The organism is Halorhodospira sp. 9622 (assembly GCF_022228025.1).
In the GTDB taxonomy this organism is placed as follows: domain Bacteria; phylum Pseudomonadota; class Gammaproteobacteria; order Nitrococcales; family Halorhodospiraceae; genus Halorhodospira; species Halorhodospira halophila_A.
The window spans coordinates 1-113,221 of sequence record NZ_JAJNRE010000008.1 but is presented as its reverse complement, the minus strand read 5'-3'; the positions used below and the strand labels follow the sequence as shown (position 1 = coordinate 113,221).

At 70.0% G+C, this 113,221-nt stretch carries 105 protein-coding genes, 2 pseudogenes and 1 riboswitch; of the genes and pseudogenes, 55 read left to right on the top strand and 52 right to left on the bottom strand.

Annotated elements, in window-relative coordinates; translation table 11 throughout:
- Positions 1-49: 49 nt before the first annotated feature.
- Complete coding sequence (rfaH, locus tag LRG07_RS06610; protein ID WP_201173158.1) at positions 50-580, top strand: transcription/translation regulatory transformer protein RfaH; 531 nt, start codon at positions 50-52, stop codon at positions 578-580.
- Between the two features lie 16 nt (positions 581-596).
- Here rfaH and LRG07_RS06605 read toward each other — a convergent pair whose 3' ends face one another.
- Both LRG07_RS06605 and LRG07_RS06600 read right to left on the bottom strand, forming a co-directional pair.
- Positions 597-1,406, bottom strand: a complete 810-nt coding sequence (locus LRG07_RS06605) for an ElyC/SanA/YdcF family protein (RefSeq protein WP_238634987.1) — start codon at positions 1,404-1,406, stop codon at positions 597-599.
- Positions 1,407-1,438: 32 nt separating this feature from the next.
- A complete protein-coding gene (locus LRG07_RS06600; RefSeq protein ID WP_370641516.1) occupies positions 1,439-3,694 on the bottom strand; it encodes a primosomal protein N' in 2,256 nt (751 codons plus the stop codon).
- On the opposite strand from LRG07_RS06600, the gene LRG07_RS06595 reads away from it, so the two are divergent.
- Complete coding sequence (locus LRG07_RS06595; protein WP_201173163.1) at positions 3,693-4,277, top strand: DNA-J related domain-containing protein; 585 nt, start codon at positions 3,693-3,695, stop codon at positions 4,275-4,277. The two genes, LRG07_RS06600 and LRG07_RS06595, sit on opposite strands and share 2 nt — an antisense overlap.
- 28 nt (positions 4,278-4,305) lie before the next feature.
- On the opposite strand, the gene LRG07_RS06590 is transcribed toward LRG07_RS06595, so the two are convergent.
- From LRG07_RS06590 to LRG07_RS06555, 8 genes are all read right to left on the bottom strand, one after another.
- Positions 4,306-5,745, bottom strand: coding sequence for a sodium/glutamate symporter (locus LRG07_RS06590; RefSeq protein ID WP_201173165.1), 1,440 nt, complete (start codon positions 5,743-5,745; stop codon positions 4,306-4,308).
- 72 nt (positions 5,746-5,817) lie between these two features.
- Positions 5,818-6,777 carry an alpha-L-glutamate ligase-like protein gene (locus tag LRG07_RS06585; RefSeq protein ID WP_238642015.1) on the bottom strand — a complete coding sequence of 320 codons (960 nt, stop codon included), beginning with the start codon at positions 6,775-6,777 and terminating at the stop codon, positions 5,818-5,820.
- Complete coding sequence (locus tag LRG07_RS06580; protein ID WP_201173176.1) at positions 6,774-8,291, bottom strand: inactive transglutaminase family protein; 1,518 nt, start codon at positions 8,289-8,291, stop codon at positions 6,774-6,776. The genes LRG07_RS06585 and LRG07_RS06580 overlap by 4 nt, the downstream gene beginning before the upstream one ends.
- A 47-nt stretch (positions 8,292-8,338) precedes the next feature.
- Positions 8,339-9,277, bottom strand: coding sequence for a RimK/LysX family protein (locus LRG07_RS06575; RefSeq protein ID WP_238642014.1), 939 nt, complete (start codon positions 9,275-9,277; stop codon positions 8,339-8,341).
- A complete protein-coding gene (locus tag LRG07_RS06570) occupies positions 9,268-9,825 on the bottom strand; it encodes a TIGR02444 family protein (RefSeq protein WP_201173178.1) in 558 nt (185 codons plus the stop codon). Before LRG07_RS06570 ends, LRG07_RS06575 begins: the two co-directional genes overlap by 10 nt.
- A gap of 34 nt (positions 9,826-9,859) precedes the next feature.
- Positions 9,860-11,254, bottom strand: coding sequence for an NAD(P)(+) transhydrogenase (Re/Si-specific) subunit beta (locus LRG07_RS06565; protein WP_201173179.1), 1,395 nt, complete (start codon positions 11,252-11,254; stop codon positions 9,860-9,862).
- A 2-nt stretch (positions 11,255-11,256) separates the two neighbouring features.
- Positions 11,257-11,556 (bottom strand): NAD(P) transhydrogenase subunit alpha, encoded by a 300-nt coding sequence (locus tag LRG07_RS06560; protein WP_011815061.1) that lies wholly within the window; start codon positions 11,554-11,556, stop codon positions 11,257-11,259.
- The gene (locus LRG07_RS06555) at positions 11,553-12,692 is read right to left on the bottom strand and encodes a Re/Si-specific NAD(P)(+) transhydrogenase subunit alpha (protein WP_201173189.1); all 1,140 of its coding nucleotides are present in this window, start codon (positions 12,690-12,692) and stop codon (positions 11,553-11,555) included. Before LRG07_RS06555 ends, LRG07_RS06560 begins: the two co-directional genes overlap by 4 nt.
- 302 nt (positions 12,693-12,994) lie before the next feature.
- Between LRG07_RS06555 and LRG07_RS06550 the strand changes: the two genes are divergently transcribed.
- Positions 12,995-13,540, top strand: a complete 546-nt coding sequence (locus LRG07_RS06550) for an HNH endonuclease (protein ID WP_201173390.1) — start codon at positions 12,995-12,997, stop codon at positions 13,538-13,540.
- A gap of 27 nt (positions 13,541-13,567) precedes the next feature.
- Here the strand turns inward: LRG07_RS06550 and LRG07_RS06545 are convergent, their stop codons facing one another.
- On the bottom strand, positions 13,568-14,929 hold the full coding sequence (locus tag LRG07_RS06545; protein WP_370641515.1) for an ethylbenzene dehydrogenase-related protein: 1,362 nt from the start codon (positions 14,927-14,929) through the stop codon (positions 13,568-13,570).
- A 1,182-nt stretch (positions 14,930-16,111) separates the two neighbouring features.
- Between LRG07_RS06545 and LRG07_RS06540 the strand changes: the two genes are divergently transcribed.
- The gene (locus tag LRG07_RS06540; protein WP_238642013.1) at positions 16,112-17,002 is read left to right on the top strand and encodes a fructosamine kinase family protein; all 891 of its coding nucleotides are present in this window, start codon (positions 16,112-16,114) and stop codon (positions 17,000-17,002) included.
- 22 nt (positions 17,003-17,024) lie between these two features.
- On the opposite strand, the gene LRG07_RS06535 is transcribed toward LRG07_RS06540, so the two are convergent.
- Genes LRG07_RS06535 through xth form a run of 4 tightly spaced genes read right to left on the bottom strand, consistent with a single transcriptional unit; the run spans position 17,025 to position 21,389 of the window.
- Entirely contained in the window at positions 17,025-18,104 is a 1,080-nt protein-coding gene (locus LRG07_RS06535; protein WP_238634993.1) for a phytoene/squalene synthase family protein, read from the bottom strand.
- On the bottom strand, positions 18,079-19,086 hold the full coding sequence (locus LRG07_RS06530) for a CDP-6-deoxy-delta-3,4-glucoseen reductase (protein WP_238642012.1): 1,008 nt from the start codon (positions 19,084-19,086) through the stop codon (positions 18,079-18,081). The genes LRG07_RS06535 and LRG07_RS06530 overlap by 26 nt, the downstream gene beginning before the upstream one ends.
- A 36-nt stretch (positions 19,087-19,122) precedes the next feature.
- Entirely contained in the window at positions 19,123-20,589 is a 1,467-nt protein-coding gene (gene ubiD / locus LRG07_RS06525; protein WP_238642011.1) for a 4-hydroxy-3-polyprenylbenzoate decarboxylase, read from the bottom strand.
- Positions 20,586-21,389, bottom strand: a complete 804-nt coding sequence (gene xth, locus LRG07_RS06520; RefSeq protein ID WP_238642010.1) for an exodeoxyribonuclease III — start codon at positions 21,387-21,389, stop codon at positions 20,586-20,588. Before xth ends, ubiD begins: the two co-directional genes overlap by 4 nt.
- Positions 21,390-21,521: 132 nt before the next feature.
- Between xth and LRG07_RS06515 the strand changes: the two genes are divergently transcribed.
- The 13 genes and pseudogenes from LRG07_RS06515 (at position 21,522) to LRG07_RS06455 (ending at position 38,474) form a co-directional block, all read left to right on the top strand.
- Entirely contained in the window at positions 21,522-22,565 is a 1,044-nt protein-coding gene (locus LRG07_RS06515) for an NADP(H)-dependent aldo-keto reductase (protein WP_201173205.1), read from the top strand.
- A gap of 16 nt (positions 22,566-22,581) precedes the next feature.
- A complete protein-coding gene (nfi, locus tag LRG07_RS06510) occupies positions 22,582-23,253 on the top strand; it encodes a deoxyribonuclease V (RefSeq protein ID WP_238633269.1) in 672 nt (223 codons plus the stop codon).
- Positions 23,254-23,272: 19 nt separating this feature from the next.
- Positions 23,273-23,656, top strand: a complete 384-nt coding sequence (locus LRG07_RS06505) for a DUF6394 family protein (protein ID WP_201173209.1) — start codon at positions 23,273-23,275, stop codon at positions 23,654-23,656.
- Between the two features lie 15 nt (positions 23,657-23,671).
- Positions 23,672-25,366 carry a TrkA family potassium uptake protein gene (locus LRG07_RS06500; RefSeq protein ID WP_238642009.1) on the top strand — a complete coding sequence of 565 codons (1,695 nt, stop codon included), beginning with the start codon at positions 23,672-23,674 and terminating at the stop codon, positions 25,364-25,366.
- On the top strand, positions 25,363-26,766 hold the full coding sequence (locus LRG07_RS06495; protein ID WP_370641513.1) for an MFS transporter: 1,404 nt from the start codon (positions 25,363-25,365) through the stop codon (positions 26,764-26,766). The genes LRG07_RS06500 and LRG07_RS06495 overlap by 4 nt, the downstream gene beginning before the upstream one ends.
- 74 nt (positions 26,767-26,840) lie before the next feature.
- Positions 26,841-27,803, top strand: a complete 963-nt coding sequence (trxB, locus tag LRG07_RS06490; RefSeq protein WP_201241817.1) for a thioredoxin-disulfide reductase — start codon at positions 26,841-26,843, stop codon at positions 27,801-27,803.
- A gap of 111 nt (positions 27,804-27,914) precedes the next feature.
- Positions 27,915-29,156 (top strand): annotated as a pseudogene (icd, locus tag LRG07_RS06485) (isocitrate dehydrogenase (NADP(+))); the annotation flags it as partial.
- Complete coding sequence (locus tag LRG07_RS06480; RefSeq protein WP_338018469.1) at positions 29,154-29,684, top strand: CBS domain-containing protein; 531 nt, start codon at positions 29,154-29,156, stop codon at positions 29,682-29,684. The pseudogene icd and the gene LRG07_RS06480, both read left to right, overlap by 3 nt.
- Before the next feature lie 45 nt (positions 29,685-29,729).
- Entirely contained in the window at positions 29,730-32,381 is a 2,652-nt protein-coding gene (ppc, locus tag LRG07_RS06475; protein WP_201241818.1) for a phosphoenolpyruvate carboxylase, read from the top strand.
- 6 nt (positions 32,382-32,387) lie between these two features.
- Entirely contained in the window at positions 32,388-33,035 is a 648-nt protein-coding gene (gene pyrE / locus LRG07_RS06470) for an orotate phosphoribosyltransferase (protein WP_201173223.1), read from the top strand.
- 83 nt (positions 33,036-33,118) lie between these two features.
- Complete coding sequence (locus tag LRG07_RS06465) at positions 33,119-34,234, top strand: efflux RND transporter periplasmic adaptor subunit (protein ID WP_238642008.1); 1,116 nt, start codon at positions 33,119-33,121, stop codon at positions 34,232-34,234.
- On the top strand, positions 34,231-37,269 hold the full coding sequence (locus LRG07_RS06460; RefSeq protein ID WP_238642007.1) for an efflux RND transporter permease subunit: 3,039 nt from the start codon (positions 34,231-34,233) through the stop codon (positions 37,267-37,269). The genes LRG07_RS06465 and LRG07_RS06460 overlap by 4 nt, the downstream gene beginning before the upstream one ends.
- 44 nt (positions 37,270-37,313) lie before the next feature.
- Positions 37,314-38,474 (top strand): MFS transporter, encoded by a 1,161-nt coding sequence (locus LRG07_RS06455; protein WP_201173232.1) that lies wholly within the window; start codon positions 37,314-37,316, stop codon positions 38,472-38,474.
- Here LRG07_RS06455 and argB read toward each other — a convergent pair.
- Genes argB through coaBC form a run of 4 tightly spaced genes read right to left on the bottom strand, consistent with a single transcriptional unit; the run spans position 38,471 to position 42,522 of the window.
- Positions 38,471-39,373 (bottom strand): acetylglutamate kinase, encoded by a 903-nt coding sequence (gene argB, locus LRG07_RS06450; RefSeq protein ID WP_201173234.1) that lies wholly within the window; start codon positions 39,371-39,373, stop codon positions 38,471-38,473. The genes LRG07_RS06455 and argB overlap by 4 nt on opposite strands.
- 27 nt (positions 39,374-39,400) lie before the next feature.
- Positions 39,401-40,795 carry a phosphomannomutase/phosphoglucomutase gene (locus tag LRG07_RS06445; protein WP_238642006.1) on the bottom strand — a complete coding sequence of 465 codons (1,395 nt, stop codon included), beginning with the start codon at positions 40,793-40,795 and terminating at the stop codon, positions 39,401-39,403.
- Positions 40,796-40,838: 43 nt separating this feature from the next.
- The gene (gene dut / locus LRG07_RS06440; protein ID WP_238642005.1) at positions 40,839-41,300 is read right to left on the bottom strand and encodes a dUTP diphosphatase; all 462 of its coding nucleotides are present in this window, start codon (positions 41,298-41,300) and stop codon (positions 40,839-40,841) included.
- On the bottom strand, positions 41,290-42,522 hold the full coding sequence (coaBC, locus tag LRG07_RS06435) for a bifunctional phosphopantothenoylcysteine decarboxylase/phosphopantothenate--cysteine ligase CoaBC (RefSeq protein WP_201173239.1): 1,233 nt from the start codon (positions 42,520-42,522) through the stop codon (positions 41,290-41,292). The genes dut and coaBC overlap by 11 nt, the downstream gene beginning before the upstream one ends.
- Positions 42,523-42,652: 130 nt before the next feature.
- Between coaBC and LRG07_RS06430 the strand changes: the two genes are divergently transcribed.
- The gene (locus LRG07_RS06430) at positions 42,653-43,042 is read left to right on the top strand and encodes a hypothetical protein (RefSeq protein ID WP_201173241.1); all 390 of its coding nucleotides are present in this window, start codon (positions 42,653-42,655) and stop codon (positions 43,040-43,042) included.
- Between the two features lie 76 nt (positions 43,043-43,118).
- Entirely contained in the window at positions 43,119-43,793 is a 675-nt protein-coding gene (gene radC, locus LRG07_RS06425; RefSeq protein ID WP_201173243.1) for a DNA repair protein RadC, read from the top strand.
- A 47-nt stretch (positions 43,794-43,840) separates the two neighbouring features.
- Here the strand turns inward: radC and rpoH are convergent, their stop codons facing one another.
- From rpoH to ftsY, 4 genes are all read right to left on the bottom strand, one after another.
- Positions 43,841-44,704 (bottom strand): RNA polymerase sigma factor RpoH, encoded by an 864-nt coding sequence (rpoH, locus tag LRG07_RS06420; protein WP_201173245.1) that lies wholly within the window; start codon positions 44,702-44,704, stop codon positions 43,841-43,843.
- 163 nt (positions 44,705-44,867) lie between these two features.
- The gene (gene ftsX / locus LRG07_RS06415; RefSeq protein WP_201241823.1) at positions 44,868-45,914 is read right to left on the bottom strand and encodes a permease-like cell division protein FtsX; all 1,047 of its coding nucleotides are present in this window, start codon (positions 45,912-45,914) and stop codon (positions 44,868-44,870) included.
- A complete protein-coding gene (gene ftsE / locus LRG07_RS06410; protein ID WP_201173249.1) occupies positions 45,914-46,594 on the bottom strand; it encodes a cell division ATP-binding protein FtsE in 681 nt (226 codons plus the stop codon). Before ftsE ends, ftsX begins: the two co-directional genes overlap by 1 nt.
- Positions 46,591-47,538, bottom strand: a complete 948-nt coding sequence (ftsY, locus tag LRG07_RS06405; protein ID WP_201173251.1) for a signal recognition particle-docking protein FtsY — start codon at positions 47,536-47,538, stop codon at positions 46,591-46,593. The genes ftsE and ftsY overlap by 4 nt, the downstream gene beginning before the upstream one ends.
- A 127-nt stretch (positions 47,539-47,665) precedes the next feature.
- Between ftsY and LRG07_RS06400 the strand changes: the two genes are divergently transcribed.
- Genes LRG07_RS06400 through LRG07_RS06380 form a run of 5 tightly spaced genes read left to right on the top strand, consistent with a single transcriptional unit; the run spans position 47,666 to position 51,849 of the window.
- A complete protein-coding gene (locus LRG07_RS06400) occupies positions 47,666-48,997 on the top strand; it encodes a pitrilysin family protein (protein WP_238642004.1) in 1,332 nt (443 codons plus the stop codon).
- Positions 48,997-50,352, top strand: a complete 1,356-nt coding sequence (locus LRG07_RS06395) for a pitrilysin family protein (protein ID WP_238642003.1) — start codon at positions 48,997-48,999, stop codon at positions 50,350-50,352. The genes LRG07_RS06400 and LRG07_RS06395 overlap by 1 nt, the downstream gene beginning before the upstream one ends.
- On the top strand, positions 50,349-50,936 hold the full coding sequence (gene rsmD, locus LRG07_RS06390) for a 16S rRNA (guanine(966)-N(2))-methyltransferase RsmD (RefSeq protein ID WP_201173270.1): 588 nt from the start codon (positions 50,349-50,351) through the stop codon (positions 50,934-50,936). The genes LRG07_RS06395 and rsmD overlap by 4 nt, the downstream gene beginning before the upstream one ends.
- A gap of 10 nt (positions 50,937-50,946) precedes the next feature.
- Positions 50,947-51,441: a pantetheine-phosphate adenylyltransferase gene (coaD, locus tag LRG07_RS06385; protein ID WP_201173285.1), complete on the top strand. Its 495-nt coding sequence runs from the start codon at positions 50,947-50,949 to the stop codon at positions 51,439-51,441.
- A 27-nt stretch (positions 51,442-51,468) separates the two neighbouring features.
- Positions 51,469-51,849, top strand: a complete 381-nt coding sequence (locus tag LRG07_RS06380) for a hypothetical protein (protein ID WP_201173288.1) — start codon at positions 51,469-51,471, stop codon at positions 51,847-51,849.
- Between the two features lie 6 nt (positions 51,850-51,855).
- Here LRG07_RS06380 and mutM read toward each other — a convergent pair whose 3' ends face one another.
- The 4 genes from mutM to rpmB form a co-directional block, all read right to left on the bottom strand.
- Complete coding sequence (gene mutM / locus LRG07_RS06375; protein WP_201173298.1) at positions 51,856-52,668, bottom strand: bifunctional DNA-formamidopyrimidine glycosylase/DNA-(apurinic or apyrimidinic site) lyase; 813 nt, start codon at positions 52,666-52,668, stop codon at positions 51,856-51,858.
- Positions 52,669-52,686: 18 nt separating this feature from the next.
- Positions 52,687-53,958 carry an EAL and HDOD domain-containing protein gene (locus LRG07_RS06370; RefSeq protein ID WP_201173300.1) on the bottom strand — a complete coding sequence of 424 codons (1,272 nt, stop codon included), beginning with the start codon at positions 53,956-53,958 and terminating at the stop codon, positions 52,687-52,689.
- Positions 53,959-54,117: 159 nt separating this feature from the next.
- On the bottom strand, positions 54,118-54,288 hold the full coding sequence (gene rpmG / locus LRG07_RS06365) for a 50S ribosomal protein L33 (RefSeq protein ID WP_011815098.1): 171 nt from the start codon (positions 54,286-54,288) through the stop codon (positions 54,118-54,120).
- Entirely contained in the window at positions 54,288-54,524 is a 237-nt protein-coding gene (gene rpmB, locus LRG07_RS06360; RefSeq protein ID WP_201173302.1) for a 50S ribosomal protein L28, read from the bottom strand. Before rpmB ends, rpmG begins: the two co-directional genes overlap by 1 nt.
- A 156-nt stretch (positions 54,525-54,680) precedes the next feature.
- Between rpmB and LRG07_RS06355 the strand changes: the two genes are divergently transcribed.
- Genes LRG07_RS06355 through LRG07_RS06345 form a run of 3 tightly spaced genes read left to right on the top strand, consistent with a single transcriptional unit; the run spans position 54,681 to position 57,587 of the window.
- On the top strand, positions 54,681-55,346 hold the full coding sequence (locus LRG07_RS06355; protein ID WP_201241827.1) for a protein-L-isoaspartate O-methyltransferase: 666 nt from the start codon (positions 54,681-54,683) through the stop codon (positions 55,344-55,346).
- A complete protein-coding gene (lpxL, locus tag LRG07_RS06350) occupies positions 55,343-56,314 on the top strand; it encodes an LpxL/LpxP family Kdo(2)-lipid IV(A) lauroyl/palmitoleoyl acyltransferase (protein WP_201173309.1) in 972 nt (323 codons plus the stop codon). Before LRG07_RS06355 ends, lpxL begins: the two co-directional genes overlap by 4 nt.
- A gap of 4 nt (positions 56,315-56,318) precedes the next feature.
- Positions 56,319-57,587, top strand: a complete 1,269-nt coding sequence (locus LRG07_RS06345; protein WP_201241829.1) for a 3-deoxy-D-manno-octulosonic acid transferase — start codon at positions 56,319-56,321, stop codon at positions 57,585-57,587.
- On the opposite strand, the gene LRG07_RS06340 is transcribed toward LRG07_RS06345, so the two are convergent.
- Positions 57,584-58,852, bottom strand: coding sequence for a 6-phosphofructokinase (locus LRG07_RS06340; protein WP_238642002.1), 1,269 nt, complete (start codon positions 58,850-58,852; stop codon positions 57,584-57,586). The two genes, LRG07_RS06345 and LRG07_RS06340, sit on opposite strands and share 4 nt — an antisense overlap.
- A gap of 151 nt (positions 58,853-59,003) precedes the next feature.
- Here LRG07_RS06340 and LRG07_RS06335 point away from each other — a divergent pair, with 151 nt between their 5' ends.
- Positions 59,004-60,020, top strand: coding sequence for a class 1 fructose-bisphosphatase (locus LRG07_RS06335; RefSeq protein WP_201241830.1), 1,017 nt, complete (start codon positions 59,004-59,006; stop codon positions 60,018-60,020).
- A gap of 49 nt (positions 60,021-60,069) precedes the next feature.
- Here the strand turns inward: LRG07_RS06335 and hemF are convergent, their stop codons facing one another.
- Genes hemF through def form a run of 4 tightly spaced genes read right to left on the bottom strand, consistent with a single transcriptional unit; the run spans position 60,070 to position 63,714 of the window.
- Positions 60,070-60,990, bottom strand: a complete 921-nt coding sequence (hemF, locus tag LRG07_RS06330; RefSeq protein WP_238642001.1) for an oxygen-dependent coproporphyrinogen oxidase — start codon at positions 60,988-60,990, stop codon at positions 60,070-60,072.
- Positions 60,987-62,276: a 16S rRNA (cytosine(967)-C(5))-methyltransferase RsmB gene (gene rsmB / locus LRG07_RS06325; RefSeq protein WP_201173331.1), complete on the bottom strand. Its 1,290-nt coding sequence runs from the start codon at positions 62,274-62,276 to the stop codon at positions 60,987-60,989. The genes hemF and rsmB overlap by 4 nt, the downstream gene beginning before the upstream one ends.
- Complete coding sequence (fmt, locus tag LRG07_RS06320; RefSeq protein ID WP_238642000.1) at positions 62,273-63,205, bottom strand: methionyl-tRNA formyltransferase; 933 nt, start codon at positions 63,203-63,205, stop codon at positions 62,273-62,275. The genes rsmB and fmt overlap by 4 nt, the downstream gene beginning before the upstream one ends.
- Positions 63,205-63,714 carry a peptide deformylase gene (def, locus tag LRG07_RS06315; protein WP_201173335.1) on the bottom strand — a complete coding sequence of 170 codons (510 nt, stop codon included), beginning with the start codon at positions 63,712-63,714 and terminating at the stop codon, positions 63,205-63,207. The genes fmt and def overlap by 1 nt, the downstream gene beginning before the upstream one ends.
- 174 nt (positions 63,715-63,888) lie before the next feature.
- On the opposite strand from def, the gene dprA reads away from it, so the two are divergent.
- The 3 genes from dprA (at position 63,889) to LRG07_RS06300 (ending at position 67,982) form a co-directional block, all read left to right on the top strand.
- Positions 63,889-65,004: a DNA-processing protein DprA gene (dprA, locus tag LRG07_RS06310; protein WP_370641510.1), complete on the top strand. Its 1,116-nt coding sequence runs from the start codon at positions 63,889-63,891 to the stop codon at positions 65,002-65,004.
- 2 nt (positions 65,005-65,006) lie between these two features.
- The gene (locus LRG07_RS06305; protein WP_011815110.1) at positions 65,007-65,477 is read left to right on the top strand and encodes a DUF494 family protein; all 471 of its coding nucleotides are present in this window, start codon (positions 65,007-65,009) and stop codon (positions 65,475-65,477) included.
- Positions 65,478-65,582: 105 nt separating this feature from the next.
- Entirely contained in the window at positions 65,583-67,982 is a 2,400-nt protein-coding gene (locus LRG07_RS06300) for a DNA topoisomerase I (protein WP_238641999.1), read from the top strand.
- Here LRG07_RS06300 and tsaD read toward each other — a convergent pair.
- The 3 genes from tsaD to plsY are packed head-to-tail and all read right to left on the bottom strand — an operon-like array spanning position 67,975 to position 70,188.
- Positions 67,975-68,982 carry a tRNA (adenosine(37)-N6)-threonylcarbamoyltransferase complex transferase subunit TsaD gene (gene tsaD, locus LRG07_RS06295; protein WP_238641998.1) on the bottom strand — a complete coding sequence of 336 codons (1,008 nt, stop codon included), beginning with the start codon at positions 68,980-68,982 and terminating at the stop codon, positions 67,975-67,977. The genes LRG07_RS06300 and tsaD overlap by 8 nt on opposite strands.
- 40 nt (positions 68,983-69,022) lie before the next feature.
- Positions 69,023-69,598, bottom strand: a complete 576-nt coding sequence (locus LRG07_RS06290) for an L-threonylcarbamoyladenylate synthase (RefSeq protein ID WP_238641997.1) — start codon at positions 69,596-69,598, stop codon at positions 69,023-69,025.
- The gene (gene plsY / locus LRG07_RS06285; protein ID WP_201173356.1) at positions 69,595-70,188 is read right to left on the bottom strand and encodes a glycerol-3-phosphate 1-O-acyltransferase PlsY; all 594 of its coding nucleotides are present in this window, start codon (positions 70,186-70,188) and stop codon (positions 69,595-69,597) included. Before plsY ends, LRG07_RS06290 begins: the two co-directional genes overlap by 4 nt.
- A gap of 141 nt (positions 70,189-70,329) precedes the next feature.
- Here plsY and LRG07_RS06280 point away from each other — a divergent pair, with 141 nt between their 5' ends.
- Positions 70,330-71,514, top strand: coding sequence for a class I SAM-dependent methyltransferase (locus LRG07_RS06280; protein ID WP_201243130.1), 1,185 nt, complete (start codon positions 70,330-70,332; stop codon positions 71,512-71,514).
- On the opposite strand, the gene LRG07_RS06275 is transcribed toward LRG07_RS06280, so the two are convergent.
- A complete protein-coding gene (locus tag LRG07_RS06275; protein ID WP_238641996.1) occupies positions 71,511-72,776 on the bottom strand; it encodes a multifunctional CCA addition/repair protein in 1,266 nt (421 codons plus the stop codon). The genes LRG07_RS06280 and LRG07_RS06275 overlap by 4 nt on opposite strands.
- Before the next feature lie 3 nt (positions 72,777-72,779).
- Entirely contained in the window at positions 72,780-73,742 is a 963-nt protein-coding gene (locus LRG07_RS06270) for a complex I NDUFA9 subunit family protein (protein ID WP_238636621.1), read from the bottom strand.
- 47 nt (positions 73,743-73,789) lie between these two features.
- Between LRG07_RS06270 and LRG07_RS06265 the strand changes: the two genes are divergently transcribed.
- Positions 73,790-74,656, top strand: a complete 867-nt coding sequence (locus LRG07_RS06265; protein WP_238641995.1) for a sulfite exporter TauE/SafE family protein — start codon at positions 73,790-73,792, stop codon at positions 74,654-74,656.
- Between the two features lies 1 nt (position 74,657).
- Here LRG07_RS06265 and LRG07_RS06260 read toward each other — a convergent pair whose 3' ends face one another.
- The 6 genes from LRG07_RS06260 to cutA all read right to left on the bottom strand — a co-directional run bounded on the left by LRG07_RS06260 (position 74,658) and on the right by cutA (position 79,951).
- Positions 74,658-75,230 carry a YfaZ family outer membrane protein gene (locus tag LRG07_RS06260; RefSeq protein ID WP_238641994.1) on the bottom strand — a complete coding sequence of 191 codons (573 nt, stop codon included), beginning with the start codon at positions 75,228-75,230 and terminating at the stop codon, positions 74,658-74,660.
- A gap of 69 nt (positions 75,231-75,299) precedes the next feature.
- Positions 75,300-76,643, bottom strand: a complete 1,344-nt coding sequence (gene accC, locus LRG07_RS06255; protein WP_201173387.1) for an acetyl-CoA carboxylase biotin carboxylase subunit — start codon at positions 76,641-76,643, stop codon at positions 75,300-75,302.
- Between the two features lie 9 nt (positions 76,644-76,652).
- Positions 76,653-77,132: an acetyl-CoA carboxylase biotin carboxyl carrier protein gene (gene accB, locus LRG07_RS06250; RefSeq protein WP_238636622.1), complete on the bottom strand. Its 480-nt coding sequence runs from the start codon at positions 77,130-77,132 to the stop codon at positions 76,653-76,655.
- 20 nt (positions 77,133-77,152) lie between these two features.
- Entirely contained in the window at positions 77,153-77,599 is a 447-nt protein-coding gene (gene aroQ / locus LRG07_RS06245) for a type II 3-dehydroquinate dehydratase (RefSeq protein ID WP_201173403.1), read from the bottom strand.
- A gap of 187 nt (positions 77,600-77,786) precedes the next feature.
- Positions 77,787-79,616: a protein-disulfide reductase DsbD gene (dsbD, locus tag LRG07_RS06240; RefSeq protein WP_201173408.1), complete on the bottom strand. Its 1,830-nt coding sequence runs from the start codon at positions 79,614-79,616 to the stop codon at positions 77,787-77,789.
- Between the two features lie 14 nt (positions 79,617-79,630).
- Positions 79,631-79,951 carry a divalent-cation tolerance protein CutA gene (gene cutA, locus LRG07_RS06235; protein ID WP_238641993.1) on the bottom strand — a complete coding sequence of 107 codons (321 nt, stop codon included), beginning with the start codon at positions 79,949-79,951 and terminating at the stop codon, positions 79,631-79,633.
- A 234-nt stretch (positions 79,952-80,185) separates the two neighbouring features.
- On the opposite strand from cutA, the gene groES reads away from it, so the two are divergent.
- The 3 genes from groES to LRG07_RS06220 all read left to right on the top strand — a co-directional run bounded on the left by groES (position 80,186) and on the right by LRG07_RS06220 (position 83,333).
- Positions 80,186-80,476: a co-chaperone GroES gene (gene groES / locus LRG07_RS06230; protein ID WP_201173410.1), complete on the top strand. Its 291-nt coding sequence runs from the start codon at positions 80,186-80,188 to the stop codon at positions 80,474-80,476.
- A 75-nt stretch (positions 80,477-80,551) separates the two neighbouring features.
- The gene (gene groL / locus LRG07_RS06225) at positions 80,552-82,204 is read left to right on the top strand and encodes a chaperonin GroEL (RefSeq protein ID WP_201173411.1); all 1,653 of its coding nucleotides are present in this window, start codon (positions 80,552-80,554) and stop codon (positions 82,202-82,204) included.
- A 163-nt stretch (positions 82,205-82,367) separates the two neighbouring features.
- Complete coding sequence (locus tag LRG07_RS06220; protein ID WP_238641992.1) at positions 82,368-83,333, top strand: lysophospholipid acyltransferase family protein; 966 nt, start codon at positions 82,368-82,370, stop codon at positions 83,331-83,333.
- Here LRG07_RS06220 and folK read toward each other — a convergent pair.
- A complete protein-coding gene (gene folK / locus LRG07_RS06215) occupies positions 83,330-83,818 on the bottom strand; it encodes a 2-amino-4-hydroxy-6-hydroxymethyldihydropteridine diphosphokinase (RefSeq protein WP_201173417.1) in 489 nt (162 codons plus the stop codon). The genes LRG07_RS06220 and folK overlap by 4 nt on opposite strands.
- Positions 83,815-84,171 carry a dihydroneopterin aldolase gene (gene folB / locus LRG07_RS06210; protein ID WP_201173425.1) on the bottom strand — a complete coding sequence of 119 codons (357 nt, stop codon included), beginning with the start codon at positions 84,169-84,171 and terminating at the stop codon, positions 83,815-83,817. The genes folK and folB overlap by 4 nt, the downstream gene beginning before the upstream one ends.
- Positions 84,172-84,323: 152 nt before the next feature.
- Here folB and LRG07_RS06205 point away from each other — a divergent pair, with 152 nt between their 5' ends.
- The 7 genes from LRG07_RS06205 to LRG07_RS06175 all read left to right on the top strand — a co-directional run bounded on the left by LRG07_RS06205 (position 84,324) and on the right by LRG07_RS06175 (position 92,373).
- Entirely contained in the window at positions 84,324-84,893 is a 570-nt protein-coding gene (locus tag LRG07_RS06205) for an isoprenylcysteine carboxylmethyltransferase family protein (protein ID WP_238635020.1), read from the top strand.
- Positions 84,894-84,906: 13 nt separating this feature from the next.
- The gene (locus LRG07_RS06200; protein ID WP_238641991.1) at positions 84,907-85,590 is read left to right on the top strand and encodes a hypothetical protein; all 684 of its coding nucleotides are present in this window, start codon (positions 84,907-84,909) and stop codon (positions 85,588-85,590) included.
- A 39-nt stretch (positions 85,591-85,629) separates the two neighbouring features.
- On the top strand, positions 85,630-88,485 hold the full coding sequence (gene glnE / locus LRG07_RS06195; protein WP_238641990.1) for a bifunctional [glutamate--ammonia ligase]-adenylyl-L-tyrosine phosphorylase/[glutamate--ammonia-ligase] adenylyltransferase: 2,856 nt from the start codon (positions 85,630-85,632) through the stop codon (positions 88,483-88,485).
- A gap of 100 nt (positions 88,486-88,585) precedes the next feature.
- The gene (locus tag LRG07_RS06190) at positions 88,586-89,506 is read left to right on the top strand and encodes a branched-chain amino acid transaminase (RefSeq protein WP_201173433.1); all 921 of its coding nucleotides are present in this window, start codon (positions 88,586-88,588) and stop codon (positions 89,504-89,506) included.
- Between the two features lie 20 nt (positions 89,507-89,526).
- Positions 89,527-90,126: an adenylyl-sulfate kinase gene (cysC, locus tag LRG07_RS06185; RefSeq protein WP_201241392.1), complete on the top strand. Its 600-nt coding sequence runs from the start codon at positions 89,527-89,529 to the stop codon at positions 90,124-90,126.
- A gap of 4 nt (positions 90,127-90,130) precedes the next feature.
- Positions 90,131-91,897 (top strand): SLC13 family permease, encoded by a 1,767-nt coding sequence (locus LRG07_RS06180; RefSeq protein ID WP_201173435.1) that lies wholly within the window; start codon positions 90,131-90,133, stop codon positions 91,895-91,897.
- A gap of 62 nt (positions 91,898-91,959) precedes the next feature.
- Positions 91,960-92,373 carry a hypothetical protein gene (locus LRG07_RS06175; RefSeq protein ID WP_238641989.1) on the top strand — a complete coding sequence of 138 codons (414 nt, stop codon included), beginning with the start codon at positions 91,960-91,962 and terminating at the stop codon, positions 92,371-92,373.
- Between the two features lie 204 nt (positions 92,374-92,577).
- Here LRG07_RS06175 and csx17 read toward each other — a convergent pair whose 3' ends face one another.
- Genes csx17 through LRG07_RS06155 form a run of 4 tightly spaced genes read right to left on the bottom strand, consistent with a single transcriptional unit; the run spans position 92,578 to position 94,976 of the window.
- A complete protein-coding gene (csx17, locus tag LRG07_RS06170; protein ID WP_238641988.1) occupies positions 92,578-93,606 on the bottom strand; it encodes a type I-U CRISPR-associated protein Csx17 in 1,029 nt (342 codons plus the stop codon).
- Positions 93,599-94,120 carry a nucleotidyl transferase AbiEii/AbiGii toxin family protein gene (locus LRG07_RS06165; protein ID WP_238641987.1) on the bottom strand — a complete coding sequence of 174 codons (522 nt, stop codon included), beginning with the start codon at positions 94,118-94,120 and terminating at the stop codon, positions 93,599-93,601. The genes csx17 and LRG07_RS06165 overlap by 8 nt, the downstream gene beginning before the upstream one ends.
- A complete protein-coding gene (locus tag LRG07_RS06160) occupies positions 94,117-94,713 on the bottom strand; it encodes a hypothetical protein (protein WP_238641986.1) in 597 nt (198 codons plus the stop codon). The genes LRG07_RS06165 and LRG07_RS06160 overlap by 4 nt, the downstream gene beginning before the upstream one ends.
- A gap of 23 nt (positions 94,714-94,736) precedes the next feature.
- Positions 94,737-94,976: a hypothetical protein gene (locus LRG07_RS06155; RefSeq protein ID WP_201173441.1), complete on the bottom strand. Its 240-nt coding sequence runs from the start codon at positions 94,974-94,976 to the stop codon at positions 94,737-94,739.
- A gap of 162 nt (positions 94,977-95,138) precedes the next feature.
- Here LRG07_RS06155 and LRG07_RS06150 point away from each other — a divergent pair, with 162 nt between their 5' ends.
- From LRG07_RS06150 to cysN, 4 genes are all read left to right on the top strand, one after another.
- Positions 95,139-95,516 (top strand): antitoxin Xre-like helix-turn-helix domain-containing protein, encoded by a 378-nt coding sequence (locus LRG07_RS06150; protein WP_201173443.1) that lies wholly within the window; start codon positions 95,139-95,141, stop codon positions 95,514-95,516.
- Between the two features lie 71 nt (positions 95,517-95,587).
- A complete protein-coding gene (locus LRG07_RS06145; RefSeq protein WP_238641985.1) occupies positions 95,588-96,301 on the top strand; it encodes an RES domain-containing protein in 714 nt (237 codons plus the stop codon).
- A gap of 123 nt (positions 96,302-96,424) precedes the next feature.
- Positions 96,425-97,339 (top strand): sulfate adenylyltransferase subunit CysD, encoded by a 915-nt coding sequence (gene cysD / locus LRG07_RS06140; RefSeq protein WP_207190396.1) that lies wholly within the window; start codon positions 96,425-96,427, stop codon positions 97,337-97,339.
- A 2-nt stretch (positions 97,340-97,341) separates the two neighbouring features.
- On the top strand, positions 97,342-99,255 hold the full coding sequence (cysN, locus tag LRG07_RS06135; protein ID WP_238641984.1) for a sulfate adenylyltransferase subunit CysN: 1,914 nt from the start codon (positions 97,342-97,344) through the stop codon (positions 99,253-99,255).
- Positions 99,256-99,271: 16 nt separating this feature from the next.
- On the opposite strand, the gene LRG07_RS06130 is transcribed toward cysN, so the two are convergent.
- Positions 99,272-100,732 (bottom strand): RtcB family protein, encoded by a 1,461-nt coding sequence (locus LRG07_RS06130; protein WP_201243081.1) that lies wholly within the window; start codon positions 100,730-100,732, stop codon positions 99,272-99,274.
- Positions 100,733-101,071: 339 nt separating this feature from the next.
- Positions 101,072-101,174: riboswitch (guanidine-I (ykkC/yxkD leader) on the top strand.
- Positions 101,175-101,227: 53 nt separating this feature from the next.
- On the opposite strand from LRG07_RS06130, the gene LRG07_RS06125 reads away from it, so the two are divergent.
- The 8 genes from LRG07_RS06125 to LRG07_RS06090 are packed head-to-tail and all read left to right on the top strand — an operon-like array spanning position 101,228 to position 111,894.
- Positions 101,228-102,319, top strand: a complete 1,092-nt coding sequence (locus LRG07_RS06125; protein ID WP_238641983.1) for a putative urea ABC transporter substrate-binding protein — start codon at positions 101,228-101,230, stop codon at positions 102,317-102,319.
- A gap of 59 nt (positions 102,320-102,378) precedes the next feature.
- Entirely contained in the window at positions 102,379-103,203 is an 825-nt protein-coding gene (locus LRG07_RS06120; RefSeq protein ID WP_201241377.1) for an ABC transporter permease, read from the top strand.
- Positions 103,200-103,940, top strand: a complete 741-nt coding sequence (locus LRG07_RS06115) for an ATP-binding cassette domain-containing protein (protein WP_201173464.1) — start codon at positions 103,200-103,202, stop codon at positions 103,938-103,940. The genes LRG07_RS06120 and LRG07_RS06115 overlap by 4 nt, the downstream gene beginning before the upstream one ends.
- The gene (locus LRG07_RS06110; protein WP_238641982.1) at positions 103,937-104,674 is read left to right on the top strand and encodes an urea amidolyase associated protein UAAP1; all 738 of its coding nucleotides are present in this window, start codon (positions 103,937-103,939) and stop codon (positions 104,672-104,674) included. The genes LRG07_RS06115 and LRG07_RS06110 overlap by 4 nt, the downstream gene beginning before the upstream one ends.
- A gap of 14 nt (positions 104,675-104,688) precedes the next feature.
- A complete protein-coding gene (locus tag LRG07_RS06105) occupies positions 104,689-105,330 on the top strand; it encodes an urea amidolyase associated protein UAAP2 (RefSeq protein ID WP_370641514.1) in 642 nt (213 codons plus the stop codon).
- A gap of 5 nt (positions 105,331-105,335) precedes the next feature.
- On the top strand, positions 105,336-108,938 hold the full coding sequence (gene uca / locus LRG07_RS06100; protein ID WP_238641981.1) for an urea carboxylase: 3,603 nt from the start codon (positions 105,336-105,338) through the stop codon (positions 108,936-108,938).
- Complete coding sequence (gene atzF, locus LRG07_RS06095) at positions 108,935-110,725, top strand: allophanate hydrolase (RefSeq protein WP_238641980.1); 1,791 nt, start codon at positions 108,935-108,937, stop codon at positions 110,723-110,725. Before uca ends, atzF begins: the two co-directional genes overlap by 4 nt.
- A gap of 53 nt (positions 110,726-110,778) precedes the next feature.
- Complete coding sequence (locus LRG07_RS06090) at positions 110,779-111,894, top strand: glycosyltransferase family 4 protein (protein ID WP_238641979.1); 1,116 nt, start codon at positions 110,779-110,781, stop codon at positions 111,892-111,894.
- Between the two features lie 57 nt (positions 111,895-111,951).
- On the opposite strand, the gene LRG07_RS06085 is transcribed toward LRG07_RS06090, so the two are convergent.
- On the bottom strand, positions 111,952-112,782 hold the full coding sequence (locus LRG07_RS06085; RefSeq protein ID WP_238641978.1) for a BCCT family transporter: 831 nt from the start codon (positions 112,780-112,782) through the stop codon (positions 111,952-111,954).
- A gap of 12 nt (positions 112,783-112,794) precedes the next feature.
- Positions 112,795-112,963: pseudogene (locus LRG07_RS06080) on the bottom strand (BCCT family transporter); the annotation flags it as partial.
- Between the last annotated feature and the right edge of the window lie 258 nt (positions 112,964-113,221).

Genomic DNA, 113,221 nt, shown 5'->3' with positions numbered 1-113,221 from the left:
CCCTACGGCCCGGCGGCCGGTCGGCGCGGATCAGGGCGGAGTGCACACCATGCAGGCGGAAGATCTCGTCGAGGACTTCGGGCGTTCGGACGCCTGGTATCTCGTCTACAGCAAGCCTAGGCAGGAGGAGCGGGCCTGGTGGAACCTGGATCACCAGGGCTATCGCTGCTTCCTGCCCATGGCGCGGTTCCGGCGTCGGCGCCAGCGGCGGTATCAGACCGTCGTCGAGCCGATGTTCCCGCGCTACCTGTTCATCCGTCTGGCCGCAGGGGTCGAGGACTGGAGCCCGATCCGCTCGACCACCGGCGTGAGCGGGCTGGTGCGCTTCGGCACCTGGCCGGCCCGCGTGCCGGACGGGCTGGTGGAAACCATCCGGCAGCGCATCGAGGACGGCCACTGCGACCTGGCCCCCGAGCCCCTGCAGCCCGGCGAGCGGGTGCGCGTGCTCGACGGCCCATTCCAGTCCTACGAGGGGATCTTCCGTGCCTCGCGCAGCGAGGAGCGGGTCATGATCCTGCTCGACGTGGCCGGGCAGCACACCACGCTGACCGTCTCCCAGCACCAGGTCGAGCGCGCCTGAGCCGTCCGGAGCCGCGTCAGCGTTCCGCGGCGCGGATCTCCCCGCGGATCCGCCCCCAGGCGATCCCCAGGTACTCGTGGAAGGCGCGCTCGGTCATGTGCAGCGCGTGTACCGAGGGACGCAACCCGTGGCCCGGATGGGCCTCCGCGCCGGGCTCCCGTTCGCGCACACGGTGGCGCGTCGGGGCGGGGATCGGCTTGAGCCCCTGCCCCCGGAACAGGCCCATGGCCCGCGGCATGTGCGAGGCCTCGGTGACCAGGATGATCGACCCGGCCTCATCGCCGAGCCGCTCGGCCATCGCCCGGGCCTCTTCGGCGGTATTGCGGGGCTCGGCCAGGCGCTCGACAGCGCCGGCGTCGAGGCCAACCTCGCCCATCAGACGGTGGAGCACCGCCGAGTTGGGGGTATCGCCGCGCACCGCACCGCCGGTCAGCCAGAGGGTGCTCTGCGGAAAGTGGCGCTGGAGGCGCACTCCTTCGAGGACCCGGGTAACGCCGTCGGCGTTGGCCTGCGCGGTGACCGGCAGCTGCGGATCGAGCCGGTGGCCGTGGCCGAGGACGACGATGTCGGTCACCGGCGCCTCCTCGCCCTCGGCGATCCCGGCCGGATCAAGCAGCGCCGGGTAGCGCTGCTCCAGCGGGGCGAGCAAACGGCTGGCGGTCGGTTCCCAGCTGGCTAGATAGAGCGCCGCCACGGTGACGATCAGCACCCCCCGACCCCAGCGCCCGTAGCGGGTGAAGAGCAGGACCAGGCCGACGATGCCGGCCAGCACCAGGAGGCTCAGGGGCATCAGGACCGCCCCGGCGAGCTTGCTGATCACGAACACGAGTCACCCCTCCCTGTCCTCTACACCGGGACTCAGACCATCTCTACCGGGTCCACATCCAGCGACCAGCGGACCTGGCGGGCCCCTTCCAGGCTGCCGAGCCCGCCGCTCCAACTCACCAGAAAACGCTGCAGATCGACCCGCCGCTCGGCGCGGATCATCAACTGCGCCCGGTGCCGACCCTCGCGCCGCTCCATGGGCGCCGGCACCGGGCCGAGCAGCTCCACCCCGCCGTCCGCGCCGACCCGGCTTCGACCATACTGGGCCGCCGACTCAAGGAAAAGGTACGGTGCGTCGGCATTCACCGACTCGGCACGCAAAAGAGCCAGCGCGGCGTAAGGCGGCAGGCCGGCGGCGTGGCGCTCGGCCAGGTGGGCCTCGGCGAAGGCGGGATAGCCCCGCTCGAGCAGAACCCGCAGCAGCGGATGCTCCGGATGACGGGTCTGCAGCAGCACCTCGCCGGGCTGATCGCCGCGCCCGGCGCGGCCGGCCACCTGCACCACAAGCTGCGCCAACCGCTCGGTGGCCCGGAAGTCTGCGCCGAACAGCCCCTGATCCACATCGATCACCGCCACCAGGGTCACCGCCGGCAGGTGGTGCCCCTTGGCCAGCATCTGCGTACCGATCAGCAACTGGGCGTCGCCCCGGTGAGCGGCCGCAAGATGGGCCTCGAGCTCGCCGCGGCGCCGGGTGGTGTCGCGGTCGATGCGCAGCTGCCCCACGCCGGGGAAGAGCTCCGTGAGCGCCTCCTCAAGGCGCTCGGTTCCGGGCCCCAGCGGGCGCAGATCCGCCGCACCGCAATCCGGGCAGGCCGCCGGCAGGCGCGCGCTGTATCCGCAGTGGTGGCAGCGCAGCTGGCCGCGGCTGCGGTGGTAGGTCAGCCGCGCATCACAGCGGTGGCATTCGGCCACCCAGCCGCAGGCGTGGCAGGTAAGCACCGGGGCGTAGCCGCGCCGGTTGAGGAACAGCAGCGCCTGCGAGCCAGCGTCCAGGTGCCGGCGCAACGCCTCCTGCAGCGGTGCGGAAATCCCTCCAACCAGACGGCGGCTGCGGATATCGACCAGCTGCACACTCGGGGCACGGGCCTCGCCCGCCCGATGCGGCAGGCGCAGGTGGGTGTAGCGACCGGCCCGCGCATTATGCAGAGACTCCAACGAGGGCGTAGCCGAGCCGAGCACGACCGGCACATCCAGGGTGCGGGCCCGCAGAACCGCCAGGTCCCGCGCCGAGTAGCGGAACCCCTCCTGTTGTGCCAACGAGGGGTCGTGCTCCTCGTCGACGACGATCAGCCCCGGACGCGGGAGCGGCGTGAAGATGGCCGAGCGGGTGCCGAGGATCACCGCCGCGTCGCCGTCCCGGGCGGCCAGCCAGGCCTCGGCGCGGTCGGCGCCGGACAGCCCGGAGTGGAGCACCACCACCGAGCCGCGCAGGCGCTCGCGCAGGCGCTCAAGGAACTGCGGGGCGAGTCCGATCTCGGGGACCAGGATCAGCACCTGCCGCCCCGAGGCCAGCGCCCGGGCTGCGGCCTGCAGATAGACCTCGGTCTTACCGCTGCCGGTCACCCCCTCGAGCAGGAAGGCGGCGTACCCCTCGGTATCCAGGATCGCGGCCAGGGCGCGCTGCTGATCGGCGTCAAGCTCTGGCCCCGGGCGGGGCGCCGGCACCGTCTCGGCCCCGCGCTCGGCCGGGTGGTACTCGCGATGGAGCAGGCCGGCCCGCTCCATGAGGCGCCCGGCCCGCTGCCAGGCAGGCTGCTCCGCCACCAGCGTGGCACAGGGCGCGGCACCGCCGGCCTCCACCAGGCGGCGACGCAGCTCCGCCTGGCGCGGGGCCCGGCGCACCGGGGCATCATCCTCACGCAGCCGCTCGTCCAGGCGCCACCAGGCCACCGCCCGCCGTGCCGGGCGGCCCTGGCGCAGCGGGCCCGGCAGCCCGGTGGCCAGGGCTGTGCCCAGCGGGTAGCGGTAGTAGCGCGCCGCCCAGGTGAGCGTCTCCAGCAGTTCGGCGTCGAGCAGCGGCCGCTCATCCACCCAGGCGGTGGCGGCACGCAGCCTCGCTGCCGGCACCTCGGAGCCCCGGCACACCTCCACGACGATGCCCACGGCGCGACTGCGGCCGAGCGGCACCTCGACCCGACAGCCGACGGGGTCATCCGGCCAGGCGCCGGACGGCGGGCGGTAATCCAGCGCCTCCTGCAGCGGGCGGGGCACCGCCACCCGCAGAACCGGCGGCAACCCCGCTGCACAGGGATGACCGGCGTCCGGGCGCGCGCTAGAGTCGTCAGCCATGGAGCCGGAGACCGCCATCGCCGAGCTGCAGGCCGCCATCGAGCCCATCCTCCACGCCCATCCCGAGGGCGTGACCGAGATGACCCTGATGGACCGGCTCGCCGCCGACGGGCATCCGCTGTTCACGCGCGAGGGGCGCAGCGAGCCGGCGGCGCTCTACCGCGCCCACTTCCTGCTCTTCCACGCCCTCTACCGATTGCGCCCGGCACTGGCCGAGGCCGGCCTGGGGTTGGAGATCCACTGCCTGTGCATCCGGCTGCACCGGCTGCCCGGGCGCGCTGCGGCCGAGCGCGCGCTGATCGGCGCCGACCCGTTGGCCGCCTTCTACCTCGACCCGGGCAACCTGGAGGGCATGGACAACGCCGCGGTGGAGCAACTGATCGCCGACGGCCTGTGCCGGGCCCTGGGCGCGGGCGACCGGGCGGCGGACCTCGCCGAGCTGGGCCTCGCCCCGGGAGCCCCGCCGGCGGAGATCCGGCGCCGCTACCGGCGCCTGGCCATGCGTCACCATCCGGACCGGGGCGGCGATACCGCGACCCTGCAGCGGATCAACGACGCCTACCAGCGCCTGATGGCCCGCTGAGACGCACCGCGGCGCCCGGTCCATGGGATCAGCCCCGCGCCGCCGGCCGCAGCCGGCCGCGCCCGCCGTCCGGCACCATGCGCCCGAAGTACAGGAAGCCCAGGGCCAGCCACGCGGTGGTGATCACGGCCGCGAGGATCAGCACCGGGACCGGCCCGAACTGGTAGATCAGCGGCACCGATGCCGCGGTGAACAGCCCCCCGCCGACGATGGGCTCGAAGAGCAGCTGCTTGTAGCCGAAGCTCTCCAGGGCGCCGGAACGGTTGTTGGGGTCGGCCATGCGCATGAGCAGCACGCCGGTAACCGTCACGCCCATGGACTGACCGAAGTCACCCACACCACGCTCGAACCAGTCGAAGGGGATGACGCGTGGAGCGATCACCACCAGCACGAACAACGACCAGGCGATGCCCGTTGCGGCCAACAGCAGGAAGGGCACCAGATGCTCGCCGAGGGCGGTCAGCGACAGGGTGGCCAGGGCGGCGACAATGGTGAAGTCCAGCGCCGTGCCGGAGATCCGCGACATGGTCCGCTCCGACACATATTCGGCATAGCCGGAGCGGATGATGAACACCTGCAGCAGCACGCCGCCGAGCATGGCCATCGGGAACAACGGCACGTGCTGGAGGATCTCCACCCCGCCGTCACGCGCCCAGGTGACCGCCTCGAGCCACTGCAGCGCCGAGAGCATCCCCCAGCCCAGCACCACGGCCAGGGCGACCAGGCCCAGGTGGACGGTGAGCGGATCGGTGGTCTGGCTCTCCTGCTGGCGGTCGCGGCGCAGGAGGTGGAGTTCACGGTCGCTGAAGCGCTCCTGGGCGCTACCGGGCCCCTGGGCATTCTCCGGGTGATCGATGATCCCCCGACGCACCGCCAGGTTGATCAGGATGGTGCCGACCACGACGCCGCCGACCAGGCCTACGGTGGCCAGCCCTAGGGCCAGATCGGCCCCGGCGGGGAAGCCGAGATCCTCGAAGGTACCGGCCATGCCGGCGGCCGTGCCGTGGCCGCCCTCGAAGCCGATCTCGATCAGCGCCCCGGCCATCGGACTCAGGCCGAAGACCGGCGTCAGCACCAGCAAAGCCAGCAGGATGCCCACCACGTACTGCCCCCACGCCATGGTCTGCCCGACCACGACCTGGGGGCCGGCGCGCAGCCAGATCTCGCGCAGCCCCGGCAGCGGCTTGCCGAGAAAGAGGGCGGCGAAGACGACGCTGATCAACAATCCGGGGATGGCCGACCAGGTGTCGTAGACGTAGTCCGGGAACAGCCCCGCGCCGTCCTCGAAGGGGCTGCCGATGAACCGGCCCAGCACCTCCGGGCCGAGCAGCAGCGCCACGGCACCGGCGATGATCGACGCCGGCAGGAACAGCCGCCGCGCCCACAGCGTGTAGGCGCGCAGGACCGAGCTGGCCAGTACCAGCAGGCAGAGCACCAGGATGGCGATCAGGATCTCGGCAACAGCCATGGTCACTCACCCCCAATGAACACGAGGCGCATCGTACTGGCGCTTCGGCCTTCGGGGCCAGAGGGCGTCGCCTCAGGTGCTGACGGCGAACTGCTCCATGGCCCAGCCGACGCGCGCCTCGGCGGTGGCGTGCCGGCTTTCCAGGGCCTCAATGGCCCCCAGGCGCGGCAGCAACCCGCAGCCGTTGGCGATCTGCACCGACAGGCCGGGGCGGGCGTTGAGTTCCAGCAGCTGCGGGCCCCGATCCCGGTCCAGAACCAGATCGGCCCCCAGGTAACCGAGGCCGCTCATCTCTTGGCACCGCGCGGCAAGCTCCAGCAGCGAGCGCCAATCGGGGATGTCGATGTCGTCGAGCGTCACCCCGGTGTCCGGGTGCTGGTAGACGCGCTGGTCGTACTGCACCGCGTGGGCACACCGGCCGGTAGCGATGTCCAGGCCAACGCCCACCGCCCCCTGGTGGAGGTTGGCCTTGCCCTGGGAGTCCTTGGTGGACAGGCGCAGCATGGCCATCACCGGATAGCCGAGGAAGACCAGGACGCGGATATCCGGGATGCCCTCGTAGGAGAGGGCCTCGAACCGGGGATCGAGGCGGATGCGATCCTCGAACACCGCGGTATCCGGCATGCCAGCCAGCGAGTGCAGCCCGGCCAGCGTGTTGGAGACGTGGCGCTGCAGATCCTCGAGCGAGAGCTCGCGCTCGCCGCCGGTCAGGAAGCGGTCGCCGCGGCGCCCGGTCACCACCAGGATCCCCTTGCCGCCCGCCCCCTTGGCCGGCTTGATGACGAACTCGTCTACCCCCTGCAGGCGCCCGGCCAGATCGCGGACCTCGTGCTGGTGACGGATGGTGAAGCGCAGCGACGGGGTGCCGACCCCATGCTCCTCGGCCAGCAGCTTGGTGCGCAGCTTGTCGTCGACCAGCGGGTACAGCCGCCGGTCGTTGTATTGGCCGATGTAGTGGACATTGCGCCGGTTCATCCCGAGGATCCCCGCCTGCCGCAGGCGCCGGGCCGTGCGCCAGTGGCGGAGGATCATCCCGAGGCCTCCCGGAAGGCGCTGAAGCGCTTGAGCTCGACCAGCCGGTAGCCGGTGTACTGCCCCATGAGCATGATCAGCGCGACCACCACCAGATTCAGTTCGGGGAAGTTGAAGGTCAGGTGCTCGGCCAGCGGGCGGCTCATGAGCAGGTACGCGGCCAGCGCCACGACCAGACTGCCGGTGCCCTGGGTGAGCACCTCGCGGGCCCCCTCCTCCTCCCAGAGGATGGACATGCGCTCGATGGTCCAGGCGATGATGATGATCGGGAAAAAGGCCAGGGTCATGCCGGTGGCGAAGCCGAGCTGATAGCCGAGCAGGCTCATCAGGCCAATCATGAAGACCACGATCACGATCACGGTGGCGATCCGGGCCACCAGCAGCAGGTTGAGCCGCGATAGGTAGCCGCGCAACAGCAGGCCCAGGGCGACGATGCCCACGAAGCTGATCAGCCCGGCGACCAGCTCTGTCTGCAGGAAGGCCAGGGCGATGAGCACCGGCATGAACGTCCCCGAGGTACGGATGCCGACGATGATGCGCAGGAAGACGGTCACCAGCGCGCCCAGCGGGAGCAGCAGGAGCAGCTTGAAGGCGGTCTGCTGCTCGATGGGCAGCTGATGCACGCTGAGCACGCTCATCACGCCACCCCCCTCCTCCATCCGCGCCAGCTGCTCGGCCGGCACGTTCTGGCGGTTCATGGAGAAGGCCACGCGCGCGTTCTGCCCGCCGAAGAGATCGATGAGCGAGGCCCCGCCCCGGTGCCAGAGCAGCACATCGTCGTCGATGCCCTGCTGCCCGGTCACCGGGTTGAAGGGTAGCCAGTGGTCGTCGACGAAGATCTCCACCATCTGCACCGGCGTCTGGTTGCGCCGCCCGTCCTCCAACTCCAGGGCCAGCGAGGTGCGCGCCGGGACGCCGGCGTGGTGGAGCAGCCGCTCGATGACCACGGCGCGATCGTAGTTGTCGAGGAGCAGGTCAGCGGAACCGTCCCGGCCGGTCCCGAAGGCGTAGATCAGCTGGCGCGCCAGACTCTGCGGACTGGCGGAGGTCTCCTGGGCACGCTCAAGGATCTGCTCGGCGGCGGTCTCCTCCGCACCGGACCAGGTCGGCGAGGCCGGTTCACCCGGTGCCTGGTCCACCGTCCGGTCGCGGTGGTCTGAGCCATCCGGGGTGGCGTGGACCTTGTAGTAGAGGGTCTGATCGCCCTCGGCCTCGGCGATGGTCCACTCGCCGCGGACCACGCCGTCCTGTTCGACGGTGGAGAAGCCGTAACCGGGGGAGGCGGTGTGCTCGAGCGAGAGTTCGAACCCCGGTGGACGGTCGGGGACGTTGAAACTGACCAGCACGGAGTCGCCCTGGGCCTCGAAGTCGATCCGCGCCTCGACCAGCCAGACCGGCTTCTGGGCACCGGGCAGGAACGGCACGCCGGTGTCGATGTAGCGCCACGCCGCGGTAGCGGTCCCGACAACGATCAGCAGCGCCACCAGCGCGAAGAAGAGCCTCCGGGCCGTCATGGTCGCTCCCCCGGCCCCCTCACGCAGTGGCGGGCCGCCCGGCCCGTCTACTCGTCCCCGTCATCGTCGTCCGCCTCCTGCTCGTCGCCATCCGTGTCGTTGTCTTGATCGTCCTTGTCGTCATCGTCCCCGTCCTCCCCCGGATCCTCGTCGTCTTCCTCGACAATTTCCTCGACATGGTCATCGGCATCGATGGCCTCGAGATCCTCGTCATCCGGGGTCACGGGTTCGGTGGCACGCTTCAGGCCGACGTCGACCACCGCCACATCGCGCAGCACATCGCGGCCGATCAGTACCGGGTAGGTCAGGTGGCTGCGGTCGGTCAGGGTGAACTCGGCCGTCTCCGAGAAGCGGCCGATGGTCACGTGCAACTCCACGACCGGCCGTGACTCCCGCCCGGAGGCCTGAACGATGGTGGCGCTGCGCGCCTTGGGGCGCTCGATGGCGATCCGGCCATCGCCGTCCGGGTTGAGCATCTGGAAACGGACCCACGGCTCGCCATCCCGCTCGAATTCCTCGATCTCGCGGGCGTCCACCGAGGAGGTGGAGGCGCCGGTATCGATCCGGGCATCGAACAGCAGCCCCGGCGGATCCAGTTGCAGCTCCTCGATCTCGCCAAAGACGAGCATGCCGTCGGCACTGAGCTCCTGACCCGGGCGCAACTGATCGTCGGGACAGGCCGGCTCGTCCGAGCACTCGGGGTCGCCCGGATCGACGGGGCGCAGCGGCACCAGCCAGCGGTTCGCCGTCTGCGCCTCCATGGCGCCGGCGATGCGCGCCAGCTGCGCCTCGCGCGCCAGCTCACGGGATCGCTCCTGGGCCTCGGCCAGGGCCTCCAGACGCTCGTCGACGCTGTCGAAGCGCTGCTCGAAACGTTCCGTCTCGGCCTTCTCGATGAGCAGGTGATCCGGGGCCGTACAGCCGGCCAGCAACAGGGCGCCGCCCACCGCCAGCAGGGCGGCACGCGGCAGGTTGATCAGGGCCATACCCGTCGGACCTCTTCCGTCGCAGTTTCGTTCCCGAGCCCCTCGCACGCCTCGCAGAGGATCCGCGCGATGGCCGAAACCGCCTCCGGGTCGCAGGTCGGGCACTTGCGTCGTACGACCACGCCGGCATTCCACGCGGCGTCGCGCCAGCGCTCGCCCTCCGGGGCGGCGGGAAGGTCCGTGGGCAGGTCTTGCAGGAAAAGCTTCTGCTCAATCGCCTCGGCGCGGAGCTCGGCGGCGATCAGCTGCTTGCGAAGCTCGTGGTTGTCATCCGCCAGATCGCGGGGCGGATGCAGCTTGAGGTGGCGCCGCAGGGCCCGGAGCGGGTCGATGACCTCTCGATCCCACTCCTGGCCCCGGCGGATGGCACCTTCGGCACTGGAGACCCCGAGCCGCCCCCGCCCCTGCAGACCGCTCCAGACGGCGGCCAGCAGGAGCGAAATGGACAGCCCGTAGCGGGCCTGAAGCTTGAGGCAGGCGGCTTCGACGCCCGGCCTGGCGTAGATATCCTCGGCGAAGCGCCAAAGCCGCTCGGACTCATCCAGCAAACCCGTTGCCTCCAGCAGACCGGCCGCAGCCGGCTTACATACCCTTGACGGTCTGGACCATTTCGGAGACGACCTTCTGGGCGTCGCCGAAGACCATGCGGGTATTGTCGCGGAAGAACAGCTTGTTCTCCACACCGGAGAAGCCGGCCCCGCGACCACGCTTGACCACGAGAACCTGGTCGGCGTAGTCCACGTTGAGGATCGGCATGCCGTAGATGGCGCTGCCCTCGTCCTCCCGGGCGGCCGGGTTGACCACGTCGTTGGCGCCGATGATCAGCACCACGTCGGTGTCCTCGAACTCCTCGTTGATCTCATCCATGTCGTAGATCATGTCGTAGGGCACGCCGGCCTCGGCGAGGAGCACGTTCATGTGGCCCGGCATGCGGCCGGCCACCGGGTGGATGGCGAACTTGACGTCCACGTCGTGCTTTTGCAGCAGCTCGACCATCTCCCAGAGCTTATGCTGGGCCTGCGCCACGGCCAGGCCATAGCCCGGGACGATGATCACCCGGTCGGCGTACCCCATCATGTAGGCGCCGTCGGCGGGACCGACCTCCTTCATCTCGCCCTCGGCCTCCGACTCGGCGGCGGCCGGAGCGGCTCCGAAGCCGCTGAACAGGATGTTCAGCAGCGAACGGTTCATGGCCTTGGCCATGAGCAGGGTCAGCAGCATGCCGGCGGCGCCCACCACCGTACCGGCGATGATCAGCGCCAGGTTGCCCAGGACGTACCCCTTGAAGCCCACGGCCAGGCCGGTCAGGGCGTTGAACAGGGAGATGACCACGGGCATGTCGGCACCGCCGATGGGCACGGTGATGAAGATGCCCAGCGCCAGTGCGGCGATGAAGAACAGCAGGATCGGGAAGCCGGAGCCGGTATTGAACACCCAGATCGCCAGCAGCAGGGTCGCCGCGGCCAGAGCCACGTTCCACCACTGGTGGTTCTCGACCAGGGTCGACTTCTTCAGGCGATCATCCAGCTTGGCCCAGGCGATCATGGAGCCGGAGAAGGCCACCGAGCCGATCACCGCACCGAGCAGGCCGAGTGCGGCCGCGTCGGAGCCCATGGCCGCGGCCACCGAGCCCTCGTCCGCTCGCGCGCCCTGGAGCAGGGAGACCGCGGCGATGGCACCGGCGGAACCGCCACCGAGGCCGTTGTAGACCGCCACCATCTGCGGCATCTCGGTCATCTGCACCTTGAGCGCCGTGTACCAGGCGAAGGCGCCACCAAGGACGATGGCGATCAGGATCAGGGAGATGTTCTCCATCCCCACGCTCGGGTGGGCGAAGGTGGCCACCGTGGCCACGACCATGCCGACACCGGCCCACATCACGCCCTTGCGCGCCGTCACCGGCGAGCTCATGGCCTTCAGGCCGAAGATGAACAGGATGGAGGCGACGAAGTAACTGAGTTGGACTACGACACTCATGTTCAGCCGTCCTCCTTCTTACTGCTCTTGAACATATCGAGCATCCGCTCGGTGACGACGTAGCCGCCGACGGCGTTGGCGGCGCCGAGCAGCACGGCGACAAAGCCGATGGCCTGCTCCAGCGGCGTCTCGGCGACGCCGAGGGCGACCATGGCGCCGACGACGACGATGCCGTGGATGAAGTTCGAGCCGGACATCAGCGGCGTGTGCAGGATGACCGGCACCCGGGTGATGACCTCGTAACCGGCCACCGCTGCGAGCATGAAGACATAGAGTGCGACGAGCCCGCCGACCTCGATCATGACTTACCTCCTTCCAGGCGCTCCCGGGTGGCCCCGTGGCGAACCTGGCCGTCGTGGGTCAGACAGGTATCCGCGATCACCTGGTCATCCCAGTTGAGAGTCAGGTCACCATCCTGAACCATCAGCGTCAGCAGGTTGTACAGGTTCTTGCTGTACATCTCGCTGGTGTGGACGGCGACGCTGGCGGGGAGATTCTTCGGCCCGACCACCAGAACCCCGTTGTGGGTGACGTCCTTGCCGGCCTTGGTGACCTCGCAGTTGCCGCCGGTCTCGGCGGCCATGTCGACAATCACCGTGCCACCGCCCATGCGCTCGACCGTCGCCTTGTCGATGATCTTCGGCGCCGGGCGGCCCGGGATGGCGGCCGTGGTCACCACCACATGGGCGTTGGCGACATGGTTGGCCAGCACCTCGGCCTGCTGTTGCTGCTCCTCGGCGGTGAGCTCGCGGGCATAGCCGCCCTCGCCTACGGCCGAGACCCCGGTGTCGATGAACTTGGCACCGAGCGACTCGACCTGTTCCTTGGTCTCGGGGCGCACGTCGTAGCCCTCGACCTGGGCGCCGAGGCGGCGGCAGGTGGCAATGGCCTGCAGGCCAGCCACACCGGCACCGACCACCACGGCCTTGGCCGGACGGATGGTCCCGGCGGCGGTGGTGAGCATCGGGAAGAAACGCGGGGAACGCTCGGCGGCGATCAGCGCGGCCTTATAGCCGGCGGCAGCCGCCTGGGAGGAGAGGGCGTCGATGGACTGGGCCCGGGTGATCCGCGGGACGAGCTCCATAGCGAAGGAGGTGACCTTCCGCTTGCACAGCGTCTGGATCCGCTCGTCGCCCTCGTGGGGCGTCAGGAAGCTGATGAGCACCGCTCCTTCCTTCACCTGGCCGGTCTCCTTGACGCTCAGCGGCTGCACGCTGAGCAGGACATCGGCCTCCTTGAGCAGCTCGTCACGGGACTGGACGATGCGAACACCGCCGGCTTCGTAATCGGCATCATCGAACCCGGCGCCCTCACCCGCTCCCGTCTCCAGGAGCAGCTCGACGCCGAGTTTGCCGAACTGCTTCAGGACCCCAGGGACGAGCGCGACACGCCGCTCGCCGGGCCGGGTCTCCTTCGGCACGGCAACCTTGATGGCCATGGTTTGATCCCCCGTTTGCGGCAGTTGTTAGCCGTTGGATTGTTCGTGACGACTGTCCGGACGGGCCTCGACCCGGGCCCGGATCACGGCGCACGGATACCGCCGCGCGCCCAGCCGAACGGGCAGATGCTAGCGAATCGGCCACGGGGTGTGAAGCGGTGCCGCGGTGCGGCAAAACCGCAACCCCGCCCACCGACTGTTGTCAAGAGGCGTGCCAACCGGCTATAAGAGGGCAAGCCCAATGCCTGACACGGGGGTGGGCAGTGCTCGAACACCGCATATTGCGCACCGACATATCCGGCATGCCGCTGGAGTGGGTCGGCTTCGAGGAGGCGGTCCGCTACTACTACCTCGGCCAGGTCGCCTACGCCTGCGGCAGTACACTCTACCGGGTCCGAGGCGGGTTCAACTCGGCCACCGGGCGACGATCGTACCTTGACCTGAACTCGATCATCGCCACCGAGGGAACCCGACAGGCATCGCTCAAGGGTCGACCGGGCTACACGCCCCCGCTCAACAATCCGACCCTGTTCCGCCGCGACGCCCACCTCTGCCTTTACTGCGGCAGGCGCTTCCGTTCCTCCGAACTCTCCCGCGATCACGTCACCCCGGTCAGCCGCGGCGGCGCCAACACCTGGAACAACGTGGTCACCGCCTGCAAGCGCTGCAACAACCACAAGAGCGACCGGACCCCGGAGGCCGCGGGCATGGAGTTGCTGGCGGTGCCATTCACGCCCACCCACGCCGAGTATGTCTACCTGCAGGGCCGGCGCATCCTTGCCGACCAGATGGAGTTCCTGCGCTCGCACTTCCCGCGGCGCAGCCCGCTGCGGGTGCGCGAGCCGTAGCCCAGCAGCGCCCTTCTCCGAGGCGGCCTATTCGGAGCGCTCGATGCGCCGGCGCTCCTCGTAGAGCAGGTAGTCCTGGAGCTGCGGCAGCCGGTGCTCGTCGCCGATGGCGTCCTCGCCGCCAAGGACATGCCCCGCGCCTGGGTGACCGCCGCGGCCCCGGTCGATGAGCCAGTCCCAGGTCATCTGCCCCGGGTAGATCAGTCCGATATCGGCCCACGCCACCTCGGCCTCGTCCAGATCGCCCTCCGTGTAAGTGGCCACGATGTCGGCCTCCGGGGCGTCGCCCGCCTCCCCGGCCAGGGCAAGCGTGTGCGGCATCGAGACCCGGTGCCAGCGCTGCCCCACGCCCTCGTGGACGGCGAAGGCCACGTCGTAGACCTCACCGGGCTCCAGGGCGTGGCTGTCGGTGGGGTCCGGCGCCTCTAGCGAGCGGGTCAGGCGAACTCGCCAGGCGCCGTCCTCATAGCCACCGTCGGCCCGGATCGCCCCGCGGCTGCCGTCCGGCTCCTGCAGGAAACGCTGCGGCAGAACGTCCCCGTCCTCCCAGGGGTGGTCGGGGTCGAAATCGGTGGCGTGCCCCTCGCTCAGGTAGTAAAGGTCGTCCTGGTCGTAGTCACCCGCGAACAACCGCTCGCGGTCCAGGGCACGGAAGCCGGCCTCGTCGGGGTCGTACATCCAGCGCGGCTGCTCCGCCTCGTCGTCCCAGTTGTCGGTGAACATGCCGCGTCCCGCAGAGCTGTGGCGGTACTCGAGGACGTAGCCGTTGTCGGCGTAACCCAGGGGATGGGAGCGGTGGGCACGCCACTGCCACAGGTCGAGGAACTCACCGCGCTCGCGCATCGCCTCAAGCTCCGCCTCATCCCGCACGGCCGCCCAGTCGGCGGCGCCGTCACCGTCCTCGCGCGACTGGGGGATGTACTTGCGCACGTCCGAGCGCCCCAGGGTCTCGCCCAGGTGGGGGTGGGCCCGTACCTCGTCGGCCCCGGCGGCGCCGGTGAGCCCGCGCATACCCTCGTGGGCGGTCATGAATCCGCCGTAGCGGTCCAGCCCGACGTCCCCGTCGTCCAAGAGCATGGAGATGCGGTCCTCGTAGAGGCCGTGCTCGTCGGGTTCCGGACCCCCACTCCCGTAGCGGACCCACTCGCCACCGCTGCCGCGCCCCTCCACCTCGTAGACCCAGTACTGGTGATACCAGGACGGGGCCTCGGTGGCGAACTCGTAGCGGATCTGGATGGCCTCGTCGTTGTAGACGGCCCCCACCCGCAAGGTGCGCTCGAGCTTGCCGCGCGGCGGGATATAGACGTTACGCTGCGCATCCTCGGCCAGGGGCCGGTCCGGTTCCAGGCGGACGTCGAGCAGCGCCGAGGCCGCCCGCCACAGCCGCACGCTGTCGAACAGACCGCCCTCCAGCTCCACGTGGGCGAGACCAGCGCTGCGGTAGAGGTGGGCCTCCGGCGCCGCCGCCTCCAGTGCCTCGCTGTGGGAGAAGGGCACCACCCGGTCGTTGGTGCCGTGGACCAACAGCAGCTCCGGGTGGTAGTCCGACCAATCCCGACGGGACGGGTCCAGCTCCTCCAGGGCATCGCGGTAAGCGGCCGGGATCTGCTCCAAGTAGTCATCGAAGGCCTGGGGGTCGTCATTGGCGAGCAGATCCACCAGGGCGGCCGCCTCCTCGCCCAGCGCCGCGCGCTCGGCGCCGATGTCCGACTCTGGGTCATCCAGCCGGCGTTCGGCGATACGCTGCAGCCACTCCCGGTCATCCCCGTCCACCCGGCTGGCCAGTGCCTGGAGGAGAACCCAGCGGCTCTCCGCCCGTGGCGCCGGGTCATCCTGGGCGTCGGCCAAAGCGTCGTACCCGGTGGTGATGTAGCGCAGCCACGCCTCAAGATCGTAGTACCCACCGATCAGGGCGACGAACTCCACGCGCCGGCGCAGCTCGTCGTCGGCGGTGGCGAGCAGCACCGGACCGCTCATCAGGCTCAGGGTGCTCACCCCCAGGGGCAGCCCGCGACTCGCCTCGCGGTTGGCCATATGGCGGACCGCATCGGCGACGTCATCGCGATTCTCCGGCCCCCAGCGCAGCTCGCGCAGCCCCTCCACCTCGGGCACCAGGACCCGGTAGCCGACTCGGGTCAGGCTCTCGGCCATCTCCACCAGGCGCCGGTCGTCCTTGCCCTGCTCGGTCAGGCCGTGAATCAGCACCAGGTTGCCGCGGGCCTCGCCGTCCGGGCGGTAGAGATCCGCCTCGCGCTCGCCTTGGCCCTTGTCGTAGCGCACTGAAGTGCGCTCAGGGTCGCCGCCGCGATCCTGCAGGCGGGTCTCTTCGTGGCCCTCGGCGCTCAGATCGCCGAGCAGCAAGGCGGCCTCGTACTCCCGGTCGAGGGTGGCGCAACCGCCAGCGGACAGGGCCGCTGCGGCGCAGGCCAGGGTGGCGGATCGGGGGATTCGGGACACGGTGGCACCTCGCTGTGGACACCCGGAACGGGGTCCGGGACGGTTGAGTCGCAGCCGCCTATTCTGCACGTTGTCCGTCACGCATCCGACCCCTGAACCGCAGGAGCGCTGGCCATGGATCTGCAACAAACCATCGAGACCGCCATCACCGAGGCCACCGACGAAGCCTTCGGCCCGGCCCGCCGGGGCGGCGCCGGGGGCGGCTGCATTAACGACGCCTTCACCCTCAGCGACGGGCACCGCCGCTTCTTCGTCAAGATCAACGATGCCGCCGGGGCCGAATTGTTCGAGACCGAGGCCGACGCCCTGCGCGAGCTGGCCGGCGCCGGGGCACTGCGGGTGCCGCGGCCGATCGCCGAGGGCGCTCACGGCGGACAGTACTTCCTGGTCCTCGAGCACATCGACCTCTCCGGCCGGGGCGATACCGCCGGCTACCGGCGCCTGGGCGAGGGGCTGGCCGCCCTGCACGGGGCCTGCGCCGCGGCCCACGGCTGGCACCGCGACAACTTCATCGGCGCGACACCGCAGCCCAACGGCTGGGACGAGGACTGGGTCCGGTTCTTCCGCGAGCGGCGGCTGCGCCACCAGCTGCGCCTGGCCGCCGAACGCGGCGCCGGGCGCCGGGTGGTCGACGCCGGGGAACGCCTGGCGGCGGGGCTGGGGGCACTGTTCCGGGACTACACGCCGGCCCCCTCGCTGCTCCACGGCGACCTGTGGGGTGGCAACGCCGGCTTCGCCCGCGACGGCGCGCCGGTGATCTACGACCCGGCCACCTACTACGGCGACCGCGAAACCGACCTGGCCATGAGCGAGCTATTCGGCGGTTTCCCGAGCGCCTTCCATGAGGGCTACGACGCCATCTGGCCGCGTGATCCCGGCTACGCGGTACGGCGCGACCTCTACCAGCTCTACCACGTGCTCAACCACTTCAACCTGTTCGGCGGCATGTACCGGAGCCAGTCGCAGCGGCTGATCGATCGGCTGCTGGCCGAGATCGGCGGCTGAGCCAACACCGCGTGGCAGTCGCTCACGCCGGCTCGCGCGAGCGCACCAGCGGCCGTGGCAGCCCACGGCCGCTCCAGGCCAGCACCGTGCGCATGGCCCAGTCGCGCTCGGCGGCGTAGTTGGTCAACCCGGCCAGGCGACGCACCTGGCGGCGGCTGATCTTGACTTCGTCGCCGGATTTGAAGCCGGGGTGCCGGCGGATCTGCCGCAGCGTGGCCAGCGACATCGTCGCCGCCCAGGCACAGAAACGGCGGATGCCCGGCTGCGTCGGGGGAATGCGCAGGATGTAGGCACGCGCCGCTTCCATGTGCTCGACCCCAATCTCGACCATGCGGCCGATACCGCGGTGGAACCCCGGGTCCTCGCTCCAGTCCGCGTCGGGGCCGAGGCTGCAGCCGGATTCGGTGAAGACCTCCCGCGGCAGCCAACAGACCCCCCGCTGGCGGTCGGCCCAGACATCCTTGATGACATTGGTCGCCTGCAGCCCGAGGCCGAAGCGCCGGCCCAGGTCCATCATCTCGTCGCGGTTGCTGTCGAACCCCTCGACCTCGAGGATGAACAGGTCGGTGAGCATCTCGCCGACCACGCCAGCGACGTAGTAGCAGTACTCCTCGAACTGCGCCCGGTCGGCCAGCCCTACCGGCGAGCGCAGGCGCTGGAAGCGGGCCATCCCCTCGCCCATGACCGAAACGCAGCGGATCACCGGCCCCTGGTGGGCCTCGGGCAGCCCGCCGGTCACCGCGATCACCCGTGGCAGCGACACGACCAGATCGCGCTCGGCCGGCGGCGTGTCCCAGTCGAGCACCGCCTCGATTTCCCTGGCGAGCCGGCCAGGATCGCGGGCGCCGTGGAGGGCCTCCTTGAGGCCGATCATGAGGTCGTGCTTGGCCTCGACGTCGGCCGCCGAGTGGTCCTCGATGGTATCCGCCACCCGGCACAGCAGGTAGGCGTTGGTGACGGTATCGCGCAGCACCTCGGGCAACTGCGGGATGGTCAGCGCAAAGGTCCGCGATACGCCGGGCAGCGCCGCCTCCTGATAGGCGCGGTTCACCGCCCAGCGGTAGGCCCTGTAGCGATCACTCGTGGCTGAAGTGGAATGCATCGTAGAAGAGTCGCTCCGGGTTCAGTCCGTGCTCGAGGAAGGCCGCCCGCGCAGCCTCGGTCATCGGCGGCGGGCCGCTCATGTAGACATCGAAGCCGGAGAGGTCCGGGTGGTCGTGCACGACGGCCTCGTGCACCCAGCCGATCCGCCCGTCCCACGCGTCTTCGGCGCCGGGCTCGGAGAGCACCGGGGTGTAATCCACACCGGGGTGGGTCTCGGCCCAGCCCCGGGCCAGGTCGTCCAGGTACAGTCCGGCGCGTTCGCGGGTGCCCCAGTAGAGGTGAAACCGGCGCCGATCGCCCCGGGCCAGGGCGTGCTCGAGGATCCCCTTGAGCGGGCCGAAACCGGTGCCCCCACCGACCAGCAGCGCGGGCCGGTCGCCGTCATCGCGCAGATAGAGTTGGCCCAGAGGCCCCTCGATGCGCAGCAGCTCGCCCTCGCGCATCTCGTTGAAGACGTAGTCGGTGAAGCGCCCGCCGGGGATATGCCGAATGTGCAGCTCCAGGTGCTCGTCGTCCAGGGGCGAGCTGGCCAGGGAGAAGGCGCGCCGCTCGCCGTCGCCGAGCAGGATCTCGACATACTGCCCCGGCCGGAAGGGAAGGCGTTTGCCCTCGGGCAGACGCAGGAAGAGGCGGCAGATCGACGGCGCCAGGTGTTCCAGGCGCGCCACCCGCGCCGGCAGGATGCGCGGCGCCGCGGCGACGTCGCCCAGGGGCTCGAGGTCCACCGCCAGATCACTGGCGGCCCGGGCCTGGCAGAGCAGGGCCAGGCCCGCAGCACGCTCGGCGTCATCCAGGGCCTTGGGCTGGCCCGACGGGTAGGCGACCTCGCCGGCGCGCACCGGCGCACGGCACGTCCCGCAGACGCCGTTGCGGCAACCGTAGGGCAGCGAGACGCCCTGGCGCAGGGCGGCGTCGAGTACCGCCTCGTCGGGCTCGGCGCCGATCTCGGTGCCGTCACTGAAGCGCACGGTGTAGGTCATGGCCCTCTGCCTGGTTCGTAGGCGGCCGCTGCCGCGTCAATCAAGACCGAGTTCCGCCCAATAGGCGTCCACCCGGGCCCGGGTGGCCGCATCCATGGTGGCCGGTGTGCCCCAGGTGCGGTCGGTCTCCCCGGGCCACTTATTGGTGGCGTCGAGCCCCATTTTCGACCCCAGCCCCGAGACGGGGGAAGCGAAATCGAGGTAGTCGATAGGGCTGTGGTCGATGAAGGTGGCGTCGCGCCGCGGGTCGCTGCGGGTGGTCAGCGCCCAGATCACCGCCTTCCAGTCGCGGGCGTCCACGTCGTCATCGGTGACGATGATGAACTTGGTATACATGAACTGGCGCAGGAACGACCAGACCCCGAGGAGGACGCGCTTGGCGTGCCCGGGGTACTGTTTGCGGATCGTGACCACCGCCAGGCGGTAGGAGCAGCCCTCCGGCGGCAGGTAGAAGTCGACGATCTCCGGGAACTGCTTGCGCAGGATGGGCACGAAGACCTCGTTGAGCGCCTCGCCGAGCACCGCCGGCTCGTCCGGGGGCCGTCCGGTGTAGGTGGAGTGGTAGATCGGCGCCGCCCGGTGGGTGATCCGGTCGATGGTGAACACCGGGAAGGTCTCGGTCTCGTTGTAGTAACCGGTATGGTCGGCGAACGGGCCCTCTTCGGCAGTGTCCCCGGGGTGGATGTGGCCCTCGAGCACCACCTCGGCCGAGGCGGGCACCTGGAGCGACGACCCCTTGCAGGTCACCAGCTCGGTCTTCGAGCCGCGCAGCAGACCGGCGAAGGCGTACTCGCTGATGGCATCGGGCACGGGCGTGACGGCGCCGAGGATGGTGGCCGGATCCGCCCCCAGGGCCACCGCCACCGGGAAGGGCTCGCCGGGGTGGTGGCGCTGATGCTCGGCGAAATCCAGGGCCCCACCCCGGTGGGCGAGCCAGCGCATGATGACCCGGTTGCGGCCGATCACCTGCTGGCGGTAGATGCCCAGGTTCTGCCGCTCCTTCTCCGGGCCACGGGTGATCACCAGGGCCCAGGTGATCAGCGGACCGGCATCGCCGGGCCAGCAGGTCTGGATCGGCCAGCGCGACAGATCCACGTCCTCGCCCTCGATCACCCGCTCCTGGCACGGCGCCTTGCGCACCGTCTTCGGCGACATGTCCAGCACCCGGCGGAAGACCGGCAGCTGCCGCCAGGCATCACGCATCCCCTTGGGCGGCTCGGGCTGGCGCAGGAAGGCCAGCAGCTCGCCGATCTCGCGCAGCGCGGCGACATCCTCGGCGCCCATGCCGAGGGCCACCCGGTGCGGCGTGCCAAAGAGGTTGCCGAGCACCGGCGTGTCGTAGCCGCGCGGGCGTTCGAAGAGCAACGCCGGGCCGCCGGCACGCAGGGTCCGGTCGCAGACCTCGGTCATCTCCAGATGCGGGTCCACCGGGTGGCGGATACGCTTGAGCTCGCCCCGGGCCTCGAGGTGCTGGAGGAACTCGCGCAGGTCGCGGTACTTCATACCGGGCTCCCGCCCTCGCCCCCCGCCAGCAGCGCGGGGTCGAACTCGGCGACCACCGGGGCGTGATCCGAGGGACGCTCCCAGCGGCGCGGCTCGACGTCGACCCCGGACGCGGTGCAGGCCCGCGCCAAGGCGCTGCTGGCCAGGATGAGGTCGATGCGCAGGCCTCGGTTGCGCTTGAAACTATTGACCCGGTAGTCCCACCAGGAGAATTGCGCCTCGGGCTGCTCAAACAGCCGGAAAGTATCCACCAGCCCCAAGTCGAGCACCCCCTGCAGCGCCTCGCGCTCGGGCGGGCTGAACAGCACCTTGCCCTCCCACTCGGCGGGGTCGTGGACATCCGCCGGCTCTGGGGCGATGTTGAAATCGCCCAGTACCACCACCTGCTCGTGGGCCGCCAGCTCCTGGGCCACCCAGTGGTGCAGGGCCTCCAGCCAGCGCAGCTTGTAGTCGTACTTCTCCGAGCCCACCTCCTGGCCGTTGGGCACGTAGAGATTGATCAGCCGCACCCCGTCCACGGTACAGGCGAGCACCCGGCGCTGGGCATCGGCGAAGCCGGGCAGGTCAGTCACCACCTCCTCCGGCGTGCTGCGGGCAAGCACGGCCACCCCGTTGTAGGTTCGCTGGCCGGCGAAACACGCCTGGTAACCGGCCTCCTGCAACGCCGTGAGCGGGAACTGGTCGTCGGGGACCTTGGTCTCCTGCAGGGCGATCACCGACGGTGCGGCACTCTGCGCCCACACCTTGACCTGCGGCAGGCGGACCTTTAGGGAGTTCACGTTCCACGAGGCGATCTTCACCGGGGTCTCCTTCTTCGGCGGTCGCCCCCAGCTTAACGGCTCGCCGGCGCCGCCACGAGTCCGCCGGGGGCTTGCCGGCAGCCGGCGCGGCCGGGAAACTGACCGGGTCCACGCCGACAGCAGGGCACGCCCATGGAATACCGTCCACTCGGCCACACCGATCTGCGCGTCAGCAGCATCTGCCTCGGGACCATGACCTGGGGCGAGCAGAACACCGAGGCCGAGGCCCACGCGCAGCTCGACCTCGCCACCGAGCGTGGGGTCAACTTCATCGACGCCGCGGAGATGTACCCGGTGCCACCGCGCACCGAGACCGCCGGGCGCACCGAGGCGTATCTGGGCAGCTGGCTGGCCCGCCAGCCTCGCCGCGAGGACCTGGTCATCGCCACCAAGATCGCCGGCCCCGGGCTCGACTCGATCCGCGACGGACAGCGCGCCTACACCGCCGAGCAGCTCCGGGAGGCGGTGGACGGCTCGCTGCGGCGGCTGCAGACCGACTACATCGATCTCTACCAGCTTCACTGGCCCGAGCGCCGCGCCAACTTCTTCGGGCGACTCGACTATCCCTGCCCTGAGGAAGAAGGCGAGGACGAGCGGGCGCGCATCCGGCGCACCCTGGAGGCGCTGGGCGAGCTGGTGGCCGCCGGGCGGATCCGCGCCATCGGCCTGTCCAACGAGACGCCCTGGGGGGCGATGCGCTTCATCGCCGAGGCCGAACGCCTGGGCCTGCCGCGCATCGTCTCCATCCAGAACCCGTACAGCCTGCTCAACCGCAGCTACGAGGTGGGCCTCGCTGAGGTCAGCCACCGCGAGCGCTGCGGCCTGCTGGCCTACTCGCCGCTGGGCTTCGGTGTGCTCAGCGGCAAGTACCTGGACGGGCAGCGCCCCGCCGCGGCCCGGCTGACCCTCTACGAGCGCTTTCAGCGCTACACCGGCGAGCGGGGCGTGGCGGCCACCCGGGCCTACGTCGAGCTGGCCCGCGAGCACGATCTCGACCCGGCGCAGATGGCCATCGCCTTCGCCACCCAACGGCCCTTCTGCACCAGCACAATCATCGGCGCCACGACCCAGGCGCAGCTGGCCGACAACCTGGCCGCGGCCGATCTGACCCTGCCCGAGGCGGTGCATGACGGCATCGAGGCGATCCACGCCGCCAACCCCAACCCGTGCCCGTAAGCCGGGGCCCGGCGGCGTGACTTGGCCCTGCCGGATCCCGCACCCCTGGCGCGTGGACGCCGCTGAAGGAGCGCGGATCCAACGCCAGCTGCACCAGCGGGTGCGGCTGGCCAACGACCTGCCGCCGGTAGTGAACGTTGCCGGGGTCGACGTCGGCTTCCGCGACGGCGGGGCCACCGCCTGCGCCGCCGTGGCCCGTTACAGCTGGCCGGGGTTCGAGCTGCAGGAAAGCCGGCAGGCCCGCCGCCCGGTGGAGATGCCGTACCGCCCGGGGCTGCTCTCGTTCCGGGAGCTGCCCGCCATCCTCGACGCTCTGGCTGGGCTGGAAACACTGCCCGAGCTGCTGCTCTGCGACGGCCAAGGCGTCGCCCACCCGCGCCGGCTCGGCATCGCCGCTCACCTGGGCGTCCTGCTCGAGCGACCGAGCATCGGCGTCGGCAAATCGCGACTGATCGGCTCGCACGCCGCGGTCGCCGAGGCGCGCGGTGCCAAGACACCGCTGTACGACGGCCAGGAGCGCATCGGCACGGTGCTGCGCACCCGTGCACGGGTGCGGCCGGTATACGTCTCGCCCGGTCACCGCCTAGACTACGACACGGCAGCGGCCTGGGTGATGGCCTGCTGCACCCGCTACCGCCTCCCGGAGCCGATCCGCACCGCCGATCGGCTGGCCTCGCGCGGCGGCTGACGGAAACCAAGGAGTTCTCATGAATCTCGAGAAGGTCGTCTTCGGCTTCTTCATCCTGCTGGCGCTGACCCTGAACTTCGGGTTCGTCTACGGGACGATCGACAACCCGGACCACCACGCCGCCTGGGAGCTGTTCGCCGCCATCGTGGTCAACCTGATCGCCACGGTGCTCAAGTTCGGCGAACGCACGCAGATCGGCGCCATCCTCCTGGCGGCGAGCCTGGTTGCCGACCTGCAGCTGATTGCCGCCGCCGTGCTCTGGGGTGTGGCGGTCTACGGCACCGGCGTGGGCCTGACCGACATGACCATGGCCAGCATCGTCTCCCTAGCCAGCGGTGCGCTGGTGGCCAACGTGGTCTCGGTGACCCTGCTGATCATCGAGACGGTGAAGATCCACCGCTAGGCGCAGGACCGATCCATGGGCAACGCCGCCTTCTACATGGTGCTGCGCCGCATGCGCGGCCCGCTGCTGATGCTCATCGGCAGCTATGCGCTGGGCATCCTGGTGCTCATGGCCATCCCCGGCGAGCACCCGGACGGCGAGCCGTGGCGGATGAACTTCATCGACGCCCTCTACTTCCTGACCTACACGGCGCCGACCATCGGCTTCGGCGAGTATCCGCACGAGTTCAACTACGCGCAGCGCTTCGGGTACATGCTGGCCATCTACCCGCCGGTGATCGCCTGGTTCTACGCCATCGTGACCATCGTCGGGCTGATCCAGGATCCGATCTTCCGCCGCACGGTGGAGGCCGGGCGCTTCCGGCGCCGGGTGCGGCGTCTCGCCGACCCGTTCTGGATCATCTGCGGCTACGGCGACACCGGCTCGCTGCTGGTCCGCTCGCTCACCGAGCGCGGCTGGGAGGCCACCGTGCTCGATGTCGACCGCGAGCGCATCGCCGAGCTGGAGACCCGTGACCTGCGGCTGTTCGTCCCCGGCTGGCAGGCCGATGCCAACGTCACCGACAACCTGCGCGCTGCCGGCCTCGACCACCCGCAGTGCGCCGGTGTGCTGGCGGTGACCAACGACGACCACACCAACCTGCAGATCGCCATCACGGTGCGGTTGCTGCACCCGGAGCAGCGCGTCATCTGCCGCGCCGAGAACCGCGCCACGGCGGACAACATGGCCTCGTTCGGTACGGACCACGTGGTCGATCCGTTCTCCTCGTTCGCCGACCGGCTGGCGCTGGCGATCACCAAGCCGGAGATGCACCGGGTCTACGAGTGGCTGTCGGGGATGCCCAACACCCCCCTGTTCGAGCCACCCCGCCCCCCTTCGGGCCGGTGGCTGATCTGTGGCTACGGGCGCTTCGGCAAGGCGGTCTGCCGGCGGCTCGACAAGGTCAATGTGCCCTACACCGTTATCGAGCGGACCCCGGAGCAGACCGGCGCGCCGGAGGGCACCATCTATGGCAAGGGGACCGAGGCGGTGACCCTGCGCGAGGCCGGCGTCGAGCAGGCCGAGGCGGTGCTCGCCGGCACCGACGACGATGCCGACAACCTCTCCATCGTCATGACCGGGCGGGACATCAAGCCGGACCTCTACCTGGCCGCCCGCGAGAACCAGATGGCCCATCGGCCGCTGTTCAAGGCGGCGCAGCTGCAAATGCCGGTGGAACCGAGCTACCTGATCGCCACGCGCATGCTGAGCCTGATCACGGCACCGCTGCTGCCGGAATTCCTGCGCATCGCACGCGGGTTCGACCGCAGCTGGCACGCCGCGGTGGCCCGACGCATCCGCGAGGTCAGTGGTGGCCGGGTTCCGGAGATCTGGACCCTGGAGGTGAGCGAGCGCCGCAGCCCGGCGATCCTTGAACTCCGTCACGAGGGCGCCGAGGTGGCCATCGGCGACATCCTGGCTGACCCCCAGCAGAGCGGCCAGGGCATGAACACCGTGGCGCTGCTGTTGGTCCGCCCGGAGGCCGTGGTCCCCCTGCCCGATCTGCAGGTGCCGCTGGAACCGGGGGACCGGCTGCTGTGCTGCGGGACCACCGAGGCGCGCGCGCAGCTGCGCTGGACCCTGTTCCACCGCAACACGCTGCGCTATCTGACCACCGGCGAGCAGCGCCCCGACGGCTCCATCTGGCGCTGGCTGGGGGAGCGCCGGTGAGCGAGGAGGCAACCCCCACCGCACCGGCCGAGCGCAACGGCTACGCCGGGCTGCGGGTCTATCTGCACCCGCGGGTCATCGCCATGGCCTTCCTCGGCTTCTCGGCGGGGCTGCCGCTGCTACTGGTCGGCGGCACGTTCACCGCGTGGCTCCAGGACATGGGCGTCGAGCTGGCCGCCATCGGCTTTCTCAGCTGGGTGGGGATCGCCCACAGCATCAAGGTGGTCTGGGCGCCCTTCGTCGATCGCCTCACCCTGCCGGTGCTCGGCCCCTGGATGGGGAGGCGCCGCTCCTGGATGCTGCTCGCGCAGCTGATCGTGGCCAGCTCACTGCTCGGTATGGCACTGACCGACCCCACCGAGTACCTGGGCCTGGTGGCCGTGTTCGCCGTCGCCGCCGCCTTCGGCTCGGCCACCCAGGACGTGGCCATCGACGCCTACCGGGTCGAGGCCGCCGCCCGCCATCGGCAGGCGGCCATGGCGGCCACCTATGTCTTTGGCTACCGCATCGCCCTGCTCGCCGCCGGGGCCGGAGCGTTGCACCTGGCCGCCTGGGGCAACTGGACCCTGGCGTACAGCGGCATGGCGCTGCTCATGGGCGTGGGCCTGACCACAACGCTGCTCATCCGCGAGCCGCAGGTGGCCGTCAGCCGCGACACGCGGCAATTGGAGCAGCGGGTCGTCGACTACCTGGAGCGGACCCCGCACCGGGGCCTGCGCCGGCGGATTACGGCCTGGCTGATCGGCGCCGTGCTCTGCCCCTTCGCCGATTTCTTCAAGCGCTTCGGCCTCCCGGTGGCCATCATCATCCTGCTGTTCGTCGCCACCTTCCGCGTCAGCGACATCGTCATGGGCGTGATGGCCAACCCGTTCTACCTGGACCTGGGCTTTACCAAGGACCAGATCGCCAACATCGCGGCGGCCTTCGGCCTCGCCATGACCCTTTTCGGCGCCGCCCTCGGCGGCGTCATGGTCAGCCGCGTGGGCATCGCGCCGATGCTCATCGCCACCGCCATCCTGGCGCCACTGACCAACCTCACCTTCTCGTGGCTGGCGACACTGGGTCCGGAGATCCACGGCCTGATCGCGGCCATCGTGGCCGACAACGTCACTGGCGGTATGGCGATCGCGGTCTTCCTCGCCTACCTGGCGAGCCTGACCAACACCGCCTATACGGCCACACAGTACGCGCTGTTCAGCTCGCTGATGACGTTGCCGGGTCAGTTCCTCGGCGGTTTCACCGGGGTCGTCGCCGAGCAGGTGGGCTGGGTCCACTTCTTCATGATCTCTGCCGCCGCCGGGCTCCCGGCGATTGCCCTGGCCCTGGTCCTGCTGCGCTACGCCCACCCGGACCGCATCCACCGACCGGGGCGCGACGGCGTAGAGACACCCTTGCAATAGCGCTAACATATCCCCGGCCGCGCGCGCCGGGCGTGCGGTGCATCCACCCCTGCAAACAGACGAGTCGTGACCCCATGGCCCAACAGAGCAAGCATTGCAACGTGCTGATCCTCGGCTCCGGCCCGGCCGGCTACACCGCGGCCATCTACGCCGCGCGGGCCAATCTCGATCCGGTCCTGGTCACCGGCATGGAGATGGGCGGCCAGCTGACCACCACCACGGAGGTCGACAACTGGCCCGGCGAGCCGGAAGGCATTCAGGGTCCGGAACTCATGGACCGCATGCGCCGCCAGGCCGAGCGCTTCAACACCGAGATCATCTTCGACCACATCCACACCGCAAGCGTGGCCGGGCAGCCGATCACCCTGGAGGGCGACCAGCATCGCTACACCTGCGACGCGCTGATCATCGCCACCGGGGCGAGCGCCAAGTACCTCGGCCTGGCGTCCGAGAAGCAATTCATGGGCAAGGGCGTGTCGGCGTGCGCCACCTGCGACGGCTTCTTCTACCGCAATCAGCCGGTTGCGGTGGTCGGCGGCGGCAACACCGCCGTCCAGGAGGCGCTGTACCTGGCGAACATCTGCTCCCACGTCACCCTGGTGCACCGACGCAACAACCTGCGCGCCGAGAAGATCCTCCAGCGCCAGCTCATGGAGCGGGTCGAGCAGGGGCGCGTCGATATCTGCTGGAACCGGGCCCTGGAGGAGGTCGTCGGTGACGACAGCGGCGTGAACGGCGTGCGCCTGCGCCATACGGAAAGCGGCGAGATCGCTGAACGCGAGGTCTCGGGCGTCTTCATCGCCATCGGCCACTCCCCCAATACCGGGCTGTTCGAGGGTCAGCTGGCCATGTCCGGCGGCTACATCCGGGTCAACAGCGGCCTGGACGGCAACGCCACGGCGACGAGCGTCCCGGGTGTGTTCGCCGCCGGCGACGTCTGCGACCACGTCTATCGCCAAGCGGTCACCTCGGCCGGCACCGGCTGCATGGCCGCGCTGGACGTGGAGCGTTACCTGGAGCGGCTCGCCCATTCTTGATTGGCCCCGGGGGCTGATTGAGAATAGAGCCCGTTTGTCACAGGCGCCGGGACCGCGGCCAAAAGCCGGACCGGCCACGCGCCGCCGAAAGGAAATCCAGCGGGAGGAGCCATGAGCCAACAAATCCAGTACCCCGAGGGCGGCCAGAAGATCACCGTCGGGTCCGACGGCCGACTTCAGGTCCCGGACAACCCGATCATCGGTTACGTCGAGGGCGACGGCATCGGGCCCGATATCAACCGCGCCTGCATGCGCATCTGGGACGCCGCGGTCGAGAAGGCCTACGGCGGGCGGCGCAAGATCCACTGGGCCGAGCTGTACATGGGCGAGAAAGCCGCCGCCCTGTACGACGGCAACTACTTCCCCGATGAGACCAAGGCCGCCCTGAAGGACGTACTCATCTCCATCAAGGGGCCCCTGACCACGCCGGTGGGCGGCGGCTTCCGGTCGCTGAACGTCTCCCTGCGCCAGGAGCTCGATCTGTACGCCTGCGTCCGCCCGGTGCGCCACTACGCCGGTGTCCCCTCGCCGCTGCAGCGCCCCGAGGACATCGACGTGGTGATCTTCCGCGAGAACACCGAGGACGTCTACGCCGGGATCGAGTACCAGGCCGGCAGCGCCGACAACGAGAAGGTCGCCCGCTTCCTGCGCGAGGAGATGGGCGAGACGTTCTTCGACGGCGCCGGTCTTGGCGTCAAGCCGATCAGCCCGTTCGGGACCAAGCGCCTGGTGCGCAAGGCGATCGAGTACGCCATCGAGCATAACCGCGAGAGCGTCACCCTGGTGCACAAGGGCAACATCATGAAGTACACCGAGGGGGCTTTCCGCACCTGGGGCTACGAGGTCGCCCGCGAGGAGTTCCCGGACCAGACCATCACCGAGGAGGAGCTCTACGCCACCTACGGCGGCAAGCGCCCCGAGGGCAAGATCGTCATCAAGGACCGCATCGCGGACATCATGTTCCAGCTCATGCTGCTGCGGCCCAACGAGTTCGACGTCCTCGCCACCATGAACCTCAACGGCGACTACCTCTCGGACGCCATCGCCGCCGAGGTCGGTGGCGTGGGCATCGCGCCGGGCGCCAACATGTCCGACAACGTGGCGGTATTCGAGGCCACCCACGGCACCGCGCCGAAGTACGCCAACCAGGACAAGGTCAATCCCGGCTCGCTGCTGTTCTCGGGCGTCATGCTGCTCGAGCACATCGGCTGGAGCGAGGCAGCCGACCTGATCCGCGCCGCCTACGAGAAGGTGGTCGGCGCCGGGATCGTCACCTACGACTTCGCCCGCTCGCTGCAGGGCGCCACCGAGGTGAAGACCAGCCAGTTCGCCGACGCGCTGATCGATCAGATGCACGGCACCATCGACATCGACCGCATCCAGCGCGAGCGCGAGGAGGCGATCGAGGCCGAGCGCCAGGCCCGCGAGCAGCGCCGGGTGGTCGCGCCACTCGAGGAGATGGTCGCCTCGGGCCGGGTGCCGCACACGGTGGCCGACCTCATGAACCCGAACCTGGTCACGATGTCCGGCGATACCAGCGTCGAGGACGCCATGCACCTGATGCGCGAGCGGCGGATCTCCTCGGTGGTGGTCCAGCCCGCGCCGGACGAGGCCGACGGCATGGGCATCATGACCCAGCGCGACGTCATCAGCCGGGTGGTCTCGGCCACCAAGCAACCGAGCCAGGTACGCATCTCGGAGGTGGCTACGCGGCCGCTGATCACCGTACCCGAGGACACCTCGCTGCTCGACTGCGCCGAGCGCATGGGCGCGGAGAACATCCGGCGCATGGTGGTCATCGACACCCAGGGCCGGCCGATCGGGATCATCTCCGATACCGACATCTTCGCCAGCGTCGAGCAGTTCGGGCTGCCCGAGTAGGCCGAGTGACCACGCAACCACCCCAAGCAGGCGGGGCGCAACGGCATGGAAGAGCATCAGGATAGCGACAGCGCCCTGCGCGAAGACATCCGGGACCTCGGCGAGTTGCTCGGTGCCACCCTGCGCGAGCAGGGCGGCGCCGAGCTCTACGAGACCGTCGAGCGCGTCCGGGTGCTGGCCAAGACGGCCCGCGCCGGGGACGACGAAGCTGCGCAGGAGCTCGAACGGACCCTGTCGGAACTGCCGCCCGAACAGGTCACCCCGGTGGCCCGGGCCTTCTCGCAGTTCCTGAACCTGGCCAACATCGCCGAGCAGCATCACCGGGTGCGGCGCAGCCGCGAGTGGGCCCGTACCCCCGAGGCCCGACCGCTGTTCGGCTCCCTGGCCGAGACCGTCCCCCGACTGGCCGCCGACATGGAGCCCGAGCAGCTCCACGAGGCCATCTGCAGCATGGACATCAACCTGGTGTTCACCGCGCACCCGACCGAGGTGCAGCGGCGGACCATGCTGCAGAAGTACAACCGCATCGCCGGGCTGCTGGACAACCGCGACCGCTTCGGCCAGACGCCCACGGAGGTGGCCGAGACGCGGCTGGCGCTCAAGCGCGAGATCACCGCAGCCTGGCACAGCGACGAGATCCGCCGCCGCCGCCCCACCCCGCAGGACGAGGCCCGCTGGGGTCTAGCGGTGGTCGAGCAGACACTCTGGGACGCCGTGCCGCGCTACCTGCGCAGCCTTGATCACACCCTGCGCGAGCACACCGGCCGCCCGCTGCCCCTGGACTGCGCGCCGATCACCTTCGGCTCGTGGATGGGCGGCGACCGCGACGGCAACCCCAACGTCACCCACCGGGTCACCCGGGACGTGGCCATCCTCTCGCGCTGGATGGCCGCCTACCTCTACGAGCGGGACATCCAGCGGCTGGTCTCCACCCTGTCGCTGCAGGTCTGCGACGATGAGCTGCGCGAGGAGGTCGGCGGCGAGGCGTGGGAGCCGTACCGGGTGGTGCTCAAGCGGCTCCGGGCGCGGCTGCGCCAGACCATGCGCTGGGCCGAGGCCAAGCTCCAGGGCGGTCGCCCCCCGGAGAGCGACATCCTCTCCGACGTCGAGGACCTGCGTCAGCCGCTGCTGCGCTGCTACTACTCGCTGCAGCGCGTCGGCGCCGGGGTGGTCGCCGAGGGCGAGCTGCTCGATACCATCCGCCGGGTGAGCTGTTTCGGGCTCACCCTGATGCCCATGGACATCCGCCAGCACGCGGAGCGCCACACCGCGGTGCTCGACGCCATCACCCGCGCCGTGGGACTGGGCAGCTACGCCGAGTGGGACGAGCCAACCCGCCAGCAGTGGCTCTTCCAGGAACTCTCCCACCGCCGCCCGCTGATCCCGCTGGACTTCAAGCCGGAGCGCGAGGTCCAGGAGGTGCTCGACACCATCCGAATGCTCGAGGAGATCGGCCCCGACGCGGTGGGGGCGTACATCGTCTCCCACGCCGCGAAGCCCTCCGACATCCTCGCCGTGGAGCTGCTGCAGAAGGAGTGCGGTCTCACCCACCCCACCCGGGTGGTGCCGCTGTTCGAGACCCGCGACACGCTGGCCGAGGCGGCCGACACCATGGAGGTGCTCTTCGAGAGCGACTGGTATCGGCAGCGCATCGCCGGCCGCCAGGAGATCATGATCGGCTACTCCGACTCCACCAAGGACGCCGGTCACCTGACTTCCACGTGGACGCTCTACCAGGCCCAGGAGCAGCTGGTCGCCCTATCCCGCCGGCAGCGTATCGATCTGACCCTGTTCCACGGGCGCGGCGGCAGCATTGGCCGTGGCGGCGGCCCGACCCACGCCGCCATCCTGGCCCAGCCGCCGGGCTCCGTGGACGGGACGCTGCGCGTCACCGAGCAGGGCGAGGTGATGCAGGCCAAGTTTGGACTGCCCGGGATCGCCCTGCGCAACCTGGAGCTCTACACCACCTCGGTGCTCGAGGCGACGGTCCGCCCGCCGGAACCACCGCCGCAGCGCTGGCGCGAGATCCTAGACCGGCTCAGCGCCCGGGCCATGGCGGCCTATCGCGACACGGTCAAGGAGCGCCCGGAGTTCATGGACTATTTCCGGGCGGCTACCCCCATCGACGAGATCTCGCGGCTGACCATCGGCAGCCGCCCGGCCAAGCGCTCGCCGGATCAGATGACCGTGGACAGCCTGCGCGCCATCCCCTGGGTCTTCGCCTGGACCCAGACCCGGCTGATGCTCCCGGCCTGGCTGGGTGTTGGCGAGGCGCTCGAAGAGGCCATCGAAGAGGGGCTAACCGAAGAACTACAGGAGATGTTCGCCCACTGGCCCTTCTTCGAGGCCTTCCTCGACATGGTCGAGATGGTCGTGGCCAAGGCCGAACCCGGCGTCAACCGGCTCTACGAGCACGCCCTGGTCCCCGAGGAGCTGCGCGGGGTGGGCGACGAGCTGCGCGAGCGCTTCGCCCGCACCCGCGACGCCGTGCTGACCGTCACCGGGCACGAGCAGCCGCTGTCGGACTTCCCGGTGGTCAAACGCGCTGTGGAGGTCCGCAACCCCTACGTCGACCCGCTCAACCTGTTGCAGGTCGAGCTGCTGCGTCGTTCCCGGATGTGCGAGGACGACTCCCTGCGCCGCGGCCTGCAGGTGGTCATCAACGGGATCGCGGCGGGCATGCGCAACACGGGATAGACCGCCATGTACGATTACCAGGAAGAGTTCATCCGCTTCGCCCTCGACCGCGGGGTGCTGCGCTTCGGGCGCTTCACGCTGAAATCCGGCCGCGAGAGCCCCTACTTCTTCAATACCGGGCTGTTCAACAGCGGCGAGGCCCTGAGCAGGCTCGGCCGCTGCTACGTGGAGGCCCTGGCGAGGGCACAGGTTGACTTCGACCTGGTCTTCGGCCCCGCCTACAAGGGCATCCCGCTGGCAACGGCGCTCAGCATGGCGTTGGCCGAGACGCGCAGCCGCGACGTCCCCTACGCCTTCGATCGCAAGGAGGCCAAGGACCACGGCGAGGGGGGACGGCTGGTGGGTGCACCGGTGGATGGTCGGCGCGCCGTGATCGTCGACGACGTGATCTCATCGGGCGGATCCATCCGCGAGGCCGCCGAGCTGATCACCGCCGAGGGCGGCCGCGTGGCCGCGGTGGCCATCGCGCTCGACCGCAAGGAGCGCGGCGCCAACCAGGTCTCCGCCGTCCACGAGGTCGAACAGGCCCTGGGCGCCCCGGTGGTCCCGATCATCACCCTGGATCACCTGGAAACCTACCTGGCCGAGCACGGCGGCAAGGGCGAGACCCTGGACGCCATCCGCCAGTATCGGAGCCGCTACGGCGCGGCGTAGCCGCGCCGCCGGCTGGCGCTGCTCGGCCCGGCTGGATACGATAGGTGGAGTGCCTGAACCCCCCATCACCTTCAAGGAACGCCATGGACGTGCGGCCCCACCATGCGCCCGCGCCGCTGCTGCGGACGGTGACCCTGCTGGTCACCGGCCTGGCCCTGGTCACCGGCTGCGGCGATCCGGGTACCGAGCAGCCCCCCGAGGAGCGGCCGCGCCCGGTCCAGACCCTGGTCCTGGAGGATCCCGGCCGCCTCGCCGAACGGCGCTTCACCGGCCGCGTCGAGGCGCAGCACCGGGCCTGGGTGTCGTTCCGCGTAGGTGGCGAGCTGGATACCATCCACGCCGATGTGGGTGACCGCGTGGCCGCCGGCGAGCGCCTTGCCGAGCTGGACGACTCCGACCACGCCCGCGAGGTCGAGGAGCTGGAGGCACAGCTCGAGGCGGCCCGCGCCCGGCAGGCCTACGCGGCCACCGAGTACCTGCGCGCCGCACAGCTGGTCGAGGAGGAGGCCATCACCCAGTCCGAGTACGACCAGGCCGCCCGCCAGCGTGACGAGGCCCGCGCCGAAGCCGCCTCGCTGCAGGCCGGCCTGGCCCTCGCCCGCGACCGGCTCGCGTACACCCGGCTGAGGGCCCCGTTCGAAGGGGCGGTCGCCGAGCGCCGCTTTGACGCCTACGAGGCCGTGCCGCCCCAGGAGCCGGTCTACCTCCTTGAGGACCTCTCGCAGCTGGAGGTCGAGGTCGGCATCCCCGAGGAGTTCATGGTCTACCGGGAGCACCTGCAGCAGGTGCAGGTGCACGTCCCGGCCCTCAACGCGGTCTTCCCGGGGCGGATCCGCACCGTCGGGGTCGACGTGCTCCCCGAGCGCCAGACCTACCCGGTTCAGGTCACCCTGGCCGACCCCGACGACCGGGTGCTGCCCGGGATGACCGCCGAGGCGGTCTTCCGCGCTGACCTCGGCCCCGGCGAGGGGTTCCGCGTCCCACTGACCGCCGTCCACAAGCACGACGGCGAGCCCCACGTCTGGCTGCGCGGCGAGGACCACCGGGTCCGGCGCCAGGCCGTGGAGCTGCTCGCCCTGGATCGGGGCAGCGCTCTGGTCGGTGACGGCTTGGAGACCGGCGACGAGGTGGTGACCGCCGGCGTCCACCACCTGGCCGAGGGTCAGCCCACCCGGCGGATGGATGCGGAGGCGCCGTGAGCATCGGCGGCTGGAGCCTGGCGCATGCCCGGCTGATCGTCTTCGCCACGGTGCTGCTCGGGCTCTCCGGCATCTGGGCCTACGGCCAACTGGGGCAGCTCGAGGACCCCGACTTCACCATCCACACCGCCCTGGTCCAGGCCGAATACCCCGGCGCGCGGGCGCAGCGGGTGGAGGCGGAGGTCACCGAGGTCCTCGAGCGTCACATCCAGCAGCTCGAGGAACTCGAAGAGATCGAGTCGATCAGCCGCGACGGCGAGGTGGTCATCTATGTCGACGTGGATGAGCGCTACTCCGGGGCACGGCTGCGCCAGATCTGGGACGAGCTGAACAAGAAGGTCCAGCGGGCTTCCCGCGAGCTGCCGGACGAGGTGCGCGGACCGGTGGTCGACGACGACTACGGCGACGTCTTCGGCCTGCTCTATGCGGTCACCGGCGAGGGCTACGGCCTACGCGAGATCGACGACTATGCCGATGAGTTGCGCCGCGAGCTGTTGCGCGTCCCCGGCGTGGCCCGGGCAGAGCTCTTCGGCCGCCAGGGCGAGCGAATCTTCATCGAGATCAGCCGCGAGCGCCTGTCGGCTCTCAACCTACACCCCGGGCAGATCGCCGAGACCCTGCAACGGCAGAACGTGGTCGCGCCGGCGGGCGCGATCGATCTCGACGACGATCGGGTTGGGCTGTTCGTCTCGGGGGCCTTCGACAGCGTCGAGGATGTGCGGTCGCTGTCCATCCGTAACCCGGAGACCGACGAGCGCATCTACCTGCGCGACATCGCCGATGTCCGCCGCGGTTTCGCCGATCCTCCCGAGCGCGTGTTCCGCCATGACGGCGAACCGGGCGTAGCGCTGGGGGTCTCGCCGGCTCCAGGGACCAACGTGGTCGAGCTCGGCGAACGCATCGAACAGCGCCTGGCCGAGCTTGAGCACGACCGCCCGGTGGGCATGGCGCTGCACACCGTCAACGACCAGGCTGAGACGGTCCGCGAGGCGATCACCGAGTTCGTCACCAACCTGGCCACTGCCGTGGCCATCGTCCTGGCCGTCCTGCTGATCGCCTTGGGCTGGCGCACCGGAGTGATCGTCGGCGCCGGCGTACCACTGACCATCCTCGGCACCTTCCTGGTGATGTGGGTCACCGGCATCGACCTGCACCGCGTCTCGCTGGGGGCGCTGATCGTGGTCCTGGGCATGCTGGTCGACAACGCCATCGTGGTCGCCGAGCTGACCATGACCCGCATCCAGCGCGGCGTCGAGCGCGCCCGGGCGGCGCGACAGGCGGTCAGCGAGACCGCCGTGCCGCTGCTGATCGGCACGGCCATCGCCGCACTGGCCTTCTCGCCGATCAGCTTCACGCCGACGGCAGTGGGCGAGTTCACCAGCTCGCTGTTCTGGGTGGTGGCCTTCGCCCTGGGCCTGAGCTGGATCCTGGCGGTGACCTTCACCACGCTGCTGGCTTACCGCTTCCTGCCCGCACCGGCCGAGGGCGAGGCAGGGGATCCCCACGACACCGTCTGGCACCGCACCTACCGGCGGGCTCTGGGTACGATGCTGCACTACCGCGCCAGCAGCCTGATCGTCGTCCTGCTGGTAGTGGGCATCGCGGTGGCCGCATTCACCCTGGTGCCGCGGATCTTCTTTCCCGCCGCCGACCGGGACCAGTTCCTCATCGACCACTGGCGCAGCGAGGGCACGCGCATCGAGGCGGTGGCCGCCGACACCGAGCACATCGAGGCCTTCCTGCGCGAGCACGACGACGTCGCTCGGGTGACCACCTTCATCGGCGAGGGGGCTCCGCGCTTCTACCTGCCGATGATCCCGGAGCTGCCCAACCCGGCCTACGCCCAGCTGCTGGTGGGCACCGAACCGGGCAGCGACCTGGATGCGGTGATCGACGATGTGCGCGACTGGCTCGAGGGCCGCTTCGCCGACGCACAGCCGCGGGTGCGGCCGATGATGCTGGGCGATCCGGTGCGCTACCCGGTGGAGCTACGCGTGGCCGGTCCGCGTGATCACGCGGAGCTGCGCCGGGTAGCCGAGGAGCTGCGCGACTGGCTGGCGGCCCAGCCGGAAACCGAAGGCACCCGGCACAACTGGCGCCAGAAGGCGGTGTCGCTGGATGTCGAGGTCGACCAGGAACGGGCCCGCGCCGCCGGGCTCTCCTCGGCCGAGGTAGCCGAGACCCTGGAGATGGCCTACGACGACGGCCCCATCGGTGTGCTCATCGACGGGGACCGCCACCTGCCGATCCACTGGTATTTGCCCGAGGCCGAACGCGGTGACCTGTCGCGGCTCGATACCCTGGAGATCTGGCCGCGGGACGCCGAGCAGCCGGTCCCGCTGCGCCAGGTGGCGAACCTGGAGCCGGCCTGGGAAGAGCGCAGCATCTGGCGCCAGGACCGGGTGCCGACGGTGACCGTCCAGACGGACCTGGCCGAGGGGGCCACCGCCGAAGGGCTAGTGGCCCGCCTCGACCCGGAACTCGCCGAGCTGGACCTGCCCCCTGGCCTGGAGCTCTCCTGGGGCGGCGAGGCCGAGGCCTCTTGGGAGGCACGGGCCGATGTGCTGGCCTTTGTTCCGCTGGTGCTGGCGGTCATGGCCCTGCTGCTGGTCGCGCAGTTCAACAGCCTACGCGATGCCGCCGTGGTGGCCCTGACCGTGCCGCTGGGGCTGATCGGGGTGGTCGCCGGTCTGCTCGCCTTCCGCCAGCCATTCGGCTTCATCGCCCTGCTCGGCGCCATGAGCCTGGCCGGCATGCTCATCCGCAACGCCATTGTCCTGGTCGAGCAGATACGCCTGCACCGCGATGATGGCATGGCCGTGCAGCCGGCTATCATGGAGGCCGGTGTCGGGCGCATGCGCCCGGTGCTGCTCACCGCAGCCACCACCATTCTGGGGATGATCCCACTGGCTCTCTCCGGGCCTTTCTGGGCGCCCATGGCCATCGCGGTGATGTCCGGCCTGGCCTTCGGCACGATCCTCATCCTCGGGGTCGTGCCCGTGCTCTACGCCCTCTTCCACCGCGCCGAGCATTAGCCGGCGCACCCGTTCCCGTCCCGAAAGCCACCCTCAGCCCGTCCATGCCCATTGCCCAGCTGCTGATCACCATCTACTGCACGGTCCTCGCCTTCTCGGCCATCCACGCCCCGCAGCCGCTGCTGCCGACGCTCCAGGCCGCTTTCTCGGTGAGCGAGCCGAAGGCCTCGCTGCTGCTCACCGCCACGCTGCTGCCGTTGGCCATTGCGCCCATCGCCTACGGCTTCGTGCTCCAGCGCGTATCGTCGCGACAGATGCTGGTGGTGGCCTCGGGGCTGCTGGCCGTGACCCAGCTGGCGGTGGCCATGGCGCCAAGCTTTGAGATCCTCCTCGGGCTGCGCCTGGTTCAGGGCCTGCTGATCCCGGCCATCCTCACCGCGCTGATGACCTACCTGGCCGCCAGCGCCGCCCCGGGGCGGACCACGCGGGTGATGGCCGGCTACGTGGCGGCCACGGTGCTGGGCGGCTTCCTGGGTCGGGCCATCGCCGGCGCGGTGACCACCGCCGCGAGCTGGGAGGCCGCCTTCCTGCTCTTCGGCGTAGCGCAGCTGCTGTGCACCGCCCTGCTGCTGCGTCTGGACGCCGATCCGCAGGCTGGCTTCGGCCGCCTGGACCGCCGCGCCGTCGGCCAGATCCTGCGTCAGCCCCGGGCGCTGCGGGTCTACGGCGCCATCTTCTGTGCCTTCTTCGTCTTCCTATCGCTGCTCACCTTCCTACCCTTCCGCCTGGTGGAGCTCGAGACCGGGCTCAGCGATCTGGGCATCGCGCTGATGTACACGGGCTACCTCATGGGGGTGGTCACGGCACTCAGCGCCCTGCGCGTGGCCGATCGCATCGGCGGCGTGGTCAACACCATGCTGCTGGGCATCGCCATCTTCGCCGCCTCGCTGGCGATGTTCCTCGGACCGTGGCTGGTGGTGATCTTCGCGGGGATGTTCGTCTTCTGCGCCGGGATGTTCCTGCTTCACGCCCTGGCACCGGGGTACCTCAACCAGGAGGTGGAGGGCGAGACCGGCGTAGTCAACGGCCTCTACATCGCCTTCTACTACGCCGGCGGCGCGGTGGGCTCGTGGCTGCCGGGCTACCTCTACCACGGCCTGGGCTGGGAGGCCTACGTGGCCTCCCTGGCCGCCATGCTCGGCCTGGCCGGGTACTGGATCTGGGGGCTGCGCGACCGCGGCGCGGGCCCCGCGCGAACGGGCTAGTCGGGCTGGCGCCGGATCAGCGTGCCCACGCCCTTGTCGGTGAACAGTTCGAGCAACACCGCGTGGGGGACGCGGCCATCGATGATATGGGCGTTGCGCACGCCGCCGGCCACGGCGTCCAGGGCGCAGCGGATCTTGGGCAGCATGCCGCCGGCGATGGTGCCGTCGGCGATCAGGCCGTCGACCCGCTCGGGGCTCAACCCGGTGAGCAGATTGCCTGCGCCATCGAGCACGCCGGGGGTATTGGTCAGCAGCAGGAGCTTCTCGGCGTCGAGGACCTCGGCGATCCGGCCGGCGACCAGGTCCGCGTTGATGTTGTAGGACGTTCCGCGCTCATCGACGCCGATGGGCGCGACCACCGGGATGAACTCCCCGGAGTCGAGCATCTCCACCACCGCCGGGTCGATGTGATCGACCTCGCCGACGTGGCCGATATCGATGATCTCGGGGACCTGGTTCTCGGGCCCGGGCTGTTCCACCTCGAGCTTGCGGGCCCGGATCAGGCCACCGTCCTTGCCGGTCAGCCCCACGGCACGGCCACCCTGGGCGCTGATCAGATTGACGATCTCCTTGTTCACCAGGCCACCGAGGACCATCTCCACCACGTCCATGGTCTCGGCGTCGGTGACCCGCATGCCCTGGACGAACTCGGTCTCCTTGCCGATGCGATCGAGCAGGTTGCCGATCTGCGGGCCGCCACCGTGAACCACGACGACGCGGAAGCCGACCAGGCGCATGAGCACGATATCCCGCGCGAAGGCCACCTTCAGCGCCTCGTCCACCATGGCATTGCCGCCGAACTTGACGACGATGGTCTGCCCGCGGAAGCGGCGGATGTAGGGCAGGGCCTCGACCAGGACCTGGGCGGTGAGATCGGGATCGATGGGGTGTTCGGTCATATTGAATTCAGGGTGCGGATTGCTGGGTCAGGGTGCAGGGATGGCCAGGCCGGGGCGCACGCTGGCAAGCAGGGCCTCGAAGGCCTCGCGGATACGGGCCAGGCCGTCGGCGTCGTTGGCCTCGAAGCGCACCACCAGCACCGGCGTGGTGTTGGAGGCGCGGATCAGCCCCCAGCCATCGGGCCACTCCACGCGGATACCGTCGATGGTGTGGATGGTGGCCTCGGTGAAGCGCTGCCGCCCCTCCGCCACCAGCGCATCCATGAGCTCGGCCTGCTCGCCCTCCTGGATGTGGACCTTGAGCTCGGGCGTGGACACCCCCTCAGGCAGCTCGGCGAAGACCTCGGCACTGGGTCGGCCATCGGCGGCGACGATCTCCACCAGCCGGGCACCGGTGTAGAGCCCGTCGTCAAAGCCGTACCAGCGCTCGGCGAAAAAGGTGTGGCCGCTCATCTCGCCGGCCAGGGGCGCACCGCTCTCGCGCAGGGTGGCCTTGATCAGCGAGTGCCCGGTGCGCGACATCTGCGGCCGCCCGCCGGCCGCCTCGATGACGTGCTTGAGGTGCATGCTGCATTTAACGTCGAAGACCACTGGCTCACCGGGGCGACGGCTGAGCACGTCGCGGGCGTAGAGCATCAGCTGGCGGTCGGGCCAGATGATGTTCCCCGCCGAGTCGACGACGCCGAGGCGATCCCCGTCGCCGTCGAAGGCCAGCCCGAGATCGGCACCGCTGTCACGGACGCGGGCGATGAGCGTCTCCAGGTTGTGCGGCTCCGCCGGGTCCGGGTGGTGGTTGGGGAAATCGCCGTCGACCTCGCAGAAGAGCGCCTCGACCTGGCAGCCGAGGGCCTCGAAGAGGCGCGGCGCCACCGCCCCGGCCACCCCGTTGCCGGCATCCAGGACCAGGCGCAGCGGCCGCGCCGGGCGGATGTCGCCCGCGATGCGCGCCAGGTAGCGTTCCACCAGGTCCGTGCGTGTCTCCACGCAACCCTCGCCCTCGGCCAGGCAGCCGTCCTGTATGCGCCGGTAGAGCGCCGTGATGGCCTCACCGGAGAGGGTGTCGCCGGCGACCATGATCTTCAGGCCGTTGTATTCCGGCGGGTTGTGGCTGCCGGTGATCATCACCCCGGAGCCGGTCTCCAGCTCGTGGGTGGCGAAGTACATGACCGGGGTGGGGGCCTGGCCGATGTCGATGACGTCGCAGCCGGCGTCGTTCATGCCGGCCGCCACCGCCGCGGCCAGCTCGGCGCTGGAGTGGCGGCCATCGCGGCCGACCACCAGGCGGCGGACACCGCGTTCGCGCGCCTCGCTGCCCACTGCCCGGCCCACCCAGCGGACGATGTCGGCATCCAGGGTCTCGCCCACCACGCCGCGGACGTCGTAGGCACGAAAGATCGATGCGGGTACCTGCGCTGCGTTCACGGGCGCCTCCTTGTCATCGTCATCCTGCGGGGATGCCCCCGCGTCATAGCGTACCGCTGTGGCCGAAGCCACCCTCACCTCGCTCGGTGGTGGCGGAAAAGCCCGAGACGTAATCCAGCGTAACCTGCACCACCGGCTGGAAGAGCAGCTGCGCGATGCGCTCCCCCGGCGTGATCGTATACGGCTCGGTCCCGTCGTGGGCAAGGATCACCCCGATCTCCCCATGGTAGTCGGAATCGATGACCCCGATACCCTGGGCCACACGCAGACCGTGCTTGAGCGATAGCCCCGAGCGCGAGGCCACGACGCCGACCAGGCCCGGGTCGTGGATGTTCACGGCCAGCCCGGTGCCGATCAGCTGCCGCCCGCCCGGCTCGAGCACCAACGGCTCGGACAGGCAGGCGCGCAGATCGATGGCCGCCGAACCGTCGGTGGCGTAATCGGGCAGCGGGATCTCGCTGCCGAGGCGTGCGTCGACGATGCGTGCTTCGATCTTACGGTGCATGGGTGCTCCTCGCTGCCTCCGCGAACCCGGCGCGCTCGGCCACGATCTGCAGCAGCTCCCGGGCAAGGGCCGTCTTGGGCTGCTCGGCCAGGGCGACGCCGCCGTCGGGCCAGAGGACTTCCAGGGCGTTGTGGTCGGTATCGAACCCCTGCCCCGGACCGACGCGGTTGGCGGCGATCAGGTCGAGGTCCTTGTTGTTGAGCTTACGCCGGGCGTATTCAGCAACGCGCTCGGTCTCCGCGGCAAACCCCACCACGAAGGGGCGCGGCCTGCGCGCCGCCACGGCGCGCAGGGTATCCGGCGTCGGCTCCAGGGCCAGGGTCAGCGCGTCACCGCCTTTCTTGATCTTCTCGGGCGCCTCGTGCTCGGGCCGGTAGTCGCTCACCGCAGCGGCGGCGATGAAGCAGTCCGCCTCGTCGATCCGGCCGAGCACAGCGTCGTACATCTGCCCGGCGCGTTCGACATCGATACGCTCCACGCCCGGCGGCGTGGCCAGGGCGGCGGGCCCGGCAACCAGGATCACCCGGGCTCCAGCCTCGCGGGCGGCCGCCGCCAGCGCGAAGCCCATCCGCCCGGAGCTGCGGTTGGTCAGGTAGCGCACCGGATCCAGGGGCTCGCGGGTCGGGCCGGCGGTGATCAACACGGTGCGCCCGGCCCACGCGCCCCCCGGGGCACCGCCGGCATCGAGCAACGCCGCGGCGATGCGCGCCGGATCGGACATGCGCCCCTCGCCGAACTCACCGCAGGCCTGCTCGCCGTACTCGGGGCCGATGCACGCCACGCCCCGGCGATGCAGCACCGCCAGGTTCTCGCGGGTCGGCACCGCCTCCCACATGACGTTGTTCATGGCCGGGGCCACGGTGATCGGCGCACGGGTGGCCAGGCACAGCGCCGCCGGCAGGTCGTCTGCCCGCCCCTGAGCTAGTCGCGCCAGGAAATCGGCGGTGGCCGGCGCGACGACGATGCGATCGGGCCAGCGCGCCAGCTCGATGTGGCCCATGGCCGCCTCGGCCTCCGCGTCGAGCAGATCCGTGTGGACGCGCTGACCGGAAAGGGCCTGAAAGGTCAGCGGCGTGATGAAGCGCTGCGCGGCGGCGGTCATCGCCACACGCACTTCGGCGCCGCCGCGGCGCAGTTCGCGGACCAACTCGGCGGCCTTGTAAGCGGCGATCCCGCCGCTCACCACGAGCAGGATGCGGATGGTTCGGCTCGGCAAAGACATACGCGTATTGTCGCAGATCCGTGCAGCCAGCGCGCTACTGCGCTACACCGCTAGCGGGCGGGGTTGAATCCCGACCCGCATTCTATAGTGTCATCCCAGTGGGGACAGGGGATTAACCCGAGGAGGCACCATGAGTCGAGAGCACGCGCACGCTGAGCAGACCCAACACGACGACCATTCACCGGAGGTCGGCACCGCGCCCGCACAAGGGCAGGAGGCCGAAGGCAGCGCCCTGGGGCGAATGTTCGGGGCGACGGACGAGAACGCCTTCGACAGCTACGAGGAACTGGATGCCCACATCAAGCGCACGGAGTCCGCGGCGATGGTGCGCCTGATCGGCGCACCGGCGGCGGCCATGGTGGTCCTGCTGGGCCTGCATCTGGTCGGCGCCCACCAGCTGGCCATCGCCCTGGCCTTCCCGGTGCTTTTCATCGTGGCGATCTTCATGATGACGGCCAACATCAACCGCTACCAGGCGCGGCGCCTCAAGCGCGTACGCGACAACTGGGCAGCGGAATAGCCGCGGGGGCGTCGCCGCGCCGCGGCGGCGCCCGCCGACAATTCGTTCACACGACGCCGCCAGGGAGGGCAGTGTCATGTCGATCCGTTCGTGGCCGCGGGACGAGCGGCCCCGCGAGCGGCTCATCCAGCGCGGACCCCAGGCGCTTTCGGATGCGGAGCTGCTCGCCATTTTCCTGCGCACCGGGCGCCGCGGCCAGTCCGCGGTGGAGCTGGCCCGCGAGCTGCTCGCTGCGTTCAGCGGCCTGCGCGGCCTGCTCGAGGCCGATCGCGAGACCTTCGCCGCCCGGCCCGGACTGGGCGACGCCAAGTACGCGCAGATGCAGGCGGCCTTGGAGATCGCCCGGCGCCACTTGGGCCAAGCGTTACAGCGTGGCCCCACCCTCAGCAGCCCGGCGCAGACGCGCACCTACCTCACCGCACTGCTGCGCGACCACCCCAGCGAGGTCTTCGGCGGGCTGTTCCTGGACAACCGCCACCGGGTGATCGGCTACGAGGAACTCTTCCGCGGGACCATCGACGGCGCCAGCGTCTATCCGCGCGAGCTGGTGCGACGCGCCCTGGCCCATAACGCGGCAGCGGTGATCGTCGCCCACAACCACCCCTCGGGCGTCGCCGAGCCGAGCGCGGCGGACGAAGCCCTGACGCACCGCCTGCGCGAGGCCCTGGGACTGGTGGACGTCCGTCTACTGGATCACTTCGTGGTAGGGGACGGCGAGCCGGTCTCCCTCGCCGAGCGGGGTGTGCTTTAGCGGATGGACGAGGTGCCGCGGGGCGGGAGGCTCCGGAGCTCGACGGCTCAGGCGCTGACCGCCCCGCGCAGCTTGCCGATGGCGTTCTTTTCGAGCTGACGGATGCGCTCGGCGGACACGCCGTAGTGGTCGGCCAGTTCCTGCAGGGTCTGGCGCTCCTCCTCCAGCCAGCGGGCACGCAGGATGTGCCGGCTGCGCTCGTCGAGCTGCGCCAGCGCCTGATGCAGGGTGTCGTCCTGGTGGGTCCCCCAGTCGCTGCTCTCGACCACCTCGGCCGGGTCGAAGCGGCGGTCCTCCAGGTAGGCCACCGGGGCACGCACCTGCTCCTCCTCGTCCTCGGAGACCAGCGGGTCGAAGCCGAGGTCCTGCCCCGAGAGGCGCGACTCCATCTCGAGGACCGTCTCCGGCTGCACGCCGAGATCACGGGCCACCGCATTGACCTCGTCGCGGTTCATCCAGCCCAGCCGCTTCTTGGCACCGCGCAGGTTGAAGAACAGCTTGCGCTGCGCCTTGGTGGTGGCCACCTTGACGATGCGCCAGTTGCGCAGGATGAACTCGTGGATCTCGGCCCGGATCCAGTGGACCGCGAAGGAGACCAGGCGGACACCGACGTCCGGATCGAAGCGCTTGACGGCCTTCATCAGGCCAATGTTGCCCTCCTGGATCAGGTCGCCGAGGGCCAATCCGTAGCCCCGGTAACCCCGGGCCACGTGGACGACGAAGCGAAGGTGCGAGAGCACCAGCTGCCGCGCTGCTTCGAGATCCCCTTCGTACTGGCAGCGCCGCGCCAGCTCGTACTCCTCGTCGGCATCAAGCACCGGGATCTGGCTCACCGCCTGGATGTACGCGTCTTCGCTGCTCGTCGGCAGCGGCAGATTCGCGTTACCCGCCGTAACCAGTGCCGTGCTCATACGCGCCTTCTCCTCCAACCTGACCGAGTCTCCTCTTTTGTTTTGCCGGGTTTCGCTGCCCGCACCATTTTTGGGGCAACTGGGGTCGGGACCGGAGGATTTCAAGGGACGGCCCCGCGACCGGATGCCGCATATTATAAAGCATTCAGCGGGCCATGACGATTCACCGCGGTTCGATGGCGCTCAGGTGGCGGGCCACGGCGGTCCACGCCCCCAGTACGCCGAGGACGGCGCCGCCGAGCAGCAGGAGCAGGCCGTTGGCCAGCCCCAGCCCACTGAGGGTGAACTCGGTGCCGTAGGCGGCCGCCAGCCGGCTGGCCGGCCCGGCCAGGGCCCAACGACCGAGTTCGGTGAGCACCCAGGCCAGCACCCCGCCGAGCACTCCGTAGCCGAGGCCCTCGTAGAGGAACGGCCGGCGCACGAAACCGTCCCCCCCGCCGATGAGCTTGATGATCTCGATCTCGTGGCGCCGGCTCTCGATGGTGAGGCGGATGGTGTTGCCGATGACCAGGATCACCGCCAGCGCCAGCAGCACCCCGACCGACCAGAGCGCCCGCTCGGCCAGGGTCATCATGGCGTGCAGACGCTCCACCCACTCCTGGTCGAGGCGCATGCGCACCACGGCCGGGTCGTCGGCCAGCGACTCGGCCAGCTCGGCCACCGCCCCGGGATCGAGGCCGCGGTCAGCGGTCACCACGAGCACCGGCGGTAGCGGGTTCTCGTCAAGCAACTCCAGCGCGGCATCGAAGTCGGTGCCGGCCCGAAACTCCTCCAGCGCCGCATCCGGTGTCACCGGCTCCACGCCGGTCACGCCCGAGCGTTCGGCCGCCGCCTCGGCCTGCTCACGCAGAGTCTCCGGCCCGGCATCGCGGGCCAGGAAAAGCGAGATCTGCGGCGCCCCGTCTTCCCAGCCGCCGGCCACGCGCTCGGCATTTTCCAGACTGAGCATGAAGGCCGCCGGCAGCGCCAGGGCGATCCCCACCACGGCGCTGGTCAGCAGGCTGTGCAGGGGCGCCCCCTGGGTCCGCTGCAGCGCCGCCGTCAACGCCTGAGCATGGCGAAACAGATAGAGCAAGGGGCCCGCCAGCAGCTGTGCGCCGGCACCGGCGTCACTGCGCCGGCTGGCACGCACCGCCTTGCGCTGCGCGCGTGCCTCGGCCCGGCTCTGGCGACGCCGGGGCGTCGCCCCGCGCTCTGGACGACGCGCCATCAGGCTGCCTCGCGGGCCGGCCGGTCACCGACCAGCTCGCCCTGGCGCAGGGTCAGGGTGCGGCGGCCGAGGCGCTCGACCAGCTCCAGGTCGTGGCTGGCGATCAGCACCGTGGTGCCGATGCTCACGAACGAGGTAAACAACCGCATGATCTCCTCGGAGAGTCCCGGGTCCAAATTGCCGGTGGGCTCGTCGGCCAGCAGCACCGGGGGCCGGTTGACCACCGCGCGGGCGATGCCCACCCGCTGCTGTTCGCCACCGGAGAGGGCTTCAGGAGCGCTCGACTCCTTGTGCAGGAGGCCGACCTTATCCAGGGCCGCCCGGACCCGGCGCGCCGCCTCGCGGCGGGGCACGCCCGCGATCTCCAGGGGCAGGGCGACGTTGCCGAAGACGCTGCGGTCGGCCAACAGACGGTGATCCTGAAAGGTGACCCCGACCCGCTGGCGCAGCAGCGGGATCCTGCGCCGGGGCAGCTGGCCCACATCGACGCCGGCGACCACCACCCGTCCTCCGCTGGGCTGCTCCAGGCGGGGGATCAGGCGCAGCAAGGTGCTCTTGCCAGCGCCGGAGTGACCGGTGATGAAGACCAGCTCCCCCTGCCCGATCTCCAGGCTGACGCCGCGCAAGCCGTCCTGGCCAGCGCGCGGGTAGCGCTTGCTGACCCGGTCGAAGTGGATCATTCCGCGGTCAGCGCCTCCGCAAAATCGGCCGCGCGGAAGGTGCGCAGGTCCTCAACCCTCTCGCCGACGCCGATATAGCGCACCGGCACCTGCAGCCGCTCGGCCAGCGCCAGCAGCACGCCACCGCGGGCGGTACCGTCCAGCTTGGTCACGGCCAGGCCGGTGACATCCACCGCCCGGCCGAACTGCTCGGCCTGGGCCAGGGCGTTCTGGCCATTCCCGCCGTCGAGGACCAACAGGGTCTCGTGGGGCGCCTCATTGTCCTGACGGCCGAGCACGCGGCGGATCTTGCGCAGCTCCTCCATCAGGTTGTCCTGGGTGTGCAGGCGACCGGCGGTGTCGGCGATGAGCACATCCACACCCCGGGCCCGCGCCGCCTGGTGGGCGTCGTAGACCACGGAGGCCGGATCCGAGCCGGTGGGCTGGGCGATGACCGGGCAGCCAACCCGCTCGCCCCACTGCTGGAGCTGATCCACCGCAGCAGCCCGGAAGGTATCCCCGGCGGCGACCATCACCGACTGCCCCTCGCTCTGGAAGCGGGCCGCCAGCTTGCCGATGGTGGTGGTCTTGCCGGCGCCGTTGACCCCGACCGTGAGGATGACGTAAGGGCGCTTGGCCGGATCGACCTGCAGCGGCTGCTCCACCGGCTGAAGCACCTTGACGATCTCGCCGCGCAGGGCCTCGAGCACCGTCTCGCCGGAGCCACCCGCGGAGCCGCCGAGGCGCTCGACCAGCCCATCGAGCACCTTCTGCGTCGCCTCCATGCCCACGTCGGCCTGGAGCAGCCGCATCTCGAGTTCCTCGAGCAGTTCGTCGTCGAGTTCACGGCGGCCGACGAACAGCGTCGCAAGCCCTTCGGTGAGCCCGCTGCGGGTGCGCCGCAGCCCGTTGCGCAGCCGCCCCATCAACCCGGGGCGCTTCTCGGTCTTCTCGCTTTCGCTCATGGCCTTCGGCACGATTGTGGTCTCAGGGATGCCGCGGGGTTCGATGGGCAACGGCCGCCCGCGACTTGTGCTGTCGGGTATCCTACCATTGGATCGGAACCCGGCGGCGACCCGACCCAGAGGAGCCATGGCCCTGCACAGACTGCTCACCACCCTCCTACTCTTCGGCCTGGCGTCCGCCGCGGCGGCGGACCGGATCCACCACCACGAGCTGGACAACGGCCTGACCGTCCTTGTTCAGGAGGACCACCGCGGCGGCGTGGTCGCCTCGATGCTCTGGTATCACGTCGGCTCCGGACACGAGCATCGACCGATCACCGGCATCTCCCACGCCGTCGAACACATGATGTTCAAGGGCACTGAGGTGCGCGGGACCGGCGAGTTTGCACGTCTAATCGCCCGCGAGGGCGGGCGGACCAACGCCTTCACCGCCCGCGACTTCACCGGTTACTTCCAGCTGCTGGCCGCCGACCGCCTGGAACTGGCCATGGAGCTCGAGGCCGAGCGCATGCACCGGCTGGTCTTCGACCCTGAGGAGTTCCAGCGCGAGATGCAGGTCATCCATGAGGAGCGCCGCCAGCGCGTGGACGACCCGCCCGAGGCCCGGGCCTTCGAGCGCTTCACCGCCACCGCGCACATGGCCAGCCCGTATCGCCACCCGATCATCGGCTGGCGCAAAGACCTGGAACGCCTGCGTCTCGAGGAGCTCGAGGCCTGGTATCAGCGTTGGTACACGCCGGGCAACGCCACCCTGGTGGTGGTCGGTGCCGTGGAACCCGAGCGGGTCTTCGAGCTGGCCGAGCGCCACTTCGGCGCGGTCCCCGCGGGCGAGGTCGAGCCGCCGCCGGAAGGGCGCGAGATCGCGACCGGCCCCGGTGAGCGGCGCATCGAGGTGCGCTTCGAGGATGCCCGCGTGCCGCTGCTCTTCCTCGGCTACAACGTCCCCTCGCTGGCCACGGCGGCCGAGCCCAGCGACGCCTACGCCCTGCTGCTCGCCGCCGAGCTGCTCGATGGCGGACGCTCCGCCCGGCTGCCCGAGGAACTGGTGCGCGGCCCCGGCCTGGCGACCAGCGCCTCAGTCGGCTACTCCCCGGTAGCACGCCTCGACACGCTGTTCTCGCTGGTGGCGAGGCCGTCCGAGGGCCACGACCTGGACGAGCTGGAATCCGCCCTGCGCGAGCAGGTTCGCCGGCTCCGCGACGATCCGGTGGAGGACTCGGAACTCGAGCGCGCCATCACCCGCCTGCTCGCGGCCGAGGTCTACGCCCAAGACGCCCCCATGGGGCGCGCCCAGCGCCTGGGCCGAGTGGCCAGCACCGGGATCGGCTGGGAGGAGGCGCAGCGCTTCGAGGAGCGGGTGCGCGCGGTCACGCCGGAGGACATCCAGCGCGTCGCCCGCACCTACCTGGAACCGGAACGGCTCACCGTGGGCCGCCTGCTGCCCGGCGAGGAGGAGTGATGCGTCTGTTGTGCCGATTGCGCGCCGCTGCCGCGGCCGCCACCACCCTACTGGCCGTGACCGCGCAGGCCGAGCCGTTCGGACCTGAGGTGCAACGCTGGGACGGCCGCGAGGGGGCTGCCGTCTACTTCATCGAAGCCCGCGAACTCCCGATGGTGGACGTCCGGGTGATCCTTGACGCCGGCAGTGCCCGCGACCGCGGCACACCGGGCCTGGCCGGGCTCACCGCGCGCACCCTGAACCAGGGGGCCGGCGACATGGACGCCGGCGAACTGGCCCGCCGCCTGGAGGATGTCGGCGCGCGGCTGAACACCTCCGCCGGCCGCCACCAGGCCGAGGTCCATCTGCGCAGCCTCTCCGAAAGCGCTGCCCTGGACGCCTCAACGGAGCTGCTCGAGCAAGTGCTCGGCGCGCCGAGCTTCGACGACGCCGCCGTCGAGCGGGAGCGCAGGCGCATGCAGCAGGCCCTGCGGGCCGAGCGGCAGTCGGCCTCGCGCATCGCCCTGCGCTCGCTCTACGCGGCCATGTACGGCGATCACCCCTACGCCACTCCGGCCTCGGGCACCGAGGCGGGGCTGGACAGCCTGGACGCGGCGCGCGTGGCGGCCTTCCACGCGGAGCACTACGTCGCCGCCAACGCCAGCGTTGCCATCGTTGGTGATCTCGACCGCGAGGAGGCCGAAGCGCTGGCCGCCCGGCTCCTCGGCGCCATGGAGGCCGGCGAACCCGCGCCCTCGCTACCCGCCCCCCCGAGCGAGCCGAAAGAGACGGAGGTCCGCATCGACTTCCCCGCCTCGCAGACCGCGCTGATGATGGGCCTGCCCGCCATCGCCCGCGGCGAGGAGGAGCTGGAGTACCCGCTGCGGGTTGCCAATCACGTCCTCGGCGGCGGGGGCCTGGTCTCGCGGCTCTACCAGAGCATGCGCGAAGAGCGCGGCCTCTCCTACGCCTCTTCCTCGAGTCTCAACATCATGCCGCAGCGTGGCCCGTGGCTGATCCGTTCCACCGTCGAGGCTGGCCGCAGCGAGGAGGCCCTGGAGGTGCTGCGCGGGGAGATCGAGCGCCTGGCCCGGGACGGGCTGGACAGCGAGGAGATCGACGCGGCGGTGCGCCATCTAACCGGCGCCTTCCCGCTGAGCGTGGCGAACAACTCGGCCCTGGCCGGGCAGCTCAGCGTCCTGGCGGCCAACCGCCTGCCCGCCGATCACCTGGCGCGCTACATCCCGCGCATGGAGGCCGTCGATGAGCAGGCAATCCGCCGGGCCCTGGACGAGCGGCTGGACCTGGCGCGGATGGTCACCGTCCTGGTCGGCCCGGGGGTGGAGGACGCCGACGTGGAGATGGATCCGCCGTGAGCCGCCGACGCGGGAGCGAGCTGCGCATCATCGCCGGGCAGTGGCGGGGCCGACGCCTTCCGATCCCGGCCCAGGCCGGGGTCCGGCCGACCGGCGACCGGGTCCGCGAGACGCTGTTCAACTGGCTCGCGCCGATGCTGCCGGGGGCGCGCTGCTTGGACCTGTTCGCCGGCACCGGGGCACTGGGCCTGGAGGCGTTGTCGCGTGGCGCCGCCGAGGTGGTCCTGGTCGAGCGTGACCGGCGCATCGCCGACGGCTTGCGGGGCAACCTCACCACCCTGGCGGCGACGGGCGCCCGCATCGAGGTGGCCGACGGCGCCGACTACCTGCAGGGGCCTCCTGCAGCGCCCTTTGAGATCGTCTTCCTGGATCCGCCCTACGGCAGCGGGCTTCTGGAGGTGTGTTGCCAGCGGCTAGCCACGGCGGGATGGCTGACGCCCGGGGCGCAGATCTATATTGAAGACGATCGGAATGCGCCGACACCGGAACTGCCCGCCAGCTGGTCCGTGCACCGGGAAGGCCAGGCCGGACGCTGCCGCTTTCGGCTGCTGCGCGCGGACGGAACCAACCGAGATGAGGACTGAGGAGCCATTGATGGGCGTAACCGCCATCTACCCGGGGACCTTCGACCCGATCACCCACGGGCACACCGATCTGATCCAGCGCGGGGCGCGACTGTTCGACCGCCTGATCGTCGGCGTTGCCGCCAACCCCAGCCCCTCGAAGACCCCCACCTTCGCCGTGGAGGAACGCCTGGAGCTGGCCCGCACCGCGTTGGCCGGCGTCGACAATGTCCAGGTGGAGGCCTTCACCTCCCTGCTGGTGGACTTCGTAGCGCACCACGAGGCACAAGTCATCGTCCGGGGCCTGCGGGCCGTCTCCGATTTCGAATACGAGTTCCAGCTGGCAAGCATGAACCGCCAGCTGCGCGCCGACGTCGAGACTGTCTTCCTCACCCCGGCGGAGCAGTACGCGTTCATCTCCTCGAGCCTGGTCCGTGAGGTCGCCGCCCTGGGCGGCGATGTCTCGCGCTTCGTCCACCCGGCCGTGGCGGAGGCGCTGCGCCTGCGCGTCCGCCGCGTTCCCTGACCCGCACCCCGCGAAAAGGAGGGCGCCATGGCCTGGTCGTGGTTCAAGCCGCTGGTCTACGACAACAGCGTGCTCGAGGCGGCACAGCTGCTGCAGATCTCCGAGTACGACTTCTTCGCCCTCGCCCACTGGCACCAGTTCCGGCGCATTGCCAGGCGCGAGGACCTGGACCGTCTCTTCGGGCTGTACATGCGCGACCAGGACCGCACCCCACCGTGGGCGCGGGAACTGGCCCGGGAGATCATCGCCCGGGCCGACGAAGGGACCCTCGACCCACGGGACTACGGCGTCCGGGCCCCGGTCCCCAAGCTCGACGACCTGTTCCGGATGCTGCGCGACGTGTTCATCATCCTGCTGTTCATGACCCTGTTCGCCATCGGCCTGTGGCTGGGGCAGCCGGCGCTCTGAGCACGCTCAGCGCTGGCAGCGGGGGCAAAACCAGGTCCCGCGCTGCGCCACCCGGAGCTGGCGCAGCGCACTGGCGCAGGACGGGCAGCTGGAGCCGCCGTAGACCGACAGATCGACGGCGAAATACCCCGGCCGCCCCGCGCCGTCGGTGAAGTCGCGCAGGGTGGTGCCACCGGCCGCCAGCGCCGCCTCCAGAACCTCCCGCACGGCCCCGGCCAGGCGCTCGTACCGCACCCGCGCGATGCGCCCGGCGGCGCGATCCGGGCGGATCCCGGCACGAAAGAGCGCCTCGTTGGCGTAGATGTTCCCGACCCCGACCACCACGGTGGCATCCATCAGGAAGGCCTTCACCGCCACCCGGCGCCCCCGGGCGGCGCGGTGCAGATACGCGCCGTCGAACGCCGGCCCCAACGGTTCGGGCCCCAGGCGGGAGAGCAGCCGATGGGCCTCGGGGTCGCCCTCGCCGAGGAGCAGGCAGCCGAAACGCCGCGGGTCGGTCAGCCGCAGGGCGCGGCCGTCGTCGAGCACCAGATCGACGTGGTCATGCCGCCCGGGCGCATCGGTCGCCGCCACCAAGCGCAGGCTCCCGGACATGCCCAAGTGCAGCAGCAGCCAGGCGCCACCGGCGAGGCGGATGAGCAGGTACTTGGCGCGGCGTTCCAGGGCCACCACCGGCTCGCCGGCAACAGCGGCCTCCAGCCCGGCCGGGACGGGATAGCGCAACCGCGGCTGGCGCACCACGACGCGCTGCAGCGCCCGTCCGACCAGGTGCTCCTCCAGGCCACGGCGGATGGTCTCCACCTCGGGCAGCTCAGGCACGCGGCGTCCCCACCCGAATCACGACGACGACGGCGAGCCGCGCCGCCGCGGCGGGAGTCGATCGGCGCGCTCGGCCCGGGAGAGATGGGCCAGCCAGGCCCACTGGGCGTCCGCCCAGCGCAGCGCCTCGAGGTAGTGGTGATTGACCTGCAGCGGCTCGATACCGCTTCCGGCCAGGCGCTCCCAGTCGCCGCGCTCTTGGGCCAGCACCGCCGCGAGGATGCCGCCGTAAGGGCCTTCAAGCTCGAGCAGAGCCTGACGCACCTCGGTGCTCAGCGGCAACTCGGCACAGATGACCGACAGCGGCGCATCGAGCACCGCATCGAGCCCCGAGAACAGACCGATGGTGAACGCCGCTCCGGGGTCCGAGCCACCGTGGCGGTGCCGGACGAGCTGCTCGCAGGTGCGCGCACGCACCAGTAGGGCCACGATGCGCTCGGAGGGTTGATCGCCGTAGGAGGTCATGGCCAGCAGCACGGCCCAGTTGGCCAGCTGCCGCCGCCCCAGATAGAGCACGGCGGCACGGATGCTGTCGATATCCCGCGTGGGGAACAGCGGCGAGGCCAGGTAACGCAGGATCTTGTACGACAGCGAGACGTCCTGGCCGATGATCCGCTCGATCTCGCGGACATCCAGCTCCGGGCGCTGCAGCGAGGCGATCAGGCGCAGCAATGGCAGGCGGTTGTGCGGCACCGAGCGCCGCGAGAGGGTCGACGGCCGCGACAGGAAGAAGCCCTGGAAGTAATCGAACCCCGCGGCGCGGCAGAGCTCCATAACCTCCCGGCTCTCGATCTTCTCGGCGAGCAGGGCGGGCACCCCCTGGCGCTGCAGAGTCCGAGCGTGGCGGACGATCTCCTGCGGCGCCATACCGAGCACGTCCACCTTGACCATGTCCACGCAGGGCAGCAGGCGCTCCCGCCCCGAGCCGTCGAGCAAATAGTCGTCCAGGGCAATGCGGTAGCCCTGCCGTGACAGCCGGCACAGCGCCCCCCTCAGCTCGGCGTCCGGCTCAATGTCCTCCAGGACCTCAAGGACCACCTCGTGCTGCGGGAACGGGACGGGCTGCTGCAGGAGGAATCGTCGGGTGAGGTTGAGATACGCCGGCTGCCCGCCGGTGACCGCGCGGAGCCCGATCTCCATGAAGGCGTTGAGGATGACCGTGGCGGTGGCGGCGTCGCCGTCGACAAAACGGGCCGAGTCCTCGCGCCCGCCGCGGTAGAGGAGTTCGTAGCCGCAGACTCGCAGTTCGCGGTCGAACACCGGCTGACGAGCCAGGAAGACCTCCGACATGGCAGGGGCTCTCCACGATGCAGCGTTGGGGGGCTGGCTGCAAGGGTCTTCGAGCCAGGCGGACCGGTCAAGCGCGATCGGAACCCCGAAACGACACGGGCCCGGTGCCGAAGGCAGCCGGGCCCGTTCGCCACACGGCGCATGGGGACGCCGTCGGTGTTACTTGAGCTTGGTCTCGCGGTAGGTCACGTGCTTGCGCACCACCGGATCGTACTTCTTCATCTCAAGCTTGTGCGGGGTGTTCCGCTTGTTCTTGTCGGTGGTGTAGAAGTGGCCCGTGCCGGCGCTCGACACCAGCTTGATCTTTTCGCGTGCGCTCTTCCCGGCCATTAGACCCTCTCCCCACGGGCCCGCATGTCGGCGAGCACCGCGTCAATGCCGCGTTTATCGATGATCCGCATGCCCTTGGCGGAGACACGCAGCCGTACCCAGCGATTCTCGCTCTCCACCCAGTAGCGGTGATCGTGCAGATTGGGCAGAAAACGCCGGCGCGTCTTGTTGTTGGCGTGGGAAACGTTGTTTCCCGTACCCGGACGCTTGCCGGTGACTTGGCAGACCTTGGACATAACTACGCTCCTCAATCCCAGCTCGCCGGCAGCCGCCGGAAAAGGCGGTTTTTATACCAGCATCCGGCGGCCAACGCAAGGAGTGCTTGCCGCGCCCGACCAGACCCCCTACGATTGCCCTGCCCATCGCTCCAGGGATGAGGGGAGGAGATTATAATGACACAAAGCGTGACTGATTCGGCACGCGACAACATGATCCGCCGCCAGATCCGCCCGTGGAACGTGCTCGAGCCGCGGGTGCTGGAGGTGCTGGAGGAGATCCCCCGAGAAGCGTTCGTGCCGGAGCACCTGCGCGGGATGGCGTACAGCGACCTGCAGCTGCCACTGGGCAACGGCGAGGTCATGATGGAGCCCCGCCTGGAGGGGCGGATGCTCCAGGAACTGGACCCGGCCCCGGGCGAGAAGGCGCTGGAGATCGGCACCGGCAGCGGCTACGTCACCGCCTGCCTGGCCCACCTGTGCGGCCACGTAACCAGCGTCGAGCTCCAAGCCGACCTGCACCGGCAGGCGCAGCAGCGGCTCGGGGCCGCCGGGCTGGGCGAGCAGATCGAGCTGGTCCAGGGCGACGCTGCCAGCGGCTGGCACGATGGCCAGCACTACGACGTGATCGCCGTCACTGGCTCCCTGCCGGAGCTCCACGACGGCTTCCACAGCTCGCTGACCATCGGCGGGCGTCTGTTCGTCATCGTCGGCAGCGGCCCGATGATGGAGGCCCTGCGCATCACGCGCACCGGGCCCAACGCCTGGTCCACCCAGAGCGTCTTTGATACCGCGGTACCGCCGCTGCGCGGCCTGACCAAGAGGAACCCATTCAAGCTTTGAGCGACACCGTGACCGCCCCCAAGGGCCGGCGCCGCGGGGCCCGGCCCACCCCGAAGGACGACCGCCTGCTGCAGCTGCGCTTCCTCCATCCGCGCTTCTGGGGGGTGTGGCTGCAGCTGGGTCTGCTGCGGGGCGTGGTGGCCCTGCCCCACCGGGCGCGCATGGCCATCGGCGCCGCGATCGGCGAACTCGCCTGGCATCTGGCGGGGGAGCGGCGCCGTCTGGCCCTGCGCAACCTGGAGCTGAGCTTCCCGGAACTCTCCGCACAGCGCCGGCAGACCATCGCCCGGGAGAACTTCCGGCTGATGGGCATCGGCGTAGTGGAGACCGCCATGGGCTGGTGGCTGCCCATGGAGCGCATCGCCGAGCTCTTCGAGGTCCACGGCCAAGAGCATCTCGAGGCCGCCCGCGACAGCGGTCGCGGCGTCCTGCTGCTGACCTGCCACATGCTTGGCCTGGAGCTCAGCGGCGCCCGGGTGCGTCAGATCACGCCGTTCAAGGCCCTTTACCGCGAGGACCGCAACCCGCTGGTGGCCACCCTGATCCGGCGCAATCGGCGCCGCCGAATCGAGGATGTGATCTCCAACCAAGACATGCGCGGCATGATCCGCGCGCTCAAGGGCGGCGACATCATCTGGTACGCGCCGGACGAGAACATCGCCCCGCGGCGCGGCGGCATCTTCGCGCCGTTTTTCGGCATCCAGGCGGCCACCACACCAGCCACCGCGCGACTGGCCGAGCGCACCGACTGCATCGTGCTGCCCTACTACCCGCAGCGGCTGCCGGGTGGGCGCTACCGGCTGGTCTTCGAGCCACCACTGGAGGCCTTCCCCAGCGGCGACATCCACGCCGACACCGCGCGCATCAACCAACTGATCGAGCGATGGATCCGGCACCAGCCGGAGCAGTACTTCTGGGTACGTAAACGCTTCAAATCCCGACCCGAGGGTGAGCCCCCGCGCTACTGAACCGATGCTCAAACCCGTCTATACCGCCCTGCTCTACGGCCTGTCACCGCTGATCTGGCTGTGGCTGGTGCGCAGCACTCGCCAGCGCGGCGGCGCCCGCATGCGCCGCGAGCGCCGCGGATACTACGGACTGACCGAGGCGGACCAGCCGCTGTGGCTGCACTGCGCCTCGGTAGGCGAGGTGCGCACCGCAGCCCCGCTGGTCCACGCCCTCGCCGCGCGCCGACCCGGGCTGCCACTGCTGGTCACCACGGCCACCGCCACCGGCGCCGAGACCGCTGCCCACGTACTGCCCGCCGCCACCCGCCACGCCTACCTGCCACTGGACTGGCCCGGGGCGGTGCGCCGCTTTCTGGACACCTTCCAGCCGCGCGCGGCGGTGATCCTGGAGACGGAGATCTGGCCGAATCTCTATGCCGCCACCGCACGGCGAAGCATCCCGCTGCTGCTGGCCAACGCCCGGCTCTCCGATCGCACCGTCGAGGGGGCCGCGGTGATCCGGCGGCTGCAGGGCAAGGCCCTAGCCCACGTCGATCTCATCCTGGCCCGCAGCACCCTGGACGCCCGGCGCTTCGCCGGCTTCGGCGTCCCCGCCGAGCGTCTGCACACCCTCGGCAGCCTGAAACTGGCCCCGCCGATCACCCCACCCCCGGAGCCGTTCGCCTTCCGGCGCCCGGCGCTGGTGGCCGCCTCGACCCATGATGATGAGGAGATCCGCATCGCCAATTGCTGGGCCGAGGCGCGCAGGGAGCGGGACGTGCCGCAGCTGCTGGTCATCGTCCCGCGCCACCCAGAGCGCGGGCCGGCGATCCGTCAGTCGCTGCAGCAGGCCGGTTTCCGGGTGGCGCTGCGCTCGGCCGGCGAGGACTGGCAGTGGGCCGACATCTACGTAGCCGACACCCTGGGGGAGCTGGAGGCCTTTATGGCCGGCGCGGAGACGGTGATCATCGGCGGCTCGCTGATCCGCCGCGGCGGGCAGAACCTGGTGGAGCCGGCCCGGCTGGGCAAGCCCATCCTGTTCGGGCCGCACATGAGCAACTTTGCCGAAGAGTCGGAGCGGTTGCTGGCCGCCGGCGGGGCGCAGCGGTTCTTCGATGAGACCGACCTGCGCCACGCCATCGCCGAGCTGGCACAGGATCCCCGGACCCGCCGGGAGATGGGCGAGCAGGCGGCAGCCACGGTGCAGGCGGCGCAGGACACCGCCGGCCTCTACGCCGACGCCATCCTCGCCCACGTTGAGTCGCGCGCCGGAGCGCCGCCGACCGGGGACTAATCCGGCGGTTCGGCGCGGAACGGCGGGCAGCGCTGGGGGCGTAGTACCCCGCGGATACGCGGATAGCAGGGCAGTCCGCGCTCGAACGGCGGATAGTCCTCGCCCTCGATCAGCGGTCGCAGGTAGTCACGACAGGCGGCGGTGATGCCGTAGCCGTCCGGCGAGATGAACGAGGGCGGCAACCCGCGCTCGATGCTCGCCACCTCCTCGAGCGGTACCCGGTCGATGGACCAGCGATACGGCTGGTCCGATTCACGGCGGATCACCGGCATGAAGCCATGCCGGCCGGCCACCACCCCTTCCACGGCAGCCCGCCCGACGGCGTAGGCCTGCTCGACATCGGTGCGCGAGGCCAGATGCCGGGCCGCCCGCTGAATGTAGTCCACCACCGACCAGTGCAGCTTGTGCCCCGTCTCCTGGCGGATGATCTCGGCGAGCCGCGGCGCCACGCCGCCGAGCTGCGTATAGGCGTAGATGTCATGGCTCTGCGCCACCGAGAACAGGGAGCCATCCGGGTTCTTCAGCCCCTCCGAGGCAACCACCACGCAGTAGCCGTGGGTGCGGATCGCCATCTGCAGCTGGGTCAGGAAGTCGCCCAGATCGAAGGGGCTCTCGGGGAAGAGGATCAGCATTGGCGGCCGGCCGTCATACTCCTGAGCCAGTGCCGCCGCCGCCGCCAACCACCCGGCGTGACGCCCCATCACCTCGAGGATGAAGACCCGGGTCGAGGTGGTGTGGGCCGACTCGACGTCGAGGCTTGCCTCGCGGACCACGGTGGCGATGAACTTCGCCGCCGACCCGAACCCAGGGCTGGTATCGGTCATGCCCAGGTCATTGTCGATGGTCTTGGGCACACCGACGGCGGTGATGGGGTAACCGAGTTCGTCGCCGATGCGCGCGACCTTGTGGGCGGTATCCATGGAGCCGCCACCGCCGTTGTAGAAGAAGTAGCCGATGTCGTGGGCGTGGAAGACCTCCACCAGGCGCTCGTACTGCGCCCGGTCCGCGTGGAGATCGCCGAGGTCGAAGCGGCACGACCCGAACGCGCCACCGGGCGTGTGGCGCAGCGCGGCGAGAGTCAGCGGATCCTCCTCGTCGAGGTCGATGATCTCCTCCTCGAGCACCCCGAGGATCCCGTTGCGGGCCGCATAGCAGGTGCCGAAATGGGCCGGATGGCCGCGCACCGCCTCGATGACGCCCCAGGCGCTGGCGTTGATGACCGCCGAGACGCCGCCGGACTGAGCATATAGTGCGTTCTTTGGCATGCGATCAGACTTGTGTGTTGACGCTTATGGGCTTGCGCACCAATGTACCGGAGGAATGCGCCGAACGCTTGCCGCCGCCGCGCCATCGGCGGCGGATGTCCTCGGTTGATATTAAAGAAGCCATGGAAACCGCACGCCAGGGGAGAAAACCATGCACATCGGTACGACTCTGACCAACTACATCATCGAGACGCAGCGCAACCTGCCGGAGGCCACCGGCGAATTCACCGGCCTGCTCAACGACATCTCCGTCGCCTGCAAGCGCATCGCGGACCTGGTCAACAAGGGCGACCTGGTCGGCATGCTTGGGTCGGCGGACTCGGAGAACGTCCAGGGCGAGACCCAGAAGAAGCTCGACGTGGTCACCAACGAGGTCTTCATCGAGGCCCTGACCCAGAACGGCCACATCGCCGGGCTCGTCTCCGAGGAGATGGACGACATCTACCCCCTGCCCAACCCGTCCCAGCGGGGCCGCTACCTGCTGCTGTGCGATCCGCTCGACGGCTCGTCGAACATCGACGTGAACGTCTCCGTGGGCACGATCTTCTCCATCGTCCGCGCCCCGCAGGGCAGCGAAAAGCCCTCGACCGGGGACTTCCTCCAGCGCGGCACGGAGCAGGTGGCCGCCGGCTACTGCCTCTACGGGCCGTCAACGATCCTGGTGCTCGCGGTCAAGGGCCAGGGCGTGCAGATGTTCACGCTCAACCGCGACTTCGGCGAGTTCATCCTTACCCGCAAGGACGTGCAGATCCCGGAGGACACCAAGGAATTCGCCATCAACGTCTCCAACCAGCGTCACTGGGAGGAACCGGTCCAGCGCTACATCGATGAGTGCCTCAAGGGCAAGGAGGGGCCGCGGGGCAAGGACTTCAACATGCGCTGGGTGGCCTCGATGGTCGCCGAGGTCCACCGCATCCTCTGCCGCGGGGGGGTGTTCATGTACCCGCTCGACGCCAAGATCAAGGCCAAGGGACAAAGCGGCCGCCTGCGCCTGATGTACGAGGCCAATCCCATGAGCCTCATCGTCGAGCAGGCCGGCGGCGCCGCGACCACCGGCCGGCAGCGGATCCTTGAGCTCGATCCGACCGACATCCACGAGCGGGCACCGGTGGTCCTCGGCTCCAAAAACGAGGTGGAGCAGGTTACCAGCTACCACCGGGAGGGCTGACGCGCGCCCGAACCGGACGCCCTGCGCCCCGCCCGGGGGCGCAGGGCGTTCACGCCCAGTCGCGGGGGACCAGATACGCCTCCGTCAGACGGGCCTCCGGGCTCCCGGGTTCTGGCTCAAAGCCGTACTCCCAGCGCACCCGGGGCGGCAGCGACATCAGGATCGATTCGGTCCGCCCCTCCGACTGGATCCCGAACCGGGTCCCGCGATCCTGCAGGAGGTTGAACTCCACGTACCGGCCCCGCCGGTAGAGCTGGAACTCCCGCTCGCGCTCACCGTAGGGATGGTCGCGGCGGGACTCGACGATGGGACCGTAGGCGTCCAGGAACGCCCCACCTACCGCCTGCACGAAGCGGAAGCTCGCCTCGAACCCCCAGTCGTTGAGATCGTCGAAGAACAGCCCGCCGATGCCGCGCTGCTCATCGCGGTGGGGCAGCCGGAAGTACTCGTCGCACCAGCGCTTGAACGTCGGATAGACGGTTTCGCCGAACGGCTCGCAGGCCGCCCGGGCCTGGCGGTGGAAGTGGCGGCAGTCGTCGTCGAAGGGGTAGTACGGGGTCAGATCGAAGCCGCCGCCGAACCACCACTGGGCGCCGCAACACGGCTCGCCGGCGACGAACAGGCGCAGGTTAGCGTGGGTGGTCGGCACATACGGGTTCCACGGGTGCAGCACCAGCGATACACCCACCGCCTCGTAGGGCTGGCCGGCCAGATCAGCGCGTCGCTCGGTGGCCGTATCGGGCAGCGCATCGCCCCGGACGTGGGAGAAATTCACCCCACCCTGCTCGATCACCCGCCCGCCCTTGAGCACGCGGCTCTCGCCGCCACCGCCTCCGGGGCGCTGCCAGCGGTCGGCGTGGAAGGCACCGCGTCCGTCCCAGCTCTCGATGGCTCTGCAGACCCGCCCCTGCCAGGTCACCAGCCAATCGTGCACACGCTGCAGGCCGTCAGCCGGCATCGCATCCGTCATTCCACGCTCCGTTCCAGGCAGGCGTAGAAGAAACCGTCCATGCCCTGTTCGCCGGGCAGGATCTGGCACCCGGCGCCGGTGCGGCGGCCAACCGCCGGCAACGGCCCCCGCGAGGCGTCGGGCTGCTCGGCCAGGAACCCGGCCACCACCGCTTCGTTCTCTTCGGGAAAGATCGAGCAGGTGGCGTAGACCAGCCGCCCGCCCGGCGCCAGGACCCGCCAAAGGGCGTCGAGCAGCTGGCGCTGCGCCGGGGCCATGCGCGCCGGATCGTCGGCCCGGCGCAGCCATTTGATATCGGGGTGGCGGCGGATCACGCCGCTGCCCGTACACGGAGCGTCGAGGAGGATGCGCTGAAACGGCTCGCCGTCCCACCAGGCATCGGGATTGGCGGCGTCGGCGGCCACGCAGTGGGCCTCGTGGCCGGCGCGGGCGAGGTTGTCGCGCACCTGCCGCAGCCGGCGCGCCGAGCGGTCGAGTGCGGTCACCGTCGCCGCCGGGGCGTGTTCGAGCAGGTGCACCGTCTTGCCGCCGGGGGCGGCACAGGCGTCGAGCACGCGATCGCCGGGCTGCGGGTCGAGCAGGGGGGCAGCGAGCTGCGCGGCCTCGTCCTGCACCGATAGCCACCCCTCGGCGAACCCGGGCAGGCGGGCCACAGGTACCGGATCGTCGAGAATCACCGCGGTGGGTGCGACGGCCCCGGGCTGTGCCGCGACCCCGCGCTCGGCCAGCGCTTCCAGGCACGCCGGGCGGGGGATACGGGCGCGGTCCACGCGCAGGGTCATCGGCGGGTGGGCATTGCCGGCCTCGGCCACCGCGGGCCAATCCTCCGGCCAGGCGCCACGCAGGTGCTCGGCCAGCCAGCCCGGGAGTGCGTACCGCGTGGCCTCGTCCGTCGGCAGGGGCGGAGTGGCCTTGTGCAGCTTGCGCAGTACGGCATTCACCATGCCGGCGGCCCGGGCCCGACGCAGCCTGCGCGCCGCGTCGACGGACTCCGAGACCGCCGCGTGGGCCGGTGTGGCAAGCCCCTGGGCCTCCCACGCACCAAGCACCAGCAGAGCGCGCAGCAGCGGATCCCGTCGCCAGTCATCGCGGGGGGTGAGGGTGGCCACCTGGGCCTCCAGCCGGGTCAGCCAGCGCAGCGCCCCGTAGACCAGCGCCTGGAGCAGCGGCCGGTCGCGCTCGGCGACGCGGGTGAACTGCCCCTCAAGGGCCTCGTCCAGGGTCTCGCCGCGCTCCAGCACCCGCTCGAGGACGTGCACCGCGGCCACCCGCGGAGGGGTACTCACTGAACGCGCTCTCCCGGCGCCAGGCGGCGCCCGTTGAGGTAATCGGCAGCGCTCTGCTCACGGCCACCGGCTGGCTTAAGCCGCGTGATACACAGCCGCCCCTCGCCGGTGGCGACCTCGATGCCACTGCCACTGGCCGCCGCCACGGTACCGGCCTGATCGTCGGGGCGGCCGGGGCAAGCCCGCGCCGCCAGCACCCGCACCTGCGTCCCCCCCAGATGGATCCGCGCCCCGGGCACCGGCGCCAGTGCGCGCACGCGGCGTTCCAGCTGTTCCGCCGGCTCGGCGGGGTCGAGCCAGCTCTCGGCCGGGGTCAGCTTGGCGGCGTAGGTGGCTCCCTCCTCGGATTGGGGCTCCGGGGTGATGGCTCCGGCCAGGATGTCCGCCAGGTGCGCGACCAGCAGGTCGGCGCCGATCCGGGCCAGTCGATCGTGGAGGGACCCGGCGGTCTCGTCGGCGCTGATGGGAGTCCCCTCGCGGGCGAGCATCGGTCCGGTATCCAGGCCCTCGTCCATCTGCATCAGGGTCACGCCGGTCTGCTCGTCGCCGGCGAGCAGGGCGCGCTGGATGGGCGCCGCCCCCCGCCAGCGCGGCAACAGCGAGGCGTGGACATTCACGCACCCGCAGCGTGGTGCATCCAGCACGTTGCGCCGCAGGATCTGGCCATAGGCCACCACCACCATCAGGTCGGGTGCCAGCTCACGGATCCGCGCTGCCTCCTCGTCGCCGAGGCGCTCGGGCTGGTGAACGGTCAGCCCGTGCCGGTCGGCGGCACGCTTGACCGGCGGCGGCGTCAGCCGGCGTCCCCGACCGGCGGGGCGATCAGGCTGGGTGAAAACAGCCACCGGCGGCACGCCGGCCTCGACCAGAGCATCGAGGCCGGGCACCGCGAACTCCGGCGTTCCCGCAAAGATGATCCGTGCCGCCATCAGCCCGCCGCGCTGAACCGCTCGCGCTTCTCCATACGCTTGCGCACCCGCTTGCGCTTGAGCTCGGAGAGGTAATCGATGAACAGCCGACCTTCGAGGTGGTCGATCTCGTGCTGCAGGCAGACGGCCAGGGTGCCCTCAGCCTCGTCCTCGACCACCCGGCCATCGCGCTCCAGCGCCCGGTAACGCACCCGCGTTGCCCGCGCAACGTCGTCGTAGTAGCCCGGAATGGACAGGCACCCCTCCTCGCCACTGGCCTCACCGGTGGCCTCGAGGATTTCCGGATTGACCAGCACCCGCGGCTCGTCGCGCTCCTCGGAGACGTCGATCACCACCACCCGCCGGCGGTCCCCCACCTGCGTGGCGGCCAGCCCGATGCCGCGAGCCTCGTACATGGTTTCAAGCATGTCGTCTGCCAGACGGCGGACGGCGTCATCGACCTCCGCGACGGGCTCGGCCCGCTCGCGGAGGCGGGGGTCAGGGTAAACAAGGATATCGAGGAGGGCCATGAGCGATGCTGCGCCTATTGTTGAGTGACGCATCGATTGTAACGCACCGGCGCACGGAGGGCAGCCACAACCTGGAATGCTTCTACGGCGCATCCGAGAACCGCTTCCGCAGCAACCCCGCCCTTGCGCCCGCCCGCCGCCGCCGGGCAACGTATCGGTCCCTTGCCAAGGACGGTGAGCAACGACATGGACGACGACACCTACCACGCCCTCGCCCTGGCGCGGGTTCCCGGCGTGGGCCCGCGCACCTGGTCCCGGCTGATGGCGGCCTTCGGCGGGCCGGAGGCGGTCTTCCGGGCCGGGCGCAGCGCCCTGCGCAGTCTGGGTCTCGACGCCACCACGGAGGCCGGTATCCTCGCCCCGGACTGGGCCGCCGCCCGGGCCGATGCCCGCTGGCTGGACGGCCCGGGGGCGCGCCACCTACTGCGCCTGGCGCGGCCGGGCTACCCGGGGCAGCTGGCCGAGATCCCCGACCCGCCACCGCTACTGTTCGTCGCCGGCGACCCGGCGACCCTGCACCACCCTCAGGTGGCCATCGTCGGCAGCCGCCACGCCACCGCCGCCGGGCGCGACCTGGCCCACGACCTGGCCGCAGGCCTGGCACGAGCCGGGGTCGCCACCACCAGTGGCCTGGCCACAGGCATCGATGCCGCTGCCCACCGCGGTGCCCTGGAGGCTGGCGGCACCACGCTGGCGGTCGTCGGCACCGGCCCGGACCGGATCTATCCGGCCCGCCACCGCCGCCTCCACGCCAGGATCCTCGCCTCCGGCGCCGTCCTCGGCGAGCTGCCCCCCGGCTGCGGACCGCTGGCGGCCCACTTCCCGCGGCGCAACCGAATCGTCAGCGGCCTGTCGCTGGGGGTGGTGGTCGTTCAGGCCGGCCGCCACAGCGGCTCGCTGATCACCGCCCGGCTCGCCGCCGAACAGGGCCGCGAGGTCTTCGCCGTACCCGGATCCATCCACGACCCGTTGGCCCGCGGGTGCCATGCGCTTCTGCGGGAGGGTGCCAAGCTGGTAGAATCGGTGGACGATATCCTGGAAGAACTCCCGGGCACGGTCGGCAGCGCCCCCGTGAACGCCCCCTCGGATTCGACCAGTCCAGCCGCGGATCCGGACGAGGCGCGCATCCTCGCGGCCCTCGGCCACGATCCGCTCACCCTCGACACCCTCCAGCAGCGGTCTGGATTGACGCTCGATAGGCTTTCATCCATTCTGCTAACCATGGAGCTGAAAGGCCTGGTGACTGCGATACCCGGGGGCCGGTATCAGCGGCGCGGGCCAGAGGGCTGAAGATGAAGCAGAACGTTTTCGAAGTCCTGATGTACCTGTTCGAGAACTACCTCTACAACGACGAGGAACCCGGCGATCGGGACTCGCTCGAGAGCGAGCTCCACGAGGCCGGCTTCAGCGCGATGGAGATCCGCAAGGCGTTCGAGTGGCTCGACGCCCTGGCCGACTCCCGCGTACTGCCGGCCGCCCCGTCGGGCAAGTCGTCGATCCGGTTGTTCGGCGAGCCCGAGCTGGCGCGCCTGGACACCGAGACGCGCGGGTTCATTCTCTACCTGGAGCAGGTCGGCATTCTCACCGCGGAAAGTCGCGAGCTGGTGCTCGACCGGATCCTGGCGCTGGATGACCACGAGGTGGATCTCGATACGGTCAAATGGGTCATCCTCATGGTCCTGTTCAATCGCCCCGGCGAGGAAGAGGCGTATAACTGGATGGAGAACCTGATGTTCGACGTCCCGACGCACCTCGTCCACTGACGACGGGTGGCCGCCGCGCCCCGGCGCGGCGGCCGGTTCCACGGCCCGGCACCGCCCTTCGGTCGCCACCCGACCGCCCTCCTCTACATACACGAACGGCTCTGCATGGGTAAAAGCCTCGTCATCGTCGAGTCGCCTGCCAAGGCGCGCACGATCAACAAATACCTGGGTTCCGATTACGAGGTCATGGCCTCCTACGGCCACGTCCGTGACCTCGTCCCCAAGGAGGGGGCGGTGGATCCGTCCAGCGGCTTCGCCATGAAGTACGCGCCCATCGACAAGAACCAGAAACACGTCGATGCCATCGCCAAGGCGGCCCGGAAAGCCGATGCCCTCTACCTGGCCACCGACCCGGACCGCGAGGGCGAGGCCATCTCCTGGCACCTGGTGGAGCTGCTCCGCGACAAGGGGATCCTGGACGGCAAGCCGGTCTACCGGGTGGTCTTTCACGAGATCACCAAGGGCGCCATCCAGGAGGCCATGGACCACCCGCGGGACATCTCCGAGGAGCTGGTCAACGCCCAGCAGGCCCGCCGCGCCCTGGACTACCTGGTCGGGTTCAACCTCTCGCCGCTGCTCTGGCGCAAGATCACCAGCGGCCTCTCCGCCGGGCGTGTGCAAAGCCCCGCGCTGCGCATGATCTGCGAGCGTGAGACCGAGATCGAGCAGTTCGAGCCCCAGGAGTACTGGAGCGTCGAGGCGGATGCGGCCAAGGCGCAGCAGCCCTTCGTGGCCAAGCTCTCGCAACTCCACGGCGAGAAGGTCCGCCAGTTCACCATCACCGACGAGGCCCACGCGCAGGAAGTGGACCGCACGCTGCGCGAGGCGGCCCGGGCCCAGGCGGACCCGTCCCGGCTGGGCCCCGTCGGCGATGGCGACACCGAGGTCATCGGGACGCTGCGGGTCGCCTCGGTGGAGCGCAAGCAGCGCCGCCGCAATCCGGCAGCACCGTTCATCACTTCGACCCTGCAGCAGGAGGCATCGCGCAAGCTCGGCTTCACCGCCAGCCGGACCATGCGCATCGCCCAGCAGCTCTACGAGGGCATCGACGTCGGCGAGGGCAGCGCCGTCGGCCTGATCACCTACATGCGGACCGACTCCGTGAACCTCTCCGGCGAGGCGATCACCGAGATGCGCCAGGCGATCACGGATCGCTACGGGGCCGACAGGCTCCCGGACAAGGCGCAGGTCTACAAGACCCGCTCGAAGAATGCCCAGGAGGCCCACGAGGCCATCCGGCCCACGTCGGCGGCACGCCACCCGGACGATGTGCGTGCCTACCTCAACGACGAGCAGCGCAAGCTCTACGACCTCATCTGGAAGCGGGCGGTCGCCTCGCAGATGAAGCACGCCACCATCCACACGGTGGCCGTCGACCTGGCCGCGGACGCCGACGACCGCCACCTGCTGCGGGCCACCGGCTCCACGGTGGCCGATCCGGGCTTCATGGTCGTCTACCGCGAAGGCAGTGACGACGGCAAGGACGACTCCGGCGAGAAGTTCCTCCCGGAGCTCGAGGAAGGCGAGCAGGTGGAGCTACACGCCATCCGCGCCGAGCAGCACTTCACTGAGCCGCCGCCGCGCTACACCGAGGCGAGCCTGGTGCGCGCCCTGGAGGAGTACGGCATCGGCCGGCCGTCCACCTACGCCTCGATCATCTCCACGCTGCAGAACCGCAACTACGTGGAGATGGACGGCAAGCGCTTCATCCCCACCGACATCGGGCGCACGGTTAACAAGTTCCTCACCGAGCACTTTGACCGTTACGTCGACTACGACTTCACCGCCCGGCTCGAGGACGACCTGGACGCCATCTCCCGCGGCGAGCAGGACTGGGTGCCGGTCCTCGAGGCGTTCTGGGAGCCCTTCCGCGAGCGGGTCGAGGAGAAAAAGAACGTCTCGCGCCAGGAGGCCGTCCAGGCCCGCGAACTCGGCACCGACCCGAAGACCGGCAAGCCGGTGACGGTACGCATCGGCCGCTACGGGCCGTTCGCCCAGCTCGGCTCCCGGGACGACGACGAGAAGCCGCGCTTCGCCGGCCTGCGCCCCGGTCAGAGCATCGACACGATCACCCTCGATGAGGCCCTGCAGCTGTTCAAGCTGCCGCGGGATATGGGCGAGACCGAGGAGGGCGAAGACGTACAGGTCAGCATCGGCCGCTTCGGCCCCTACGTGCGCTACGGCAAGAAGTTCGTCTCCATCCCCAAGGACGAGGACCCGTACACCATTACCAAGGAGCGGGCCCACGAGCTGGTCCGGGAGAAGAAACAGGCCGACGCCAACCGGATCATCCACGACTTCGGCGACGGGATTCAGATCCTGCGCGGGCGCTACGGACCGTACATCACCAACGGCGAGAAGAACGCCAAGGTGCCCAAGGACCGGGAGCCGGACTCGCTCACCCACGAGGAGTGCCAGGAGCTGATCGCCAAGGCACCGGCCCGCAAGGGGCGCCGCGGCGGCACCTCCAAGGGCGGGCGCGGGCGCAGCAAGGCGACTACCTGAGTTCGGCCAGCGGCCAGCGTGGGCGCACGCTGAAGTCGAGATCGTCGCGGTGGCCGGCCTCCAGGCGACGCAAGCCGGTGTAGGCGATCATCGCGGCGTTGTCGGTACACAGCTCCAAGCGCGGGTAGTGGGCGGTGAATCCGCTCGCGCGCCCGGCCTCGTCGAGCCGCTCGCGCAGCCGGGCGTTGGCCCCCACCCCGCCCGAGACCACCAGCCGGCCCGCGCCGGTCTGCTCGAGCGCACGCCGGCACTTGATCACCAGGGTATCCACCACCGCCTCCTGGAATCCGTGGGCGATGTCCGCCCGCCCCTGGGAGTCGTCCCCGGCAGCCTCGACGGCATGCAGGACGGCGGTCTTCAGCCCGCTGAAGCTGAAATCGAGCCCCGGCCGGTCGGTCATCGGCCGCGGCAGGCGCACCGCACCCGGAGTCCCTTCCGCGGCCAGGCGGGCGATGGACGGACCACCGGGATACGGCAGCTGCAGCAGCCGGGCGGTCTTGTCGAACGCCTCGCCGGCGGCGTCATCCACCGACTCCCCAAGGACGCGGTAGCGGCCAAAGTCCGCCACCTGCACCAGCATGGTATGCCCCCCGGAGACCAACAGGGCCACCAGCGGCATCGCCGGCGGATCCGGCTCGAGCAGCGGAGCCAGCAGATGCCCCTCCATGTGGTGGACGCCGACGGCGGGCAGGCCGCGGGCCCAGGCCAGAGTCCGCGCGAAGGCGGCCCCGACCATCAACGCCCCGGGCAGGCCGGGGCCGCGGGTCCAGGCGACGCCGTCGAGCTCCGCCGGCGTCAGGCCGGCGTCACGCAGCACCCCGTTGACCAACCCGGGCAACTTGCGCACGTGATCCCGTGAGGCCAGCTCCGGCACAACCCCGCCATAAGCGGCATGGTCGGCCACCTGGCTGTGCACGGCGTGCGCCAGCAAACCCTCGCGGCGGCAGTAGACCGCCGCGGCGGTTTCGTCACAGGAACTCTCGATACCTAGTACGCGCACAGGGGAGACTCCGATCCGGACGGATTCAGAAAATGGCGGCTCAGCGTCTCAGGTACGCCCCGCTGCGCCCGTCCCGGATGGGGGTGGGGCGCCCCAGCCCGCCCAGCCGACCAGGCACCAGGGCATCGATCCGCGTGCCGAAGTAACGCCGCACCTGCGGTGCGCTCCGAGCGGGCCGCCCGGCCGAGGGGTTGGCGCTGGTGGAGACCAGCGCACCGCCGAAGGCCCGGCACAGGGCCGCGGCCACCGGATGCGCGGTCACCCGCACGGCCACCGTGTCGCGTCCACCACTGACCCACCTCGGCGCCCGGGGCGAGGCCGGCAGCACCCAGGTCATCGGCCCCGGCCAGCTGGCGCGGATCTCCTCGGCCCGCTCCTCCGTCAGCGGTGCCAGGAAGCCGCCGAGCTGCTCCGGCTCGGCGGCGATCAGGATCAGGCCCTGACGCTCGGGACGACCCTTCAGCGCCAGCAGGCGCGCCACGGCGTCGTCGCGCCGCGGATCGCACCCCAGCCCCCAGACCGCCTCGGTGGGATAGGCCACCACCCCACCGCGGCGCAGGACGGCAGCCGCGTGCCCGATCCGGAACGGGCTGCTGCCGGCCGCACGCTCGCTCATGAGCCCGAGGAGCCGATGCGGCTCTCCTCACCGGCGGCGAGCCGGACGATGTTCTCGCGGTGGCGCCAGACGATAGCCACCGTGAGGATGGCCGTCGCCGCGGTGAGCACCGGCGAGCCCGAGAGCCAGAGCATGTAGATCGGCGCCATGGCGAAGGCCACCACGGCGGCCAGCGAGGAGTAGCGGAAGGCGCCGGCCACGGCCAGCCAGGTCACCGCAGTGGCCAGCAGGGCCAGCGGAGACCAGGCCAGGATCACCCCCAGGCCCGTGGCCACACCCTTGCCCCCCTGGAACCGGAAGTAGACCGGGAACAGGTGGCCAAAGAAGGCCGCCAGACCCGCGGCGCTAGCCACTACCGGGTCCTCGGTGGCCAGCCAGGCCAGCAGCACCGGGAGCGTCCCCTTGAGCCAGTCGCCAACCAGGGTAATGCCCGCCGGCACCTTGCCGGCCAGGCGCAACACGTTGGTCGCCCCGGGGTTGCCGGAGCCACCCTGGCGCGGGTCGCCGAGATTCATCACCCGGCAGACCACGATCGCCGAGGAGATGGAACCGATGAGATAACCGATGATTACAAGGATGACATCCAGCATGGCGCAAGTCTCTGTCGATCAGTGGCGCGTTGCAAGTTTCAATCAGCTCCGGGCGGCGCTGCCGCCCTCCACCGTATACCGGAAACGCGGCACGGACGATACGCCTTGCCACGCGGCGCGTTGCCCCTGAAACTCTCGGGCATGACCCGAGACAACCCCGCCCTGGACCTCGACCCGACCGCCCTGGCGATCAGCCACCGCCTGAGCCAGCGCCTGCGTACGGCGATGGACGAGGCCGGCGGTGCGCTGACCTTCGAGGCCTTCATGGACCGGGCCCTGTACGAGCCCGGCCTCGGCTACTATCGCGCCGGCGCGGCCCGTTTCGGTGCCGGGGGCGACTTCGCCACCGCCCCGGAACTCAGCGCGCTGTTCTCCCGCACCCTGGCCCGGCAGGCCGCGGAAATCCTCGACCACCTGGGTGGCGGCGACGTCATCGAGCTCGGCCCGGGCACCGGACGCCTGGCGGCCGCTGCGCTGGCCGAACTCGAGCACCTCGGCCGTCTGCCGCGGCGCTGGCGCATGCTCGAGGTGAGCGCCGCCCTGCGCCAGGAGCAGGAGCAGACCCTCGCCGACCTCGTCCCCCACCTGCTCGAGCGCGTCGAGTGGCTCGAGACGCTGCCCACCGACAGCCCGCGGGCGGTCTGGGTCGCCAACGAGGTCCTCGACGCCCTGCCGGTGCGCCGCTTCGTCAAGCGCGGCGACGGGATCCGCGAGCTCGGCGTGCAGCCCGACGGCGACGGCTTTGCGTGGAGCGAACAGCCCGCCGACACCGAGCTGCAGCGGGCCGTCGCCGCCATCGAGGCACGCCTGGACGCGCCCCTGCCCGAGGGCTACGTCTCTGAGGTCTGCACCCGCCTCCAGCCCTTCCTCCGCGGGCTGTCCGAGGCACTGCCGCACGGCGTGATGCTGTGGCTCGACTACGGCTACCCCCGCCGCGAGTACTATCTGGCCGAGCGCCACCGCGGCACCCTGCTCTGCCACTTCCGCCACCGGGCCCACGACGATCCGTTCTTTCACCCCGGGCTGCAGGACATCACCGCCTTCGTCGACTTCACGGCGGTGGCCGACGCGGCCCTCGACTGCGGGTTGGAGATCCTCGGCTATGCACCGCAGGGGCCGTTTCTCATGGGCGCCGGCCTTGCCCAGGTCGCCGAGTCGGCCATCGACGGCGCCGATGCGGCCGGCCAGGTGACCGTCAGCAACGAGGTCCAGCGCATCACCCACCCCGGCGACATGGGGGAGCGGTTCAAGGTGATGGCCCTGGGGCGCGGCTACCATGGCCCGTTGAGCGGCTTCACCCTGGCCGACCGACGCGCCACGCTCTAATCCGGATCCGCCGGCGGCGTGCCGGCGGCCGTTCCGCCGCGCTCCGGGCGCGGGAGCTGTGCCACCGCCCGGCAGCGCGCCTCGCGCACCGCTTCGCCCACCTCCGGCCCACGCAGGCCCTGCTCGACGAAGACGCGCGCCGACACCCCGCGGCACGCCTCGAAGGCGTCGCGAAGGAAGGCCCCGGCGGGCCAGTCGGCCACCTCGTTGCCGGCACGGCCGCGGTAGTCCGCCAGGCAGGCCTGGAGGAACGGCTCCAGGCGCTCCGGGCGCCGGAACAGGTCCAGGGCCTCGAAGAGTTCCACCAGCGCCCCGGGGCGCAGCTCCGGCGCGCGGTGGGCGCGCATGTGCCAACGTGTGACCAGGATGGCCAGGTCCCGGCACGCCCGCGGCGCCTTCAGACGCTCGCTGGCCTCCCGCGCCGGCTCGACCCCGGCGGCCTCGTGGCCCGGGTGATGGGGGAGCTCCTCGGCCGGCGTGAGCGCCTTGCCCACATCGTGGAACAGCACGGCAAAGCGCACCTCCAGCGGCGCACCGTTGCCCGCCGCGGCGTCCAGGGCCTTGAGAGTGTGGGTGCCGGCATCACCCTCGGGGTGGTACGCAGGCGGCTGCGGCACACCGAACAGGGCATCCACTTCGGGCAGTACGCGGGCCAAAGCGCCGGCCTCACGCAGGACCTCGATCATGCGCCTGGGCGCGGGCTCCATCAGGCCCCGAGCCAGCTCCTGCCACACCCGCTCCGGGACCAGGGCGTCGACCTCGCCAGCATCGACCATGCGCTGGCACAAGGCCATAGTGTCCTCGGCGACGACGAAACCCGCATCGGCGAAACGCGCCGCGAAACGCGCCAGGCGCAGGATGCGCACCGGGTCCTCGGCAAAGGCTTCGGTGACATGGCGCAGCCGACGGGCCTCGAGGTCGGCCCGGCCGCCGAACGGGTCGATGAGGTTGCCCTCGGCATCCTCGGCCATGGCGTTGATGGTCAGATCGCGCCGGGCCAGGTCCTGCTCCAGGGTGACATCCGGCGCCGCGTGGAAGGCGAACCCGTGGTATCCCACCGCCGTCTTGCGCTCGGTGCGCGCCAGGGCGTGCTCCTCGCCGGTCTGCGGGTGGAGGAAGACCGGGAACTCCCGGCCCACCGGGCGATAGCCGGCCGCCTCCATGGCCTCGGGCGTGGCTCCGACCACCACCCAGTCCACCTCGTCCACCGACCGCCCCAGGAGGCGATCGCGGACCGCGCCGCCGACACGATACCGTTGCACGGGCTAGCGACCGGCCTCGCGCCGGGCTTGCTGATACTGCGCCTGCCGCCCGGCCGTGCCCAGGTAGTTTGGTGCGATGGCCTCGAGCGCGTTCGCCTGGATGCCCAGTGCCGCCAGGCCGTCCTCGGCGCAGCAGCTCGGGGTGGCGCTGAGCCGGTACTGATCCAGGGTATACGGTCTGCCGGGCATCCAGCCGAGCACTCGGGCACTGGCCTGGGACAGGCTGTCGTTCAGGCCGACCACCCGGCGGCGCAGGCCGCGCAGCTCGGCGACGTACTCCACCAGCTCGCGCAGGGTATAGATCTGCGGTCCGCAGAGCTCGTAGGCACGCCCGGCCGTACGCGGATTCTCCATGGCGTTGATCACTGCCTGGCCCACGTCGCCGGCGAAGACCGGCTGGAAGCGGGCGTCCGGCGTGGGCAGGAAGAAGACCCCGGGGGCGAAGCGCAGGAGCCCGGCGAAGCGATTCAGGAACCGATCGCCACTGCCGAAGATCACCGACGGTCGCAGCACCGTGGCACCGATCTGCTCCGGATCCGCCGCCCGCACCAGCTGCTCGCCTTCGCCCTTGGTGCGCAGGAACAGGCTGTTGGCGTCCGGGTGCGCGCCGACGGCGCTCATGTGCAGGTAGCGTGGCACGCTGGCCCGGCGAGCGGCGGAAAGCACCCGCCGGGCCAGGTCGACGTGGACCTCGCGATAGGCACCCTCGCGCGGGCCATTGCGGCCGGTGTGGGCACCGGCCAGGTTGATCACGGCGTGGCAACCGCTGAAGTGGCGCACCAGCTGCCGCTCGTCGTGGACGTCGGCCTCGATCAGTCGCAGCCCGGGGAAGGGCAGCAGGTCGCGGCCACGGTAGTAGCGGCGGGTCAGCGCCCGTATCGCGTACCCCCGCCCGGCGAGCCGGTTGGCCACGTGCATCCCGACGAAACCGGTCCCGCCGACGATACAGACGGTCTTCGCGTCCATGAACGGTCTCCTGAAGAACCGAATAACGATCGTTACGGTGCGATACCGTGGCCTTTTATGCGCAACTTTTCAACGACGCCGGGCCACCCCTTGCACCGCGGGCTGATCCCACCGACACTCGGCCGGTGCTCGAATTGCTGATCTACCTCGGTGCCGGCTGCCTGGCCGGTGCGACCGCCGGGCTGTTCGGGGTCGGCGGCGGGATCGTGGTGGTCCCCGTCCTGCTGCTGGTCTTCCCGGTACTCGGGGTCGCCCCGGCGGTCGCCACCCACCTGGCCATCGGCACCTCGCTGGCTACGGTGGTGGTCACCTCGCTGGGCTCGGCACGCGGCCACTACCGGCTGGGGGCCGTGGACATGCCGCTGTTGCTGCGCCTGGGGGCCGGCATGGTTGCCGGGGCGGTGCTGGGCACGGGGCTGGCTGGCTACCTGGACGGTGTCGCACTGCAGCGACTGTTCGGAACCTTCCTACTGCTGGTCTCGCTCTACATGCTCTCCGGCTGGCAGCCACCGCGGCGCGGTGGTGGCGGGGGGGACGGCGTGCTCGCCGGAGTCGGGGGCGGCATCGGCACCCTGTCGGCCATGGTCGGGGTCAGCGGCGGCACGGTGACCGTCCCGTATCTGGTCTGGCGCGGCCTGGCCATGCACCGGGCGGTGGGCACCTCATCGGCCACCGCGCTCCCGCTGGGGCTGACCGGGGCCCTGGGCTACCTGGTCGTCGGCTGGGGTGAGCCGCAGCTACCCCCGGGAGCCACCGGCTACATCTACTGGCCGGCATTCGCCGGGATCGTCACGGCCAGCCTGCTCGCCTCGTCTCTGGCGGCGCGGCTGGCCCACCGGGTCCCGGCAAGGCGGCTGCGGCGACTGTTCGCGATCCTGCTGCTGTTCGTGGCCCTGCGCCTGCTGCTCAGCTGAGCTAGAACCGAACCCGCACGCCGAGGTGGAGGTTGTTGTCCAGGGTCTGGTTGCTGGCGCTCGACATGTGCAGGCGAAGGTAGCGGAAACCCAGATAGGCGCTGGCCCGCGGGGTGAAGTCCAGCTTATAACGGATATTCCCCTCGAAGAGCCGCTTGGCGCGGCCAAAGGCGGTGATGTTCGGCGCCACGTGGCCACGGAAGACCAGCGCCTGGGGCACCTGCGCCGGGATGCTGAGCCGGGCCGAGCCACTAAGCGCCACGGCCCCGACGACACGATCGGGCCCATCGGCATAGATGATGTAGCCCTTGGCCCCGGCGCCGAACTGCAGCGGGCTGAACCCCTCGGCCGGCGGCCCGGTGACGTGCATGATACCGCTGAGGGCGACGTCGCCGTCGTCATTGAAGTAGAGGCTCCCGCCGAGGTCGGCGTCCTCGACGGTCATTTGCTCGGTGGGCGGGAAGTAGAACCCGACCTCCGCGGCGTCGTCGTGAAGATTGATGTCCAGCTCCCGCGCCATCGGGGCTGTCGCCCAAAGTGCCAGGGCCGCCACCGCCGCGATCCGCTTGATCATGCTCGTCTCCCCGCTGGGGTCTGCCCGCCTGCGCCCATTACAGGGCGTCGCCGCACCGTGGTGCAAGCCTTAATCGAGGGCGAGCTTCTTCTCCAGATAGTGGATGTCGGTCCCGCCGGCGCGGAACGCGGCATCCCCGATGATCTCCTGCTGCAGCGAGATATTGGTGCCGATGCCGCTGACCACGATCTCGGATAGCGCCGTGCGCATGCGGGCCAGCGCGCTGTCCCGGCTCGGACCATGGGTGATCAGCTTGCCGATCATGGAGTCGAAGTACGGCGGCACGGCGTAGCCGGTGTAGACGTGGGAGTCCACACGCACCCCGGGGCCACCCGGGGCGTGGAAGTGGTCGATGGTGCCCGGGCACGGCATCAGGGTCTTCGGATCCTCGGCGTTGATCCGGCACTCCACGGCGTGGCCACGCACCTGGATGTCCTCCTGGCGCCAGCTCAGCGGCTCGCCCGAGGCGATGCGGATCTGCTCGGCGACCAGATCGCAGCCGGTGACCATCTCGGTGACCGGGTGCTCGACCTGGATCCGGGTGTTCATCTCGATGAAGTAGAACTCGCCGTTCTCGTAGAGGAACTCGAAGGTGCCCGCGCCGCGGTAGCCCATCTGCCGGCACGCCTCGGCGCAGCGCTCGCCGATATCCTGGCGCTGCTTTTCGGTGATCCCCGGCGCCGGCGCCTCCTCGACCACCTTCTGGTGACGCCGCTGCATGGAGCAGTCGCGCTCGCCCAGATGGATGGCGTTGCCGTGGTGGTCTGCGAGCACCTGCACCTCGATATGGCGCGGCTTCTCCAGGTACTTCTCCATGTAGACGGTGCCGTCGCCGAAGGCGTTCTCGGCCTCGCCGCGCGTCAGCGACACGGCATTGAGCAGCGCCGCCTCACTGCGCACCACGCGCATGCCGCGGCCGCCACCGCCGGAGGCCGCCTTGATCATGATCGGATAGCCGATCTCCGAGGCGATACGCAGCGTCTCGTCGGGATCGTCCTCGGGCACCGGACCGTTGGAGCCGGGCACACACGGTACGCCGGCCTCCTTCATGGCGCGGATCGCCGAGACCTTGTCACCCATGGTGCGGATGCTCTCGGCGCGCGGGCCGATGAAGACGAAACCCGACTGCTCCACCCGCTCAGCAAAGTCGGCATTCTCCGAGAGGAAGCCGTAGCCGGGGTGGATGGCGGTGGAGTCGGTCACCTCGGCGGCGGCGATGATCGCCGGGATGTTGAGGTAGCTGTCGCGGACGTTGTTCGGCCCGATGCAGACCGACTCGTCGGCCAGGCGCACGTGCTTGAGCTCGCGATCAGCCGCCGAGTGCACGGCGACACTGCGGATGCCCAGCTCACGGCAGGCGCGCAGGATGCGCAGCGCGATCTCGCCGCGGTTGGCGATGAGGATCTTCTGCATGGTGCTCACTCAGTCGGAGATCAGGAACAGCGGCTGGTCGTACTCGACGGGCTGACCGTTCTCGACCAGAACGGCGGTAATCACCCCGTCGCGGTCGGCCTCGATCTGGTTGAGCATCTTCATTGCCTCGACGATGCACAACGTGTCGCCGGCCTTGACCCGCTGCCCCTCCTCGACGAACGGCTTGGCCGTCGGCGACGGAGCCCGGTAGAAGGTACCGACCATCGGCGAGCGGATCGGCTCGCCCTCCGGCTCATCGTCACCGGCCTCCTCGGGCTCGGCGGCGCCGGCCGGCGCCGCGGCTGCAGCCGCCGGCGGGGCCGCGGCGGGCGCCGGTGCCGGCGCAGCATACGCCGGCTGCGGCTGCGGCGGCGGGTTGGGCGCGTTGCGCGTGATCCGGACCGACTCCTCGCCCTCGGCGATCTCAATCTCGTGGACGCCGGACTCGTCGAGCAGCTCGATAAGACGTTTGATCTTGCGAATATCCATAGATCGACGAAACCCTGTATTCAGGCCTGCCCGCCCATGCGCCGGATGGCTGCACGGACCGCAAATTCATAGCCGTCCGCGCCGAGGCCGGTGACCACCCCCTCGGCGATGTCGGACAGAAAAGAGTGTTGCCGGAACGCCTCGCGGGCGTGGACGTTGCTCAAGTGCACCTCGATGAACGGCAGCGCGACAGCGAGCAGCGCGTCGCGCAGACCGACGCTGGTGTGCGTGAGGGCCGCGGGATTGATGACGATGAACTCGACGCCCTCGTCCGCCGCGGCGTGGATTCGATCGATGAGCTCGCCCTCGTGATTGGACTGGGCGCTGTGCAGCTGTACATCGGCCGCATCGCAGATGGACCGCAAGCGGGTTTCGATGTCCTGAAGCGTCAGCCGTCCGTAGCGTTCCGGCTCGCGGGTTCCCAGCCGATTCAGATTGGGCCCGTGGATTAACAGCAGCTTAGGCATCTGACGCGCTCACCCGACTCGCACCGTCCGCGATTCTGACTGAGCGCCGAAAGATTGTCCAGTTTTACGGCGATCGCAACACATTCGCCGCCGTTTCCCCGGGGATGGCTGCGACGTATTGCCCGCGCCGACCGGCGCTGAACCCTGCCGGCCGGCGCGGATTCCAAAGGAGCCGCGGGCCGGCCGATCAGCCGCCGAAGGCTTCGCGGGTGCGCTCAGCGAACGCCTCGGCATCCTTGAAGCCGGCCACCCGATGCTCCGAGCGCTCCTCGCCCTCGCCGTCATAGAAGAGGATGGCCGGAGGCAGATAGACGCCGTACGCCTCCATCAGCTCGCGGTCCGCGTCGCTCATGTCGGTGACGTCGATGCGCACCTTCTCGGCGCCCTCAAGGGCCTCCTGCACCCGCTCATCCGGGAGCGTGCGTTCCTCGAGCTGGACACAGTAGACGCACCACTCGGCCGAGAAGTCGATGACCACCGGCCGGCCATCCTCGCGGGCCTCGGCGAGCAGCGCCTCGAGTTCGTCGAGGGTCTCGACGTGGTGCCACTCCTCCAGCACGCGAGCCCGGGCCTGGGCGTACGGATCGCCGGTGATCCCGACCCAGGGCCGCAGCGGATCGCCGGCACCGGTAGCCGCCCCCAGGACCTGCGCCCCGCCGGCCACCGCCAGCAGAACGGCCAGCGTGGCCCCCGCCGCCCGGATGGGCAGCGAACCGCCCCCACCACGGCTGCGCAGCAGGCGCCAGACGAGCCACGCGGCGGCGGCCAGCAGCAGCGCCGCCCAGCCGGCCAGCACCAGCCAGTCCGGCATCAGACGGGCGGACATCCACCAGGCCACCCCCAGGAAGATGAAGCCGAAGACCTGCTTGACCGACTCCATCCACGGCCCGGAGCGCGGCATCCAGCGCCCCGCGGCCGTGCCCACGGCCAGCAGCGGTGCCCCCATACCCAGCGCCATGACATAGAGCGCCCCGGCACCGAGGACCACCTCGCCGGTGTTGCCGATGAACGCCAGCGCGGCTACCAGTGCCGGCCCTGAGCACGCGCCGACAATCAGCGTGGAGAGCACACCCATGGCCGCCACTCCGGCCGTCTGCCCGCCCGGCAACCGGCTGGAAGCGGCCTGCAGCCGGCCCTGGACCGAGGCCGGCATCTGCAGGTTGTAAAGCCCGAACATGGCCAGCGCCAGGGCGACGAACAAGGCACTGAAGGCCACCGTCACCACCGGCCCCTGCAGGTCGGCCTGGATGGCGCGCCCGGAGAGCCCGGCCAGGGCGCCGGCCAGCGCGTAGGTAATCGCCATGCCTTGGACGTAGACGAAGGACAACCAAAGCGCGCGCCCGGTACCGGGCCGGCCTCCGCCGGGCTGACTGCCGACGATCAGCCCCGAGAGGATCGGGATCATCGGGTAGATGCAGGCGGTGAAGGCGAGCAGCAGCCCGGCGACGAAGAATCCCCCGAGGATGGCCCAGAGGTTGCCGCCGCCGAGCAGCGCCTGCAGGTCCCCCATGGGCCCCTGACCACTGCCGGCCCCGCCGGCGGGGCCGCCGGAGCCATCACTGTACTGCACGGCACCGGAGCCGAGGTCGGCCTCCAGGCTGCTTGGCGGGTAGCAGAGGGAATCGGGCTCGTTGCAACCCTGGAACTCGGCGTAGAGCTGCGCCCCCTCGCCGATCGGCTCCGCGGTCTCCAGGTGCACCTGCAGCGTGCCCCGGTAGATGACCACATCGCCGAAGAACTCGTCGGAGAACGACTCGCCGCTCGGGTACGCGACCTCGACGATCTCGTTATCACCGTCGCGCAACTCGAAGTCGAAGGCGTGGCGGTAGAGGTAGTGGTCCTCAGCCACGTCCCAGCGTGCGACCAGGCGATCCTCGCCCACCTGTTCGACGGTGAACGGGAAGATCTCCTGCTGATCCACCATTCCCTGTGCCGGGGCGGCCGCAATCAGCAGACCCAGCGCCAGCCACAGCGCCGCGATCAGACCGCCTCGGTCGTAACGCATCCTGCCCTTCATCGGCTTACACCCTCCTACCGGGTTTCATCGCGTATCCAGTCCAGGAAGCCTGCCAGGCCCTTTTCGATGCCGACCGCGATGACCTCTGGAAGTTCATACGGATGCCGCTCCATAAGCATCCCCTCCAATCGGGTGTAGGCAAAATCCGATGTCTTGATCACCAACAGGCACTCGGTCTCCGCCTGCGCCTCTCCCTCCCAGTAGAAGACGGAGGTCACCCCCGGGACGATGTTGACGCAGGCGGCCAGCCGCGCCTCCACTACCTCGCCGGCGAGCCGGCGGGCGGTCTCCTCATCGGGGCAGGTGCACAGGACGACCAGTTCTCGACTCGACATGGCTGCACCTCCTCGGTCGTTGAACAGGGGTTGAATTCTACCATCGGCGTCCTCATCCACCGGGTACCGGCAGGGAACGTCACCCGAAGCAGGTGTCGGAAGCCCTTGACGGAGAAGAACCGAACGATATGATTAGCACTCACGGTTACCGAGTGCTAACAGCTAGCAGGCCGCGGGAAGCGCGGCGAACCAGATCCCAGAGTCCACGACCAAAGAGAGAGGGAGAGAGGACCGATGAGCATCCGTCCCCTGCACGACCGAGTGGTCATCCAGCGCCTTGAAGAAGAGCGCACTTCCCCGGGCGGCATCGTCATCCCGGACACCGCGGCCGAGAAGCCGATGAAGGGCAAGGTCATCGCTGTCGGCAACGGCAAGATGCTCGACAACGGCGAGCGTCGCCCCGTCGAGGTGAACGTCGGCGACCAGGTCCTGTTCGGCAAGTACGCCGGCACCGAGGTCAAGATCGACGGCCAGGATTACCTGGTGATGCGCGAGGACGACATCATGGCCGTCTTCGAGGGCTGACGCAGCGCCGACTTCCAACGCGCAGCGAGCCAGACACCCGAGACCCGAACACCGAATCGAGCAGAGGAGCCAACCATGGCTGCGAAGGAAATCCGTTTCTCCGATGATGCGCGCCAGCGCATGATGAGCGGCGTCAACCAGCTGGCCAACGCCGTCAAGGTCACCCTCGGCCCGCGCGGCCGTAACGCCGTCCTCGAGAAGAGCTTCGGCGCCCCCACCGTCACCAAGGACGGCGTCTCCGTCGCCAAGGAGATCGAGCTCGAAGACCACTTCGAGAACATGGGCGCGCAGATGCTCAAGGAGGTCTCCTCGCAGACCTCGGACGTCGCCGGTGACGGCACCACCACCGCGACCGTCCTGGCCCAGGCCATCCTGCGCGAGGGCATGAAGTCCCTGGCCGCGGGCATGAGCCCGATGGAGCTGAAGAAGGGCATCGAGAAGGCCACCGAGACGGCCTCCAACTACCTGGCCAACGAGCTGTCCAAGCCCTGCGAGGACGACAACTCCATCGCCCAGGTCGGCACCATCTCCGCGAACTCCGACGAGGCCGTGGGCCGGATCATCGCCGATGCCATGGGCAAGGTCGGCAAGGAAGGCGTGATCACCGTCGAGGAGGGCTCCGGCCTGGAGAACGAGCTGGATGTCGTCGAGGGCATGCAGTTCGACCGCGGCTACCTCTCCCCCTACTTCGTCACCGATCAGCAGACGATGAAGGCGGAGCTCGAGGACGCGGCGATCCTGCTCCACGACAAGAAGATCTCCAACATCCGCGATCTGCTGCCGCTGCTCGAGGGCGTGGCCAAGCAGAACCGGCCGCTGCTGATCATCGCCGAGGAGGTTGAGGGCGAGGCCCTGGCCACGCTGGTGGTCAACAACCTGCGCGGCATCGTCAAGGTCGCCGCGGTCAAGGCGCCCGGCTTCGGTGACCGCCGCAAGGCCATGCTCCAGGACATCGCCATCCTCACCGGCGGCACGGTCATCTCCGACGAGGTCGGCATGACCCTGGAGAACGCCACGGTCGACGACCTGGGCACCGCCAAGAAGGTGCAGATCTCCAAGGAGGAGACCACCATCGTCGGCGGCGCCGGCCGTCACGACGACATCATGGCCCGCGTCGAGCAGATCCGTGCGCAGATGGAGGAGTCCACCTCCGACTACGACAAGGAGAAGCTCCAGGAGCGCGTGGCCAAGCTGGTCGGTGGCGTTGCCGTGATCAAGGTCGGCGCGGCCACCGAGGTCGAGATGAAGGAGAAGAAGGCCCGCGTCGAGGACGCCCTGCACGCCACCCGCGCTGCGGTGGAAGAGGGCATCGTCCCCGGTGGTGGCACGGCCCTGATCCGCGCCCTGGCCGCCCTCGAGGGCCTGAGCGGCGCCAACGAGGAGCAGACCCAGGGCGTCGCGCTGGTCCGCCGTGCCATGGAGGAGCCGCTGCGCCAGCTGGTGACCAACGCCGGCGAGGACGCCTCCGTGATCGTCAACAAGGTCAAGGAGGGCAGCGGCAACCAGGGCTACAACGTCGCCACCGGCGAGTACGTGGACCTGGTGCAGGCCGGTGTCCTCGACCCGACCAAGGTCACCCGCTCGGCCCTGCAGAACGCTGCCTCCGTGGCCGCGCTGATGCTGACCACCGAGGCCATGGTCGCCGACCTGCCGAAGAAGGACGACGAAGGCGGTGGCGGCGACATGGGTGGCATGGGCGGCATGGGGGGCATGGGCGGCATGATGTAAGCCGTCCGGTTCCCGGCGCCCTGACGCCGCAACCGAACCCCCGTCGGGCCTCGCCCGGCGGGGGTTTTTTCATGGCTACGGGGGCAGCTTGCGAGCCGGCCGCCAGCGGCCCAAACTACGCCCCGAGCCGCCCCATTCACCCGCAAAGAGCACGAATCCGCTGGTGAGCGATAAGAAAAAACGCCGCAAGGGCCGGAAGAAGAAACCGCCGACCCAGATCTATCACCCCGCGTACTGGCCGACCTGGCTGGGACTCGGTCTGCTGCGCCTGCTGGCGCTGCTGCCCATCCCGCTGATCGGCCGGCTCGGGGACGGGCTCGGCATGCTGCTCTGGGCGGTCGTGCCGAGCCGGCGTCACATCGTGCGCACCAATCTGGGCCTGGCCTTCCCAGAGCTGGGCACACGGGGACGGCGCCGCCTGGAGCGAGCACACTTCCGCTCGGCGGCCCGCGGCATGCTGGAGGGCGCACTGGCCTGGTGGGCACCCATCAACCGCCTGGCGCCCTACTACACCATCGATGGCCTGGAGCACCTAGAAGCGGCCCGGGAGCACGGTCGCGGGGTTATCCTGCTGGGGCCGCACTACACCAGCGTAGAGATGTGCGGGAAGATCATCGGTGCCCACGTGGCAGATTTCTACCCGGTCTACAAGCCGGCCAAGGACCGCGCCTTCAACGCCGCCATGGTGCGCGCGCGCCGCACCGGCGTGGTCGATGTGCTGCCCAATACCGACATGCGTCGCATCCTGCGCGTGCTGCGTGAAGGCAACGTCGTCTTCTACGCCCCGGACCAGGACTTCGGCCGCCAGGGTTCGGTCTTCGCGCCGTTCATGGGCGTCGAGACCAGCACCCTAACCATGACCGCGCGCCTGGCGCGGAGCACCGGCGCCCGGGTGGTGCCGCTGCACTGCCGGCGCCTGGCCGGCAACCGCTGGCACGTCTTCCTGGAGCCGGCGCTGGAGCCGTTCCCGACGGGCGACGACGTCGCTGACGCCACGCGGATCAATTCGGTCATCGAGGCTCAGGTGCGCGACGCCCCGGAGCAGTACCTGTGGCTGCACCGCCGTTTCAAGACGCGCCCCGACCCGGACGCCCCCAACCCGTACGCCCGCGCCGGGCGCAGGGACTAGTCGGCCAGGGGCACGGAACGACGGATGGAGGGGTGGCCGGTGAAACCGGCCCAGAGATCGCGGAAGCACTCCCCGTTGACCGGGTGCCGGGCCTCGGGGGCCAGCTCGGCCAGGGGGCGGAGGACAAAATCGAAGCGGAGGATCTCATCCCGGGGCAGGGTCACCGGATCGCCCTCGAGGACTGCATCCCCCCACAGCAGCAGATCCAGATCCAAGGTCCGCGCGGAGAACTTCTCGCCGGCCCGATGCCGGCCGTGGGCATCCTCCAACTCGCGCAGGGTATCCAGGACGTTCTCCAGCGGCTCCTCGGCCCGGAAGCTCGCCACCAGATTGTAGAAGTCCTCGCCCTCGAAACCCACCGCTGCGGTCTCGTAGACGGTGGAGAACACCATGTCCGGCCAGCGCGTGCGCAGCTCCGCCATGGCGGAGCGGATGTTGCGGTCGCGGTCGATGTTACTGCCGATGCTCAGATACGCCTGTCTCAAATCCGCTCGCCTCGCTCGATGGTCACGCCCACATCGTCCGCGCCGCGCAGCGCGCCGGGCTTGCTCACCGAAAGCCGCAGCCACGCCACGCCGAATTCGTCGCGAACGATCTTCGCCACTTCCTCGGCCAGCGTCTCCACGAGCAGGAACTCACTCTCCCCGACGAACCCAATGATCCGCTTGCCGATGGCCTTGTAGTCGAGGGCGTCGTCGATGGAGTCGGTCGCTGCAGCCCGGGCGATATCGGCGGACATCTCTAGGTCGATGCGCACCCGCTGGTGGATGCGCCGCTCCCACTCAAAGATGCCGATAACGGTCTCGACCTGCAGGCCGCGAATGAAGACGGTATCCATGGCCGCCCAGTCTCCGTCCGCAGCTGGCAAGTTGCAAGCCGGCCCGCCGGGGCGCTCCCAGCAACAACCCGCAGCAGGCAGTTCCGGCTAGAAGCCACCCGGCGACGATGGTACGCTTCCGGCCATTTCCGACACCCGGCTGGCAGAAGCGCATGAACCTCCATCCCAAGAGCCTTTACAACTCCGTCGTCCATGAGCGGCACAAGGCGCGCCAGGCGCTCGGCATCCTGCTGCTGATCGTCATCGTCGTCGTCAGCGCCCCCACCGTAGGCTGGCTGTACACCCTCGGCGCGATCATCGCCGGTGCCGGCATCCTCTTCCGCCTGTGGGCGGCCGGCTACCTGAGCAAGGACAAGGAACTGGCCCAGGACGGCCCCTACGCCCTGGTCCGCCACCCGCTGTACGTGGGCAACTTTCTGATCATCGGCGGCTTCCTCATGGCTGGCCAGGTCCTGTGGCTGGTTCCGGTCGCCCTCGCCTTCGCCATCCTCTACTACCCGCCGGCGATCCAGAAGGAAGACGCCAAGCTGCGCAAGAAATTCCCCGAGCAGTGGGAGCCGTGGCATGCCAAGACCTCGGCGCTGATCCCCAATCTCAACCCGGATCGCCCGCTGAACGTCACCAGCTGGTCGTTCCGGCAGAGCCTCCAGCCCAATGGCGAGCCGATCATCGCCACGCTGCTGACCATCGGCCTGATCATCATGGGGCTGCGCCTCGGCTGACAGCCACGCAGCCATGCCCGAGACCGCACCCGACGGCCCCGCCCCGTTCAGCGACCACGACATCGCCGCGCTGCTGCGCAGCGGCGGCGATGTCCCCCGGGGCACCACGGCCAATCAGAGCCAGGTCCACGTCTTCGCGGACCACGACCCGCCGCTGGTGATCAAGACACCTCGACCCGGACTGGCGTATGCGGCCAGCCGCTGGGCGATCCGCCGCGAATACCGCATCTACCAGCGCCTGGCGGGCGTACCCGGCATCGCCCACTGCTACGGCCTGTACGCAGGTGCGTGGCTGGTCCTGGCGTACCAGCCGGGGTGGAAGATCCGCTTTCCCTACGTGCGCACACCGGATGCTGCCACCCCACACCCCGCGGTGGTCGGCCTGCGCCGGACCATCGCCGGCATGCACGCGCGCGGCGTGGCCCACGCCGATCTCAAGCGCCACGACAACATCATCCTCACCCCAGAGCACGAGGCGGTGGTGATCGACTTCGGCACCGCCCTGCTGCGCGACCCGGATCGCCGCGGCGGGCCGCTGTGGCGCTGGGCGGCGCAGCAGGACTGGAACGCCTGGGCCCGCTACGGATGGGGCAAGGATCCGGCCCGCATGCCCCCCGCCGTCGCCCGGCTGCAGCGACGAACGGTCATCGAGCGCGTGGCCAAGGGGCTGCGCCAGCTGGGCCGCCTGGGCCGCTGAGACTGGACACCGCCCCGCCCCGGCGCCGAAACTGCGGGCATGGATGCCCTACCCGCCGCCCTTGAAGAGATCGCCGAGCGCCACCTGGCCACCCTGCACGAGGCCGGGGCGGTGCCCGACGACGAACGCATCACCGCCAGCCTGCCCCGGGTCGTCGCCGCCAGTGACTTCGTCGCCCAGGCCGTCGCCGAACGGCAGCCGGAGCTGCTCCACGACCTGGCCGAAAGCGGCGACCTATTCACCGCTTACGGCGAGAGCGGACACCGGCAGCGCCTGCGCCCATGCCTCGACGCCGCCACCGAAGAGGCCGAGCTCTACCGCGCCCTGCGTCGCTTCCGGCGCCGCGAGATGGTGCGCATCGCCTACCGCAGCCTGGCCGGCTGGACCGGGCTGGAAGAGACCCTGGAGGAGACCAGCGACCTGGCCGAGGCGTGCATCGATCTGACCCTCGGCTGGCTCCACCGCGCCCTGGCCGAGCGCTGGGGCACGCCGCGCGGACCCGACGGTGAACCCCAGCACCTGGTGGTGCTGGGCATGGGCAAGCTCGGCGGCCGTGAGCTGAACTTCTCCTCGGACATCGATCTGATCTTCGCCTTCCCCGAGACCGGAGAGACCGATGGCGACCGGCGGCGCAGCAACGACGAGTTCTTCGTCAAGCTCGGCCGACAGCTGATCGGCGCGCTCAGCGAGATCACCCCCGACGGACAGCCCTACCGCGTCGACATGCGCCTGCGCCCCAACGGCGACGCCGGCCCGCTGGCCCTACCTTTCTCCGCCGTCGAGACCTACTACGAAAGCCAAGGGCGGGAGTGGGAGCGCTACGCCATGATCAAGGCGCGCTGCGTCGGTGGGGATTACACCGCCGGCGACGAGCTGACGCGCAGCCTGCGCCCCTTCGTCTATCGCCGCTACCTCGACTACGGGGCCCTCGAGCAGATCCGCGAGATGAAGGGCATGATCGCCCGCGAGGTGCAGCGGCGCGGGACGGCACGCAACATCAAGACCGGCCTGGGCGGCATCCGCGAGGTGGAGTTCGTTACCCAGGCCTTCCAGCTGATCCGCGGCGGCCGCGATCCGGCGCTGCGCTCGCGGCGGCTGATGACCACCCTCGAGACCATCGCCGATCAGCAGCTGCTGCCCGAGCACGCGGTCGAGGAGCTGCGCGGCGGCTACCGGTTCCTGCGCCGGGTCGAAAACGCCGTGCAGATGCTCGCCGACGAGCAGAGCCACACCGTGCCCGAGGACCCCATCGGCCGTACCCGGGTGGCGCTGGCCGCCGGTTACGACGACGCCGACACCTTTGAGGCGGAGCTCGAAACGACCCGGCGGCACATCCACGACCACTTCGACCAAGTCTTCGCCGCCCCGCAGGCCGAGGACGCCGAGGGCGACGAGGACCCCGCCGAGTTGCTGTGGAACGGCCACCTGGACCCCGATGAGGCCGCCGAACGGCTTCACGGTCTTGGCTTCCCCGAGCCCGGACACCTCGCCCGACGCCTTGAGCGCCTTCGCGAGGGCGCCGAGGTGCGCGCGCTGTCGGCCCGCGGCCGCCACCGCCTGGACCGGTTGATGCCCCTGGTGATCAACGCCTGCGTGCGCGCCCGCCGCCCGGATCTGGCCCTGGAGCGGATCCTCGACCTGATCGAGACCGTGGCACGCCGCACCGCCTACCTGGCCCTGCTGGTCGAGCACCCCATGGCGCTCTCGCAGCTGGTCCAGCTCTGCGACGCCTCGGCGTGGGTGGCGCGCTTCCTGGCGGCACACCCGCTGCTGCTCGACGAACTCCTCGACCCCCGCACCCTCTACGAGCCCCTCGGGCGCGAAGCCTTGGAAGCGGACCTCGACGCCCGGCTGCGGCGTGTCGCCGAGGACGATCTTGAGCAGCAGATGGAGGCGCTGCGCCAGTTCAAACAGGCCAACCAACTCAAGGTGGCGGCCGCCGATGTCTCCGGCGCCGCACCGCTGATGGTGGTCAGCGACTACCTCACCCAGATCGCCGAGACCGCCTTGGAGCGAGCGGTATCCATCTGCCGCGCCCACCTGGTCCACCGCCACGGCCGGCCCATGTGCACCGATGACGGCAAGCGCCGCGAGGCCGGGTTCGCCGTGGCCGGCTACGGCAAGCTCGGCGGCCTGGAGCTGGGCTACGGATCCGATCTGGATCTGGTCTTCCTCCACGACAGCCGCGGCGAGGCGCAGCATACCGACGGCGAGCGGTCCATCGACAACCAGGTCTTTTTCGCCCGGTTGGCCCAGCGCGTGGTCCACGTCCTCAACACCGTCACCCCCGGGGGCATCGTCTACGAGGTCGACACCCGACTGCGCCCGTCGGGCAATGCCGGACTGATGAGCACCACCCTGGACGCCTTCCGCCAGTATCAGCACGAGGGTGCCTGGACGTGGGAGCACCAGGCCCTGGTGCGGGCCCGCGGCGTCGCCGGCGACCCCGGACCACGCGAGGCGTTCGAGCGGATCCGCGCCGAGGTGCTCTGCCAGGGACGCGACACGGCGGCGTTGCGCGAGGCCGTCGCCGGCATGCGCGAGCGCCAGCGCAAGGAGAAAGGCAGTCGCCGCGCCGGGCGCTTCGACCTCAAGAACGACCGCGGCGGGCTGACCGATATCGAGTTCATCGTCCAGTACGGCGTCCTCGACGCCGCCCACGACCACCCAGAGCTGACCCGCTACCCGGACAACATCCGCTTGCTGCGCGAGCTCGCCCGGGCCGGTCGGCTGGACGAGGCGGACGCCAACCGCCTGGCCGGCGCCTACCGCGCTTACCGGCGCCGAGTCCACCAGCTCGCCCTGCAGGATCTGGACGCCGCGGTCGACAGCGAGGAGCTCGCCGACGAGCGCGCGGCGGTCACCGCGATCTGGGAGCGGATCATGGAGGGTTAAAGGCGCCTTCGCGCCGGCAGCGGGCGGCATCGGCCGGGCAAGTATGGCAAACTGCGGCGCTGCACCCAGGTCCCGATGACTACCGACGGAGATTCATTCCATGTCCTTCGCCGATCGCGACGGTTCCATCTGGCTCGATGGTGAGATGCTGCCCTGGCGCGAGGCCCGGGTCCACTGCCTGACCCACACCCTGCACTACGGCATGGGCGTCTTCGAGGGGCTGCGGGCCTACACCACCGATCAGGGGCCGGCGATCTTCCGCCTGCACGAGCACACCCGGCGGCTTTTCAACTCCGCCAAGATCCTCGGCATGGAGATCGCCCACACGCCCGAGACGATCAACCAGGCATGCATCGACGCGGTCCGCCGCAACGGCCTGAGCAGCGCCTACATCCGGCCCATGTCGTTCTACGGCTCCGAGGGCATGGGGCTGCACGCCGACGGCCTGCGGACCCACACCATGGTGGCGGCCTGGCACTGGGGTGCCTACCTCGGCGACGAGAGCCGGGAGCGGGGCATCCGCGTCCAGACCAGCTCCTTCACCCGCCACCACGTGAACATCGCCATGTGCCGGGCCAAGGCCAACGGCAACTACATGAACTCGATGCTCGCCGTGCAGGAGGCCGCCCGGGCCGGCTGCGACGAGGCGCTGCTGCTCGACGTGGACGGCTTCGTCTGCGAGGGCTCCGGCGAGAACTTCTTCATGGTCCGCGACGGCGTGCTCCACACCCCGGCGCTCACCTCGGCGCTTGAGGGCATCACCCGGGACACCATCCTGCGCCTGGCCGCCGAGGAGGGCATCGAGGTGCGCGAGCGGCGGATCACCCGCGACGAGGTCTACATCGCCGACGAGGCCTTCTTCACCGGTACCGCCGCCGAGGTCACGCCGATCCGCGAGCTCGACGGCCGCACCATCGGCCCCGGGCACCGCGGACCGATCACCGAGCGGCTGCAGTCGCGCTACTTCGCGGCGGTGGAGGGACGCGACCCGGCGCACACCGACTGGCTCACCTTCGTCTGAGCCTGGCAGCGGTCACCGCCATGCCGGAACAGCCGCACTTTGTCTGGCACCAGACCCGCATCCGCCCCGAGGACCGCGCCGCGGCCCTCGGGCAACGGCCCGTGGCGGTCTGGCTGACCGGCCTCTCCGGCTCCGGCAAGTCGACCCTGGCCAACGCCCTGGAGCACGCCCTGCATGAGCGGGGGCGCCACAGCTTCCTGCTCGACGGCGACAACATCCGTCACGGGCTCAATCGGGACCTGGACCTCTCCGCCGCCGGGCGGCAGGAGAACATCCGCCGCATCGGCGAGGTCACCCGCTTGCTGCTCGATGCCGGCCTGATCGTGATCACCGCCTTCATATCGCCTTATCGCGAGGACCGCGCCCGGGTGCGCGAGGCCATCGGCGCCGAACGCTTCCTGGAGGTCCACGTCCGCGCCCCGCTGGCCACCTGCGAGCAGCGCGACCCCAAGGGCCTCTACGCCCGCGCGCGGCGCGGCGAGCTCCAGGGGATGACCGGCATCGACGACCCCTACGAGGCGCCGGACGACCCGGACCTGATCATCGACACCGACCGGGACAGCGTCGAGACCGCCACCGAACACCTCCTGCAGGCCCTCCAGCAGCGCGGGGCGATCTAGCGCCATGGGCTGGGAGGCGTACCTGACGGCCGCCGTCGTCGTCGCCCTGCTGACCACCCTAATCACAACGCGCCTGGCTCCGGACATGGCCTTCCTCGGGGCGGTGACCGTGCTCCTGGTCAGCGGCGTGATCGGGCCCAGGGAGGCCTTCGAGGGCCTCTCCAACCCCGGCGTGCTCACCGTGGCCGCGCTCTACGTGGTGGTGGCCGGCATCCGCGAGACCGGCGGGGTCCAGTGGGTCAGCACCCGCCTGCTGGGTCGCCCGCGCTCCCTGCTCGATGCCCAGCGCCGGCTGACCCTGCCGGTGGCCGGCTTCTCCGCGTTCCTCAACAACACCCCGGTGGTGGCCATGCTCATCCCGGCGGTGGGGGATTGGGCACGCAAGCACAACCTCGCCGAGTCGAAACTCCTCCTGCCGCTGTCCTACGCCGCCATGCTCGGCGGCACCTGCACGCTCATCGGCACCAGCACCAACCTGGTGGTCAACGGCGCGCTGGAGCAACGCACCGGCGAGGGGCTGATGCTCTTCGAACTCGCTTGGGTCGGCATCCCGGTGCTGATCGTCGGGCTGGCCTTTATGTTCGCCACCAGCCGCTGGCTGCTCCCGGATCGCCGACCGGCGGCGGAGACCCTCGAAGATCCGCGCGAGTACACGGTCGAGATGATCGTCGAGCCCAGCGGGCCGCTGGTCGGCCGGACCATCGAACGGGCCGGGTTGCGCCATCTGCCCGGCTGCTACCTGATGGAGATCGACCGCGGCGGCGAGATCCTGCCCGCGGTCTCGCCCCGGGAGAAGCTGCGCGCCGGCGACCGCCTGGTCTTCGTCGGCGTGGTGGACTCGGTGGTGGAGCTGCAGAAGATACGCGGCCTCCAACCGGCCACGGATCAGGTCTTCAAGCTCGACGGCCGCCGCTCCGACCGCCGGCTCGTCGAGGTGGTGGTCTCCGAGACCTGCCCGGTGGCCAACCGGACGGTCCGTGACGGCCGCTTCCGAACCCGCTACGACGCCGTGGTCATTGCCGTCGCCCGCAATGGCGAGCGGGTCGACGGCAAGATCGGTGACATCGTCCTGCGCCCCGGCGACACCCTCCTGATCGAGGCCGGCGAGGGGTTCGTCGAGCGCCAGCGCAACGCCCGCGACTTTCTGCTCGTCCGCGGCATCGAGGGCTCCGCCGTGCCGCGCCACGACCGGGCTTGGCTGGCGCTGGGGATCCTCGGCGTGATGCTCGGGGTCGTCGGCGTCGGATGGCTAAGCATGCTGGAGGGGGCACTGGCTGCCGGCGCCGCGCTGCTGGCCACCCGCTGCATGACGCTCAACGCCGCGCGGCAATCGGTGGACTGGTCCGTGATCCTGACCATCGCCGCCGCTTTCGGCATCGGCGCGGCGATGGACCAGACCGGGCTGGCCGCCGTCATTGCCGGGGGCCTCCTGCAGCTTGCCGGCGAGGTGCCCTGGCTCAACTTGGCAGTTGTCTACCTGGTCACCGTGCTCTTCACCTCCGTGATCACCAACAACGCGGCGGCCGTTCTGATGGTCCCCATCGCCGCGTCCGTCGCCGCGGATCTGAGTGTCAGCGTGGTCCCCTTTGCCGTGGCGATCATGCTAGCCGCCTCGGCGAGCTTCGCCACCCCCATGGGCTACCAGACCAACCTGATGGTTTACGGCCCCGGCGGCTACCACTTTACCGACTACCTGCGCGCCGGCCTGCCGCTGAACCTGGTCACCGGCGCCGTAGCGCTGGCCGTGATCCCGTGGGTGTGGCCCTTCTGAGCCGACCTCACGCCGGCCGCCCTGTCCCAACGCCCGCCGCTCGCTGGTCATATACTGGCCCTATGACCACTCGCAAGATCGGCACCGCTTCGGCCCCTTTGCCGGCGGGCGCCGGTGATGCGGCCCTGCTCAGCGCTTTCAACGATATCCTGGTGCCGGCAGCGGACTGGTTCCAGCCGGATCTGGTGCTGGTCTCGGCCGGCTTCGACGCACACCAGTTCGACCTGGCCCTCAACGCCACCTTCGCCGGCTTCGGCGCCCCGACCGGTGTGGTACAAGGGATCGCCGACCGGCACTGCGAGGGCCGACTGGCCTTTGTGCTGGAGGGGGGCTACCACCTGGAAGCCCTCGCCGACGGCGTCCGGACCGTCCTGGAGGTGCTCGCCGGCGCCCCGCCCCCGATCCCCAGGGAGTGCGGCCTGCAGGAGGTCTCCGAGGCGGCGGCGTTCCATCTGCCGGGCTTCGCGCAGGACTGAATCCGCTCCTGCGCACCGGGTAATTGGCGGGACTCAGAATAGGCTCAATGAGGCCGTGGCTTTCAGCCACGGAATTCAGCCCCCTTGGAGACCCGCATGCTGGGCGCATTACAGCGGTGCCTTGCGAGCGGTCCCGCATACGACACTCTTCCGGGCTGCCCGGGGGATCGCCCACCACTGGACCCCTCGCCCGCCAGAGGCGCGTTAGCGCCCACACCGTCGCGTGGTCGCCGAGGAAAAGAGCAATGTCCCTTCCACTGCGAACAGGTAATCCCAGGGGTTAGTGGTAAGATCCCCGGAGTGCCCCGCGCCCTGGTTTGGGCCTCCAGCCATATCCGGGGCAAACTGACCTGGCAATTGGTCTGTCTGGGCATCCGGGACGCTAGCTCCAAGCAGGGCCGCATCCAGCGCTGTGTCGTGGACTCGCTTGTGCAGGCAATCCACGACCATCTGCCCAAAGCCGAAGAGGTAGCTACCGCTTCCCTCATTGCCGCCCGTCTCGAGCAACGGCGGAAAACGGCGCCAGTCAGCGGTCAGCGTGTAGCACGCATCCAACCACTGCACGAGCTCTTCGGGAAGCTCTGCACGGCAGAGACGCAGTAGCTCCAGCTTGCGATCGTCGCCGGGCTTTTCTGAAAACCCGTACCGCTTCAGTAAGGCACGGACGTCCTGAATAGATTGGCGGAAGAATTCCAGGCGCGCGTCCTCGGTTGCCTCGATCGTTTCTAGGATCTTCCGCGCTCCCGATTCCGCCGACCCGGGGTAGAAGCCCGGACGGGCGCCCCAGGGGGTGAGCAGCGGCGTCGGCCGATATTCCTCCAGAAAGAACCGCTTCAGTTCCTCCGCATCCAGCCGGCTCTCCAGGACGAACTGCTCTTTCTGCCAGCAGCCGCGGGCCTCCGGATCCGCCTGCTCGACGACCAGGCGCAGAATGCCCAGGGCCTTGAGGTAACTCGCCAGAGGGACCGGCGTGCAGCCGGAGAGGACAAGGCTATGCTCCCTCGAGACAGAGATCCCGTCATAACCCGAAGACGGTTCGTTGACACTCCGTGAGGTACTTGCCTCCGTTGTGCTCGCGCGGGGTACAGCGGCCAGGTATTTTGCCGTTTGTTCGAGCTCGATCATGGCTTCCAGACGGCGCCGCGGAGACAGCCGCATGCTCCGCCGGATCTGGGCGCGGCGGGCGCCTTCAAAGGTGGCGGACTCCCAGGGATCTTTCGTATTCCTAGTCATCACCCGGCTCCTGGCGACGCTCCTCGATGATCCATTGCAAGTGCTGGATGTCATCGCGATCCCGGTCCCGATCAGCGATGCGCTTCATAGCGATCAGTGTTTCCGGGGTGACCGCGCGGATCTCAACGCCCGACTCGATGGGGTAACGATCAGCCCGTTGGTACTCGTCCTCGAAGGAGAACGGTTCCGTAACGAATACATCGATGGTGGTTTCAGGGTGGGTATCGCTAAAGAGCGAGAACACCTGCATGTGTTTGTTCTCGATCCAGTCGTCGCGCTGCACCGGGTCCGCAAAGCTTTCCATGGACACAGGCACCCTTGGTCGGTAACCGAGCCCCGCCAGGGCTTGCATAGCGGCTTGGGCATTTTCCGGTGACAGCTCCACGACCAGATCCAAATCCTGCGTCATCCGCGCATAGCCGTGAAGATTGACCGCCACGCCGCCGGCTACCAGAAAGCGAACACCAGCATCATCCAGTGCCCTAACCACGGCAACGATGCTATCTAGCTTCATGCCTCCCCCTCCCGCGCCGACGCGCGCCAGTCGGCGATGCGCAGCAGTGCCTCCAGCCACGCCAGGGCCTTGGCCAGCTCCCGCGCAGCCGCAGCGACGTGGTCCAGATGGTCGGCCAGCGCGACCCCATCCTGGCGGTGGCGGCGGAAGTCCACGGTATCGAGCCACTCCGCCTGCAGGGTGGCGGAGACCCAGATGCTGCGCGACGGGCCGGTCGTGCCCAGATCGCGCCGGAATGCCTCCAGCTGCGCGGTGGTGGGCAGGGCCGGACCCATCAGCTGGACCTCGTCGAACACCCACAGGGCGTCGTTGTGCAGCAGGGCATGGTGGACCGGCCACTGGTAACGGCTCATGCCGTAGCCGCGCATCAGCGCGCGGGAGAGGAGCATGTCCTGGGTGCCCACCAGCACGGCGTCCTGCTCCGGATAGGCCGCCCAAGCCCCGCGGCGCAAATCTGCCTCACCGCCCATCAGCGCATGCACGGCCACCCGATCCGGTTCCCCGGCATCGCCGAGCACGCCCAGGCGGCTGAGCCAGTCCCGGATGTTTCGGGCGGTCTGCTCGACCCGCACCCAACCCCCTGTGGGATCCACATTACCACCCACCGTCACAGGGATTAAGAACGCTTGCCCAGCAACGCAGCGGCTGCGGCGCGCAGGTCGTCCTCGGCGACGCCGAGCTCCTGGATCTCCTCCTTGACCCGCTCCTCTTTCTCCTGCGGGTTCACCGGCGAGAGCAGCAGCCGGCCCTTGCGGGTCACCACCACCTCGAAGTAATCGACATCCGAGAACTGCCCGGCGATCTCCGGCGGCAGGCGCACCTCGTTCCACTCCGTCTTGCGTGCGAGCACGGTCATGACGGCCTCTCCTGTTTCTGACTTGATCCTGCATCAAAACTTGGCACACCGCGCGCCGGCCGGGAAGTCCCCTGAGCCGGGGCACACTTGCTGGGGACACCCTTTCTTCAGACAATATTTATCGTATTGTTGTCTGAGGAAAGGACCGAAGAGGTGCCAATCATGGCTACCCAAGCGCCGCAAGAAGCCGACCCGGACCGCCGTGTCCTGACCGAAGCCGTGACCAACGCCGCCGATCTCCTCGGTTTGTCCAACCGCCAGCTCGCCGAGGTGATTGGCGTGAGTGCGTCGACCGTCTCGCGGATGCAAAGGGGGGCCTACCACCTCCAGCCCGGCACCAAGGCGTGGGAGCTGAGCCTGCTGCTTGTCCGGGTGGCGAGGTCCCTCGGGGCGATTTGCGCTGGCGACGAGCGGGTCATGCGCCAGTGGATGCAACACCCCAATCACGATCTGGGTTGTGTACCGTCAACCAGGATTCAGCACGTGGACGGCCTCGTGGAAGTCGTCGACTATCTTGATGCCCACCGTGCCGTGCTTTGAACGCCATGCCTCCAACGCTGACACTCCACACCGAAGACCTTCTCCAAGAAGCCGCGCCCCGCAGTGGCTGGGTGTGGCGGGCTGTTGAGAGCCAGCACTACCCCGCCACGCGGAGACTCGTCAGAAGCCATTCCGATCAGGAGCGCCTGGAGGCCCTTCTGGAGCAGAGCAAGCCAGCTTACCCGGCGGGCACCGAACAGCTGGACTACCTGCTCAAGACCCCTTTCCGCTATCGCCCCCCCAACCCCAACGGCAGCCGTTTCCGCCGACCGTTCTCGCCTTACGGTGTGTTCTACGCGGCTGAAGCGATCCACACGGCCCTGGCGGAGTTCGCCTTCCACCGCTTCCGGTTCTTCTTCGTCTCCGAGGGCACGGAGCCTCCGGTACAGGAGGCTCAACTGACCGTCTTTTCAGCAGGCTACCGAACCTCACTGGGCCTCGACCTCACCGCCGGCAATCTGGCTACGCATCGGGCCCTATGGACCGATCCGACCGACTACTCCGCGACGCAGACCCTCGGAGAAACAGCGGCCCAGGCCGGAATCGGGGCAGTACGCTACGAATCTGTGCGTGCCCCCGGGACAGACGACCAGGGCCGTGGCGCGGGGCGCAACGTCGGGATCCTCGACCCGGCGGTGTTCCAGCCACGGCACCACTGCTCGCCGCAGGCCTGGTATCTGTACCTGGGCGAACAGGAGGCCAACGCCCGTCGAGCATTCGCCAACCCGGACGAGCAGCTAACCTTTCCGAAGACCGTCTTCCAGATGCCCGGCCCGGCCGGATAGACGACGCGACACGCTGACCCGGAACGGACACCGTAAGGACATGGCCATCGGCTCTGACGCGACCGCCGAGCGATCCTTTACAATGCTCGGCCAACGCGGGCTTTCGGTCAGGTGATCAAGGGTATGGAGATCAGCGAGGCACGGCTCACCCACCTCAAGGAGCTTGAGGCGGAGAGCATCCACATCATCCGCGAGGTCGCCGCGGAGTTCGACAACCCGGTGATGCTCTACTCCATCGGCAAGGACTCCTCGGTGATGCTGCGCCTGGCGCTCAAGGCGTTCTACCCGGGCAAGCCGCCCTTCCCCCTGATGCACGTGGACACCACCTGGAAGTTCCGCGAGATGATCGCCTTCCGTGACCGCATGGCGCGCGAGTCGGGCATGGAGCTGATCGTCCACATCAACCAGGAGGGCGTCGAGCAGGGCATCGGGCCGTTCAGCCACGGCTCCAAGGTGCACACCGACGTCATGAAGACCCAGTCGCTCAAGCAGGCGATGGACCGGCACCGCTTCGATGCGGCCTTCGGCGGCGCCCGCCGCGACGAGGAGAAATCCCGCGCCAAGGAGCGCGTCTACTCCTTCCGCGACCGCCACCACCGCTGGGATCCCAAGGGCCAGCGCCCGGAACTCTGGCAGCTCTACAACGGCCGCGTCCACAAGGGCGAGAGCATGCGCATCTTCCCCCTGTCCAACTGGACGGAGCTGGATATCTGGCAGTACATCTACCTGGAGGACATCCCCATCGTCCCCCTCTACTACGCCGCCGAGCGCCCGGTGGTCGAGCGCGACGGCACCCTGATCATGGTCGACGACGAGCGCATGCCGCTGGAGGAAGGCGAGCAGCCGCGCTACGAGAAGGTCCGCTTCCGCACCCTCGGCTGCTACCCGCTCACCGGCGCGATCCGCTCCGAGGCCGATACCCTGCCGGAGATCATCCAGGAGATGCTGCTCACCCGCACCTCCGAGCGGCAGGGCCGGGTCATCGACCACGACTCGGCCGGGTCGATGGAAGAGAAAAAACGGCAGGGGTATTTCTGATCATGTCCCACGCCTCCGATCTGATCGCCACCGACATCGAGTCCTACCTCAAGCAGCACGAGCACAAGGATCTGCTGCGTTTTATCACCTGCGGCTCGGTGGACGACGGCAAGAGCACCTTCATCGGGCGGCTGCTCCACGACTCGGCGCTGGTCTACGAGGACCAGCTCGCCGCGGTACGCCAGGACTCGAGTCGCTACGGCACCACCGGCGACGACGTGGACCTGGCGCTGCTCGTCGATGGCCTGCAATCCGAGCGCGAGCAGGGCATCACCATCGACGTCGCCTACCGCTACTTCTCCACCGACAAGCGCAAGTTCATCATCGCCGACACCCCGGGCCACGAGCAGTACACCCGCAACATGGCCACCGGTGCCTCGACGGCGCAGCTGGCGGTGATCCTGGTCGACGCCCGCCACGGGGTGCAGGTGCAGACCCGCCGGCACAGCTACATCTGCGCGCTGCTGGGCATCCGCCACGTCGTGCTGGCCATCAACAAGATGGACCTGGTCGACTGGGATCAGGGCGCATTCGAGCGCATCCGTGACGAGTACACGGCCTTCGCGCGCCGGCTCGGCATCCCCGACGTGCGCTGCGTGCCGCTGTCCGCGCTCAAGGGCGACAACGTCGTCCACCGCAGCGAGCAGATGCCGTGGTACGACGGCCCGACGCTAATGGAATTTCTGGAGACGATCGAGGCCAAGGCCGACCGTAACCTGCGTGATCTGCGCCTGCCGGTGCAGACCGTGATCCGCCCCTCCCACGACTTCCGCGGCTTCGCCGGCACCCTGGCCGCCGGCACGGTCCGCCCCGGTGATGAGGTCGTCGCCCTACCCTCCGGGCTGCGCAGCCGCGTGGAGCGCGTGGTCACCTACGACGGCGACCTAGACGTGGCCTTCCCGCCGCAGTCGGTGACCGTCACGCTGGCCGACGAGATCGATATCTCCCGCGGCGACGTCCTCGCCAGCCCACGGCGACCGGCGACGGTGGACGACACCCTGGATGCGCGCATCGTGTGGATGGCCGAACAACCCCTGCTGCCCGGACGCCAGTACGACATCAAGCTGGGCACGGCCACCGTCCCGGCGGTGGTCGAGCGCATCCACCACCGCATCGACGTCAACACCCTCGAGCACCACCAGGCGGAGGAACTCGGGCTCAACGAGATCGGCCTGTGCCGCGTCCAGCTCTCGGCGCGGGTGCCGTTCGACCCCTACGAGGAGATCGCCAACACCGGCGCGTTCATCGTCATCGACCGGATGAGCCTGCACACCGTCGGCGCCGGCATGGTCACCCGCGCCGCCACCGAGGCCGCCGGCGCCGAGACCGACGTGCCGCGCCGCCAGCTGGCGCTGAGCAAGGCCCAGCGCGCCGGGCAGAAGGGCCAGCGGCCGTGCATCGTCTGGCTCACCGGCCTGTCCGGCTCGGGCAAGTCGAGCCTGGCCAACGCCCTGGAGCAGGCACTGTTTCGCCGCGGCTACCACAGCTACCTGATCGACGCCGGCAACGTCCGCCACGGCCTGAGCCACGACCTGGACTTCAGCCGGGACGCCCGGGCCGAGAACATCCGCCGCATCGCCGAGACGGCCACCATGTTCGTCGACGCCGGGCTGATCACCGTCTGCGCCAGCCTCTCGCCCTACCGCGACGACCGCGCCATGGTCCGCGAGCGGGTGGAGCCCGGCGAGTTCATCGAGGTGTACGTGGACGCCCCCATCGAGGCGTGCCGCGCTGCGGACCTGGACGGCCTCTACACCCGCGCCGACGCCGGCGAGATCCAGGGGCTGCCAGGCGTGGACATCCCCTACGAGGCGCCGGAGCAGCCCGAGGTCCACGTCGATACGGTGGCGGAGGATCTGGAGACCTCGGTTCGCCGGATCCTTGCCGCCCTGGAGGAGCGCGGGGTGCTGCGCTAGCCCGCCCCGCGCCTACCTACCCTTTGAGCACGCCGAGCGGACGCAGCCGGGCCACCCGGCGGCCGATGCCGGCGTGGGCGACCACGTCCACCACGTCGGCCACGTCCTTGTAGGCCTCGGCCAGCTCCTCGGCCACCGTATCCCGCGACGAGGCGCGCACCTCGATGCCGGCGGCGGCCAGCTCGGCATCCAGGTCCCGCCCCTTGGCCGCCCGCTTGGCCTGACGGCGGCTTAGCCGGCGCCCGGCGCCGTGGGCGCAGGAGCCGAAGGTCTCGGCGTAGGCGCCCTGGGTACCGAGCAGGACGTAGGAGTAGCGGGTCATGTCGCCGGGCAACAGCACCGGCTGCCCCAGCCCGCGCAGGTCCTCGGGCAGCTCCGGATGCCCCGGCGGGAAGGCGCGGGTGGCCCCCTTGCGGTGGACGCACAGCTCGCGCTCCTCGCCGTCGATCCGATGGCGCTCGAACTTGGCGATGTTGTGCGAGACGTCGTAGACCAGCTCCAGGTGTGCGGTCTCGCCGAGGACCTCGGCGAAGACCTGGCGCACTTGCTGGGTCATGGCCTGGCGGTTGACGTAGGCGAAGTTGGCGGCGGCCTGCATGGCCCCCAGGTAATCCCGGGCGGCGGAGCAGCTCAGCGGCGCACAGGCCAGCTGTCGGTCGGGCAGCTCGATGCTGTTGCGCCCGGTGATCCGCTCCATGGTCACCAGGAAGTCATCACAGACCTGGTGGCCGAGCCCGCGCGAGCCAGAGTGGATGAGCACGGTCAGCGTCCCCGCCTCCAGCCCCAGGCGCCGGGCAGCGGGCTCGTCGTAGACGGCGTCGACGCAGCCGATCTCGATGAAGTGGTTGCCGGAACCGACGGTGCCCACCTGATCCCGGCCGCGCTGGATGGCCCGATCGCTGACCGCCTCGGGGTCCGCACCGGGCAGCCGGCCACCGTCCTCGATCCGCCCCAGGTCCGCGGGCTCGCCCAGCCCCACCTCGACGGCCCACTCCGCCCCCTCGCGCAGCAGCCGGCGCATGTCCCGGTTGCGCAGCAGGGTATCGCTGTACCCCCGCCCCACGCCGGCCGGAATGCGCTCGAAGAGCCGATCCATCAGGCGCGGCAAGTGGGTGCCGAGCTCCTCGGCACGCAGGGGCGTGCGCAACAACCGGACCCCACAGTTGATGTCGTAGCCCACACCTCCGGGCGAGATCACGCCCCCCTGTGCCGGATCGAAGGCCGCCACGCCGCCGATGGGAAAACCGAACCCCCAGTGGATATCCGGCATGCCGATGGAACGACCCACCACCCCGGGCAGGCAGGCCACGTTGGCCACCTGGCGGACGGCCTCGGTGTCGCGGATATCCTCGATCAGGGCGTCGCTGGCGAAGATCAGCCCGTCGACCTGCATGCGCCCCTGCCGCGGCAGCCGCCAGCGGCACCCGTTGAGCCGTTCCAGCACCAGGCCATCGGTAGCCTCGATGTGTTTCGCCATGCCCGCCTCCTCAACGGTTGCTGCCGTGCCCCGTGATCCCGGGCCGATCCCAGCCCCCAAGGTCGCATGCCCGGCCAGCCTCGTCCTCCCCCCTCCGCAAGGTTAGACCCTCGGGCGCGCACCATGGCGGTGCATTCGCCCCGGGGTGGTGCCCCCGCATCGGGCGCGCGGACCGGGCTGACCGGGACGACCCGGCTGCCTCGGCCCGTAACTGACTGTTTCCCCATGCCTCGCCGACCTGGCCCGCGTCTTGCTTGTGGTACAGGCAGCGGCAGTATCGACCGCGAAGGGCTACGGCCCGGAGGATCCGGCCCGACGCGTCACCGCAGACAATCTGGCCAAAAGGGCGACTAGGGTTCCGTCCGCACATCCGCGGGGCCTGGTCCGAGAGTCGCCGACCTCTCTCAGGGGGGTTACACGGAGGGACAAAAGCCCGGGAGATCGCGATCGATGCTCCCGCTTTGTACCCAACGGCAACCCCGAGGGAGAGATCCCATGAGCCGCAACCAGCACCCCCTGCGCCAACGACTCAGCCACCTGTGTGCCGCCGCGGCCCTGTTTAGCACCGCCGCACTGCCCCTGGCCGCCTCGGCGGATGAACGCGACTCCTTCCGCATCGCCTGGAGCATCTACGTCGGCTGGATGCCCTGGGACTTCGGCGAGGCCGAGGGCATCGTCGACAAGTGGGCGGACAAGTACGACATCGAGATCGATGTGGTCCAGATCAACGACTACATCGAGTCGATCAACCTCTACACCGCCGGTTCCTTCGACGGCGTGACCCTGACCAACATGGACGCCCTGACCATCCCGGCGGCCAGCGGTGTCGACACCACCGCGCTGATCGCCGGCGACTTCTCCGACGGCAACGACGGCCTGGTGCTGAAAGGGACCGACGACCTGGCCGACGTCGAAGGGCAGCGCATCCACCTGGTGGAGCTGTCCGTCTCCCACTACCTGCTGGCCCGTGCCCTGGACTCGGTGGGGCTGAGCGAGCGGGACGTGCAGGTGGTCAACACCGCCGACGCCGACATCGTCGGTGCCTTCCGCTCGGACGACGTCCGCGCCGCCGTGGCGTGGAACCCGCAACTGGGGGAGATCCGCAACCACGAGGACGCCCACGTGGTGTTCGACTCCTCGGACATCCCCGGCGAGATCATCGACCTGCTCGGCGTGCGCACCGAGGTGCTGGAAGAGCACCCGGAACTCGGCAAGGCACTGACCGGGGCCTGGTACGAGATCATGGACGTCATGTCCGGCGACGATGTCGCCGGTGAGGCTGCCCGCACCGCCATGGCCGAGGAGGCCGGCACCGATCTGGCCGGCTACGAGGCGCAGCTCGCCTCCACCACCTTCTTCTACGACCCCGCCGAGGCGGTGGACTTCGTCACCAGCGAACAGCCCGCCGAGACCATGGAGAACGTCCGCCAGTTCGCCTACAAGCACGGGCTGCTCGGCGAGCGTGCCCCCAGCCCCGACTTCGTCGGCATCGAGCTGGCCGACGGCTCCACCCTGGGCGACGAGGCCAACGTCCAGTTGCGCTTCACCGACCGCTTCATGCGCAAGGCCGCTGAAGGCGAGCTGTAACGCCCCGCCCGGGGCGGATCAGCCCGCCCCGGGCCCCATCGGCAGCAGGAGCGTCATCCATGAAACGCCTGATCAACCGCCACCCGGGCCGGGTGGGAGGGGTCGCCTTGGCGATGCTCCCCTTCGTCCTCGCCCTGGTCGCCTACACCATCGCCTCGTCCCAGCGCCTGGCCGAGAACCCCAACGACCCGGTGCTGCCGTCGCTGATCACCCTGACCGAGTCCTTCCTGCGCCTGGCCACAGAGCAGAGCCGGCGCACCGGCGAGGTGCTGCTGTGGCTGGACACCGGCGCCAGCCTGACCCGGCTCGGGCTCGGCGTGGCCCTGGCCGCCGCCACGGGTCTGCTGGTCGGCGTCCTCAACGGCGCCCTGCCCTACGCCCGCCGCACCTTCGCCCCCTTCGTCACCGCCGTGGCCATGATCCCACCGCTGGCGGTCCTGCCCATCCTGTTCATCGCCTTCGGCGTCGGCGAGCTGGCCAAGGTGATGCTGATCGTCTTCGGCATCGCGCCGTTCATCATGCGCGACCTCCAGCAGCGGGTCGAAGAGCTGCCCCGCGAGCAGCTGATCAAGGCGCAGACCCTGGGCGCCTCCACCTGGCAGATCGTGCTGCGGGTGGTCCTGCCGCAGACCCTGCCGCGGCTGATCGACGCCACACGGCTGAGCCTCGGCGCCGCGTGGCTCTTTCTCATCGCCTCGGAGGCGATCGCCGCCACCGAGGGGCTCGGCTACCGGATCTTCCTGGTCCGGCGCTACCTGGACATGGAGACGATCCTCCCCTACGTGGCGTGGATCACCCTGCTCGCCTTCCTCATCGATCTGACCCTGCGCGGCGTCAATCGCTGGCTCTTCCCCTGGTATGCCGGAAGGAGCGCCCGCTCATGAGTGCCACCATCCGCCTGGAGAACGTCTGGAAGTCCTACGGCCAAGACGTCGTCCTGGAGAACCTCTCGCTGGAGGTCGCCGCCGGCTCCTTCGTCACCCTGGTGGGGGCCTCGGGCTGCGGCAAGACCACCTTCCTCAAGATGCTCCTCGGCGAGGAGGCGCCGAGCCGCGGCCGCCTGCTCATGGACGAGGCCCCACTGCCCGGCGAGCCCGGTCCGGACCGCGGGGTGGTCTTCCAGCGCTACTCGGTCTTCCCGCACCTGACCGCCGTGCAGAACGTGCTCCTCGGCCTGGAGCTGGCCGGCGCCCCGTGGCTGGGGCGGCTCTTCGGTGCCGCACGGCGCAACGCCCGGGCCGAGGCGGTGGCCGCGCTCGAGTCGGTGGGCCTGGAGCAGGCCCTGGACAAGTACCCGCCGGAACTCTCCGGGGGCATGCAGCAGCGGCTGGCCATCGCCCAGACCCTGATCAAGAACCCCCGGGTGCTGCTCCTCGACGAGCCCTTTGGCGCCCTCGACCCGGGCATCCGGCAGGACATGCACGCCCTGGTGCAAAGCCTGTGGCAGCGCACCGGGGTCACCGTCTTCATGGTCACCCACGACCTGCAGGAGGGCTTCACCCTCGGCAGCCGGCTGCTCGTCTTCGACAAGGTCCGCCACGACCCCCACGCCCCCGAGGCCTACGGGGCCCAGATCACCTACGACATCCCCCTCGACCGCAACGCGGAGGATTCCCCATGAGCACCCCCTCGCTGCCCCCGGAGCGCATCGTCTACCAGGAGCACGTGCCGGGCGCCCGCTACGCCTCGCTGATCCTCCGGCGCGGCTTCGCCCTGCGCCTGACCGACGTCGATGGCACCGCCAACGCCGCGGTGCTGCTCTACAACCCGCACAACCTGCTCGAGCGCTACAACGCCCCGGACACCCTCAAGGGGCAGCACACCGCGCGGCTGACCGCCGGCCACATGCTCTACTCGGACATGGGCCGGGTGATGCTCTCGATCACCGCCGACAGCCTCGACTGGCACGACCCGATCGGCGGCATCAGCGACGCCGATGCGGTGCGCGGCACCTACGGCCAGGCCCGCTACCAGGAGCGGCTCAACGACTTCCACCGCAGCGGCCGCGAGCTCTTTCTCATCGAGCTGGCCAAATGGGGGCTGGGGCGCGCCGATCTGCTCCCCAACGTGAACTTCTTCAGCAAGGTCCAGGCGGATGAGGCGGGCAACCTGCGCTACCGCCCCGGACACAGCCACGCCGGCGCCTGCGTGGACCTGCGCGCGGAGATGGACACCCTGATCATCCTGCAGACCGCCCCCCACCCCATGGCCCCGGGCCCGGAGTACGCCCCCGGCGCGGTGGATCTGACCGTCTATCGGGCGGAGCCGGTGGCGGCGGAGGATCCGTGCCTGGTCAGCCACCCCGAGAACGCCCGCGCCTACGCCAACACCGCCGCCTACCACAGCCAGGAGTAAGCGCCATGACCGGCATGAACCTCGTCGAGAGCCCCCTCGATCCCTGCGACGCCCTCTCCCGCGTCACCGTCCCCGCCGGCGAGCCGTGGCTGGGGGAGCTGCGCCGTGGACAGACCCTGCGCATCGTGGACCTGGAGGGCAACCAGGCCGCCGACACCCTCTTCTACAACCTCCACAACCCGCGCGGGGAGCGCTACAGCGCCGTGGACACCGTCCGCGAGCAGGGCAACGCCTACCTGAGCACCGGCAGCTGCCTGCGCTCCACCGCCGGACGGCCGATGCTGACCATCACCGCCGACACCTGCGGACGGCACGACACCCTGGGCGGGGCCTGCGCGGCGGAGTCGAACCAGGTGCGCTACGCCCTGGACAAGAAACCGATGCACAACTGCCGGGACAACTTCCTCATCGCCCTGGCCGAGAGCGACTACGGCCTGGGCAAGCGGGATATCGGCCCGAACATCAACTTCTTCATGAACGTCCCGCTGACCCCCGAGGGCGGCCTGAGCTTCCAGGACGGCCTCTCCGGGCCGGGCAAGTACGTCGAGATGCGCGCCGAGATGGACGTGCTCGTCCTGCTCTCCAACTGCCCGCAGCTCAACAACCCGTGCAGCGACTACAACCCCACCCCCCTCGAGATGATCGTCTGGAAGTGACCGCCATGTTCAGCAAGGTCCTGATCGCCAACCGCGGCGCCATCGCCTGCCGGATCCTGCGTACCCTGCGCCGGCTGGGCATCGCCTCGGTGGCCGTCCACTCCAAGGCCGACCGCCACTCCCTGCACGTGCGCCAGGCCGACGAGGCCATCTGCATCGGCCCGGCGAGTGCCGCCGAGTCGTACCTCAATCACGAGGCCATCCTCGCCGCCGCGCAGCAGACCGGCGCCGAGGCCATCCACCCGGGCTACGGCTTCCTGTCGGAGAACGACGCCTTCGCCGAGGCGTGCGAGGCAGCGGGGATCGCCTTCATCGGCCCGACGCCGCAGCAGATGCGCGACTTCGGCCTCAAGCACACCGCCCGCGACCTGGCCGAGGCCAGCGACGTGCCGATGCTACCCGGCACCGGGCTGCTCGGCAGTGTGACCGAGGCAGTGGCCGAGGCCGAGCGGATCGGCTACCCGGTGATGCTCAAAAGCACCGCCGGCGGCGGCGGGATCGGCATGCAGCTCTGCCACGACGCCGCCGCGCTGCAAGAGGCCTACGACTCGGTGCGCCGCCTGTCGGCGAACAATTTCTCCAACGACGGCCTTTTTCTGGAGAAGTACGTCGAGCACGGCCGCCATATCGAGGTGCAGCTCTTCGGCGACGGGCAGGGCACCGTCATCGCCCTGGGCGAGCGCGACTGCTCGCTGCAGCGGCGCAACCAGAAGGTGGTCGAGGAGACCCCCGCCCCGGGCCTGGATGCGGAGACCCGCCAGGCCCTGCTCGACGCCGCCGAGCGGCTGGGTCGCCAGGTGGCCTACCGCAGCGCCGGGACCGTGGAGTACATCCTCGACGCCGACACCGGCGCCTTCTACTTCCTGGAGATGAACACCCGGCTGCAGGTCGAGCACGGCGTCACCGAGGCGGTCACCGGCACCGACCTGGTGGCTTGGATGCTCGAGGCCGCCGCCGGCACCCTGACCGACCTCGCCGCCCGCCGCCCCGCGCCCCGCGGCCACGCCATCCAGGCGCGGGTCTACGCCGAGGATCCCGGCAAGGGCTTCCAGCCGTGCACCGGGCTGCTGACCGAGGTCCGCTTCCCGGAGACGGCCCGCATCGAGACCTGGGTGGAAGGCGGCAGCACGATCACCCCGCACTACGACCCGATGATCGCCAAGCTCATCGTCCACGGTACCGACCGGGCCGACGCCCTGACGCGCCTGCGCAAGGCCCTGGCCGAGACCGCCCTGCACGGCGTCGAGACCAACCTGCCCTACCTGCGCGCCATCGCCGCCGACGCCACCTTCGCCGCCGGGCGGGCCACCACCCGCTACCTGGACACCTTCGCCTACCAGCCGGCGAGCATCGACGTCCTCCAGCCGGGCACCCAAACCACGGTGCAGGACTGGCCCGGGCGCGTGGGCTACTGGGAGGTCGGCGTCCCGCCCTCGGGCCCCATGGACGCGCTGGCCTTCCGCCTGGGCAATCGGATCGTCGGCAACGCCGAGCAGGCCGCCGGGCTGGAGATGACCGCCAGCGGGGCCGACCTGCGCTTCCACACCGAGGCCACCATCGCCCTGACCGGCGCAGCCATGGCCGCCGAGCTCGACGGCGCCCCGGTGCCGTTCTGGCAGGCGGTGAGCGTCCCGGCCGGAGCGCGGCTGCGCCTGGGCACCGCCGAGGGCCCCGGGGTGCGTACCTATCTGCTCGTGCGCGGCGGCATCGACGTCCCCCGCCACCTGGGCAGCCGCGCCACCTTCACCCTGGGGCGCATGGGCGGCCACGGCGGCCGCGCCCTGCAGACCGGCGATGTTCTGCACCTGGGCCCGGCGCCGGAGCACCCGCCGACCCCTCTGCCCGCCGAGGCCATCCCCGCCCACGCCACCGAGTGGACCCTGCGCGCGGTCTACGGCCCCCACGGCGCGCCGGATTTCTTCACCGAGGCGGACATCGAGCGCTTCTTCACCACCGCCTGGCAGGTCCACTACAACTCCAGCCGCACCGGCGTGCGCCTGATCGGACCCAAGCCCGAGTGGGCGCGAGCGGACGGCGGCGAGGCCGGCCTGCACCCGTCGAACATCCACGACAACGCCTACGCCATCGGCACGGTGGATTTCACCGGCGACATGCCGGTGATCCTCGGCCCCGACGGGCCGAGCCTGGGCGGTTTCGTCTGCCCGGCGACCATCGTCAGCGCCGACCTTTGGAAGGTGGGGCAGCTGCGCCCCGGCGACCGGGTCCGCTTCCAGGCCGTCGACGCCGCCACCGGGCAGCACCTGGCCGAGGCGCAGGAAGCGGCCATCGCCGCCGGCCAGCCGGCCGACCCGCCCCTGCCCGCCACCAACCCGGGTCGGGTCGATCCGGCCCGCGCCCCGGCGAACGCGGGGACGACCCCGGTCTCGGTGACCTACCGCAGCGCCGGCGAGCGCTACCTGCTGGTGGAGTACGGCCCCATCGTGCTCGATTTGAACCTGCGCTTTCGCGTCCAGGCCCTGCTCGAGTGGCTGACCGAGCAGGCCATCCCGGGGATCCTCGAACTCACCCCCGGCGTGCGCAGCCTGCAGATCCACTACGAGCCCCGGCGCCTGCCCCAGGAGCGGCTGGTGGCGATCCTCGAGCAGGCCGAGGGCGAGCTGCGCGATCTCTCCGAGGCCGAGATGCCCTCGCGCATCGTCCACCTCCCGCTGGCCTGGGACGACTCCCAGACCCGCCTGGCCACGGAGAAGTACATGCAGTCGGTGCGCGCCGACGCCCCCTGGTGCCCGGACAACATCGAGTTCATCCGGCGCATCAACGGCCTGCCCGACGAGGCCGCGGTCAAGCGGACGGTCTTCGACGCGGCCTACCTGGTCATGGGCCTGGGCGACGTCTACCTCTCCGCGCCCCTGGCCACGCCGGTGGACCCGCGCCACCGACTGGTGACCACCAAGTACAACCCGGCGCGGACCTGGACGCCGGAGAACGCGGTGGGCATCGGCGGCTCGTACCTGTGCATCTACGGCATGGAGGGGCCCGGCGGCTACCAGTTCGTGGGCCGGACGCTGCAGATCTGGAACCGCTACCACGTCACCCCGGCCTTCGAGAAGCCGTGGCTGCTGCGCTTCTTCGACCAGATCCGCTTCTACGAGGTGAGCGAGGCAGAACTGCTGGAGATGCGTGATGCCTTCCCCCGCGGCGGCCTGGCGCTGGAGATCGAGGAGACCACCTTCTCGCTGCAGCGCTACAACCGCTTTCTCACCGAGCACCAGGCCTCCATCGAGGCGTTCAAGACCCGCCAGCAGGAGGCCTTCGAGGCCGAGCGCCAGCGCTGGATCGCCAACGGCCAGGCGGATTACGACGCCGAGAGCGAACCGCCGCCGCCCGCCACCGAGGGCGTCGAACTCGCCGCCGACGAGCAGGCCGTCAACGGCCACGTCCACGCCAACCTGTGGTCGCTGCAGGTGCGCGAGGGCGAACGCGTGGAGGCCGGCCAGACCCTGCTGGTGCTCGAATCGATGAAGATGGAGATCCCCATCTGCGCCGAACAGGACGGCACGGTCCGCCGCCTGCTGTGCAACGAAGGGGCCCAGGTGGCCCCGGGGCAGACCCTCCTGACCCTGAGCAGCGACGGGAGCACGCCATGACCCCGCTGACCGTAACCGAACGGCTGGCCGCCTACCGGGACGGCACCCTGGATCCGCGCAGCGAACTGCACCGGGCCCGGGCCGCCGCCCTGGCCGACACCCACCACACCTGGATCCACGTGCTGGACGAGGCGCAGCTGGCCCCCTACCTGGACCGCCTGGAGGGGCTCGACCCGGCGTCGCTGCCGCTCTACGGCATCCCCTTCGCCATCAAGGACAACATCGACCTGGCCGGCGTCCCGACCACCGCCGGCTGCCCGGACTACGCCTACACCCCGGCGGAGTCCGCCTTCGTCGTCCAGCGGCTGATCGACGCCGGGGCGGTGCCCCTGGGCAAGACCAACCTGGATCAGTTCGCCACCGGCCTGGTGGGCACGCGCTCGCCCTACGGCGCCTGCCCCAACGCCTTTCACCGGGACTACGTCGCCGGCGGCTCCAGCTCCGGCTCGGCGCTGGCCGTCGCCCTCGGCCAGGTCCCCTTCGCCCTGGGCACGGACACCGCCGGCTCGGGCCGGGTGCCGGCGGCGTTCAACAACCTCATCGGCCTCAAGCCCACCTGCGGGCGGCTGAGCACCCGCGGCGTGGTCCCAGCGTGTCGCAGCCTCGATGCGGTCTCGATCTTTGCCGGCACCGCCGCCGACGCGGGGCGGATCCTCGCCGTGGCTGGCGCCTACGACGACGCCGACCCCTACGCCCGCGCGGATCAGCCGCCGACCCTGGGGCCAGGGCGGATCCCGGCCCACGGCTTCCGCTTCGCCGTACCCCCGGCCGAGCAGCGCGCCTTCTTCGGCAACGCGCACACGCCGGCGCTCTTCGAACGGGCCGTTGCGCGCCTGCAGGCGCTCGGCGGCGTGCCGGTGGAGCTGGACTTCAGCCCCTTCCTCGAGGCCGCGCGCCTGCTCTACGAGGGCCCCTGGGTGGCCGAGCGCTACGCCGCCATCCGCGCCTTCATCGACCGCCAGCCGGAGAGCCTGCTGGCGGTCACGCGCACGATCATCGGCGCCGGCAGCGAACCCCGGGCCGCCGACGCCTTCGCCGCGGCCTACCGCCTGCAGGCCCTGCGCCGCCAGGCCGAGGCGGCCTGGCAGCAAGTGGATCTGGCCATCACGCCCACCGCCGGCACCCTCCCCAGCCAGGCGGCGGTGGCCGCCGAGCCCGTGGCCCGCAACAGCGAGCTGGGCTACTACACCAACTTCATGAACCTGCTCGACTGCAGCGCCGTGGCCGTGCCCGCCGGATTCCAGGACGAGGGCCTGCCCTTCGGGGTCACCCTCTTCGCCCCGGCCTTCTACGACACCGACCTGCTCGGCCTGGCGGCACAGCTCCATCAGACCGGCGTCGACACCCTGGGCGCCACCGGCCGGCCGCTGCCGCCGAGCGAGCCGCCGCCCCCCGACCCGGGGCACGCCGTGGAGCTGGCCGTCTGCGGCGCCCACCTCAGCGGTCTGGCCCTGAATCACCAGCTCACCGAGCGCCGCGGCCGCCTGCTGGCCACCATGCAGACGGCGCCCCGCTACCGGCTCTACGCCCTGCCCGGCGAGGCGCCGCAGCGCCCCGGACTGATCCGCGACCGGCGGGAGGGCAGCGCCATCGAGGTGGAGGTGTGGAGCCTGCCGGCCCAGGAAGTGGGCGCCTTCATCGCCGGCATCCCCGCGCCGCTGGGCATCGGCCGGGTGGAACTGGCCGACGGGCGCTGGATCCCGGGCTTTCTGTGTGAGGCCGCCGGGCTCGAGGGCGCCGAGGAGATCACCCACCTGGGCGGCTGGCGGCGCTACGTGGGCGGCTGAGGCGGTGGTACCATGCCGGCGTTCAACCACCCGCAGACGCCGAAGGGCCTGCCGTGCGAGTCCTGTATCTGTTCGACACCACCGACCGCGCCGAGAGCGAGAGCGTCATCGAGATGGCCAGCCACGGCGTGGTGCCGACCATCGTCTGCCAGCCCGATGCGCCCATGCGCAGCCGCTTCGAGGCGGCCGGGCTGGAGGTCATCCCGGTGCGCATGCGCAGCAAGGCCGACCGCGCGGCCATCGCCACGCTGCGCCGCCTGCGGCGGGAGCGCACCTTTGACCTGGTGCACGCCTACTACAAGATCGCCCTGACCAACTACAACCTGGCGGCCATGGGTCTACCGCGGCTGCCGGTGGTGGCCTACCGGGGGATCATCGGCAACCTCAGCTACTGGGATCCGTTCTCCTGGCTCTCGTTCCTCGACCCACGCATCGAGCGCATCGTCTGCGTCTGCGAGGCGATCCGCCAGTACTTCCTGGATAAGCCCTTCCTGCCCGGGACCCGGCTCTTTCGCCCGGAGCGGGTGGTGACCATCCACAAGGGGCACCGCCCGGCCTGGTATCAGCAGCCCGATGCCCAGCGACCGGCCGATCTGGCCATCCCCGAGGGGGCGCCGGTGATCGGCTGTGTGGCGCGGATGAAAAAGCGCAAGGGTATCGTCGAGCTGATCCGCGCCTTCGAGCAGATCCCCGCCGAGCACAACGCCCACCTGGTGCTCATCGGGCCCATCGAGTACCCGGCCATCGAGCGGGCGGCGGCGGCCAGCCCGGCGGCGGAGCGGATCCGCATCACCGGCTTCCGGGCCGACGCGCCGAAGATCGCCGGCGCCTTCGACATCGCCACCCTGCCCTCGTTACGCCGCGAGGGGCTGCCACGGGCGATCATCGAGGCCATGGCGCAGGGGATCCCGGCGGTGGTCTCGGACTCCGGCGGGAATCCGGAGCTGGTGGAGGACGGCGTCAGCGGCCGGGTGACACCGGCAGGCGACGTGGCCGCCCTGGGCGAGGCCCTGCACGAGCTGGTCGCCGATGCGCAGCTGCGCGCGCGGATGGGCGCGGCAGCCCACGAGCGCATCGCCACACGTTTTACCGTCGAGCGCACCGCCCGCGAGACCCTGGCCCTCTACGCCGACGTGCTGGGCGCACGCGAGAAGCGCTCGGCGCACTGAGCCCGGCGGGGCAGGCGCCGGGGCCACTGCACCCCGGCGCCGCCCCGCGGACGATCCTCAGCGGCTCCCGCCGCCCTCGGGGGCGTCGATCATCTCGTCGTGCTCCTCGGTGGCCCAGGGCAGGGTCGCCGGCGCCGTGTCGAGGAACTGCAGATAGCTCTCGAAGTGGTCGAGGACGTCGTCGATGATCTCCTGCTCGTTGTACTCGTAGACGCTGTACGACTGCCCGCCCCGGCGCAGGTAGACCTCGGGTCGGTAGTAGACCTCGTCCGGCCCCGGGGTGCGATCCATCTCCGGGTAGGCGAAGGCCGGCCGCGGCCGCTCGGTCAGGCGCACGTCGTAGATGAAGTCCATGACCCCGTCCCGGTGGACCGTGAGGTACGCCCGCCCGTGCTCCTCGTCGAAGACCACCTCAGCGGGCCAGCCACGCTGGTGCAGCGCCTTCTGCACATGCTCCAGGGCCTGGATCACCGGCCCGCGGATGAAGGCCATGACATCCTTGCGGGCGGGGAAGTCGAAGAGCTCGTAGAGGCGCTTCTTCCACAGCAGGGTGCCGTAGCGCTGCCGGCGCTGGACGTGGTTCTGCAGGCTGGTGTCGTGGTGGCTTTCGATGATCAGCGCCCGCCACAGCCCCAACGCCGCCACCAGCATGATCACGGCAAAGGGCAGCGCACTGGTCACCGCCATGGTCTGCAGGGCCGCCAGACCGCCGGCGACCAGCAGCACCGCGGCCACCGCGCCCTCCATCACCGCCCAGAAGACGCGCTGCCAGACCGGTGTGACCGCACGCCCGCCGGAGGCCAGCTGATCGATGACCGGCGAGCCGGAGTCCGACGAACTGCCGAATGGTCCGCCCGCGGCTGATCTTGGCGATGAACATGCCCACAAACGGCGCCCAGGCGATGGTCCAGCCGAAGATGAACAGCGTCCAGTTGCCGATCCACTCGCGCCGGTCGTACGCCTCCAGGTTGAAGGTGCGCTCGACGGTGCCGCTGAGGTAACTACCCGTGTTCTGCACGAAGCTCTCGACGATGAGGATCGACGGGCCGACCAGAAAGACGAAGAGCATCAGCGAGGCGGCGAGGATCATGTTAGGGCGACGGCGATGGCGGGGAAGAAGACAGGGGCGAGGATGGCGGTGCGGAAGGCGCGCTTGCGATCGGTCATGGGCCCTTCTCGTGGTAGCCGAAGACGCCGGTCCGACACGGGGCCCATGCGCTGCTCGGGCGCGGTGGCCGGACGGGCTTCTTTTGAAGGTTAGGCCGGTTGGTGGGGGCGTACAACGGGGCGGTACGGCGTACGCAGGCCTGGGTCGCCCACCGAGCGG

Bases quoted from the DNA above. Each gene is read 5' to 3' on its own strand.
- rfaH (WP_201173158.1), top strand. From the start codon at position 50: ATGCAGGCGGAAGATCTCGTCGAGGACTTCGGGCGTTCGGACGCCTGG.
- LRG07_RS06595 (WP_201173163.1), top strand. From the start codon at position 3,693: ATGGAGCCGGAGACCGCCATCGCCGAGCTGCAGGCCGCCATCGAGCCC.
- LRG07_RS06600 (WP_370641516.1), bottom strand. From the start codon at position 3,694: ATGGCTGACGACTCTAGCGCGCGCCCGGACGCCGGTCATCCCTGTGCA.
- LRG07_RS06590 (WP_201173165.1), bottom strand. From the start codon at position 5,745: ATGGCTGTTGCCGAGATCCTGATCGCCATCCTGGTGCTCTGCCTGCTG.
- LRG07_RS06585 (WP_238642015.1), bottom strand. From the start codon at position 6,777: ATGATCCTCCGCCACTGGCGCACGGCCCGGCGCCTGCGGCAGGCGGGG.
- LRG07_RS06580 (WP_201173176.1), bottom strand. From the start codon at position 8,291: ATGACGGCCCGGAGGCTCTTCTTCGCGCTGGTGGCGCTGCTGATCGTT.
- LRG07_RS06575 (WP_238642014.1), bottom strand. From the start codon at position 9,277: ATGGCCCTGATCAACCTGCCGCGTGCCGCCCTGCTGGCGGTGGGCGGC.
- LRG07_RS06565 (WP_201173179.1), bottom strand. From the start codon at position 11,254: ATGAGTGTCGTAGTCCAACTCAGTTACTTCGTCGCCTCCATCCTGTTC.
- LRG07_RS06560 (WP_011815061.1), bottom strand. From the start codon at position 11,556: ATGATCGAGGTCGGCGGGCTCGTCGCACTCTATGTCTTCATGCTCGCA.
- LRG07_RS06555 (WP_201173189.1), bottom strand. From the start codon at position 12,692: ATGGCCATCAAGGTTGCCGTGCCGAAGGAGACCCGGCCCGGCGAGCGG.
- LRG07_RS06550 (WP_201173390.1), top strand. From the start codon at position 12,995: ATGCCGCTGGAGTGGGTCGGCTTCGAGGAGGCGGTCCGCTACTACTAC.
- LRG07_RS06540 (WP_238642013.1), top strand. From the start codon at position 16,112: ATGGATCTGCAACAAACCATCGAGACCGCCATCACCGAGGCCACCGAC.
- LRG07_RS06535 (WP_238634993.1), bottom strand. From the start codon at position 18,104: ATGCATTCCACTTCAGCCACGAGTGATCGCTACAGGGCCTACCGCTGG.
- LRG07_RS06530 (WP_238642012.1), bottom strand. From the start codon at position 19,086: ATGACCTACACCGTGCGCTTCAGTGACGGCACCGAGATCGGCGCCGAG.
- ubiD (WP_238642011.1), bottom strand. From the start codon at position 20,589: ATGAAGTACCGCGACCTGCGCGAGTTCCTCCAGCACCTCGAGGCCCGG.
- LRG07_RS06515 (WP_201173205.1), top strand. From the start codon at position 21,522: ATGGAATACCGTCCACTCGGCCACACCGATCTGCGCGTCAGCAGCATC.
- LRG07_RS06505 (WP_201173209.1), top strand. From the start codon at position 23,273: ATGAATCTCGAGAAGGTCGTCTTCGGCTTCTTCATCCTGCTGGCGCTG.
- LRG07_RS06500 (WP_238642009.1), top strand. From the start codon at position 23,672: ATGGGCAACGCCGCCTTCTACATGGTGCTGCGCCGCATGCGCGGCCCG.
- trxB (WP_201241817.1), top strand. From the start codon at position 26,841: ATGGCCCAACAGAGCAAGCATTGCAACGTGCTGATCCTCGGCTCCGGC.
- LRG07_RS06480 (WP_338018469.1), top strand. From the start codon at position 29,154: ATGCACGGCACCATCGACATCGACCGCATCCAGCGCGAGCGCGAGGAG.
- ppc (WP_201241818.1), top strand. From the start codon at position 29,730: ATGGAAGAGCATCAGGATAGCGACAGCGCCCTGCGCGAAGACATCCGG.
- pyrE (WP_201173223.1), top strand. From the start codon at position 32,388: ATGTACGATTACCAGGAAGAGTTCATCCGCTTCGCCCTCGACCGCGGG.
- LRG07_RS06465 (WP_238642008.1), top strand. From the start codon at position 33,119: ATGGACGTGCGGCCCCACCATGCGCCCGCGCCGCTGCTGCGGACGGTG.
- LRG07_RS06455 (WP_201173232.1), top strand. From the start codon at position 37,314: ATGCCCATTGCCCAGCTGCTGATCACCATCTACTGCACGGTCCTCGCC.
- argB (WP_201173234.1), bottom strand. From the start codon at position 39,373: ATGACCGAACACCCCATCGATCCCGATCTCACCGCCCAGGTCCTGGTC.
- dut (WP_238642005.1), bottom strand. From the start codon at position 41,300: ATGCACCGTAAGATCGAAGCACGCATCGTCGACGCACGCCTCGGCAGC.
- coaBC (WP_201173239.1), bottom strand. From the start codon at position 42,522: ATGTCTTTGCCGAGCCGAACCATCCGCATCCTGCTCGTGGTGAGCGGC.
- LRG07_RS06430 (WP_201173241.1), top strand. From the start codon at position 42,653: ATGAGTCGAGAGCACGCGCACGCTGAGCAGACCCAACACGACGACCAT.
- radC (WP_201173243.1), top strand. From the start codon at position 43,119: ATGTCGATCCGTTCGTGGCCGCGGGACGAGCGGCCCCGCGAGCGGCTC.
- rpoH (WP_201173245.1), bottom strand. From the start codon at position 44,704: ATGAGCACGGCACTGGTTACGGCGGGTAACGCGAATCTGCCGCTGCCG.
- ftsX (WP_201241823.1), bottom strand. From the start codon at position 45,914: ATGGCGCGTCGTCCAGAGCGCGGGGCGACGCCCCGGCGTCGCCAGAGC.
- ftsE (WP_201173249.1), bottom strand. From the start codon at position 46,594: ATGATCCACTTCGACCGGGTCAGCAAGCGCTACCCGCGCGCTGGCCAG.
- ftsY (WP_201173251.1), bottom strand. From the start codon at position 47,538: ATGAGCGAAAGCGAGAAGACCGAGAAGCGCCCCGGGTTGATGGGGCGG.
- LRG07_RS06400 (WP_238642004.1), top strand. From the start codon at position 47,666: ATGGCCCTGCACAGACTGCTCACCACCCTCCTACTCTTCGGCCTGGCG.
- LRG07_RS06395 (WP_238642003.1), top strand. From the start codon at position 48,997: ATGCGTCTGTTGTGCCGATTGCGCGCCGCTGCCGCGGCCGCCACCACC.
- coaD (WP_201173285.1), top strand. From the start codon at position 50,947: ATGGGCGTAACCGCCATCTACCCGGGGACCTTCGACCCGATCACCCAC.
- LRG07_RS06380 (WP_201173288.1), top strand. From the start codon at position 51,469: ATGGCCTGGTCGTGGTTCAAGCCGCTGGTCTACGACAACAGCGTGCTC.
- LRG07_RS06370 (WP_201173300.1), bottom strand. From the start codon at position 53,958: ATGTCGGAGGTCTTCCTGGCTCGTCAGCCGGTGTTCGACCGCGAACTG.
- rpmG (WP_011815098.1), bottom strand. From the start codon at position 54,288: ATGGCCGGGAAGAGCGCACGCGAAAAGATCAAGCTGGTGTCGAGCGCC.
- rpmB (WP_201173302.1), bottom strand. From the start codon at position 54,524: ATGTCCAAGGTCTGCCAAGTCACCGGCAAGCGTCCGGGTACGGGAAAC.
- LRG07_RS06355 (WP_201241827.1), top strand. From the start codon at position 54,681: ATGACACAAAGCGTGACTGATTCGGCACGCGACAACATGATCCGCCGC.
- LRG07_RS06345 (WP_201241829.1), top strand. From the start codon at position 56,319: ATGCTCAAACCCGTCTATACCGCCCTGCTCTACGGCCTGTCACCGCTG.
- LRG07_RS06340 (WP_238642002.1), bottom strand. From the start codon at position 58,852: ATGCCAAAGAACGCACTATATGCTCAGTCCGGCGGCGTCTCGGCGGTC.
- LRG07_RS06335 (WP_201241830.1), top strand. From the start codon at position 59,004: ATGCACATCGGTACGACTCTGACCAACTACATCATCGAGACGCAGCGC.
- hemF (WP_238642001.1), bottom strand. From the start codon at position 60,990: ATGACGGATGCGATGCCGGCTGACGGCCTGCAGCGTGTGCACGATTGG.
- fmt (WP_238642000.1), bottom strand. From the start codon at position 63,205: ATGGCGGCACGGATCATCTTTGCGGGAACGCCGGAGTTCGCGGTGCCC.
- def (WP_201173335.1), bottom strand. From the start codon at position 63,714: ATGGCCCTCCTCGATATCCTTGTTTACCCTGACCCCCGCCTCCGCGAG.
- LRG07_RS06305 (WP_011815110.1), top strand. From the start codon at position 65,007: ATGAAGCAGAACGTTTTCGAAGTCCTGATGTACCTGTTCGAGAACTAC.
- LRG07_RS06300 (WP_238641999.1), top strand. From the start codon at position 65,583: ATGGGTAAAAGCCTCGTCATCGTCGAGTCGCCTGCCAAGGCGCGCACG.
- LRG07_RS06290 (WP_238641997.1), bottom strand. From the start codon at position 69,598: ATGAGCGAGCGTGCGGCCGGCAGCAGCCCGTTCCGGATCGGGCACGCG.
- plsY (WP_201173356.1), bottom strand. From the start codon at position 70,188: ATGCTGGATGTCATCCTTGTAATCATCGGTTATCTCATCGGTTCCATC.
- LRG07_RS06280 (WP_201243130.1), top strand. From the start codon at position 70,330: ATGACCCGAGACAACCCCGCCCTGGACCTCGACCCGACCGCCCTGGCG.
- LRG07_RS06270 (WP_238636621.1), bottom strand. From the start codon at position 73,742: ATGGACGCGAAGACCGTCTGTATCGTCGGCGGGACCGGTTTCGTCGGG.
- LRG07_RS06260 (WP_238641994.1), bottom strand. From the start codon at position 75,230: ATGATCAAGCGGATCGCGGCGGTGGCGGCCCTGGCACTTTGGGCGACA.
- accC (WP_201173387.1), bottom strand. From the start codon at position 76,643: ATGCAGAAGATCCTCATCGCCAACCGCGGCGAGATCGCGCTGCGCATC.
- accB (WP_238636622.1), bottom strand. From the start codon at position 77,132: ATGGATATTCGCAAGATCAAACGTCTTATCGAGCTGCTCGACGAGTCC.
- aroQ (WP_201173403.1), bottom strand. From the start codon at position 77,599: ATGCCTAAGCTGCTGTTAATCCACGGGCCCAATCTGAATCGGCTGGGA.
- dsbD (WP_201173408.1), bottom strand. From the start codon at position 79,616: ATGAAGGGCAGGATGCGTTACGACCGAGGCGGTCTGATCGCGGCGCTG.
- cutA (WP_238641993.1), bottom strand. From the start codon at position 79,951: ATGTCGAGTCGAGAACTGGTCGTCCTGTGCACCTGCCCCGATGAGGAG.
- groES (WP_201173410.1), top strand. From the start codon at position 80,186: ATGAGCATCCGTCCCCTGCACGACCGAGTGGTCATCCAGCGCCTTGAA.
- groL (WP_201173411.1), top strand. From the start codon at position 80,552: ATGGCTGCGAAGGAAATCCGTTTCTCCGATGATGCGCGCCAGCGCATG.
- folB (WP_201173425.1), bottom strand. From the start codon at position 84,171: ATGGATACCGTCTTCATTCGCGGCCTGCAGGTCGAGACCGTTATCGGC.
- LRG07_RS06205 (WP_238635020.1), top strand. From the start codon at position 84,324: ATGAACCTCCATCCCAAGAGCCTTTACAACTCCGTCGTCCATGAGCGG.
- LRG07_RS06200 (WP_238641991.1), top strand. From the start codon at position 84,907: ATGCCCGAGACCGCACCCGACGGCCCCGCCCCGTTCAGCGACCACGAC.
- glnE (WP_238641990.1), top strand. From the start codon at position 85,630: ATGGATGCCCTACCCGCCGCCCTTGAAGAGATCGCCGAGCGCCACCTG.
- LRG07_RS06190 (WP_201173433.1), top strand. From the start codon at position 88,586: ATGTCCTTCGCCGATCGCGACGGTTCCATCTGGCTCGATGGTGAGATG.
- cysC (WP_201241392.1), top strand. From the start codon at position 89,527: ATGCCGGAACAGCCGCACTTTGTCTGGCACCAGACCCGCATCCGCCCC.
- LRG07_RS06180 (WP_201173435.1), top strand. From the start codon at position 90,131: ATGGGCTGGGAGGCGTACCTGACGGCCGCCGTCGTCGTCGCCCTGCTG.
- LRG07_RS06175 (WP_238641989.1), top strand. From the start codon at position 91,960: ATGACCACTCGCAAGATCGGCACCGCTTCGGCCCCTTTGCCGGCGGGC.
- csx17 (WP_238641988.1), bottom strand. From the start codon at position 93,606: ATGACTAGGAATACGAAAGATCCCTGGGAGTCCGCCACCTTTGAAGGC.
- LRG07_RS06165 (WP_238641987.1), bottom strand. From the start codon at position 94,120: ATGAAGCTAGATAGCATCGTTGCCGTGGTTAGGGCACTGGATGATGCT.
- LRG07_RS06155 (WP_201173441.1), bottom strand. From the start codon at position 94,976: ATGACCGTGCTCGCACGCAAGACGGAGTGGAACGAGGTGCGCCTGCCG.
- LRG07_RS06150 (WP_201173443.1), top strand. From the start codon at position 95,139: ATGGCTACCCAAGCGCCGCAAGAAGCCGACCCGGACCGCCGTGTCCTG.
- cysD (WP_207190396.1), top strand. From the start codon at position 96,425: ATGGAGATCAGCGAGGCACGGCTCACCCACCTCAAGGAGCTTGAGGCG.
- cysN (WP_238641984.1), top strand. From the start codon at position 97,342: ATGTCCCACGCCTCCGATCTGATCGCCACCGACATCGAGTCCTACCTC.
- LRG07_RS06130 (WP_201243081.1), bottom strand. From the start codon at position 100,732: ATGGCGAAACACATCGAGGCTACCGATGGCCTGGTGCTGGAACGGCTC.
- LRG07_RS06125 (WP_238641983.1), top strand. From the start codon at position 101,228: ATGAGCCGCAACCAGCACCCCCTGCGCCAACGACTCAGCCACCTGTGT.
- LRG07_RS06120 (WP_201241377.1), top strand. From the start codon at position 102,379: ATGAAACGCCTGATCAACCGCCACCCGGGCCGGGTGGGAGGGGTCGCC.
- LRG07_RS06115 (WP_201173464.1), top strand. From the start codon at position 103,200: ATGAGTGCCACCATCCGCCTGGAGAACGTCTGGAAGTCCTACGGCCAA.
- LRG07_RS06110 (WP_238641982.1), top strand. From the start codon at position 103,937: ATGAGCACCCCCTCGCTGCCCCCGGAGCGCATCGTCTACCAGGAGCAC.
- LRG07_RS06105 (WP_370641514.1), top strand. From the start codon at position 104,689: ATGAACCTCGTCGAGAGCCCCCTCGATCCCTGCGACGCCCTCTCCCGC.
- uca (WP_238641981.1), top strand. From the start codon at position 105,336: ATGTTCAGCAAGGTCCTGATCGCCAACCGCGGCGCCATCGCCTGCCGG.
- atzF (WP_238641980.1), top strand. From the start codon at position 108,935: ATGACCCCGCTGACCGTAACCGAACGGCTGGCCGCCTACCGGGACGGC.